The organism is Actinomadura sp. NPDC048955, from assembly GCF_040649435.1.
Taxonomy (GTDB): Bacteria; Actinomycetota; Actinomycetes; order Streptosporangiales; family Streptosporangiaceae; genus Spirillospora; species Spirillospora luteofluorescens.
The window spans coordinates 56,107-167,633 of record NZ_JBEZJI010000001.1; the positions used below are offsets into that span (position 1 = coordinate 56,107).

111 protein-coding genes, 1 pseudogene and 2 riboswitches (2 of these 114 only partly in view) are annotated in these 111,527 nt (G+C 73.2%); of the genes and pseudogenes, 67 read left to right on the forward strand and 45 right to left on the reverse strand.

Going from position 1 to position 111,527, the window contains the following annotated elements; all coding sequences use genetic code 11:
* The 5 genes from AB0C84_RS00265 to AB0C84_RS00285 all read left to right on the forward strand — a co-directional run.
* Positions 1-439 carry the 3' portion of a sulfite oxidase-like oxidoreductase gene (locus AB0C84_RS00265; protein WP_179842900.1) on the forward strand. Its footprint begins 185 nt before the window's first position, so only the last 439 of its 624 coding nucleotides appear in the window; its start codon lies beyond the left edge, outside the window; the stop codon is at positions 437-439.
* Between the two features lie 124 nt (positions 440-563).
* The gene (locus AB0C84_RS00270; protein WP_361059525.1) at positions 564-1,889 is read left to right on the forward strand and encodes a histidine kinase; all 1,326 of its coding nucleotides are present in this window, start codon (positions 564-566) and stop codon (positions 1,887-1,889) included.
* Positions 1,890-1,966: 77 nt separating this feature from the next.
* Complete coding sequence (locus tag AB0C84_RS00275; RefSeq protein WP_361059528.1) at positions 1,967-2,764, forward strand: LytTR family DNA-binding domain-containing protein; 798 nt, start codon at positions 1,967-1,969, stop codon at positions 2,762-2,764.
* The gene (locus tag AB0C84_RS00280; protein ID WP_361059531.1) at positions 2,754-3,209 is read left to right on the forward strand and encodes a hypothetical protein; all 456 of its coding nucleotides are present in this window, start codon (positions 2,754-2,756) and stop codon (positions 3,207-3,209) included. Before AB0C84_RS00275 ends, AB0C84_RS00280 begins: the two co-directional genes overlap by 11 nt.
* Entirely contained in the window at positions 3,206-4,909 is a 1,704-nt protein-coding gene (locus tag AB0C84_RS00285; RefSeq protein WP_361059534.1) for a cation acetate symporter, read from the forward strand. The genes AB0C84_RS00280 and AB0C84_RS00285 overlap by 4 nt, the downstream gene beginning before the upstream one ends.
* Before the next feature lie 562 nt (positions 4,910-5,471).
* Here AB0C84_RS00285 and AB0C84_RS00290 read toward each other — a convergent pair.
* The 3 genes from AB0C84_RS00290 to AB0C84_RS00300 are packed head-to-tail and all read right to left on the reverse strand — an operon-like array spanning position 5,472 to position 6,378.
* The gene (locus AB0C84_RS00290; RefSeq protein WP_361060194.1) at positions 5,472-5,771 is read right to left on the reverse strand and encodes a helix-turn-helix domain-containing protein; all 300 of its coding nucleotides are present in this window, start codon (positions 5,769-5,771) and stop codon (positions 5,472-5,474) included.
* A gap of 29 nt (positions 5,772-5,800) precedes the next feature.
* A complete protein-coding gene (locus AB0C84_RS00295) occupies positions 5,801-6,013 on the reverse strand; it encodes a hypothetical protein (protein ID WP_361059537.1) in 213 nt (70 codons plus the stop codon).
* A complete protein-coding gene (locus tag AB0C84_RS00300; RefSeq protein ID WP_361059540.1) occupies positions 6,010-6,378 on the reverse strand; it encodes an ATP-binding protein in 369 nt (122 codons plus the stop codon). Before AB0C84_RS00300 ends, AB0C84_RS00295 begins: the two co-directional genes overlap by 4 nt.
* Positions 6,379-6,518: 140 nt before the next feature.
* On the opposite strand from AB0C84_RS00300, the gene AB0C84_RS00305 reads away from it, so the two are divergent.
* Positions 6,519-7,349 carry a helix-turn-helix transcriptional regulator gene (locus tag AB0C84_RS00305; protein ID WP_179842892.1) on the forward strand — a complete coding sequence of 277 codons (831 nt, stop codon included), beginning with the start codon at positions 6,519-6,521 and terminating at the stop codon, positions 7,347-7,349.
* Positions 7,346-7,531, forward strand: a complete 186-nt coding sequence (locus AB0C84_RS00310) for a DUF397 domain-containing protein (RefSeq protein ID WP_361059544.1) — start codon at positions 7,346-7,348, stop codon at positions 7,529-7,531. Before AB0C84_RS00305 ends, AB0C84_RS00310 begins: the two co-directional genes overlap by 4 nt.
* Before the next feature lie 69 nt (positions 7,532-7,600).
* On the opposite strand, the gene AB0C84_RS00315 is transcribed toward AB0C84_RS00310, so the two are convergent.
* From AB0C84_RS00315 to thiO, 6 genes are all read right to left on the reverse strand, one after another.
* A complete protein-coding gene (locus AB0C84_RS00315) occupies positions 7,601-8,452 on the reverse strand; it encodes a deoxyribonuclease IV (protein ID WP_361059547.1) in 852 nt (283 codons plus the stop codon).
* A gap of 20 nt (positions 8,453-8,472) precedes the next feature.
* Positions 8,473-10,395 (reverse strand): Stk1 family PASTA domain-containing Ser/Thr kinase, encoded by a 1,923-nt coding sequence (gene pknB, locus AB0C84_RS00320; RefSeq protein WP_361059550.1) that lies wholly within the window; start codon positions 10,393-10,395, stop codon positions 8,473-8,475.
* Positions 10,396-10,431: 36 nt separating this feature from the next.
* Positions 10,432-11,403 carry a DMT family transporter gene (locus AB0C84_RS00325; protein ID WP_361059553.1) on the reverse strand — a complete coding sequence of 324 codons (972 nt, stop codon included), beginning with the start codon at positions 11,401-11,403 and terminating at the stop codon, positions 10,432-10,434.
* Positions 11,404-11,539: 136 nt separating this feature from the next.
* Positions 11,540-12,316: a thiazole synthase gene (locus tag AB0C84_RS00330; RefSeq protein ID WP_361059556.1), complete on the reverse strand. Its 777-nt coding sequence runs from the start codon at positions 12,314-12,316 to the stop codon at positions 11,540-11,542.
* Between the two features lie 2 nt (positions 12,317-12,318).
* Complete coding sequence (gene thiS / locus AB0C84_RS00335) at positions 12,319-12,519, reverse strand: sulfur carrier protein ThiS (protein WP_179842886.1); 201 nt, start codon at positions 12,517-12,519, stop codon at positions 12,319-12,321.
* A gap of 10 nt (positions 12,520-12,529) precedes the next feature.
* Positions 12,530-13,657, reverse strand: coding sequence for a glycine oxidase ThiO (thiO, locus tag AB0C84_RS00340; protein ID WP_361059559.1), 1,128 nt, complete (start codon positions 13,655-13,657; stop codon positions 12,530-12,532).
* A riboswitch (TPP riboswitch) is annotated at positions 13,647-13,760 on the reverse strand. It overlaps the preceding gene by 11 nt.
* Positions 13,761-13,866: 106 nt before the next feature.
* Here thiO and AB0C84_RS00345 point away from each other — a divergent pair.
* The 4 genes from AB0C84_RS00345 (at position 13,867) to AB0C84_RS00360 (ending at position 16,714) form a co-directional block, all read left to right on the forward strand.
* Positions 13,867-15,084, forward strand: coding sequence for an FAD-dependent oxidoreductase (locus AB0C84_RS00345; RefSeq protein WP_361059562.1), 1,218 nt, complete (start codon positions 13,867-13,869; stop codon positions 15,082-15,084).
* Positions 15,085-15,160: 76 nt separating this feature from the next.
* Positions 15,161-15,535, forward strand: coding sequence for an Rv2175c family DNA-binding protein (locus tag AB0C84_RS00350; RefSeq protein ID WP_258938898.1), 375 nt, complete (start codon positions 15,161-15,163; stop codon positions 15,533-15,535).
* Positions 15,536-15,820: 285 nt separating this feature from the next.
* Positions 15,821-16,507 (forward strand): thiamine phosphate synthase, encoded by a 687-nt coding sequence (gene thiE, locus AB0C84_RS00355; RefSeq protein ID WP_361059566.1) that lies wholly within the window; start codon positions 15,821-15,823, stop codon positions 16,505-16,507.
* Positions 16,508-16,555: 48 nt separating this feature from the next.
* Positions 16,556-16,714 carry a hypothetical protein gene (locus AB0C84_RS00360; protein WP_179842881.1) on the forward strand — a complete coding sequence of 53 codons (159 nt, stop codon included), beginning with the start codon at positions 16,556-16,558 and terminating at the stop codon, positions 16,712-16,714.
* A 13-nt stretch (positions 16,715-16,727) separates the two neighbouring features.
* Here the strand turns inward: AB0C84_RS00360 and AB0C84_RS00365 are convergent, their stop codons facing one another.
* The 4 genes from AB0C84_RS00365 to AB0C84_RS00380 all read right to left on the reverse strand — a co-directional run bounded on the left by AB0C84_RS00365 (position 16,728) and on the right by AB0C84_RS00380 (position 21,789).
* A complete protein-coding gene (locus tag AB0C84_RS00365; protein WP_361059570.1) occupies positions 16,728-17,816 on the reverse strand; it encodes a serine/threonine-protein kinase in 1,089 nt (362 codons plus the stop codon).
* Between the two features lie 91 nt (positions 17,817-17,907).
* Positions 17,908-20,061: a glycoside hydrolase family 3 C-terminal domain-containing protein gene (locus AB0C84_RS00370; protein ID WP_361059573.1), complete on the reverse strand. Its 2,154-nt coding sequence runs from the start codon at positions 20,059-20,061 to the stop codon at positions 17,908-17,910.
* Positions 20,058-20,642: a carboxymuconolactone decarboxylase family protein gene (locus AB0C84_RS00375; RefSeq protein WP_361059576.1), complete on the reverse strand. Its 585-nt coding sequence runs from the start codon at positions 20,640-20,642 to the stop codon at positions 20,058-20,060. The genes AB0C84_RS00370 and AB0C84_RS00375 overlap by 4 nt, the downstream gene beginning before the upstream one ends.
* A 94-nt stretch (positions 20,643-20,736) precedes the next feature.
* On the reverse strand, positions 20,737-21,789 hold the full coding sequence (locus AB0C84_RS00380; protein ID WP_179842878.1) for a polyprenyl synthetase family protein: 1,053 nt from the start codon (positions 21,787-21,789) through the stop codon (positions 20,737-20,739).
* Positions 21,790-21,978: 189 nt separating this feature from the next.
* On the opposite strand from AB0C84_RS00380, the gene metF reads away from it, so the two are divergent.
* Entirely contained in the window at positions 21,979-22,914 is a 936-nt protein-coding gene (metF, locus tag AB0C84_RS00385) for a methylenetetrahydrofolate reductase [NAD(P)H] (RefSeq protein WP_361059581.1), read from the forward strand.
* Here metF and AB0C84_RS00390 read toward each other — a convergent pair.
* The 5 genes from AB0C84_RS00390 to AB0C84_RS00410 are packed head-to-tail and all read right to left on the reverse strand — an operon-like array spanning position 22,851 to position 25,519.
* Entirely contained in the window at positions 22,851-23,453 is a 603-nt protein-coding gene (locus AB0C84_RS00390) for a GNAT family N-acetyltransferase (RefSeq protein WP_258938903.1), read from the reverse strand. The genes metF and AB0C84_RS00390 overlap by 64 nt on opposite strands.
* A 10-nt stretch (positions 23,454-23,463) precedes the next feature.
* A complete protein-coding gene (locus AB0C84_RS00395) occupies positions 23,464-23,796 on the reverse strand; it encodes a hypothetical protein (protein ID WP_258938904.1) in 333 nt (110 codons plus the stop codon).
* Between the two features lie 9 nt (positions 23,797-23,805).
* Complete coding sequence (locus AB0C84_RS00400; RefSeq protein WP_361059585.1) at positions 23,806-24,648, reverse strand: hypothetical protein; 843 nt, start codon at positions 24,646-24,648, stop codon at positions 23,806-23,808.
* 56 nt (positions 24,649-24,704) lie between these two features.
* Positions 24,705-25,055, reverse strand: a complete 351-nt coding sequence (locus AB0C84_RS00405) for an arsenate reductase family protein (RefSeq protein ID WP_338742244.1) — start codon at positions 25,053-25,055, stop codon at positions 24,705-24,707.
* Positions 25,055-25,519 (reverse strand): YbaK/EbsC family protein, encoded by a 465-nt coding sequence (locus tag AB0C84_RS00410; RefSeq protein WP_361059589.1) that lies wholly within the window; start codon positions 25,517-25,519, stop codon positions 25,055-25,057. Before AB0C84_RS00410 ends, AB0C84_RS00405 begins: the two co-directional genes overlap by 1 nt.
* A gap of 23 nt (positions 25,520-25,542) precedes the next feature.
* Between AB0C84_RS00410 and AB0C84_RS00415 the strand changes: the two genes are divergently transcribed.
* From AB0C84_RS00415 to AB0C84_RS00430, 4 genes are all read left to right on the forward strand, one after another.
* Positions 25,543-26,331, forward strand: a complete 789-nt coding sequence (locus AB0C84_RS00415; protein ID WP_361059592.1) for a L,D-transpeptidase family protein — start codon at positions 25,543-25,545, stop codon at positions 26,329-26,331.
* A gap of 477 nt (positions 26,332-26,808) precedes the next feature.
* A complete protein-coding gene (locus AB0C84_RS00420; protein WP_179842870.1) occupies positions 26,809-27,312 on the forward strand; it encodes an SAV_6107 family HEPN domain-containing protein in 504 nt (167 codons plus the stop codon).
* 201 nt (positions 27,313-27,513) lie between these two features.
* Positions 27,514-28,701, forward strand: a complete 1,188-nt coding sequence (locus tag AB0C84_RS00425) for a CoA transferase (RefSeq protein ID WP_361059596.1) — start codon at positions 27,514-27,516, stop codon at positions 28,699-28,701.
* Between the two features lie 119 nt (positions 28,702-28,820).
* Complete coding sequence (locus tag AB0C84_RS00430) at positions 28,821-30,071, forward strand: cytochrome P450 (RefSeq protein ID WP_361059600.1); 1,251 nt, start codon at positions 28,821-28,823, stop codon at positions 30,069-30,071.
* Between the two features lie 5 nt (positions 30,072-30,076).
* Here the strand turns inward: AB0C84_RS00430 and AB0C84_RS00435 are convergent, their stop codons facing one another.
* Entirely contained in the window at positions 30,077-30,691 is a 615-nt protein-coding gene (locus AB0C84_RS00435; protein ID WP_361059603.1) for a hypothetical protein, read from the reverse strand.
* Between the two features lie 130 nt (positions 30,692-30,821).
* Between AB0C84_RS00435 and AB0C84_RS00440 the strand changes: the two genes are divergently transcribed.
* Positions 30,822-32,246, forward strand: a complete 1,425-nt coding sequence (locus tag AB0C84_RS00440) for an MFS transporter (RefSeq protein ID WP_361059606.1) — start codon at positions 30,822-30,824, stop codon at positions 32,244-32,246.
* Positions 32,247-32,281: 35 nt separating this feature from the next.
* Here AB0C84_RS00440 and AB0C84_RS00445 read toward each other — a convergent pair whose 3' ends face one another.
* A complete protein-coding gene (locus AB0C84_RS00445) occupies positions 32,282-32,776 on the reverse strand; it encodes a transcriptional regulator (protein WP_021597992.1) in 495 nt (164 codons plus the stop codon).
* A 436-nt stretch (positions 32,777-33,212) separates the two neighbouring features.
* Between AB0C84_RS00445 and pyrR the strand changes: the two genes are divergently transcribed.
* The 13 genes from pyrR to metK all read left to right on the forward strand — a co-directional run bounded on the left by pyrR (position 33,213) and on the right by metK (position 47,805).
* The gene (gene pyrR, locus AB0C84_RS00450; RefSeq protein WP_258938912.1) at positions 33,213-33,773 is read left to right on the forward strand and encodes a bifunctional pyr operon transcriptional regulator/uracil phosphoribosyltransferase PyrR; all 561 of its coding nucleotides are present in this window, start codon (positions 33,213-33,215) and stop codon (positions 33,771-33,773) included.
* Entirely contained in the window at positions 33,770-34,711 is a 942-nt protein-coding gene (locus AB0C84_RS00455; protein WP_179842866.1) for an aspartate carbamoyltransferase catalytic subunit, read from the forward strand. Before pyrR ends, AB0C84_RS00455 begins: the two co-directional genes overlap by 4 nt.
* Complete coding sequence (locus AB0C84_RS00460) at positions 34,708-35,994, forward strand: dihydroorotase (RefSeq protein ID WP_338742257.1); 1,287 nt, start codon at positions 34,708-34,710, stop codon at positions 35,992-35,994. Before AB0C84_RS00455 ends, AB0C84_RS00460 begins: the two co-directional genes overlap by 4 nt.
* Entirely contained in the window at positions 35,991-37,106 is a 1,116-nt protein-coding gene (gene carA / locus AB0C84_RS00465) for a glutamine-hydrolyzing carbamoyl-phosphate synthase small subunit (RefSeq protein ID WP_361059612.1), read from the forward strand. Before AB0C84_RS00460 ends, carA begins: the two co-directional genes overlap by 4 nt.
* The gene (gene carB / locus AB0C84_RS00470) at positions 37,106-40,486 is read left to right on the forward strand and encodes a carbamoyl-phosphate synthase large subunit (protein WP_361059615.1); all 3,381 of its coding nucleotides are present in this window, start codon (positions 37,106-37,108) and stop codon (positions 40,484-40,486) included. Before carA ends, carB begins: the two co-directional genes overlap by 1 nt.
* Before the next feature lie 73 nt (positions 40,487-40,559).
* The gene (locus AB0C84_RS00475) at positions 40,560-41,447 is read left to right on the forward strand and encodes a dihydroorotate dehydrogenase electron transfer subunit (RefSeq protein ID WP_179842863.1); all 888 of its coding nucleotides are present in this window, start codon (positions 40,560-40,562) and stop codon (positions 41,445-41,447) included.
* Positions 41,444-42,424, forward strand: coding sequence for a dihydroorotate dehydrogenase (locus tag AB0C84_RS00480; protein ID WP_361059620.1), 981 nt, complete (start codon positions 41,444-41,446; stop codon positions 42,422-42,424). The genes AB0C84_RS00475 and AB0C84_RS00480 overlap by 4 nt, the downstream gene beginning before the upstream one ends.
* On the forward strand, positions 42,421-43,125 hold the full coding sequence (gene pyrF / locus AB0C84_RS00485; protein ID WP_179842861.1) for an orotidine-5'-phosphate decarboxylase: 705 nt from the start codon (positions 42,421-42,423) through the stop codon (positions 43,123-43,125). Before AB0C84_RS00480 ends, pyrF begins: the two co-directional genes overlap by 4 nt.
* Before the next feature lie 773 nt (positions 43,126-43,898).
* Positions 43,899-44,225: an integration host factor, actinobacterial type gene (mihF, locus tag AB0C84_RS00490; protein ID WP_067463056.1), complete on the forward strand. Its 327-nt coding sequence runs from the start codon at positions 43,899-43,901 to the stop codon at positions 44,223-44,225.
* A gap of 115 nt (positions 44,226-44,340) precedes the next feature.
* A complete protein-coding gene (gene gmk, locus AB0C84_RS00495; RefSeq protein WP_179842860.1) occupies positions 44,341-44,907 on the forward strand; it encodes a guanylate kinase in 567 nt (188 codons plus the stop codon).
* 27 nt (positions 44,908-44,934) lie between these two features.
* Complete coding sequence (gene rpoZ / locus AB0C84_RS00500) at positions 44,935-45,189, forward strand: DNA-directed RNA polymerase subunit omega (protein ID WP_131950118.1); 255 nt, start codon at positions 44,935-44,937, stop codon at positions 45,187-45,189.
* A gap of 58 nt (positions 45,190-45,247) precedes the next feature.
* A complete protein-coding gene (coaBC, locus tag AB0C84_RS00505; protein WP_361059625.1) occupies positions 45,248-46,495 on the forward strand; it encodes a bifunctional phosphopantothenoylcysteine decarboxylase/phosphopantothenate--cysteine ligase CoaBC in 1,248 nt (415 codons plus the stop codon).
* Between the two features lie 116 nt (positions 46,496-46,611).
* Positions 46,612-47,805, forward strand: a complete 1,194-nt coding sequence (gene metK / locus AB0C84_RS00510) for a methionine adenosyltransferase (RefSeq protein WP_089312389.1) — start codon at positions 46,612-46,614, stop codon at positions 47,803-47,805.
* Between the two features lie 174 nt (positions 47,806-47,979).
* Here the strand turns inward: metK and AB0C84_RS00515 are convergent, their stop codons facing one another.
* Positions 47,980-49,647, reverse strand: coding sequence for an MFS transporter (locus AB0C84_RS00515; protein WP_361059628.1), 1,668 nt, complete (start codon positions 49,645-49,647; stop codon positions 47,980-47,982).
* 136 nt (positions 49,648-49,783) lie between these two features.
* On the opposite strand from AB0C84_RS00515, the gene AB0C84_RS00520 reads away from it, so the two are divergent.
* The 8 genes from AB0C84_RS00520 to AB0C84_RS00555 all read left to right on the forward strand — a co-directional run bounded on the left by AB0C84_RS00520 (position 49,784) and on the right by AB0C84_RS00555 (position 59,245).
* Positions 49,784-51,853: a primosomal protein N' gene (locus AB0C84_RS00520; protein WP_361059631.1), complete on the forward strand. Its 2,070-nt coding sequence runs from the start codon at positions 49,784-49,786 to the stop codon at positions 51,851-51,853.
* Positions 51,854-52,121: 268 nt separating this feature from the next.
* Complete coding sequence (locus AB0C84_RS00525) at positions 52,122-53,930, forward strand: hypothetical protein (protein ID WP_361059634.1); 1,809 nt, start codon at positions 52,122-52,124, stop codon at positions 53,928-53,930.
* A gap of 149 nt (positions 53,931-54,079) precedes the next feature.
* A complete protein-coding gene (gene def, locus AB0C84_RS00530) occupies positions 54,080-54,625 on the forward strand; it encodes a peptide deformylase (RefSeq protein WP_179842856.1) in 546 nt (181 codons plus the stop codon).
* Positions 54,626-55,552, forward strand: coding sequence for a methionyl-tRNA formyltransferase (fmt, locus tag AB0C84_RS00535; protein ID WP_361059637.1), 927 nt, complete (start codon positions 54,626-54,628; stop codon positions 55,550-55,552).
* On the forward strand, positions 55,552-56,958 hold the full coding sequence (locus AB0C84_RS00540) for a transcription antitermination factor NusB (RefSeq protein WP_361059640.1): 1,407 nt from the start codon (positions 55,552-55,554) through the stop codon (positions 56,956-56,958). Before fmt ends, AB0C84_RS00540 begins: the two co-directional genes overlap by 1 nt.
* A 47-nt stretch (positions 56,959-57,005) precedes the next feature.
* Positions 57,006-57,920, forward strand: a complete 915-nt coding sequence (locus tag AB0C84_RS00545; protein WP_361059643.1) for a phosphatase PAP2 family protein — start codon at positions 57,006-57,008, stop codon at positions 57,918-57,920.
* Positions 57,921-57,932: 12 nt separating this feature from the next.
* Entirely contained in the window at positions 57,933-58,610 is a 678-nt protein-coding gene (gene rpe, locus AB0C84_RS00550; RefSeq protein WP_361059646.1) for a ribulose-phosphate 3-epimerase, read from the forward strand.
* On the forward strand, positions 58,607-59,245 hold the full coding sequence (locus AB0C84_RS00555) for an HAD-IA family hydrolase (RefSeq protein WP_361059650.1): 639 nt from the start codon (positions 58,607-58,609) through the stop codon (positions 59,243-59,245). Before rpe ends, AB0C84_RS00555 begins: the two co-directional genes overlap by 4 nt.
* A 10-nt stretch (positions 59,246-59,255) precedes the next feature.
* Here AB0C84_RS00555 and AB0C84_RS00560 read toward each other — a convergent pair whose 3' ends face one another.
* Positions 59,256-60,764, reverse strand: coding sequence for a hypothetical protein (locus tag AB0C84_RS00560; RefSeq protein WP_361059653.1), 1,509 nt, complete (start codon positions 60,762-60,764; stop codon positions 59,256-59,258).
* Positions 60,765-60,950: 186 nt separating this feature from the next.
* A riboswitch (FMN riboswitch) is annotated at positions 60,951-61,081 on the forward strand.
* Between the two features lie 81 nt (positions 61,082-61,162).
* Between AB0C84_RS00560 and AB0C84_RS00565 the strand changes: the two genes are divergently transcribed.
* The 6 genes from AB0C84_RS00565 (at position 61,163) to AB0C84_RS00590 (ending at position 65,587) form a co-directional block, all read left to right on the forward strand.
* Positions 61,163-61,756: a riboflavin synthase gene (locus AB0C84_RS00565; RefSeq protein WP_179842850.1), complete on the forward strand. Its 594-nt coding sequence runs from the start codon at positions 61,163-61,165 to the stop codon at positions 61,754-61,756.
* A complete protein-coding gene (gene pnuC / locus AB0C84_RS00570; RefSeq protein ID WP_258938926.1) occupies positions 61,753-62,394 on the forward strand; it encodes a nicotinamide riboside transporter PnuC in 642 nt (213 codons plus the stop codon). The genes AB0C84_RS00565 and pnuC overlap by 4 nt, the downstream gene beginning before the upstream one ends.
* A complete protein-coding gene (locus tag AB0C84_RS00575) occupies positions 62,391-63,698 on the forward strand; it encodes a bifunctional 3,4-dihydroxy-2-butanone-4-phosphate synthase/GTP cyclohydrolase II (protein WP_361059658.1) in 1,308 nt (435 codons plus the stop codon). The genes pnuC and AB0C84_RS00575 overlap by 4 nt, the downstream gene beginning before the upstream one ends.
* The gene (gene ribH, locus AB0C84_RS00580) at positions 63,695-64,207 is read left to right on the forward strand and encodes a 6,7-dimethyl-8-ribityllumazine synthase (RefSeq protein ID WP_258938927.1); all 513 of its coding nucleotides are present in this window, start codon (positions 63,695-63,697) and stop codon (positions 64,205-64,207) included. Before AB0C84_RS00575 ends, ribH begins: the two co-directional genes overlap by 4 nt.
* 65 nt (positions 64,208-64,272) lie before the next feature.
* A complete protein-coding gene (hisG, locus tag AB0C84_RS00585; protein WP_179842847.1) occupies positions 64,273-65,148 on the forward strand; it encodes an ATP phosphoribosyltransferase in 876 nt (291 codons plus the stop codon).
* A complete protein-coding gene (locus AB0C84_RS00590) occupies positions 65,141-65,587 on the forward strand; it encodes a PH domain-containing protein (RefSeq protein ID WP_361059663.1) in 447 nt (148 codons plus the stop codon). Before hisG ends, AB0C84_RS00590 begins: the two co-directional genes overlap by 8 nt.
* 9 nt (positions 65,588-65,596) lie before the next feature.
* Here AB0C84_RS00590 and AB0C84_RS00595 read toward each other — a convergent pair whose 3' ends face one another.
* Genes AB0C84_RS00595 through AB0C84_RS00605 form a run of 3 tightly spaced genes read right to left on the reverse strand, consistent with a single transcriptional unit; the run spans position 65,597 to position 68,905 of the window.
* Positions 65,597-66,235: a hypothetical protein gene (locus AB0C84_RS00595; RefSeq protein ID WP_361059666.1), complete on the reverse strand. Its 639-nt coding sequence runs from the start codon at positions 66,233-66,235 to the stop codon at positions 65,597-65,599.
* Positions 66,232-67,632 (reverse strand): selenium-binding protein SBP56-related protein, encoded by a 1,401-nt coding sequence (locus AB0C84_RS00600; protein ID WP_361059669.1) that lies wholly within the window; start codon positions 67,630-67,632, stop codon positions 66,232-66,234. The genes AB0C84_RS00595 and AB0C84_RS00600 overlap by 4 nt, the downstream gene beginning before the upstream one ends.
* A gap of 10 nt (positions 67,633-67,642) precedes the next feature.
* Positions 67,643-68,905, reverse strand: coding sequence for a sulfite oxidase (locus AB0C84_RS00605; RefSeq protein WP_361059672.1), 1,263 nt, complete (start codon positions 68,903-68,905; stop codon positions 67,643-67,645).
* 190 nt (positions 68,906-69,095) lie between these two features.
* Here AB0C84_RS00605 and AB0C84_RS00610 point away from each other — a divergent pair, with 190 nt between their 5' ends.
* The 4 genes from AB0C84_RS00610 to AB0C84_RS00625 are packed head-to-tail and all read left to right on the forward strand — an operon-like array spanning position 69,096 to position 72,901.
* The gene (locus tag AB0C84_RS00610; RefSeq protein ID WP_361060196.1) at positions 69,096-69,992 is read left to right on the forward strand and encodes a MoxR family ATPase; all 897 of its coding nucleotides are present in this window, start codon (positions 69,096-69,098) and stop codon (positions 69,990-69,992) included.
* 2 nt (positions 69,993-69,994) lie between these two features.
* Complete coding sequence (locus AB0C84_RS00615) at positions 69,995-71,113, forward strand: VWA domain-containing protein (protein WP_361059675.1); 1,119 nt, start codon at positions 69,995-69,997, stop codon at positions 71,111-71,113.
* Positions 71,106-72,242: an XdhC family protein gene (locus tag AB0C84_RS00620; RefSeq protein ID WP_361059678.1), complete on the forward strand. Its 1,137-nt coding sequence runs from the start codon at positions 71,106-71,108 to the stop codon at positions 72,240-72,242. The genes AB0C84_RS00615 and AB0C84_RS00620 overlap by 8 nt, the downstream gene beginning before the upstream one ends.
* A 17-nt stretch (positions 72,243-72,259) precedes the next feature.
* Complete coding sequence (locus tag AB0C84_RS00625; RefSeq protein WP_361059681.1) at positions 72,260-72,901, forward strand: nucleotidyltransferase family protein; 642 nt, start codon at positions 72,260-72,262, stop codon at positions 72,899-72,901.
* Here the strand turns inward: AB0C84_RS00625 and AB0C84_RS00630 are convergent.
* From AB0C84_RS00630 to AB0C84_RS00650, 5 genes are read right to left on the reverse strand one after another with little or no spacing between them, the layout of a single operon-like run.
* A complete protein-coding gene (locus tag AB0C84_RS00630) occupies positions 72,831-74,054 on the reverse strand; it encodes an aldolase (protein WP_361059684.1) in 1,224 nt (407 codons plus the stop codon). The two genes, AB0C84_RS00625 and AB0C84_RS00630, sit on opposite strands and share 71 nt — an antisense overlap.
* Positions 74,055-74,103: 49 nt before the next feature.
* Positions 74,104-75,045, reverse strand: a complete 942-nt coding sequence (locus AB0C84_RS00635) for an aldose 1-epimerase family protein (protein WP_361059687.1) — start codon at positions 75,043-75,045, stop codon at positions 74,104-74,106.
* 28 nt (positions 75,046-75,073) lie between these two features.
* Positions 75,074-76,501 carry a DUF1116 domain-containing protein gene (locus tag AB0C84_RS00640; RefSeq protein ID WP_361059690.1) on the reverse strand — a complete coding sequence of 476 codons (1,428 nt, stop codon included), beginning with the start codon at positions 76,499-76,501 and terminating at the stop codon, positions 75,074-75,076.
* A complete protein-coding gene (locus AB0C84_RS00645) occupies positions 76,498-77,967 on the reverse strand; it encodes an FdrA family protein (RefSeq protein ID WP_361059693.1) in 1,470 nt (489 codons plus the stop codon). Before AB0C84_RS00645 ends, AB0C84_RS00640 begins: the two co-directional genes overlap by 4 nt.
* Complete coding sequence (locus tag AB0C84_RS00650; RefSeq protein ID WP_312879035.1) at positions 77,964-78,884, reverse strand: DUF2877 domain-containing protein; 921 nt, start codon at positions 78,882-78,884, stop codon at positions 77,964-77,966. Before AB0C84_RS00650 ends, AB0C84_RS00645 begins: the two co-directional genes overlap by 4 nt.
* Positions 78,885-79,096: 212 nt before the next feature.
* Here AB0C84_RS00650 and AB0C84_RS00655 point away from each other — a divergent pair, with 212 nt between their 5' ends.
* From AB0C84_RS00655 to cutA, 5 genes are all read left to right on the forward strand, one after another.
* Positions 79,097-80,863, forward strand: a complete 1,767-nt coding sequence (locus AB0C84_RS00655; protein ID WP_179842836.1) for a PucR family transcriptional regulator — start codon at positions 79,097-79,099, stop codon at positions 80,861-80,863.
* 213 nt (positions 80,864-81,076) lie between these two features.
* On the forward strand, positions 81,077-82,555 hold the full coding sequence (locus tag AB0C84_RS00660; protein WP_258938940.1) for a solute carrier family 23 protein: 1,479 nt from the start codon (positions 81,077-81,079) through the stop codon (positions 82,553-82,555).
* Positions 82,556-82,615: 60 nt separating this feature from the next.
* Positions 82,616-83,479, forward strand: a complete 864-nt coding sequence (locus AB0C84_RS00665) for an FAD binding domain-containing protein (RefSeq protein ID WP_361059698.1) — start codon at positions 82,616-82,618, stop codon at positions 83,477-83,479.
* Positions 83,479-84,009 (forward strand): (2Fe-2S)-binding protein, encoded by a 531-nt coding sequence (locus AB0C84_RS00670; protein WP_361059701.1) that lies wholly within the window; start codon positions 83,479-83,481, stop codon positions 84,007-84,009. Before AB0C84_RS00665 ends, AB0C84_RS00670 begins: the two co-directional genes overlap by 1 nt.
* Positions 84,010-86,424 (forward strand): aerobic carbon-monoxide dehydrogenase large subunit, encoded by a 2,415-nt coding sequence (gene cutA / locus AB0C84_RS00675; RefSeq protein ID WP_361059703.1) that lies wholly within the window; start codon positions 84,010-84,012, stop codon positions 86,422-86,424. It begins immediately after the preceding gene.
* Positions 86,425-86,599: 175 nt separating this feature from the next.
* Here the strand turns inward: cutA and AB0C84_RS00680 are convergent, their stop codons facing one another.
* The gene (locus tag AB0C84_RS00680; RefSeq protein WP_361059706.1) at positions 86,600-87,445 is read right to left on the reverse strand and encodes a polysaccharide deacetylase family protein; all 846 of its coding nucleotides are present in this window, start codon (positions 87,443-87,445) and stop codon (positions 86,600-86,602) included.
* Between the two features lie 241 nt (positions 87,446-87,686).
* Between AB0C84_RS00680 and AB0C84_RS00685 the strand changes: the two genes are divergently transcribed.
* Positions 87,687-88,322: a carbon monoxide dehydrogenase subunit G gene (locus tag AB0C84_RS00685; RefSeq protein WP_361059709.1), complete on the forward strand. Its 636-nt coding sequence runs from the start codon at positions 87,687-87,689 to the stop codon at positions 88,320-88,322.
* 70 nt (positions 88,323-88,392) lie between these two features.
* Here AB0C84_RS00685 and AB0C84_RS00690 read toward each other — a convergent pair whose 3' ends face one another.
* Complete coding sequence (locus AB0C84_RS00690) at positions 88,393-88,767, reverse strand: FKBP-type peptidyl-prolyl cis-trans isomerase (RefSeq protein ID WP_179833837.1); 375 nt, start codon at positions 88,765-88,767, stop codon at positions 88,393-88,395.
* A 143-nt stretch (positions 88,768-88,910) separates the two neighbouring features.
* Between AB0C84_RS00690 and AB0C84_RS00695 the strand changes: the two genes are divergently transcribed.
* Positions 88,911-90,950 carry a hydantoinase/oxoprolinase family protein gene (locus AB0C84_RS00695; protein ID WP_361059711.1) on the forward strand — a complete coding sequence of 680 codons (2,040 nt, stop codon included), beginning with the start codon at positions 88,911-88,913 and terminating at the stop codon, positions 90,948-90,950.
* Positions 90,947-92,776 (forward strand): hydantoinase B/oxoprolinase family protein, encoded by a 1,830-nt coding sequence (locus AB0C84_RS00700; RefSeq protein ID WP_361059714.1) that lies wholly within the window; start codon positions 90,947-90,949, stop codon positions 92,774-92,776. The genes AB0C84_RS00695 and AB0C84_RS00700 overlap by 4 nt, the downstream gene beginning before the upstream one ends.
* Before the next feature lie 234 nt (positions 92,777-93,010).
* Here the strand turns inward: AB0C84_RS00700 and AB0C84_RS00705 are convergent, their stop codons facing one another.
* The 4 genes from AB0C84_RS00705 to AB0C84_RS00720 all read right to left on the reverse strand — a co-directional run bounded on the left by AB0C84_RS00705 (position 93,011) and on the right by AB0C84_RS00720 (position 95,655).
* Positions 93,011-93,403: a hypothetical protein gene (locus tag AB0C84_RS00705; RefSeq protein ID WP_361059717.1), complete on the reverse strand. Its 393-nt coding sequence runs from the start codon at positions 93,401-93,403 to the stop codon at positions 93,011-93,013.
* Positions 93,404-93,530: 127 nt separating this feature from the next.
* The gene (locus tag AB0C84_RS00710; RefSeq protein WP_361059720.1) at positions 93,531-93,878 is read right to left on the reverse strand and encodes a hypothetical protein; all 348 of its coding nucleotides are present in this window, start codon (positions 93,876-93,878) and stop codon (positions 93,531-93,533) included.
* A gap of 120 nt (positions 93,879-93,998) precedes the next feature.
* A complete protein-coding gene (locus AB0C84_RS00715; RefSeq protein ID WP_361059723.1) occupies positions 93,999-94,520 on the reverse strand; it encodes a hypothetical protein in 522 nt (173 codons plus the stop codon).
* A gap of 142 nt (positions 94,521-94,662) precedes the next feature.
* Positions 94,663-95,655 (reverse strand): helix-turn-helix domain-containing protein, encoded by a 993-nt coding sequence (locus tag AB0C84_RS00720; protein WP_361059726.1) that lies wholly within the window; start codon positions 95,653-95,655, stop codon positions 94,663-94,665.
* Positions 95,656-95,845: 190 nt separating this feature from the next.
* Here AB0C84_RS00720 and AB0C84_RS00725 point away from each other — a divergent pair, with 190 nt between their 5' ends.
* Positions 95,846-95,998, forward strand: coding sequence for a hypothetical protein (locus AB0C84_RS00725; RefSeq protein ID WP_361059729.1), 153 nt, complete (start codon positions 95,846-95,848; stop codon positions 95,996-95,998).
* Positions 95,999-96,120: 122 nt separating this feature from the next.
* Here AB0C84_RS00725 and AB0C84_RS00730 read toward each other — a convergent pair whose 3' ends face one another.
* Positions 96,121-96,603, reverse strand: coding sequence for a hypothetical protein (locus AB0C84_RS00730; RefSeq protein ID WP_361059732.1), 483 nt, complete (start codon positions 96,601-96,603; stop codon positions 96,121-96,123).
* Positions 96,604-96,845: 242 nt separating this feature from the next.
* Between AB0C84_RS00730 and AB0C84_RS00735 the strand changes: the two are divergent.
* Positions 96,846-96,977 (forward strand): annotated as a pseudogene (locus tag AB0C84_RS00735) (IS5/IS1182 family transposase); the annotation flags it as partial.
* On the opposite strand, the gene AB0C84_RS00740 reads toward AB0C84_RS00735, so the two are convergent.
* The 6 genes from AB0C84_RS00740 to AB0C84_RS00765 all read right to left on the reverse strand — a co-directional run bounded on the left by AB0C84_RS00740 (position 96,949) and on the right by AB0C84_RS00765 (position 100,438).
* On the reverse strand, positions 96,949-97,413 hold the full coding sequence (locus tag AB0C84_RS00740; protein WP_361059735.1) for a hypothetical protein: 465 nt from the start codon (positions 97,411-97,413) through the stop codon (positions 96,949-96,951). The pseudogene AB0C84_RS00735 and the gene AB0C84_RS00740 overlap by 29 nt on opposite strands.
* Positions 97,410-97,643: a hypothetical protein gene (locus AB0C84_RS00745; RefSeq protein ID WP_361060207.1), complete on the reverse strand. Its 234-nt coding sequence runs from the start codon at positions 97,641-97,643 to the stop codon at positions 97,410-97,412. The genes AB0C84_RS00740 and AB0C84_RS00745 overlap by 4 nt, the downstream gene beginning before the upstream one ends.
* A gap of 35 nt (positions 97,644-97,678) precedes the next feature.
* Positions 97,679-98,179 carry a hypothetical protein gene (locus tag AB0C84_RS00750; protein WP_361059738.1) on the reverse strand — a complete coding sequence of 167 codons (501 nt, stop codon included), beginning with the start codon at positions 98,177-98,179 and terminating at the stop codon, positions 97,679-97,681.
* 33 nt (positions 98,180-98,212) lie between these two features.
* Positions 98,213-98,647, reverse strand: coding sequence for a VOC family protein (locus AB0C84_RS00755; RefSeq protein WP_361059741.1), 435 nt, complete (start codon positions 98,645-98,647; stop codon positions 98,213-98,215).
* Between the two features lie 359 nt (positions 98,648-99,006).
* Positions 99,007-99,873, reverse strand: a complete 867-nt coding sequence (locus tag AB0C84_RS00760) for a CU044_5270 family protein (protein WP_361059744.1) — start codon at positions 99,871-99,873, stop codon at positions 99,007-99,009.
* Complete coding sequence (locus AB0C84_RS00765) at positions 99,866-100,438, reverse strand: RNA polymerase sigma factor (protein WP_361059747.1); 573 nt, start codon at positions 100,436-100,438, stop codon at positions 99,866-99,868. Before AB0C84_RS00765 ends, AB0C84_RS00760 begins: the two co-directional genes overlap by 8 nt.
* Before the next feature lie 465 nt (positions 100,439-100,903).
* Between AB0C84_RS00765 and AB0C84_RS00770 the strand changes: the two genes are divergently transcribed.
* The gene (locus AB0C84_RS00770) at positions 100,904-102,130 is read left to right on the forward strand and encodes a phospholipase D-like domain-containing protein (RefSeq protein ID WP_258938958.1); all 1,227 of its coding nucleotides are present in this window, start codon (positions 100,904-100,906) and stop codon (positions 102,128-102,130) included.
* Between the two features lie 20 nt (positions 102,131-102,150).
* On the opposite strand, the gene AB0C84_RS00775 is transcribed toward AB0C84_RS00770, so the two are convergent.
* Positions 102,151-102,753, reverse strand: coding sequence for a hypothetical protein (locus AB0C84_RS00775; protein WP_361059752.1), 603 nt, complete (start codon positions 102,751-102,753; stop codon positions 102,151-102,153).
* 43 nt (positions 102,754-102,796) lie between these two features.
* Between AB0C84_RS00775 and AB0C84_RS00780 the strand changes: the two genes are divergently transcribed.
* Both AB0C84_RS00780 and AB0C84_RS00785 read left to right on the forward strand, forming a co-directional pair.
* Entirely contained in the window at positions 102,797-103,963 is a 1,167-nt protein-coding gene (locus tag AB0C84_RS00780) for a CoA transferase (protein WP_361059755.1), read from the forward strand.
* Positions 103,963-105,360 carry an acyl-CoA synthetase gene (locus AB0C84_RS00785; protein WP_361059758.1) on the forward strand — a complete coding sequence of 466 codons (1,398 nt, stop codon included), beginning with the start codon at positions 103,963-103,965 and terminating at the stop codon, positions 105,358-105,360. Before AB0C84_RS00780 ends, AB0C84_RS00785 begins: the two co-directional genes overlap by 1 nt.
* Here AB0C84_RS00785 and AB0C84_RS00790 read toward each other — a convergent pair.
* On the reverse strand, positions 105,357-105,932 hold the full coding sequence (locus tag AB0C84_RS00790) for a TetR/AcrR family transcriptional regulator (protein WP_258938961.1): 576 nt from the start codon (positions 105,930-105,932) through the stop codon (positions 105,357-105,359). The genes AB0C84_RS00785 and AB0C84_RS00790 overlap by 4 nt on opposite strands.
* Before the next feature lie 97 nt (positions 105,933-106,029).
* Between AB0C84_RS00790 and AB0C84_RS00795 the strand changes: the two genes are divergently transcribed.
* The 6 genes from AB0C84_RS00795 to AB0C84_RS00820 form a co-directional block, all read left to right on the forward strand.
* The gene (locus AB0C84_RS00795) at positions 106,030-106,671 is read left to right on the forward strand and encodes an NAD(P)H-binding protein (protein ID WP_361059762.1); all 642 of its coding nucleotides are present in this window, start codon (positions 106,030-106,032) and stop codon (positions 106,669-106,671) included.
* Between the two features lie 121 nt (positions 106,672-106,792).
* The gene (locus AB0C84_RS00800; protein WP_361059765.1) at positions 106,793-107,737 is read left to right on the forward strand and encodes an ABC transporter ATP-binding protein; all 945 of its coding nucleotides are present in this window, start codon (positions 106,793-106,795) and stop codon (positions 107,735-107,737) included.
* On the forward strand, positions 107,734-108,543 hold the full coding sequence (locus tag AB0C84_RS00805) for an ABC transporter permease (RefSeq protein ID WP_361059768.1): 810 nt from the start codon (positions 107,734-107,736) through the stop codon (positions 108,541-108,543). Before AB0C84_RS00800 ends, AB0C84_RS00805 begins: the two co-directional genes overlap by 4 nt.
* A 47-nt stretch (positions 108,544-108,590) precedes the next feature.
* Positions 108,591-109,862, forward strand: coding sequence for a sensor histidine kinase (locus AB0C84_RS00810; protein ID WP_361059771.1), 1,272 nt, complete (start codon positions 108,591-108,593; stop codon positions 109,860-109,862).
* On the forward strand, positions 109,859-110,464 hold the full coding sequence (locus AB0C84_RS00815) for a response regulator transcription factor (protein WP_179842808.1): 606 nt from the start codon (positions 109,859-109,861) through the stop codon (positions 110,462-110,464). Before AB0C84_RS00810 ends, AB0C84_RS00815 begins: the two co-directional genes overlap by 4 nt.
* A 69-nt stretch (positions 110,465-110,533) precedes the next feature.
* On the forward strand, positions 110,534-111,527 hold the 5' portion of the coding sequence (locus tag AB0C84_RS00820) for a pyridoxal phosphate-dependent aminotransferase (protein WP_361059774.1). 170 nt of this gene lie beyond the right edge of the window; only the first 994 of its 1,164 coding nucleotides appear in the window; the start codon lies at positions 110,534-110,536; its stop codon lies beyond the right edge, outside the window.

Genomic DNA, 111,527 nt, shown 5'->3' on the forward strand with positions numbered 1-111,527 from the left:
CGCGCTGCCGAAGGCCGCCTCGGTCGCCGACTTCCACTGCGTCACCAAGTTCACCATCCCGGACAACGAGTGGCGGGGCGTCCCCGGCGCGACGATCACCGAACTGGCACCGCCCGCGCCGGACGTCACGCACGTCATGGTCTGGGCCGAGTACGGCTACAGCGCCAACATCCGGATGGGCGACTTCCTCGCCGACGGGACGATGTTCGCCACCCACCGCGACGGCGAGCGCCTCACCCCCGACCACGGCTTCCCCGTCCGCATCGTCATCCCGCACCTGTACGCGTGGAAGAGCGTGAAATGGGTCCGGGGCGTGGAGTACCTGGTGAAGGACCGGCGGGGTTTCTGGGAGGAACGCGGCTACCACAACGTCGCCGACCCGTGGCGGGAGCAGCGCTACTCATACCAGGAGGACGAGGGCGAGTCGCCCCCGCTGTGACCGGTCCGCCGCGATTGGTCCGCCGGAGCGGGCCGTTCGGCGGAGTGAGCGTGTCCCATTCGAGACCTCGGTAAATCGGCAACAGGCGCACCCGCGGCGATGATAGCCATTACCGTAAGTTTCCATGGACCTACCGTCCGTCACAGATGTCGTGGTGTGCGCCGCGGCAGCCGGGGCCAGCGGGGTCTGGGCGCCGCGCCGGTGGTGCCTGCTGCCGCGGCGCGGGCCCGCCGACCCGGCGGAGGCGGCGGCCCTCGCCGCCCTGCACCTGGTCGCGCACGCCGCGCCCCCGCTGCGGGCCGGGCTCACCGGCGCCGCCGCGCGCAGGGCGACCCGGCTGCTGCGCTCCCTGCTCGGCGCCGAGGCGGTCGCGATCGTGGCGGCGCGCCCGCCCGACGACCCTGACGGCGCCGGCGACCCCGGCAAACCCGGCGATCCCGGCGACGGCAGGGGCGCCGCGCCGCGGCTGCTGGCCTGGGACGGCACCGGCCGCGGCGCCCACGCGGGCGAGGCCGTCGCGCACGCGCTGCCCGTCCTCACCTCCGGCAGGCCCCGGGTCATCGCACCCGAGCCGCTCGCCTGCGGCGACCCGCACTGCGGCGTCCAGGTCGCGATGATCGCCCCCCTCACCGTCGAGGGCCGCGTCGAGGGCACGCTGACCGCGTACTGGCCGAGCCCGTCCGCCGCGCGGGTCCGCGCGGTCGGGGAGGCGGCCAGGCTCGTCACCGGGCAGCTCGAACTGGCCGGGCTCGACTCGGTCCGCGTCCGCCTCGCCGAGGCCGAGATGCGCGCGCTGCGGGCGCAGATCTCGCCGCACTTCGTCTACAACTCGCTGACCACGATCGCCTCGTTCGTCCGCACCGACCCCGAGCGGGCCCGCGGCCTGCTGCTCGACTTCGCCGACTTCGCCCGCTACTCCTTCCGCAACCCGCGCGACTTCACCACGCTCGCCGACGAGCTGCGCTCGATCGACCGCTACCTGCTTCTGGAGCGCGCCAGATTCGGCGAGCGGCTGCAGTGCAACGTCGAGGTCGCGCCCGAGGTGCTGCCGGTCGCCGTCCCGTTCCTCGCGCTCCAGCCCCTCGTCGAGAACGCCGTCCGGCACGGCATGGCCGGGGGCCGCCGGGCGTTCCACATCTCGATCGTGGCCCGCGACTCGGGCGCCGAGGCCGCGATCAGCGTCGAGGACGACGGGATCGGCATGGATCCCGAACGCCTCGAAGAGATCCTCTCGGCGCCCCTCGGACGTCCCGGGCCCACCGGCTGGGGGAGCGTCGCCACCCACGACCGGTCTGAGGGCGCCCCCGGCATCGGCCTCGCGAACGTCGACGCGCGCATGCGCCAGGTCTACGGGGACGAGTACGGCCTCACCGTCGAGACAGCGCTCGGCGCCGGAACAAAGGTCAAATTACGCGTCCCGAAGTACCGTCCGGGCGTCTTTCCCGACTGAGGGGCGATCCGGGCGACACGCCACTCACTTTTCGGAACCGATTGCGGACAGACGGTAATCGCGGCAAAGTCGCCCTCATGCTTCACGTCCTCGCCGTCGACGATGAACGCCCGGCCCTGGAGGAGCTGACCTACCTGCTCAGGAACGACCCGCGGATCGGGCGGGTCACCGGCGCCGCGGACGCCTCGGCCGCGCTCCGCGACCTGAGCCGGATGCTCGTCGAGGGGGAGCGCCTCGACGCCGTGTTCCTCGACATCCGCATGCCGGGCCTCGACGGGCTCGACTTCACCCGGCTGCTGACCGGGTTCGCCGCGCCGCCGCACGTGGTGTTCGTGACCGCGCACGACGACTGCGCCGTCACCGCCTACGAGCTCGGCGCGCTCGACTACCTGCTGAAGCCCGTCCGCCCGGAGCGGCTGGCCGAGTCGGTCCGGCGCGTGGCGGCGGCCGCGCGCCGGGCGTCCCCGCCCGCCGGGGAGGCCTCTCCCGACCCCGACGACGAGATGATCCCCGTCGAGCTCGGCGGGCGGACGCGGCTGGTGTCGCGCCGCGCCGTGACCCACGTCGAGGCGCAGGGCGACTACGTGCGGCTGCACACCGCCGACGGCGGCTACCTCGTCCGCATGCCGCTGTCGGCGCTCTCCAGGCGGTGGGAGGGCGCCGGGTTCATCCGGATCCACCGCAGCACCCTCGTCGCGGCCGCGCACATCACCGAGCTGCGCTTCGACGGCGGCCGGGCCGCCGTCCAGATCGGGGACGAGCTGCTGCAGGTCAGCCGCCGCCACACCCGCGAGGTCCGGGACCTGCTCGTCCGCAAGTTCCACCAGCCGGACGAGGACGCCCGAGTCCCGGGGGAGGGCCGCGATGACCGATGAACGCCGCGACGCGGTGGCGGGGGCGGCGGCCGTCCGCCCCCTCGCGCCGCCGGAGGGCGCGGCGGCGGGCACCGCCCAGGCCACCGGGACGGCGGAACCCGCGGCCGGCCCGGCGGACCCCGACCCGCCCGATACCGACCTGTCCCTGTCCGCCCCGCCCGCCTCCGGGCCACCGCTCAGCGCCGCCGAGACCCGCCACCTCATCCGCGCCCAGCTGCGCACCGCCCTCGGCACCGGCGCGCTCGTCATGACCGTGGTGACGGCGCTCCCCGCGCTGATGGCGATCGTCCCGGCGGTGGCGCGGATCCGCGTGCACGGCGTCCCGCTGCCCTGGCTCGTCCTCGCCTTCGGCATCCAGCCGGTCTGGGTCGCGGTGTCGTTCCGCCAGCTCGGCCGCGCCGAACGCGCCGAACGCGACCTCACCCGACCGGCGGGCCGGCGATGACCGCCGCGGCGGTGGCGGCGGCGCTCCTGCTGCTGCTGGTCGCGTCCGCCGCGCTCGGCGCGTGCGACCGCCGCTCCGCCTGCACCGCCTCCGACCTCCTGGTCGCCTCCCGGGGCGTCACCCCCTGGCGGAACGCGTCGGCGATCAGCGGTGAGTACCTTTCCGCCGCCGCGTTCCTCGGCACCGCCGGGCTGGTGCTCGCCTACGGCGCCGACATGCTGTGGCTGCCGGTCGCGGCGACCGCCGGACACGTCCTGCTCCTGGCGTTCGTCACCGCGCCGCTGCGCAGGTCGGGCGCCTACACCGTCTCCGACTTCGCCGAGTGGAGGCTCGGCTCCCCGGCCGTGCGGCGCATCGTCACCTGCTGCGTCTGCTTCATCGGCTGGTTCTACCTGCTGCCGCAGTTCCAGGGCGCCGGCGTGACCCTGCGCGTGATGACCGGGGCCCCGGCGTGGGCGGGCTGGGCCGTCGTCGTCGCGGTCACGCTGCTGCTCGTCGCCTCCGGCGGGATGTGCAGCATCACCGCCGTCCAGAGCATCCAGTTCTGGGTGAAACTGGTCGCCCTGGCCGTCCCCGCCCTGGCGCTGCTGGCCATGTGGCAGATGGACGGCCGCCCCGACCCCCTCGCCGACGGGCCCGCGCGGTTCGCGCACGCCACCCGGGTCCGCGTGAGCACCGAGGCAGTGGTCACCGCGCCCGCCGCCGTCCTCGTCACCGCCCGGGGACGCGTGGACGGCGTCCGCCACGGCGGCGGGGCGATGACGCTCGCCGCGGGGCGGCACACCATCGGCCCCGGCGCCGAAGTGGTCTTCCCGGCCGGAGCGCCGGTGCCCCACGCCGAACGCCTCCCCGTCCAGAGCGGCCATGCCTGGGCCACTCCCTTCGGCCGCGGGGAGGAGCACGGCTTCTACCGCACGTACTCGGCGCTCCTGGGCATCCTGCTCGGCACCATGGGGCTGCCCCACGTCCTCATCCGCTTCTACACCAACCCGAACGGAAGCACCGCCCGCCGCACGGCCGCTCTTGTCCCGCTCCTCCTCGCGCTCTTCTACGTCTTCCCCACCATCTACGCGTCCATGGGACGCCTCTACGCGCCCGAGCTGCTGATGACCGGCGACACCGACGCGACCGTCCTGCTGCTGCCCCAGCGCATCCCCGGCCCGGCCGGCGCGCTGCTCACCGGGCTCATCACCCTCGGCGCCTTCGCCGCGTTCATCTCCACCTCCTGCGGCCTCGTCGTCACCATCGCGGGCACGGTCACCCAGTGCGCCCGCCGCAGCGGCACCGCCTCCTTCCGCATCGCCACCGTTTTCGCGCTCATCGTCCCGCTCGCCCTGCTCCCGAGGATCGGGACGCAGGGCGCCGCCGGTCTCGTCGCCTTGGCGCTCTGCGTGTCGGCGTGCTCCCTGTGCCCGCTCCTCCTCCTCGCCATCTGGTGGCGCGGCCTCACCGCCGCCGGCGCCGGCGCCGGCCTGCTCGTCGGCACCGGCCTCGCCGTCACGTCCGGCGTCCTGCACCTGTACGAGGTCCCCCTGACGGGCTGGCCCGCCGCCGCCGTGGCCGAACCCGCCGCGCTGGCCGCCCCCGCCGCGTTCGCCGTCATGGTCGCCGTCTCACTCCTGACCCGCCGCCGCGTCCCCCGCCGCGCCGACCGCGCCCTGACGAAACTGCACCTACCCGAGGACGTTTTCGCCCGCTGAGCCCCGATATGAACCGTTCGCGATGGCGCCCCGCCCCCCGCCCACCGCCCCGCGACCGCTCGTCCCGCCGCAGAGACCGCTCATCCGATGACTACGCTCCGTATATCTCTGACTACACACCGTTCATCGAGAGCCGCGCCGTCTCCCTGTCCCCAGGTGGCGGACCCCCTCTAATGTTCTCAGTGGCACCACACGTCACACCGCCGAGGAGGGGCGGGCGGCCCCCGGCCGCAGACCCTCCCACAAGAGCAAATCCGGAGATCCGGCGACAACGCCGGATCGTGAGTCGCAGGATCCCGTACCGGGGGGGTGGGATCCCGCGACCTGTGGCTCGGGCGTCGCTGAACAGTCGGGGGGTTGTTCAGCGACGCCCGAGCTCTTTTTTATTGCTTTTTTCTCCTCCTTCGGGCCTGGCGGCCCTCCATCGTCGATAAAAGCGGGCGATCGCTGGCATCGCTCCGGCTCGCCTTGCGGCTCGCTTCGCGATCAGGTTCTCGCAAGCTCGAACCTGCCTTCGGACGCGATCGCGGCCCCCGGGTTGTCGCCGGGTTGCTGTGGTGGCTCAGGTTGTCTCGTTAGACGGCTCAGGTTGTTTCGTTCGCCAGGTGCCGTTGTGTCTGGGTGGTTTTCCTCTGGGGTCTTGCGGGTCACTGCTGGTCTCGGTCATGGGGGGGTGTTCGTTGTGCAGGTAGTGCTCTATCTGGTGGCGGCTGAAGCGGCGGGCTCCTCCCGGGGTGCGGACGCTGGTCAGTTTTCCCTGTTCGGCCCACTGGCCCACGGTCTTGGGGGTGACGCGGAAGATCTTGGCTACGTCTCCCGGGGAGAGGAGCTGGTGGGGGCCGAAGTCCCAGCCGTTGACGATCAGGGGGCGGTTGCCTCTCGGCCTGCTGGTCATGGGGGAGTGTCCTTTCCTGGGCAGAGGCCGCCGGTGCGGGACGGGGTGTTCGGTTCGCGTGCGGCGAGGGTGAGGCGGGCGTGGTGGACGCGTGTCACCGCGCGGCGGCGCTCGGCGAGGCTCACCGCCCTGGACGTGAGCCACGGGCCGTAGACGCTCAGGACGGCGCGCTGGTACAGGGTGTCGGCGACGAGCCGCTCGGGGGTCAAGGCCGGGTCCACTGGGCGTAGACGACCTTGCCGCCGTCATCGTCGTCGTGGCGGACGCCCCAGCGGTCGGCGCAGTCGGTGACGATCCAGAGCCCGCGCCCGCCAGGTGACTCGGGGCAGAGCGGCTGCGCGGCGGGGACGGGGGGCCTTCGGTCGGCGTCCCAGACCTCGATCACGTACACGCCCTCGCCGGCGCAGGCATGGACCCGGATCATCTCGGTGGCGGCATGCCGGACCGCGTTGGTGACTAATTCGGACGCGACTAAACGGATGAAGTACTCATTAACCGGCCAATCGGTGGTGATCTCGGCGACGTGATCGCGTGCGATCCTCACCTTCGCCAACTCGGGTCTGAAAACGATCATTCCCGGCCGCCCCCTTCATCGTTCCGTCTGGCCGTTCGCCATTCTCAGGGTGAGGGGGTGGGGATAGTCTCGGAAGGTCAGGCACAACTACAGCGGACTGACAAGACCCGTCCCCCCGGCGTATCGAGGTGTATCCGCTCATGGCCAATAACCGCATGACCCCGCGCCGGTTCCTCGCCAGGCAGATCCGGCGGCTGCGCGAGTCCGTGATCGACTCGGAGACGAGCAAGATCATGACTACTGCCGGGTTGGCCAAACTGGTGTACAGGAGCGAGTCGCTCGTCAAAGCGTGGGAGAGTGGTCGGCGGGTGCCGCGATCCGATGATCTGAACCGGATGGATGACATCTTTCAAACGAAAGGTCTATTGTCTGAAATGGGCCGCGACCTCGTGAAAGACGAGCATGCACCGGAATTCATGGACCGGTGGCGGGAGGTCGAGGAGCATGCGTCGCTTCTTCGGTCCTACCATCCGCTTCTCGTTCCCGGGCTGCTACAGACCCCGGAGTATGCCCGCGCGGTCATCGTCTCCTCGGGAAGGCGCACGGACAACGTCGATGAACAAGTTCGGGCGAGAGTGGACCGGCAGTCGATTCTTTCCCCGGAGAACGACGCGATGTTCATCGCGGTCATTGACGAAGGAGCGCTGTTCTACCGCGCGATCGGCGGTGCGGAAGTCATGTGCGATCAGGTTCTGAAGCTTTTGGAAGTCGCCGAGTATCCGAACGTGCGCATCAACGTCGTCCCCGTGAGTGTGGGGGAATATGCCGGGCTCGCCGGCAACTTCCATATCGCCACCATGGACGGGCGGTCCTTCGCCTACGTCGATGACGCCTTCAGCGGAGACGTTCTCGAACACGCGGAGGATGTCGCGACCATGGAGCGCGTGTGGGAGGCGCTCCGCGACAGGGCCTTGCCCGTAGAGCAGTCGGTCGAATTGATGGCGAAAGCAGTTGAAAGGTGGAGACCATGATATGGCGAAAGTCCTCGTACAGCGGCAACGGAGGAGCCGACTGCGTCGAGATGGCTCGCGTTGAGAAGTCGGTGGCCCTGCGGGACAGCAAGAGCCCTGAGGAGTCGTATCACCGGTTCAGTGTTGCCTCGGTGACGGCTCTGTTCGAGGAGATTCGGCGAGGGCGGTACGACCTGGTCTGACCTGGAGAAGAGAAATTCCCCGGACGGTGTCCGGGGAATTTCTCTTGCGGGGTGGACTGCCGCGGTGGGTCAGGGAGCGTCGCGGAGGCGTTTGAGGGTCTTGATGTCCTCGGCGTGGGGGGCGGGGGCTCGGCCCGGGGTCTCGATGATGAAGGGGACGCCTGTCGCGGCCGGGTGGCGGAAGAGGTCGGCGAAGGGGGATTCGCCTATCTGGCCGGCTCCGATGTTCTCGTGGCGGTCCTTGGCGGAGCCGCACGCGTCCTTGGAGTCGTTGGCGTGGACCAGTTTCAGGCGGCCCTCGCCGACGGCGGCGACCAGGGCGTCGAGGGTGTCCTTGGCGCCGCCGGGGGCGGTCAGGTCGTGGCCGGCGGCGAAGGCGTGGCAGGTGTCGAAGCACACGCCGAGCTTCGGGTGGTGGTCGAGGCGCTCGAAGAACGGGGCCAGGTCCTGGACCTTGGCGCAGAGCATGTTGTTCTGGCCGGCCATGGGCTCCAGGAGCAGGTCGGGGCCGTCCTCGGGGATCTCGTCGAGGAGCGGCAGGACGTGCTCGCGGACCTGCGCCATGGCCTCGTCGTAGGTCCGGGTGACGGCGGAACCGGTGTGGACGACGACGCCGCGGGCGCCGATGGCGCGGCCCCGGGTCAGGGAGTGGCGGACGGCCGCGAGCGACTTGTCGAGCGTCTCCGGCGTGGGGGAGCCGAGATTGACCAGGTACGGGGCGTGGACGTACACGGGGACGCCCTCGTCGCGGAGCCTGGCGTCCTCCGCGGGCCTGCCCTCGGGCAGCGCCCAGCCGCGGGGGTTGGAGACGAAGACCTGGACCGCCTCGGCGCCGATCTCGGCGGCGTACTTCAGGCCGCCGGTGGCGAGGCCGCCGGCCACGGGGACGTGCGCCCCTACGGGGCTGATAGGTGAGGTCATGGCACGTTCAGGTTAGCCGGTCACGGGCCCCGGACGATCGTGACGGTGGAGCCGCGCGGGGCCTCGCCGCTGCTGGGCGACTGGAACCGGACGACGTTGCCGCCGAAGCCCGTCACGTTCACGCGGAAGCCCGAGTCCTTCAGGGCCTTCTTGGCGTCGTTGACGCTCCGGCCGGTCAGGTCGGGGATGGGGACGTTCTGGTTGCCGTCGCCGTCGTCGCAGCCGAACTGGAAGGGGCCCGCGTCGACGATGCAGTCGCGCTTGTTGACGACGATGGTGACCTTGTCGCCGCGGGAGACGCCGGTGCCCTCCGACGGGTCCTGCTCGATCACGGTGTTCGGGTCCTTGCCGTTCACCTGCTTCTTCTTGACCGTGACGTCCAGGCCCATGGAGCGCAGCTGGTTGGCCGCCGTGTCGCCGTTCTGGCCGAGGAGGCCGGGCATCGACATGCCCGTGGAGACGACGATCGCGACGGGCACGTCGGGGGACTGCTTCTCGCCGGCGTCCGGATCGGTGCTGATCACGTCGCCCTTGGTGACGGTCTGAGAGGGGGTGGAGCTCGTCCGGCCGACGGTGAAGCCCTTGTCCTCCAGCGCCTTCTTGGCGTCGGCGAGGGACTTGCCGCCGACGTCGGGCACCTCGCGGGGCGTGATGCCGCGGGACGGGGTGAGGGTGACCGTCTGGCCCTTGGCGATGCGGGCCCCGGCGGGCGGGTCGGACTTGGCGACGCCGCCCTTGTGGACGCGGTCGCTGTAGACCGCCTTGGCGGTGCGCACGTCCATGCCGTCGGACTCCAGCTGGTCGCGGGCGTCGGCGACCTTCATCCCGATGATCGAGGACGGGACGTGCTCGTACTGGCCGGACGTCTGGTACCAGACGGCCCAGCCGAGGATGACCGCCGCGACCAGGCCGATGGCGATCAGGACGTAGCGGCCGGTCAGCGCGCCGAGGGCGCGGTCGGTCCTGGTGGGCCGGGCGGCGTGCCCGGGGGCCAGCGTCTCGGCGTCCATGACGGCGGTGCGGCCGTGGGCGGGCGGGGCCTCCAGGACGCTCGTCGCGTTGCGGGACGACTCCTCGACGCGGCGGTCGAAGTCGCGGGGGAGGCCGCCGAAGACCTCGGCGACCTCCGCCAGGTACTGGTTCGCGTCATGCGGGCGGCGCGCCGGGTCGTGGCTGGTGGCGTCGGTGACCAGGGCGTCCACCTGCGGGGGGATGCCGGGCACGACGCTGGACGGCGGCGGCACCGTGTCGTTGACGTGCTTGTAGGCGACGGCGAGGGGCGTGTCGCCCTGGTGCGGCAGCCGCCCGGTGATCAGCTCGAACAGCATGATCCCGGCGGCGTAGACGTCGGAGCGGACGTCGGCGTTGCCGGACAGCACCTGCTCGGGCGCCAGGTAGCCGACCGTCCCGATGATCATGCCGGTCTTGGTCATCTTGCTGGCGGTCTCGGCCCGCGCGAGGCCGAAGTCGGCGACCTTGACCTGGCCGTCCTCGGTGATCAGCACGTTCTCGGGCTTGACGTCGCGGTGCACGAGACCGGCCCGGTGCGCGGCGCCGAGCGCGGCCAGCACCGGCTGCATGATCTCCAGCGCGGCGCGGGGGCCGAGCCGCCCGAGCGAGTTGAGGGCGTCGCGCAGGGTGCGGCCGGCGACGTATTCCATCACCAGGAAGACGTGCTCGCCGTCGGTGCGCTGGTCGTAGACGGCGACGACGTTGGGGTGGGACAGCGCCGCGGCGGCCTTGGCCTCGCCGATGAAGCGGGCGACGAAGTCCTCGTCGGAGGCGAGTCCTGCGTGCATCACCTTGATCGCGATGATGCGGTCGAGCCTGAGGTCGCGCGCGAGGTAGACCGTGGCCATGCCGCCGCGCGCGATGCGGGACTCAATGCGGTAGCGCCCGTCGAGCACACGCCCGACGAGTGGGTCTGCAACCGTCGTGTCCATCGGTGCGAGTTTACGGGCGAATCCGCATGGATCCCATCAGTCGCGAGTATGAGCCTCGATGAGCCCGGAGGGTGAGGCCTCCGGGGCGCCCGGTTCGGGAGCGACCGGCGGGACGCGGCGGCGCAGGGCCCGCGTGCTGCGGGAGACGGCCACGCCGGCGAGGCACAGCAGCCCGCCGCCGAGGGTGACCGGGCCGGGGACCTCGTCGAGGAGCAGCCACGACATCCCCACGACGAGCGCGGGCGCGGCGTAGGTGGTGGCGCCCATCTTCCCGGCGGTCGTGCGGGCGAGGGCGTATCCCCAGGTCGTGAAGGCGATCGCGGTCGGGAAGACGCCCAGGTAGACCATGTTGAGGGTGGCGCCCGCGGGGGCGTCCGCGGCCTGCGAGACGAGCTGCCCGGAGAACGGCAGGCACGCGACCGCGCCGATCGCGCAGGCGAACGTGGTGAACTGCAGCGCCGACGCGTGCCGCAGCGCGGGCTTCTGGGCGACGACGCCCGCCGCGTAGGTGACGGCGGCGGCCAGGCAGAGCAGCACTCCGCCGACGGACGACCGGCCGTCGCCCGACATCGACAGCCCGACGACGGCGGCGCCGGCGAACGACACGGCCATGCCGAGCATCAGCCGCGGCGGCAGGCCCTCCTTCAGCAGCCAGCCGCCGAGGAGCGCGATGAGGATCGGCCCGATGTTGACGACGAGGGCGGCGGTGCCCGCGTCCACCAGCTGCTCGCCCCAGTTCAGGACGACCATGTAGGCGCCGAACCACAGGAGGCCGGCGGTGATGATGCCGGGCCAGGCGGCCTTGGGCGGCAGGCCCTCGCCCCGGATGAGCCAGAACGTCCCCAGGACGACCGTTCCGGAAAGGAGCCGGCCGAGGGCGAGGGCGCCGGGGCTGTACTCGGCGCCCGCGCTGCGGATGGCGACGAAGGCCGAGGCCCAGAACACGACCGTGACCGTGGCCGCCGCCACCGCGAGCTTGCCGGCGCGCGCGCCGCTGTCCTGCTGCATGTCACGCACCTTAGGGAGGGGACGCTTCCATAGACACCGAAGCAATCTGTTTGGTTGCGCCCCGGTACACCCCAGTCTGGTGGTGCGCGACTTTTCAGGTCCAGCGAAAATTTCTACAGGTGGATCTTAAGCATCGCTACGAAGTCGCGAGGCCGTCGAAGGGGGACGACGCCTGGGCGTAGCGGCGCTTGGGGATGCGCCCGGCGAGCCGGGCGAGCCGCCCGCCCTCGACCGCGTGCCGCATCGCGGCGGCCATCCGCGCCGGGGACTGCGCGCGGGTGACGGCGGTCGCGAGGAGCACGGCGTCGCAGCCGAGCTCCATGGCCAGCGCCGCGTCCGACGCCGTGCCGAGCCCCGCGTCGAGGATCACCGGGACGTTCGCGCGCTCGACGATCAGCTCGATGTTGTGCGGGTTGCGGATGCCGAGCCCCGACCCGATCGGGGAGCCGAGCGGCATGACGGCCGCGCAGCCGATCTGCTCCAGCCGGTGCGCCAGGACCGGGTCGTCACTGGTGTAGGGCAGGACGACGAAGCCGTCGTCGACGAGCTGCTCGGCGGCCTCGACCAGCTCGATCGGGTCGGGCAGCAGCGTGCGCTCGTCGGCGATCACCTCCAGCTTGACCCAGTTCGTCCCGAGCGCCTCCCGGGCGAGCTTGGCGGTCAGGACGGCCTCGCCCGCGGTGAAGCAGCCGGCGGTGTTCGGCAGCACCCGGATGCCGCACTCGGTCAGCACGTCCAGCACCGAGCCGCGCGCGGCCGGGTCGACCCTGCGCATCGCGACCGTCGTGAGCTCGGTGCCGGAGGCGGTCAGCGCCTCGCGCAGGACCGCCATGCTGGGCGCCCCGCCCGTTCCCATGATCAGCCGCGAGCCGAGCTCCTCGCCCGCGATGACCAGTCCGTCGGTGTCGTTCATCCTCAGCCTCCCTGGACCGCGGTCAGCACTTCGATGCGGTCGGCGTCCCGCAGGGGCGTGGCCTCCCACTGCGAGCGCCGGACGACCTCGTCGTTCAGCGCCGCGGCCACGCCCGTCGCCGCGGCCGTGACGGACGCGACGACCTCGGCCACGCTCGCGCCGTCGGGCAGCTCGCGCGGCTCACCGTTGACGATCACCTTCATGCGCTCACCTTCATGCGCTCACCTCGGGGGAGAAGCGGTCGGGGGCGAACGGCCCGGCGACCTCGGGGACGGGCCCGTCCAGCAGCATCGCGGACAGGATGTCGGCGCTCACGGGCGTGAGCAGGATGCCGTTGCGGAAGTGCCCCGTGCCCACGAGCAGCCCGGGCAGCGCGGTCGGCCCCATCACGGGCGCGTTGTCGGGGGAGCCGGGCCGCAGCCCGGCGGTGACCTCCGCGAACTCCAGCTCGGTGATGCCCGGCAGCAGCTCGCGGGCGTCGCGCAGCAGCTCCCAGAGCCCGCCGGCGGTGACCCGCGTGTCGAAGCCCAGCTCCTCCTGCGTGGCGCCGAGGACGATCTCGCCGTCCGCGCGCGGCACCAGGTAGACCGAGGAGCCCCGGACGAGGCCGCGGGTCGGGCGCCGCAGGAAGGGCGCGCGGGTGCGCAGCCGGATCACCTGGCCCTTGACCGGGCGGACGGGTGGAACGGTCCCGGGAGGCAGGCCGCCGAGGTCGCCCGACCACGGCCCCGCGGCCAGCAGCACCCGGTCCGCGCGGAGCACGGTGCCGTCGTCCAGGCCCACGCCGGCGGCGGCGTCGTTCTCGACGACGACGCGCTCGGCCCGCCGCCGCACGAGCCGGACCCCCAGCCGCTCGCACGCCGCCAGTAGCGCCGGGGCGAGCCTGCGTGGGTCGACCGAGCCGTCCTCGGGGGCGAGCAGACCGCCGCGCACGCCGGGCGCGAGCATCGGCTCCAGCCGCCGGCACTCGCGGCGGGTGAGCGCCTCGACGGGGATGCCCAGGCTCTCCTGGAAGCGGCGCAGGTCGTCCAGGTGCCGCAGGTCGTCGGAGTCGAACGCGACCTCGATGATCCCGTCGGTGCGGTAGCCGGTCTCCAGGCCGGTCAGCTCCTCCAGTTCGGCGACGAACGCGCCGTACCGGTCGCGGGAGGCGAGGCCGAGCCGCAGCAGCGGCTCCTCGCCGTAGGTCAGCTCGCTGACCGGGGTGAGCATGCCCGCCGCCACCGAGGAGGCCCCGGACGCGGGCGCGGGGTCGACGACGGTGACGGCGGCGCCGCCGGCGGCGGCGCGCCAGGCGGTGGCGAGGCCGACCACCCCGGCGCCGATGATGACGATCTGCATGCGCGCTCCCTTCGCCGGCATGATCCGGATCAGGTCGTGGCGGTCGGCGGCCCGTTCAGCCGCCCTCTCAGCCCGGTCGCACCGGACTCCCGCGCTCTGTGCTGTTCTGCTGTGCCGTTCTGCTGGCCCCCACCTTACGACCTCGGGGAACCGGGCAACTGCCTGGACACCTGTCCACTCCCGGATCGCCGCCCGTTAGGGTGACCTCCATGGAGAGGGTCATCGTCGTGGGTGGCGGGCTGGCCGGCGTGCGCGCCGTGGAGGCCCTGCGGAGCAAGGGGTACGAGGGCGCGCTGACCCTCGTGTCGGCGGAGCGGCACCGGCCCTACGACCGGCCGCCGCTGTCGAAGGCCGTCCTCGCGGGCGAGTCCGACGACACGACCGTCGACGCCGACTGGGACGCGCTGCGCTGCGAGCTGCTGCTCGGCGAGCGCGCCACCGGCCTGCGGCTGGACGGGCCCGGACGCGGCGGAACGGTGGCGTCCACGGCGGGCGGGCTGCCCTTCGACGGGCTCGTGATCGCGACCGGCGCCGCCCCGATCACGCTGCCGGGGGAGGGGCGCCAGCATGTGCTGCGCACGATCGACGAGGCGCGCGACCTGCGCGCCCGGCTCACCCCCGGCGCCCGCATCGTGATCGTCGGTGCCGGCTGGATCGGCGCCGAGGTCGCCACGGCCGCGGCCCGCCGGGGCTGCGCGGTCACCGTCGTGGAGGCGGCCGACACCCCGCTGGCGGGCGCACTCGGCCCCGAGGCCGGCGTGCTCACCGCCCCCTGGTACGCCGAGGCGGGCGTCGAGCTGCGGACCGGGGTCAAGGTCGCGGAGGTGCGCGACGGCGGCCTCGCCCTCGCCGGAGGCGGCCGCGTCGAGGCCGACGAGGTGGTCGTCGGCGTCGGGGTCCGTCCCGTCCTGTCGTGGCTGGAGGGCTCCGGGCTGCTGCTGGAGCGCGGCGTCGTCACCGACGGCTCGTTCCGGACCTACATGGGCGAGGAGGACCCCGGCGCGCTGCGCCCGGACGTCGTCGCGGTCGGCGACTGCGCCGCCTGGTGGTCGCACCGCTACGGGCGGCGGCTCCTCGTCGAGCACTGGGACGCGGCGCTGAACGCCCCGGAGGTCGCCGCCGCGACCCTCCTCGGCCAGGAGGCCGTGTACGACGCCGCCCCGTACTTCTGGTCGGAGCAGTTCGGGCGCATGGTCCAGTACGCGGGCGACCACTCGGCGTCCGAGCGGCTCGTGCGCCGGGGCGACCCGTCCGGCCCCAAGTGGGCGGTGGCGTGGCTGACCGGCGACCGCCTCGACGCGATCCTCACCGTCGACCGGCCCCGCGACCTGGTGCAGGCGAGGCGCGTGATCGCCGCCGGGACGCCGGTGGATCCGGAGGCGATCGCCGACCCGGACGTGCCCGTCCGGCAGGCCGTTCGCGGATAGCGATCGGAGAGGACGTAACGGCTGCGCGGGGGGTTTGAGCCTTCCGAAGGCGTGGTAGCAAGGGGGCGTGACGCAGATGCACGCAACCGTTGACAGCGCACTGGACCCCCGCACCGACGCCCTGGCCGGCGAGTGGCTCACCCTCCGGGAGACCGCCGAGCGGCTCGGGATCAAGCCCAACCGGATCAAGCAGCTCATCCACGAGCACCGCATCCTCGCGGTGCGCCGGGGCGGGGAGCCGATGGTGCCCGCGGCCTTCATCAAGGACGGCCAGGTCATCAAGGGACTGCCCGGCACCCTGACGCTCCTGTCGGACGCCGGCTTCGACGAGTCCGAGACGATCCGGTGGCTGTTCACGGCCGACGACACGCTGCCGGGGACGCCGGTGGACGCGCTCACCGAGAACCGGGGGACCGAGGTCCGCCGCCGCGCCCAGGCGCTCGCCTTCTAGGCTGTGTTCCACAGGCCCGGCCCACTTCGCTCGCCTGGCGGCTCGCTACGTGACCGGGTCTGGGCGAACGCGGCATCGCTTCGCGATCTGGCCGGTGCCGCTCGCCTCCGGCTTCACGGCACCGGCCAGGTCACGCGTTCGCGCGCGTGGCCGAGACCACTTCGAGACAGGGCCTGGGCCGCCGCCGGAGGCGCACGACGCACGTGACACGATCGCGGGGTCGCGCGCGGCGGGTCACCGCGCGCGCGGCCCCTTGATCATCTGTGGAAAGGACGTTCCCCGGCCGTGTCCAGGCACCTCCCCACCGAGCGCGCCGTCGCGCTGCGCGCCCGGCTGAGCCGCGCCCGCCTCTACCTCTGCACGGACGCGCGGGAGCGCCAGGGCGACCTGCCGGACTTCCTCGACGCCGTGCTCGCGGGCGGCGTCGACATCGTCCAACTCCGCCAGAAGGGCCTGGAGGCCCGGCAGGAGACGGCCCACCTGGAGGTGTTCCGGGCGGCGTGCGAGCGGCACGGGGCGCTGCTGGCCGTCAACGACCGGGCCGACATCGCGCACGCGGCCGGCGCGGACGTGCTGCACCTCGGCCAGGGCGACCTGCCGGTGCCCGCCGCCCGCGAGATCGTCGGCGGCGACATGCTGATCGGCCGGTCGACGCACTCCGGCGAGCAGGCGTCCTCGGCGGCGGTCGAGCCCGGCGCCGACTACTTCTGCGCGGGCCCGGTGTGGCCCACGCCGACCAAGCCCGGCCGCGCCGCCCCCGGCCCCAAGCTGCTGGAGTACGTCGCGGCGCAGCGCGTCGCGCGGCCGTGGTTCGCGATCGGCGGCATCGACCTCGGCAACCTGGACGAGGTCCTCGCCGCGGGCGCGGAGCGCGTCGTGGTGGTCCGGGCGATCACCGAGGCCGACGACCCGGGCGCCGCCGCGGAGCGGTTCGCGCGGCGGCTGGCCGCCCGGCCGCTCGGCGGGGTTTGACGCGGATCACGGTGCGGGCCGCGCCCCGCATCGCCGACAATGGGGATCATGAGCGTGGGACCCGACGACGACCGCGTGGTCGACCTGGACGACGACCTGGACGTCCTGCCGGACCAGACGTCCGACGACACCGACACCGGGTGGGGCGAGTGGCGCACCCCCGACGACGACGCGCGCCTGCTGGAGGACCGGCCGCCGCACTGGTGAGCGGCGGCCCGGATCAGGTCAGGACGCCGAGGAGGAACCCGGCGGCCACGACGCCGCCGAGCGCGACCATCATCCGCCACCGGTAGCGCGGGATCCGCGTCGGGCGCGGCTTGGGCGCCGGGGCCTGGCCCTCGCGCAGCGCCCGGACGATCTGCGACGCGGTCGGGCGCGCGGCGGGGTTCTTGTCCAGGCAGCGCGCCGCGAGCTCGCGCAGCGGCCCCTGCATCTCGCCGAGGTCGGGCTTGCGCGACGTCACGCGCCGCATGACGGCCGCGCTCGGCCCGGTGCCGAACGGCGGGCGCCCCGTCGCGGCGAACACCATCGCCGCGCCCCACGCGAACACGTCGGCGGGAGGCCCGACCGGCTCGTCCTCGATCTGCTCGGGCGCCATGTAGGCGGGCGTCCCGACCGGGCCCGTGGTCAGCGGGGTCGCGTCGGCGGTGCGGGCGATGCCGAAGTCGATGACCTTGGCGCCGTCCGGGCCGAGCAGCACGTTGCCGGGCTTGAAGTCGCGGTGCACGATCCCGGCGCGGTGGATCGCCGCCAGCGCGGCGGCGGTCCGCAGCGCGAGCTTGCGGAGCCGCGGCGCGGCGAGCGGGCCGCGGTCGGCGACGACGTGCTGGAGCGAGGGCCCCTCGACGAACTCGCTGACGATGTAGGGGCGGTCGCCGGTCATGTCGGCGTCCAGCACGCGGGCGGTGTGCCGCCCGGACACCCGCAGGGCCGCGTCCGCCTCCTTGGCGAAGCGGCTGCGCGCCCGGTGACCGGCCGCCACGCCTCCGCGCAGCAGCTTGACGGTGACGAGTTCGCCGTCGCCGTCCCGGCCGAGGTAGACGACGCCCTGGCCGCCCTCGCCGAGCCGCGCGACCAGCGTGTAGCCGCCGAGGCCGCGCGGGTCGTCGGGGCCCAGCGGGCCGCCGGGCTGGTGGTCGCGGCCGTGCGCGGGCCGGGCCGGGACGCGGCCCGGCCCGGCGTGCGCCTTGGCCGGGCGGCCGGCGTGCGAGCCGTGGGGCTGCCCGGCGCGGCCGGCGCGGCCGGGGCGGGGGGAAGAGGAACGCGGGGGATGGGGATCCGTCCTCCCGCGGGAGGTGTCGTGCGGCACAGAGGACTCCGACTCGGCGGGGGCGGACGAAGATCTCCCCCTTTGTACCGCGTAATCGTGACGTGGGGCAGAGGAACCGAGATCTTCGCCGTCAGCGGCAGGTCCCGAGCGCCGCGGATTCGGCGATCCGCCGGGACGACTCGCCCACCATGATCTTGTAGCAGCCGGCGGCGACCTTCCACGCCTTCGCCTTCTCGTTCCAGTAGGCGAACGAGCGCGACGACAGCGGGAACGTCACCTTCGCGCTCCGGCCGGGCGCGAGGGCGACCTTGGCGTATCCCTTGAGCTGCCGGGGCGGTTGCGGGACCTCCGCGCCCGGCGACGGCATGCCGATGTACAGCTGCGGCACGGCGACCCCGGCGCGGCGACCGGTGTTGGTGACCGTCACCTGCACGGACTTGGAGGTCGCGACCAGCCCGCTGTAGGCGAAGGTGGTGTAGGACAGGCCGTGCCCGAACGCGAACCGGGGCGCGATGCCCTTCGCGTCGTAGTGCCGGTAGCCCACCATGACGCCCTCGGAGAACGTGGTGTTCTTGCCGAGGCCGGGATACTGCGCAGGGTTCCCGGACGCGGGCGCGTCGTTCTCGTTGACGGGGAACGTCACCGGAAGCCGTCCGCCGGGGTCCACGTCCCCGTACAGGACGCGCGCCAGGGCGTCCCCTGCCTCCTGCCCCGGGTACCAGGCCTCGACGATGCCCCTCACCTGTCCGGCCCAGGGCGTCAAAACAGGTCCGCCCGTGTTCAGCACGACGATCGTGTTGGGATTGGCCTTGGCGACCTCGGAGATCAGCCCGTCCTGGTCGCCCCTGAGCGGCTCACCGCAGCGCAGCGTCAGGCACGACTTGTCGAAGAACTCGCCCTGGCTGTCGGTCGCGAACACGATGGCGAGGTCGGCGGCGCGAGCCGTGTCCGCGGCGCCTCGGTGGTCGTCGCCGTCGTGATAGGTCACCCTGGTCCCGGAGCCCGCGCGGCGCGAGAGGCCGTCCTGCGCGCTCACGGTCGCGAACGGGACGACCTTCGCCGAGCCGAAACCGCTCGGGCTCTGCCGCGCGGCCCGTCCGATCAGCGCGATCGACCTCGGAGCCTGGAGCGGGAGGGCGCCGTCGTTCTTCAGCAGTGTGATCGCACCCTCCTCGATGACCCGGGCGGCGTTCCGGCTCGCCGTCCGGTCCGCGCCGCTGAGGTCGTTCGGGTAGGCCTGCCGGTCGAACACCCCGAACCTGAACATGGTCCGCAGGATGTTGCGCACGTGCCCGTCGATGGCGGCCTGCGTCACCTTCTTCTGCGCGACGGCCAGCTTCAGCAGGAGCCCGTTGTACTTCATGCCGAAGGGCAGTTCCATGTCCAGCCCGCCGTTGGCGGCTCCGGCGGCGTCCTGGGCGGCGGTGTGGTCGGACGGGACGAACCCCGTGAACCCCCACTCCGACCGCAGGATCCCGTTGAGGACGGCGCCGTCCTGGCAGGCCCACCGGCCGTTCAGCCTGCCGAACCCGCACATCACCGTCGCGGCGCCCGCGTCCTTCACCGCGGCCTCGAACGGCGGCAGGTAGATCTCGCGGAGCGTGCGCGGGTCGACGTTCATGCCGAGCGACAACCGGTCGGTCTCCTGCGCGTAGACGGCCATGTGCTTGACCGAGGTCATCACGCCCTGCGCCTGCGCGCCCTGGATCCACGGCACGCCGAGGGTCGCCGACAGGTACGGGTCCTCGCCGAAGCCCTCGAACGTCCGGCCGTTGCGCGGCGTGCGCAGGACGTCCACGGTCGGGCCGAAGACCAGGTCGTTGCCCCGGTGCCTGGCCTCCCACGCGACCGTCCCGCCGTACAGCCGGGCCGCCCGCGGGTCGAAGGCCGCCGCGAGCGCGATCGGCGCGGGCAGCGCCGTCGCCCTGCCCTGCCGGACGCCGGCCGGGCCGTCGGCCATGCGGACCGGGGGGACGCCGAGCCGGTCGATCCCGGCGGCGGTGTCGGCGTGCGCGTTCTCGGAGAACCCGCCGAGCGGCCCGCCCAGCGGATCGTCCGACGCCAGCATCGAGATCTTCTCGTCGCCCGTCATCCGCGCCAGCAGCAGCGCCGCCCGCCGGTCGGGGGTCAGCGCGGTGTCGCACCACGGCCGCCGGGCCGGGTCGCCGCAGCGCCCGGCCGCCGCCCGCGCCTCGCCGGGCGGGGACGCCGCGGTCAGTAACGGCGTCAGCACCAGGGCGGAGGCGACCGCGACCGCCGCGGGCAGTCCGCGTCCCGGCCTCATCCGCCCGTCCCCTCCTCGCGCGGGACCCGGTCCTCGTGCCCTCCGTCGTCCTCGTTCTGGACCCGCAGGGCGTTCAGCGCGAAGGCGACCATGTGGTAATGGCCGATGAGCATCACCAGCTCGATCAGCTCGTGCTCGCCGAAGCGCGTGGCCAGCTCCGTCCACGTCGCGTCGCTGACCGTGCCGCGCTCGTGCAGCTCGTCCGCGGCGGCCAGGACCATGCGGTCGTCGTCGCTCCAGCCGTGCCCCTCCCGGTCCTTCCGGAGCGCGGCGATCTCGTCCTCGGTGAGCCCCGCGCCGAGCGCGACCCGCCGGTGGTGGTCCCACTCGTAAGCGCAGGACCGGTGGTGCGCCGTGCGCAGGATCGCCAGCTCGCGGTCGCGGTCGCCCAGCGTCCCGTTCATCAGCAGCATCGAGCCGAAGCCGATCCACGACCGGAACAGCTTCGGGTGCCGGGCGAGCGTGGTGATGACGTTGAGGGGACCGATCGTGTCGGTCACGGCCCGGACCACGTCGTCCCACTCCTCCTCGGGGAGCGGGTCGAAGCGCGGGACGCGGTCTCCTGGGGTGTCGGCGCACATGGCGACATTTCTGCCACTGATCAGTGGGAAAGTTCTAGTGCCCCGGGAAATCTTGGCCGGATCGTGTCACGGGAGGCGCGTGCGGCCCGCGTGATCAGGTGCTGCGCGTGGTGGCCGCCACCGCGAGCTCCGCCAGCGCCTCCCGGGCGGCGGCGGTGATCGGGGCCGTCTCCAGGGCCTTCTCCGCCTCGCGCAGGTAGCGCTCGATCATGGCCTCGCACGCGGCGAGGCCCCCGGTCTCCTCGATGACGGCGCGCAGCTCGTCCACGCCCGGACGGTCCAGCGCCGGGTCGCCGAGGCGGCGCTCCAGCGCGGCGGCCTGGGCGGCGGAGGCACGTTCCAGGGTGAGCGCGACCAGGACGGTCCGCTTGCCCTCGCGCAGGTCGTCCCCGGCGGGCTTGCCGGTCTCGGCCGGGTCGCCGAACACGCCGAGCACGTCGTCGCGGAGCTGGAAGGCGATGCCGAGCGGCAGGCCGTAGCCGCTGAGCGCGGCCGCCACGTCGGGGCGGGCGCCGGCCAGCGCGGCACCGAGGTGCAGCGGGCGCTCGATCGTGTACTTGGCGCTCTTGTACTCCACCACGCGCAGCGCCGTGGCGACGTTCGCCTGGCGGCGCGTCCCCTCCAGCATGTCGAGGTACTGGCCGCACATGACCTCGGTGCGCATCAGGTCGTAGACCTCCCGGCCGCGCAGCCTGCTCGCGCCGTCCAGCCCGGAGGTCTCGAACATCTCGCCCGACCAGGCCAGGCACAGGTCGCCGAGCAGGATGGCGGCGCCGCCGCCGAAGGACTCGGCGTCGCCCGGCCACCCCTGCGCCCGGTGCAGCGCCTCGAACCGCCGGTGGACGGACGGCTGGCCGCGCCGGGTGTCGCTGGAGTCCATCACGTCGTCGTGGACCAGCGCGCTCGCCTGGAGCAGCTCCAGGGACGCGGCGGCGGCCACGATCCCGGGCCCGTCCTCGCCGCCCGCCGCGCGCCACCCCCAGTAGCAGAAGGCGGGGCGCAGCCGCTTCCCGCCGCCGAGCAGGGCGTCCAGGGCCGACAGCAGCGGTGCGAGGTCCTCGCTGATGGCGCGCAGCGCGGGGCGCCGGCGGTCGACGAAGGCCAGCAGCGCCTCGTCGACCTCCTTGCGGATCCGGGTGGTCGACATGCCGAGATCGTATCCACCTGGGTGCTTTCCACCCTCCATTGCAAGCGGGAGATGTCGCTAGATCTTCGGAAATACGGACATAACGCATGTCGGGTGTGGTGAGCATCACGCGGATCGGCGGCCCCGGGCGGACCCCCCGTTCTCCCGTCCGCGCCGGTCCGCCCGGGCGCGCTTCTGTAGGCTTGACGAATGCGACGCGTACGCCCCGACAGGCCCCCCACCGTCCGAGAACTGCTCGCCTCAGGCGAGCGCTCGTTCTCGTTCGAGTTCTTCCCGCCCAAGACCGACAAGGGCGCGCGGAACCTGTGGCGTACGATCCGCGAACTCGAGTCCCTGCACCCGACGTTCGTGTCGGTCACCTACGGCGCGGGCGGAGGCACCCGCGACACGACCGTCGACATCGTCGAGCGCATCGCGACCGACACCACCCTCACCCCGGTCGCGCACTTCACCGCGGTGAACCACTCCCAGGCGGAGCTGCGCAACCTGATCGGCCGGTTCGCCGCCGCCGGCGTCCGCAACGTCCTGGCGCTGCGCGGCGACCCGCCCGGCGACCCGATGGGGGAGTGGGTCAAGCACCCGGACGGCGTCGAGTACGCCGCCGAGCTGGTCCGGATGATCCGCTCCTACGGCGACTTCTGCGTCGGCGTGGCCGCGTTCCCCTACAAGCACCCGCGCTCGCGCGACATCGAGAGCGACACCCGCCACTTCGTGGACAAGTGCCGGGCCGGCGCCGACTACGCGATCACCCAGATGTTCTTCCGCGCCGAGGACTACTTCCGGCTGCGCGACCGCGTCGAGGCCGCCGGCTGCGACGTGCCGATCCTGCCCGGCATCATGCCGGTCACCAGGCTCAGCACGATCGAGCGGTCCGAGCAGCTGTCGGGCGCGCCGTTCCCGCCCGAGGTCAGGGCCCGCTTCGAGGCCGTCGCGGACGACCCGGAGGCCGTCCGCCGGCTCGGCATCGAGCACGCCGCCGAACTGTGCGGCCAGCTGCTCGAACAAGACGCGCCGGGCATCCACTTCATCACGTTCAACCAGTCGACGGCGACGCGCGAGGTCTACGCGCTGCTGGACGGCGCCGGGTACGGGGCCAGGGGCAGCCGCCCGCCCATCACCGCGTAGCGGGGCCCTCCGCCCGGGAACTCGAAGTCGGTCAGCAGGTCGACCAGGCCGACCGAGCGGTAGAGGTGACGCGCCGGGGTGTCCGGCCTCCTGTCGAGCGTCGACAGCACGACCGTCCGCTCCGGCCGCCCGCCGCACAGCGCGCCGAGCAGCGCCCGGCCGAGGCCCTTGCCCTGCGACTGCGGATGGACGTGCAGTTCGGCGACCTCGAAGGCGTCCTCCAGCCACGCGTCGGCGTGGTCGGGCCCCTCCCGGTCGGACAGCGCCTGGTGGACGACGTCGTGCCACCACTGGCCGCGCGCCCCGTGGAACCCGTAGGCGAACCCCTGGACGGGCCCCGGCATGACCGGCAGCGCCGCACGCCGCTCGACCACGAACGCGCGGAACCCCGGATACGAGGCATGCCGCTCCATGATGGTGTGCCGGCCCGGGAGCTGCTCGTTCGGCGGCTCCATCGCGGCCGCGTACACGTCCAGCATGGGGCTCAGCCTGCGTAGGAAGGCGCGTTCGTCGATCTCGCGCAGCTTCGGGTCCCTCACCCGACAGAGACTAGACCCGCGTGATGGTCCGCTGGGTCGCGGAAAGCCGATCGTAGAGGTCCCAGAGGATGCGGTCGGCGGCCTTGCGCAGCGTTCCGCGGTTGGTGTCGAGCTGCCCGCCCCATTCGCGCGCCTCCGGGCCGAGCCACGCGTCCGTCCCGCCGAGCGTCTTGACGGGCCCGTCCAGTGCCTGGCGGAGCCGGTCGATGCTGCCGTAGGCGTCGGCGTACGCCTGGTAGAGCTGCTGGTACTCCGGATTGGGCTGCTCGGCGGGCGACAGCCGGGCCGCCGCGGCGCCCGTGATCGGCGGGGGCAGGCTGCCCGGAGGCGGTGGAGCGGCCATGGCGACCTCTCAGGCGGTGGCGGTGGACGGGTGCAGGTCGAGCCTGGCGATGGCCTCGCGCGTGCGGCCGCTCATGTCGGCGCCCAGGAGCACCTGGACCGCGACGGGACGGACACCGGCGCGGTCGGCCTCGGCCAGGAAGGCGCGCAGCCACTTCACGTCCATCGTCAGATGGTGGCTGGACGTTCCGAGCGACTGCTGCACGGCCGCCAGCCTCGCCTTGTCCCCCTGGGCGGCCCTCAGCAGGTCGGCGGCGGCCGCGGGGCCGAGCCGCTCGTAGAACTTCTCGGTGTAGTCGGGGTCGCCCGCGTTGGCCCGCAGACGCCTCCACACCGAGTCCGGGACGGGCCGGCCGTGCTGGACCGACGCCGCCACGGCCAGCGCGTCGGCCTTGGCGGCCCGGGACGCGGCGGGCCGGTCGGGGAAGTTGCCGATGTCACCGGCGCCGTGCGGGGTCGGCTGCGGCGCCGCCTTCGCGGGCGGGGTCCGGTGCGGCGGCGCCTTCACCGGGCGCGGCGCGCCCGCCGGGCCGCCGCCGGCCGGGCGCGGCGCCGGAGCCGGGGTGGGCGCCGGCGGCATGTCGATGCCGCCTCCGGGTGAGGGATGGGTGACCGCGAAGTTGTACCGGCGGGTCAGCATCCCGAGCTGCTCGGCGGCCCACCGCGCCACCTCGTCGGCCTGCCGGTACCCGGCGGCGGAGACGCCGGCCGGCGGGCGATGGCCGTTCAGCCATCCCTGGATCGCGTTCTGCGCGTCCTGGAGCTGCCTGATGACCTGGTTGAGCGCGGGCGGGTCGATCCCCCGGAACTCCGGGTCGCGCGCCGCCGGACCCGTCCGCATCTGCGTCGCCATCACCCCTCCGGTGCTCACCCCTCGGCGTTTCCCGACTCCCCAGAATCACACCGGTGTCACTGGCTGTCGAGGGCCTTGCGCACCGATTCGGGATCGCGCGCCACGACGGCGGTCTCGTCCGCCACGACGATCGGACGCTGGATCAGCACCGGGTTCGCCACCATGACCTCGATCCAGCGGGCCCGGTCGCGTTCGAGGTCCTTGAGCCCGAGCTCCTTGGCGACGGGCTCGTTCAGCCGCGCCACGTCCCAGGGCTCGGCGCCGATCCGGGCGAGGACCTCGTCCAGCTCCTGCGCCGTGGGCGGCTCGTCCAGGTAGCGGCGCTCGGTGTACCGCACGCCCGCCTCGTCCAGTGCGGCCTTGGCGCTGCGGCTCTTCGAGCAGCGCGGGTTGTGCCAGAGCTCCATCACTCCACCTCCGCGGGGGTTCCCCCGGTGATCCTCAGCAGTTCGCCGTACGACGTGGGGAAGACGGTGTGCGGGTGCCCGCCCGCCGCCCACACCTCGTCGTACCTGTCCAGCCAGACGTCCACCAGCGTGCGGATCGGCTCCGGGTGGCCGACCGGCGCGACGCCCCCGATCGGCTGGCCGGTCGCCTCCCGGACGAACTCCGGAGACGCCCGCCGCACCTTCGCCGCGCCCACCAGCGCCGCCACCTTCACCGTGTCGACGCGGTGCGCGCCGCTGGTCATCACCAGCAGCGGCGACCCGTCGGCGTCGAACACCAGGCTGTTGGCGATCGCGCCGACCTCGCAGCCCAGCTGCTCGGCGGCGGCCTGCGCCGTCCTCGCGGAGTCGGGCAGCTCGACGATCGCTCCCGTCGCGCCCATGTCGAGCAGAGCCTTCGCGACGATTTCGGCATTCGGATGCATGGGTAGAACTTTAAGGTCAGCGCATGCGAGGGAGAGCGAGCGACGTGCGGAAGAGCGCGGTTCTGCTGATCGCGGCCGTCGTCCTGACGGGCTGCAACGACATCGACTCGGCGGCACCCGCCCCGTCCAAGGGGTCGCCGAAGGGGACGCCGTCCAAGGCGCCGGCGACGCCCACGCCGAGCCCCACCCACCGCAAGCTGAAACCGGGCGCCAAAGGGCCTGACGTCAAGGCGCTCCAGCGCCGGCTCAAGGAACTGCACTACGACCCGGGGAAGGCGGACGGGAAGTACGGGCCGTCCACGCAGACGGCTGTGTGGGCGTTCCAGGCGGTGAACCGCCTCAAGCAGAAGAGCACCCTTTCCGCGTCGTTCTGGAAGGCCCTGGACGCTCCCAAGGAGCCTCGGCCGGTGGCCAAGAAGCGCGAGAAGAACCGCGTCGACGTGGATCTGAAGCGCCAGTACCTCGTCCTCTACAGGAGCGGCAGCCCGCGGCTCATCACGCACGTGTCGTCGGGCTCGGGGGAGTACTACTGCGCCAAGGACCGGGGCGCCACCGTCGCGCGCTGCCGCTACGCCACGACCAGCACGGGCGACTTCCGGACGGGACGCCGCGCCTCCGGCTGGGAGACCTCGCCGCTCGGGCAGCTCTACAACCCGATCTACTTCAACGGCGGCATCGCCTTCCACGGCGCCCTGGACGTGCCCATGAACCCCGCCTCGCACGGCTGCGTCCGCATGCCGATGCACATCGCCGAGTACTTCCCGGACCTCGTCGCCACGGGCGTCCCCGTGCATGTCAGGCGGCCTCGCTAGCCTGTGTTTTCTCAGTCCCGGCCCACTTCGCTCGCCTGGCGGCTGTGTATCAACAGTCCCGGCCCACGTAGCTCGCCTGGCGGCTCGCTACGTGACCTGGCCTGGGCGAACGCGGCATCGCTTCGCGATCCGCCCGGCTCCGCTCGCCTCCGGCCTCGCTCCACCGGGCAGGTCACGCGTTCGCGCGCAACCGAGGCCATTTGGAACAGAACGCCAGACTCCCGCAGGGGCCGCGTCCGGGCCGCTGTCAAGCCCGCTGACCTGCGGGATACGCCACGTGTTCGAACACGTTGACGAATCGCCGTCAGGGCGGTTTACTGTGAAGTGCGTCGAACTTATGTTCGATGTGGTGCGGGACTCGCGGCCCGCGCCAGGGCGACGTCCCCGCCGATCGCGGTGTTTCGGCGGGACGGACGGCCGGGCGGAGAGAGGGGAAGCTCTCCGCCCGGCCGGCCCGAGCCCCGGAAGGAGGCAGACATGTCCGGAACGATGACCGCACGCGGAGTCCACTCCGCAGCCCAGTCCGTCCCGTCCCCGAGTCCTCGCCCACGCCACCGCCCGATGCCCGCGCCGCGCCCGGCGCACACGGCCGTCGGGCAGTTGCACGCCGCCCGCATGGGCCTCGCCGAGGCGGCCGAGGCCACCTCGCCCGCCGTCCGCTACGTGTGCGCCCACCTGGCGGCGCTGCGCGCGGCCGCCGCCGTCCTGGCGTCCAAGGAGCCTCTGGAGACCCACCGCCGCGGCCGTCCGCGCAGCGTCTGGGTGCTGCTGCCCGAGGCCGAGCCCGCGCTGCGCGAGTGGGCCGCCTTCTTCGCCGCCGGCGCCGACAAGCGCGCCGCCGCCGAGGCGGGCCTGCCGCGCGCCGTCACCCCGCGCGAGGCGGAGGAGCTCCTGCACGACGCCGAGGTCTTCGTCACCCTCGTCGAGGACACCCTCGGCGTCGACGGGCAGCCCACGCTCCCCGTCCCCGAAGCCGGCTGAGCCGCCCCCGGAGGCCGTCCCCCTCCCCGGGGCGGCCCCCCGCCGGAGGCCGGGGGCGCCGTCCCGTCACGGGAAGCGGCGTCCCCCCTCCGGCGGCCGGACCGATCGCGCCGGCGGGGCCGCGACCCCCCGAGCCGGCCCCTCCGGCGCGGTCCCGCCCCGGGCCCGGCCCGGGGGAGGGCGCTTGGTAGACATGGCCGGATGACCGACCTACTGCCCCTGGACGGCATGCGCGTCATCGAGCTGTCCAGCTTCGTCGCGACGCCGCTGGGCGGGATGACCCTGGCCCAGCTCGGCGCGGACGTCATCCGCGTCGACCAGATCGGCGGCGGGCCCGACATCGACCGGTGGCCGCTCGCGCCGTCCGGGCGGAGCCTGTACTGGGCCGGGCTGAACAAGGGCAAGCGATCGGTCGCCGTCGACCTGCGCTCGCCCGAGGGCCGTGAGCTGGTCGCCGGGCTCGTCGCGGACGGCGGAGTCGTCCTGACGAACGCGCCCCCGCGGCCGGGGCTGTCCTACGAGGAGCTGAAGGCCGCGCGGCCCGACCTGATCCACGTCCGGCTCCAGGGGACGCGGGGAGGCGGCAACGCCGTCGACTACACCGTGAACGCAGCCATGGGCTTCCCGGCGATCACGGGGCCCGCGGGTCTGGAGGAACCCGTCAACCACGCGCTGCCCGCGTGGGACGTGGCGTGCGGCCTCTACATGGCCGTCGGGCTGCTGGCGGCGGAACGGCACCGGTCGCGCACGGGCGAGGGCATGCGGATCCAGGTCGCGCTCCAGGACGTCGCCCTGGCCACCGCGGGGAACCTCGGGTATCTCGCGGAGGCTCAGCTCGGGGAGCCCAGAGCGCGCCTCGGCAACCACCTCTTCGGCGACTTCGGCCGCGACTTCGCCACGGCCGACGGGCGGGTGATGGTCGCGATCCTCACCGCCCGGCACTGGCACGACCTGGTGGAGGCGACCGGCCTCGGCGAGGTGGTCGAGGCCCTCGAACGCGCCCTGGGCGCCGACTTCCGCCGCGCCGGCGACCGCTACGGCCACCGGGAGGCGCTCGGCGGCGTGCTCGCGTCCTGGTTCGCCTCCCGCACCTGCGAGCAGGTCGCCGGCGGGCTGGAGGGGACGTCCGTCCTGTGGTCCCGCTACCGCGACTTCGCGGAGGTGGCCGCCGGGCTGCGGGACGAGCCGCTCATGGCGCCGCTCGACCAGCCGGGCGTGGGCCCGCACCTGGCCCCGGGCTCGCCCGTGCGGCTCGGTGAGGCGTCCCCGCCCCCGGTCCCGGCCCCCGCCCTGGGCGAGCACACGGACGAGGTCCTCCGGGACGTCCTGGCCCTGCCGCCCGAGCGCGTCGAGGCCCTGCGGGGCAAGGGGACGATCATGGGTTTGTGATCCGCGCGGGCGTGGAAGTCCTTCTGGCAGGCATTCCGAATCGTGGGCTTCGTCCGGCCTGCCCCTGACGGTCCGGCCATCGAACCCTGCCGCGTCCGAACGACGAAGGGATCCGCCGCATGGCCCTCGACGCCGCCCCGAAGAAGTCCGCACCCGCCCGCATCCCGCATCCGCTGGACAGCGACGCCGACGGCGTCAACAGGCCGGGGCTGCACAAGAACGCGCGCTACCACGAGCTCCGCGAGACCGGCACCGGAGTCGCCGAGGTGCGGCGCCACGACGGCGGCACGGCCAAGCTCGTCACCCGCTACCACGACGTCGAGCAGGTGCTGCGCAACCAGGAGGTGTTCTCCAGGGAGGCCGCCCTGGACGCCGACGCCGTCGACCTCGAAGGCACGATGCTGGGGCTCGACCTGGAGGACCACGCGGCCGTCCGCGGCGCCGTCAAGGACTGGTTCTCGCCGCAGGCCACCGAGCGGCTGCGGCGCACGGCGCGGGAGCGGGCCGCCGCGCAGCTGACCGCGATGCTCGCGGGCGAGGAGCCCGCCGACCTCGTCACCGCCTTCGCGCTGCCGTTCTCGCTCGACCTGATCTGCGACATGATGGGGTTGCCGCAGGAGGACCGGCTGCGCTTCCACGCGTGGGGCGACGCGTTCCTCGGCACCAGCGCCCAGACCCGCGTCGACGCGGCCGAGGCGCAGATGGCGATGGTCGGCTACCTGAGCGGCCTGGTGGAGGAGCGGCGGCGCGACCCGTCCGAGGACCTGCTGTCCCGGGTCGCCGTGGGCGCCGCGGACCTGCCGTTCGACCGCCAGGTCAAGCTGCCGCTGACGCTGGTGCTCGGAGGCTGGGAGACGGTGGCGAGCAGCATCGGCACGCAGATCCACGTCCTGCTCACCCACCCCTACGAGGACCACGAGACCGCCTACGGCTACCTCAGCGCCCATCCCGAGGCCGTCCCCGGCGCCGTCACCGAGCTGGAGCGCCTGTTCTCCACGACCGCGGCGGACGACCTGCCGCGCCGGGTCACCCGCGAGGTGACGCTGCCGAGCGGTGAGCGGCTGCGGCCCGGGGACCTGGTCATCCCGTCCCACGACGCCGCGAACTGCGACCCTCGCGTGTTCACCGACCCGCACCGCATGGACTTCGGCCGCACGCCGAACCGGCACCTGTCCTTCGGCTACGGGCCGCACCACTGCATCGGGCGCCATCTCGGGCACATGGAGGTGGAGACGGCGGTCGCGCTGCTCACCCGCGAGCTGCCGTCCCTGCGGCTGGCGGTGCCGTCGGACGAGATCACCCGCAAGCCGGGCCACGTCATCAACGGCCCCTCCGCCCTCCCCGTCGCCTGGAGCGCGCCCGCGGACTGACGCCGTCAGGCGCGCGCGGATGGAGGACGTCCCCGGCGGCGGCGCCGGTAGGCGACGGCGAGGGCGGCGAGGAGCGGCGCCCAGGCCACGAGAGGGAGGTAGAGGAACCCGACCGCGGTGTGGCCGGCCGGGGTCATGTCGTCCGCGGGCATGCTCCACCAGGCCGCCAGGGGCGTCCACAGCACGGCGAGGACGGCGACGCCCGCCCACGCGGGGATCAGGGCCGCCAGGGGCGGAACGGTCCGGCCGCCGGCGAACGGGACCCAGCGCGGGACGACCTCGCCCCACGGCCGCACGAGGCCGAGCGCCAGCAGGGCGGCGCCCTCGCTGAGGACGGCGAGCAGGACCAGGTAGGCGGGTCCCCAGAAGCCGGGCGGGCAGACGGTCCGGTAGCCCTCCTCGGTGTATCCGAGAGGGAGGCCGAGGGCGAGGCCGAGCCGCCAGACGCCGGAGGGCAGCGCGAGCAGGGTGATCGCGTGGGCGGCCAGGTGCGCCCAGCGCGGGGCGTGCCGCATCGCCGGAGGCGCGGATGTCATCGCCGGAGGCGCGGATGTGATCGCCGGAGGCGCGGACGTGACCGCCGGGGGCTCGGGAGCGGCGGGGCGGGAGGGCGCGGTCATGCGGATGATCATGTCCGGCGGGGGCGCGGCCGCCCTCCCTCCCGGGGCCGAACCGGATCCCCCGCGGGGGGGAGCGGGGCGGTTCATCCCGGTATGAGATTGTTAGGGGGGCGAACTTCAGGAGGACGCGGTGGCGGGGCGGGGCGGGCGCGGACTGGTCCCGCTGCTGGCCTTCCTCGGGGTGATGGCGTACTCGCTGTCGATGGCCGTGGTGACGCCCGCGCTGCCGCAGATCCAGCACGGCCTGCGCACGTCCCCGGCGGGCGCGGCGTGGGCGCTCACGGCCATGACGCTGTCCGCGGCCGTCGCCACGCCGGTGGTCGGACGGCTCGGCGACCTGTACGGGGCGCGCCGCGTGCTGCTCGCCGTGCTCGCCGTCGCCACCGTCGGGACGGTCGTCGCGGCGCTGGCCCCGACGGTGCCGGTCATGCTCGCCGGGCGCGTCCTCGGCGGCGTCGGCGGCGGCGTCTTCCCGCTGGCGTACACGATCATCCGGGACGTCCTGCCGCCCGCCAGGCGGGCCGCGGCCGTCGGCCTCATGTCGTCCATGCTGGGCCTCGGCGGCGCCGTGTCGTGGTGCCTGGCCGGTCCGATCATCGACCTCCTCGGCTGGCGCTGGCTGCTGTGGGTGCCGGTCATCGGCCTGGTGCCCGGCGTCGCCCTCGCCTGGTGGATCGTTCCGGGCGGACGCCGCGGCGGGGACTCCCGCGCGGCGGCGCGGGTCGACTGGTGGGGCGCCGCCCTCTTCGCCGCCTGGCTGGTGGCCGCGCTCACCGCCCTCACCGAGGGGATGGACTGGGGCTGGACGTCCCCCGGCGTCCTCGGGCTCCTCGCGTTCGCGCTCGCGGCGGCCGGCGCCTGGCTGTGGGTGGAGGGCCGCGTCCGCGAGCCCCTGATCGACCTGCGCCTCATGCGGGTGCGCGGGGTGTGGACGGCGAACGCCGCCTCGCTCCTGTCCGGCTACGCGCTGATGGCGGGCGGGCTGCTGTTCCCCCTGCTCGTCCAGCTTCCGGAGGGAACCGGGTACGGCTTCGGCGGGACGGCCACGCAGGCGGCGCTGCTCCAGCTCCCCGCCAGCGTCGGCATGACCGTCGCGGGCATGACGGCGGGCCTGCTCGACCGGCGCGTCGGCTCCCGCGTCGTGCTGCTCGGCGGCGCGGTGACGACCGGCCTCGGCTACGCGTTCGTGGCGGTCGAGCACGGCGCCATGTGGCACCTCTACGTCGGCGGGCTGGCCCGGGGCATCGGCCTCGGCTTCGCCTACGCCGCCGTGGCGACCCTGGTCGTCGCCGCCGTCCCGCCGGAGGAGACCGGCGTGGCCACCGGCATCAACACGCTGCTGCGCACGGTCGGCGCGTCCCTCGGGACGCAGGTCAGCGCGGTCATCGTCGTCGCGGTCCCCGGCGAGGGCGGGTTCTCCGCGGGGTTCGCGGTGAGCGCCGCCGTGATGGCGGCGGTGCTCCCACTGGCCCTGCTCGTCCCGCGCCCGGGGCGGCGGCGGGCACGCGGAACGGGGCCCGGCGCGGTGCCGGACCCCGTCGCGGTCGTGCGGTGAATCAGGTCGTGCGGTGAATCAGGTCGTGCGGTGAATCAGAACGACTCGACGGCGCGGCGCGCCTCCGGGTCGAGGACGCCCCAGCCGATCAGCTCTTCGGTGAGCTCGGTCGGAGACTTGTCATAGATGACCGCGAGTGAACGCAGGTCCTCCTGACGGATGGACAGGACCTTTCCGTTGTAGTCGCCCCGCTGGCTCTGGATCGTCGCGGCGTAGCGGGCGAGAGGACCGGCCTTGTCTTTCGGAAGCTGCTGCAACCGCTCTAGATCGATCACGAGCTTGGGTGTAGGCCCGAGCGGGCTCGGCGCGGCTCCGCCGGGCAGCAACTCGGAAACCGGCACGCCGTAGAAATCGGCGAGCTCGGCCAGCTTCTGAACGGTGACGGCGCGGTCGCCCCGCTCGTACGAACCCACGACGACGGCCTTCCAGCGGCCGCGGGACTTCTCCTCCACGCCGTGCAGGGACAGGCCCTGCTGGGTGCGGATGGCGCGCAGGCGCGCGCCGAGAGCCTTAGCGTATTCAGACGGCATGATGCGGCCCCCCAGGCTCACTTTCGTCGTCGTCGAACCCCGGCTGTCACCGGGGGGAGACAGATTCGCGAAGCCAGGGGGCCTCAGGACTCTGTCTCCAGGGATGGTTACGGACAGTGACGGTAAAACGGGTACGGCCCCAGGTCAAGCTGATTGGAAAAAAGCGGTCGAATCCGCAGGACTCGATCCGGGCCGTCCGGATCGCGTCCGGCCCGTGCGGGCGGGGGTGCGGGGGCCCGGCGCGGCGACCGCGCCGCCCTCCGGATGGCCTCCGAATGTGACCCCTCTCACCTGCGAAGACGTGGACCGGCCCGGGGTGCTGGGCAGGCGGGCCCGGCTGCTAACGTGTGGGGGACACGACGTCCTTTAAGGCCCGTCCCGTGAGGCGGGGAAGGAGGTTTCGGCGGTGAATGCTGCCTCCAGGCAGGAACATCGCGTGGCGGACGGTGACCCCCGGCCCAAGGCCGTTCTGGAGGGTCCCGACATCCGACGCGCGCTGACCCGTATCGCACACGAGATCCTCGAGCGGACCAAGGGCGGCCACGACGTCCTGCTGCTCGGCATCCAGACCCGCGGCGTGACGCTGGCCGAGAGGCTCGCCGGGGCGCTGCGCGAGGTCGAGGGCCGCCCGGTGCCCTGGGGCTCGCTCGACGTGACCATGTACCGGGACGACCTGCGGATGCGGCCCGCCCGCGCCCTCGGCCGCACGGAGCTGCCCGCCGACGGGATCGACGACAGGGTCGTCGTGCTCGTCGACGACGTGCTGTTCTCCGGACGGACGGTGCGCGCCGCGCTGGACTCGCTGAACGACCTCGGCCGGCCCCGCGCCGTCCAGCTGGCGGTGCTGGTGGACCGCGGGCACCGGCAGCTGCCGATCCGCGCCGACTACGTGGGCAAGAACCTGCCCACCTCGATGCGCGAGACCGTGAAGGTCCTGCTGGACGAGAACGACGGGCGCGACGCGGTGCTGCTCGGCCCGACGGGGGGTGCCGAATGAACCGCCATCTGATCTCCGCCGGCGACCTGAGCCGCGACGACGCGCTGCTCGTCCTCGACACGGCCGAGGAGCTCGCGCAGATCGCGGGCCGCTCCATCAAGAAGCTCCCGACGCTGCGCGGCCGGACGGTCGTCAACCTGTTCTTCGAGGACTCCACCCGCACCCGCATCTCGTTCGAGGCCGCGGCCAAGCGGCTGTCGGCCGATGTGATCAACTTCTCGGCCAAGGGCTCCAGCGTGTCCAAGGGCGAGAGCCTGAAGGACACGGCGCTCACGCTGGAGGCGATGGGCGCCGACGGCGTCGTCATCCGGCACAACGCCTCGGGCGCGCCGCACCGGCTGGCCGGCTGGGTGCGGGGCAGCGTGGTCAACGCCGGCGACGGGACCCACGAGCACCCCACGCAGGCGCTCCTGGACGCGTTCACGATGCGCAAGCGCCTGGGCGACCTGGAGGGCCGCAAGGTCACGATCGTCGGGGACGTGCTGCACAGCCGTGTGGCACGATCCAACGTCCTGCTGCTGGACACGCTCGGCGCCGACGTGACCGTGGTCGCGCCGCCGACGCTGCTGCCGGTCGCGATCGGCACCTGGCCATGCTCGGTGTCCTACGACCTGGACGCCGTCCTCCCCAAGAGCGACGTGATCATGATGCTGCGGGTCCAGCAGGAGCGCATGAACGCCGCCTACTTCCCGACGGTGCGCGAGTACAGCCGCCGCTACGGGCTGGACGCCGAGCGCATGGCCGAGCTCCCCGACCACGCCATCGTCATGCACCCCGGGCCGATGAACCGCGGCGTCGAGATCGCCGCCGAGGTCGCCGACTCGGTCCGCTCCACGATCGTCGAGCAGGTCGCCAACGGCGTCAGCGCGCGCATGGCCGTCCTCTACCTGCTGCTCGGAGGCTCCGAGCCCGCCATCGGCCAGGAGGTCCCCCAGTGAGCACCTACATCATCAAGGGCGCCCGGATCCTCGGCGGCGCGGCCGCCGACGTCCTGGTCCGCGACGGCGCCATCGCCGCGGTCGGGACCGGCCTGGACGAGGCCGGCGCCGAGGTCGTCGACGCCGCCGGGCTGGTCGCCCTGCCGGGTCTCGTGGACCTGCACACCCACCTGCGCGAGCCGGGCCGCGAGGACGCCGAGACCGTCGAGTCCGGCACGCGGGCCGCCGCGATGGGCGGGTACACGGCCGTCCACGCGATGGCCAACACCGACCCCGTCGCCGACACGGCCGGCGTGGTCGAGCAGGTGTGGCGCCTCGGGCGCGAGGCCGGGTACTGCGACGTCCAGCCGGTCGGGGCCGTCACGCGCGGCATCGCCGGCGAGCAGCTCGCCGAGCTGGGCGCGATGGCCGACTCCGCCGCCGGGGTGCGGGTGTTCTCCGACGACGGGCACTGCGTGTCGGACGCGGTCATCATGCGCCGGGCCCTGGAGTACGTGAAGGCGTTCGACGGCGTCGTCGCCCAGCACGCCCAGGAGCCGCGCCTCACCGAGGGCGCCCAGATGAACGAGGGCGAGATGTCCGCGGCGCTCGGCCTGCGCGGCTGGCCCGCGGTCGCCGAGGAGGCGATCATCGCCCGGGACGTCCTGCTCGCCCAGCACGTCGGGTCGCGGCTGCACGTGTGCCACGTCTCCACGGCCGGGTCGGTGGAGATCATCCGGTGGGCGAAGAGCAAGGGCTGCCCGGTGACCGCCGAGGTCACCCCCCACCACCTGCTGCTGAACGACGCCAAGGCCGGCTCCTACGACCCGATCTTCAAGGTCAACCCGCCGCTGCGCACCGCCGACGACGTCACCGCGCTGCGGCACGCCCTCGCCGACGGGACGATCGACTGCGTCGCCACCGACCACGCCCCGCACCCGGTCGAGGCCAAGGAGACCGAGTGGGCCGTGGCCGCCATGGGCATGATCGGCCTGGAGACGGCGCTGCCGGTCGTCCAGGAGTCCATGGTCGAGACCGGGCTGCTCGACTGGGCCGGGGTCGCCGACCGCATGTCGTTCCGCCCCGCGCGCATCGGCCGCCTTTCCGGACAGGGTCGTCCGCTCGAGGCAGGTTCGCCCGCCAACATCACGCTGTACGACCCGTCGCCGCGCCGCGCCGTGGACCCGTCCGCGATGACCTCCAAGAGCCGCAACACCCCGTTCGCGGGGCTGGAGCTGCCCGGCCGGGTCGTGGCGACGTTCCTGCGCGGCAAGCCGACCGTCCTCGAAGGGAAGCTCCAATGAACCCTGCTCTGCTCGTTCTGGAAGACGGCAGGGTGTTCCACGGGGCCGGGTACGGGGCCGAGGGGGAGACCTTCGGCGAGATGGTCTTCAACACCGGCATGACCGGCTACCAGGAGACCCTGACCGACCCCTCCTACGCGCGCCAGATCGTGGCGATGACGTCCCCGCACATCGGCAACACCGGCGTCAACGCCGAGGACCCCGAGTCGCGCCGCATCCAGGTGGCCGGCTACGTGGTGCGCGAGCCCGCCCGCGTCGCGTCCAACTGGCGCGCCACGGGCTCGCTCGGCTCCGCGCTGCGCGAGCAGGGGGTGGTGGGCATCGCCCTGCCCGGCACGCGGGCCCTGACGCGGCACCTGCGCGACCGGGGCGCGATGCGCGCCGGCATCTTCAGCGGCGACGCCGCCGGGCCCGGCGCGGACGCCCTCGTCGAGCGCGTCCGGCAGAGTCCCTCGATGGAGGGCGCCGACCTGGCCCGGGACGTCTCCACCAGGGAGCCCTACATCGTCCCGGCGCGGGGCGAGAAGCGCTACACGGTCGCGGCCGTCGACCTCGGCATCAAGTCGATGACGCCGTACCGGATGTCCGAGCGGGGCTGCGAGGTGCACGTCCTGCCGGCGACCAGCACGGCCGCGGACATCCTCGCCCTCGCCCCCGACGGCGTGTTCTTCTCCAACGGCCCCGGCGACCCGGCCGCCGCGGACTACGCCGTGGACGCGCTGAAGGGCGTCCTGGACACCGGGACGCCGTTCTTCGGCATCTGCTTCGGCAACCAGATCTTCGGCCGCGCGCTCGGCCTCGGCACCTACAAGCTGAGGTTCGGCCACCGGGGCATCAACCAGCCCGTCCAGGACCGGGCGACCGGCAAGGTCGACGTGTCGGCGCACAACCACGGGTTCGCCGTGGACGCCCCGGCCGACGGGCCGTTCGACACCCCCTACGGGCCCGGCGAGGTCAGCCACGTCAACCTGAACGACGGGTGCGTCGAGGGGCTCAGGCTGCTGGAGCGCCCGGCGTTCAGCGTCCAGTACCACCCGGAGGCCGCGGCCGGCCCCCACGACGCCTCCGGGCTCTTCGACCGTTTCTGCGACCTGATGGAGGCGTCGAAGTAATGCCGCGCCGCGAAGACCTGAACTCCGTCCTGGTCATCGGCTCCGGGCCGATCGTCATCGGCCAGGCGTGCGAGTTCGACTACTCCGGCACCCAGGCGTGCCGGGTGCTCAAGGCCGAGGGCCTGCGGGTCACGCTGGTGAACAGCAACCCGGCCACGATCATGACCGACCCCGAGTTCGCCGACGCCACCTACGTCGAGCCGATCACCCCCGAGGTCGTCGAGAAGATCATCGCCAAGGAGCGGCCGGACGCGCTGCTGCCCACCCTCGGCGGCCAGACGGCCCTCAACACCGCCATCGCGCTCTACGAGGGCGGCGTCCTGGCCAGGTACGGGGTCGAGCTGATCGGCGCCGACGTCGACGCGATCCAGGCCGGGGAGAACCGGGAGCGGTTCAAGGAGGTCGTCGCCAAGGTCGCCCGCGAGCAGGGCCTGAACGCCGAGTCCGCCCGGTCGGTCATCTGCCACTCGATGCAGGACTGCCTGGCGGCGGCCGGCGAGCTCGGCTACCCGCTCGTCGTCCGGCCGTCCTTCACGATGGGCGGGCGCGGCTCCGGCTTCGCCCACGACGAGGACGACCTCCGCCGCATCGCCGGGGCCGGGCTGGACGCGTCCCCGACCGGCGAGGTGCTCCTGGAGGAGTCGATCCTCGGCTGGAAGGAGTACGAGCTGGAGGTCATGCGCGACCGCCGCGACAACGTGGTGATCGTGTGCTCGATCGAGAACCTCGACCCGATGGGCGTGCACACCGGCGACTCGATCACGGTCGCGCCCGCGCTGACGCTGACCGACCGCGAGTACCAGAACATGCGGGACGTCGCGATCGCGGTGATCCGCGAGGTCGGCGTCGACACCGGCGGCTGCAACATCCAGTTCGCCGTGCACCCCGGCACCGGCCGGATGATCGTCATCGAGATGAACCCGCGGGTGTCGCGGTCCTCGGCCCTGGCCTCCAAGGCCACCGGCTTCCCCATCGCCAAGATCGCCGCGAAGCTGGCCATCGGGTACACCCTGGACGAGATCCCGAACGACATCACCCGGGAGACGCCCGCCTCGTTCGAGCCGACGCTCGACTACGTCGTGGTGAAGGTGCCCCGGTTCGCGTTCGAGAAGTTCCCCGGCGCCGACGGCACGCTCACCACGCACATGAAGTCCGTGGGCGAGGCCATGGCCATCGGGCGGTGCTTCACCGAGGCCCTGCAGAAGGCACTGCGGTCCCTCGAGCAGAAGGGCACCTCGTTCAGCTGGGCGGGCGAGGTCGACGCCGCCGAGCTCGTCGAGTCGGCCCGGCGCCCCCACGACGGGCGGCTCAGGGACGTCCAGCGCGCGCTCTGGGCCGGAGCCGGCATCGAGGAGCTGTACGAGGCGACGGGCATCGACCCCTGGTTCCTGGACCAGATCGCCGCCATCAACGAGGTCGCGGAGGAGATCCGCACCGCCGACGACGCGCTCACCAAGGACAAGCTGCTGCGCGCCAAGCGGCACGGGTTCTCCGACGCGCAGATCGGCGAGCTCCGCAACCTCTCCGAAGAGGTAGTGCGCGAGCTGCGGCACGCCCTCGGCATCCGCCCGGTCTACCTGACCGTGGACACCTGCGCCGCCGAGTTCGCCGCCCAGACCCCCTACCTCTACTCCGCCTACGACGAGGAGACCGAGGTACCGCCGGGCGCGAAGCCGAAGGTCCTCATCCTGGGCAGCGGCCCCAACCGCATCGGGCAGGGCGTCGAGTTCGACTACTCCTGCGTCCACGCGTCGTTCACGCTGGCCGAGGCGGGCTACGAGACCGTGATGGTCAACTGCAACCCCGAGACGGTCTCCACCGACTACGACACCTCCGACCGGCTCTACTTCGAGCCGCTCACGCTGGAGGACGTCCTGGAGGTCGTCTACGCGGAGCAGCAGTCCGGCGAGGTCGCGGGCGTCATCGTCCAGCTCGGCGGCCAGACGCCCCTCGGGCTCGCGCAGAAGCTGAAGGACGCCGGCGTGCCGATCGTGGGCACCTCACCGGAGAGCATCCACCTCGCCGAGGAGCGCGGGGCGTTCGGCCGCGTCCTGCACAGGGCGGGGCTGCTCGCGCCCAAGCACGGCACGGCCACGTCCTACGAGGAGGCCCGGGAGATCGCCGCCGAGATCGGCTACCCGGTGCTCGTCCGCCCGTCCTACGTGCTGGGCGGGCGCGGCATGGAGATCGTGTACGACGACGCCACGCTGGAGTCGTACATGGCCCGCGCCACCGAGGCGAGCCCCGAGCACCCCGTCCTGGTCGACCGCTTCCTGGACGAGGCCATCGAGATCGACGTGGACGCCCTGTTCGACGGCGAGGAGCTGTACCTCGGCGGCGTGATGGAGCACATCGAGGAGGCGGGCATCCACTCCGGCGACTCGGCGTGCGCCCTGCCGCCGATCACGCTGGGGCACGACGACATCCGCCGCATCCGCGAGTCGACGGAGGCGCTCGCGCGCGGCGTCGGCGTGCGCGGGCTGATGAACGTCCAGTACGCGCTGTCCGCGGGCGTCCTGTACGTGCTGGAGGCGAACCCGCGGGCCTCCCGCACGGTGCCGTTCGTCTCCAAGGCGACCGCCGTTCCGCTCGCCAAGGCGGCGGCCCGGGTGATGATGGGCACGACCATCGCCGAGCTGCGCGCCGAGGGCATGCTGCCCGAGGCCGGCGACGGCGGGACCCTGCCGCTGGACGCGCCGATCGCGGTGAAGGAGGCCGTCCTGCCGTTCGACCGGTTCCGCAACGAGCACGGGCAGGGCGTCGACATCGTCCTCGGCCCCGAGATGCGCTCCACAGGCGAGGTCATGGGCATCGACGAGGTGTTCGGCACCGCGTTCGCCAAGTCGCAGCAGGCGGCCTACGGGTCGCTGCCGACCAAGGGGCGCGCGTTCGTGTCCGTGGCGAACCGCGACAAACGGCACATGGTGTTCCCCGTGAAGCGCCTGGCTGACCTGGGCTTTGAGATTCTTGCCACGGAGGGGACCGCGGAGGTCCTGCGCCGCAACGGCGTGCGTGCCAAGATCGTGCGCAAGCACAGCGAGGGTCCGGGCCCGTCCGGCGAGCCCACGATCGTGCGGCGCGTCCTCGACGGCGAGGTCGACCTCATCGTCAACACTCCCTTCGGCAGCCCCGGCCAGTCCGGGCCGCGGCTCGACGGCTACGAGATCCGTACCGCGGCCGTGCTGCGGGGCGTACCGTGCGTGACGACCGTCCAGGGGCTCGCGGCGGCCGTGCAGGGCATCGAGGCCGTCGCCGGCGGCCAGGTCGGCGTCCGCTCCCTCCAGGAGCACGCCGAGCGGCTCAGCGGCGCGCACGGCCGCGCCGGCGCCTCCGGCACGACGGCCGCGGACGGCGGGGACGGCGCTGTGTCGCCCGGCTGACAGGACCGGGCGGTCCGGGCGGGCGCGACGCCGGCCGGACCGCCCGGCGCACGCGATGAGGAGAGGGAGACGGGTGTCCGACACGCCGGTGCAGACCTCGGCGACGGTTCTGACGGTCCGCCAGGTGCAGGACTACCGCGCGATGACGCTGGTGGCCCCGGCCATCGCCGAACGGTTCAGGCCCGGCCAGTTCGTGGCGCTGGCCGTGGGCGGCGAGCACACGTCCCGCCTGGTGCGCCGGTGCATCGGGGTGCACGAGGTCAAGTCCGACTACGGCGGCACCGTCGAACTGGTGTTCGCCGACACCGAGCCCGGCACCGCCTGGCTCGCCGGCCGCCGCTCCCGCGACCAGATCGACCTCGTCGGGCCGCTCGGCCGCCCGTTCCGGCTGCCCCGTGATCCCGTCACCTGCCTCCTCGTCGGCGGCGGGCCCGGCGGCGCGGCCGTGTTCGCGCTGGCCGACACGCTGCTGCGGCGCGGCTGCCGGGTGCACTTCGTGCTCGCCGGCGCCTCCGCCCGGCAGGTGTTCGGGTCCCGCATGGCGCAGCGCATCGGCGACAGCTCGGCCGTGGTCACCGAGGACGGGTCGATGGGGGAGAAGGGCACCGTCCGCGACGTGCTGCCCCGCGTCATCGAGGAGACGGGCGCGGACGTCGTCTACGGCTGCGGCCCGACGGCCCTGCTCCGCTCGCTCACCCAGATCGCCGGCGACTTCGGCCTGCCCTCGCAGGTGTCGGTCGAGGAGTTCCTCCAGCAGACCGGCGCGTGCGGCATCGGCGTGTGCATGACGTGCATGCTCCCCGTCCACGGCGAGGACGGCGTGACCCGCATGGTCCGCGCCTGCGCGGACGGCCCCGTCCTGCGCGGCGACCGCGTCCGCTGGGGCGACCTCGGAACCATCCCGTTCGACGCGCTCGGCGCGCCGCGCGTCCTGAGCGTCTCTGAAGGGGGCCTGCAGTGAGCGAGCGGGTCACGACCACCCTCGGGCCGCTGGAGCTGCCCAACCCCGTCCTGACGGCCTCCGGGTGCGGCGGGACGGGACGGGAGCTCGCCCAGTTCTTCGATCTCACCCGCCTCGGCGCGTTCGTCACCACGTCGGTGATGGCGCAAGCGCGCGCGGGACGGCCCACACCGCGCGTGACCGAGACCCCCAGCGGCCTCCTGACCGCCATGGGCCTGCCCGGCCCCGGCGTGGAGACCTTCCTGGAACGCGACCTGCCCTGGCTCATCGAGCAGGAGGTCCGCACGATCGTGTCCGTCGCGGGAAGCAGCGTCGAGGAGTACGGCGACCTCGCGCGCCGCCTCCGCAACGTCCCGGGCGTCGCCGCGATCGAGGTCAACGTCGCCTGCCCCAACGTCGAGGACCGCGGCCGCATGTTCGGCTGGCACCCGGCCGCCGCCGCGTCCGTCGTGCGGGCCGTGTGCGCGCACGCCCGGCCCGGCCTCCCGGTCTTCGCCAAGCTCGCCCCCGACGTGACCGACATCGTCACCATCGCGCTCGCGTGCGTCGACGCGGGCGCCGACGGCCTCACCCTGATCAACACCATGGACGCCATGGCGATCGACCCGCAGACGCTGCGTCCGGCCCTCACGGGCGTGTCCGGCGGCCTGTCCGGGCCCGCCGTGCGGCCCGTCGCGGTCCGCTGCGTCTACCAGGTGCACGCCGCGCTGCCCACCACCCCCATCATCGGCGTCGGCGGCATCTCCACCGGACTGGACGCCCTGGAGTTCATCCTCGCCGGGGCCTCCGCCGTCGCCGTCGGCACCGCCCTGTTCCACGACCCCGCGGCCGGGCCGCGCGTGCTGCGCGAGCTGGAGGAGGCGCTGGCGGCCCGCCGCATCGGCCGCCTCGCCGACGCGGTCGGCCTCGCGCACAAGCCCGCCGGGTACGTCCCGCCCCAGGTGCGCCCGCAAGAACCGGAGAAGGAGAAGCTGTGACCGACGCCCCCATCGCCGTCGCGCTGGACGCGCCCGACCTGGAGACCGCCGCGCGCTGGGCCACCCTGGTCACGCCGCACGTCTCCACCGTCAAGGTGGGCCTGGAGCTGTACCTGCGGTACGGGCCCGACGTCGTCGCCAGCGTGCGGGGCGCCAGCCGCGTCCAAGTGTTCCTCGACCTCAAGCTGCACGACATCCCCGCCACCGTCCGCGGCGCCGCCCGCGCCGTGGCGCGCCTCAAGCCGGCCTACCTGACCGTGCACGCCGCCGGGGGGCCCGCGATGATCCGGGAGGCGGTGCAGGCCGTCCCCGCCACCAAGATCGCCGCGGTGACGGTGCTGACGTCCCTCGGGGACGCCGATCTCACCGCCCTCGGCCTCGCGGGGCCCGCCCCGGACGCCGTCCGCCGGCTGGCCGTCCTCGCCGTCGAGGCGGGCGCTCAGGCCCTCGTGTGCTCCCCGCAGGAGGCCGCCGCCGTCCGCGCCGAGGTCGGCCCGGACATCACGCTCATCACGCCCGGCATCCGTCCCGCCGGCTCGGGCAACCAGGACCAGGCCCGCGTCGCCACCCCCGAGGCCGCGCTGGCCGCCGGCGCCGACCTGCTGGTCATCGGCCGTCCCATCACCGGGGCCCCCGATCCCGGCGCCGCCGCGGCCGCCATCGCCGCCGCGCTGCGCCGCACGTCCGCCGGCACGGGCTGAGCGCGGGCCGGGCGCGAGTCCCGGGCGGGCACGGCCGCCGTGCGCGGACGGGCCCGGCACGCCATTGGTGCACGGCGCACAGAACCGCTTTGTGGGTGAGTTTTGTGGCACGAGCGATCGCGATTGTGGTTTTAGTCGCATGCGAATGCGGGGACGGAGTCGCCGCTTTGCGATACGTGCCGAACGGCGAACTCGTTCACGCGGAGGGGTCGTTTCCCGACCGGGGGGAGTCTCCGGTGCGACGGCCGGCGTCTCCGCGTCCATGGGGCGCCCTGGCGGCGGGCTGGGGGAGCTGGTGCGGTGCGGGTGTCCTCCGGGCGGAGCGAACGATCTTGGCGGGTGTGTTGTCGAGGATGACAGTAACGGTGCCGGGGCGACGTGCGGAACGGCGCGGGGTGACGAGTGTCACTCGGTCGGGATCACTTGTGGGAGGGCCCGCGGCGGCGCCTTTGCGGGGCCCCGGGCGAGGGTGCCGGGACGGTGGCGGACCGGCCCTTCGGGGGCGCGAAGCGCAGCGGCGAAGCGGTGCCCGGTGCCATATTTACGGCCAGAACGGGCGGATTTTCACGATCATGCGAAAGTCCCAGCAAGGCAAGGGGATGCGGCGCCGAGGGGGCCGAGTTGGGTACACTCTGCATTCAGGACACTCCGAGGAGTGATTTTCGTGAATTTGTGGCGGGCTAAACGGCACTTCACGTTGCCTTATGGGTGGTGAACTCGCTAGTTTCCCAACCCGTCCGACTCCGTCGAGTGGAAACCTGAGGTGACCCGGCGTGGCTCTTCCGCCCCTAACCCCCGAACAGCGCGCCGCAGCCCTGGAGAAGGCTGCCAAGGCGCGCAAGGAGCGGGCCGAGGTTAAGAACAAGCTGAAGCACGGGGGAACCTCGCTCGCCGAGGTTCTCAAAGAGGGTCAGGCCGACGACGTCATCGGAAAGATGAAGGTGTCGGCCCTCCTGGAATCGCTGCCCGGTGTGGGCAAGGTCCGTGCGAAGCAGATCATGGAGCGCCTGGGCATCGCCGAGTCCCGCCGTGTGCGGGGCCTCGGCGCCAACCAGCGCGCATCCCTGGAGCGTGAGTTCGGCGGAAGTGCGAACCGCTGACGCGCGACTCACGGGCGGGCGCGGCGGTCAGACCGCCGCGGCCGGCTCGGGGCGACCCGGGAACGGCACCATCCCGTCCGGCTCCGGCGCACCCATCGCTGCGCCGGAAGGCTCCATGCCGCATGGCCCGCTCGCGCGGCGGCTGACGGTCCTGTCCGGGCCGTCGGGCGTCGGCAAGAGCACGGTCGTCGCCGAGATCCGGCGCTCACACCCCCGGGTGTGGCTGTCGGTCTCGGTGACCACCCGGGCTCCCCGCCCGGGTGAGACCGACGGTGTGCAGTACTTCTTCGTCGACGACGCCGGTTTCGACCGGCTCGTCGCCGAGGGGCAGCTCCTCGAATGGGCCGAGTTCGCGGGCAACCGCTACGGAACCCCGCGCCGGCCCGTCGAGGAACGCCTCGCCCGCGGCGAACCGGTGCTGCTGGAGATCGACCTCCAGGGCGCCCGGCAGGTCCGCCGGTCCATGTCCGAGGCGCGGCTGGTGTTCCTCGCTCCCCCCAGCTGGGAGGAGCTCGTCCGCCGCCTCACCGGACGCGGCACCGAGCCCCCCGAGGTCATCGAGCGCCGCCTCGACGCGGCCCGCGTCGAGCTCGCCGCCGAGAAGGAGTTCGACGTCACGCTCGTCAACACGTCCGTTCGGGACGTGTGCGGCGAGCTGCTAGCCTTGATGGCTGACCAGTAGCCTGTTCAACCTACGGAAGGCCACCGAGTGGCAGTCAGCAACGAGGGCATCACCAACCCCTCGATCGACGAGCTCCTTGAGGTCGTCGACACCAAGTACGGCCTCGTGAGCATCGCGGCCAAGCGCGCCCGGCAGATCAACGCCTACTACGCCCAGCTGGGCGAGGGCCTGCTGGAGTACGTCGGCCCGCTCGTCGAGACGCAGGTCCAGGAGAAGCCGCTGTCGATCGCGCTCCGCGAGACGCGCGAGGGCCTCCTGAACGCCGAGCCCATCGAGGGCTGAGCCCGCAGCGCCCACCCCGGGCGGAGAACGGGCGGCGCGTGATGGGATCGTGGGCCACATGACCTCCCCCAAGCCGCGCGTCGTGCTCGGCGTGAGCGCCGGCATCGCCGCGTACAAGGCGTGCGAGCTGCTCCGGCGGCTCACCGAGTCGGGCCACGACGTCACCGTCGTGCCGACCGCGGACGCGCTTCGCTTCGTCGGAGAACCCACCTGGGCCGCCCTGTCCGGCAAGCCGGTGTCGCCGCGCGTCTGGGACGGCGTCGCCGAGGTTCCGCACGTCCGGCTCGGTCAGCAGGCCGACCTGGTGTTCGTCGCACCGGCGACCGCCGACCTGCTCGCCAAGGCGGCGCACGGCCTCGCCGACGACCTGCTGACCAACACCCTGCTCACCGCCCGCTGCCCCGTGGCGTTCGCACCCGCGATGCACACCGAGATGTGGCAGCACCCGGCGACGCAGGCCAACGTGGCGACGCTGCGGGAGCGCGGCGCCGTCGTCGTCGAGCCCGCGTCCGGACGCCTCACGGGCAAGGACACCGGTCCCGGCCGGCTGCCCGACCCCGCCGAGCTGTTCGAGGTGGCCCGGCACGTGCTGGCCCGCGGCGCCGCGGGGCGCGACCTCGCCGGACGGCACGTGGTGGTCTCGGCCGGGGGCACCCGGGAGGCCATCGACCCCGTCCGCTTCATCGGGAACCGCTCGTCGGGCCTGCAGGGCTACGCCCTGGCCCGGACCGCCGCGGCCCGCGGCGCCCGGGTGACGCTCGTCTCGGCGAACGTCGCCCTGCCCGACCCGGCGGGCGCCGAGACCGTCGCCGTCGGATCGGCGGAGGAGATGCGCGAGGCCGTCGTGAAGGCCGCCGGATCGGCCGACGCGGTCGTCATGGCCGCTGCCGTCGCCGACTTCCGCCCGTCCGGCTACCGCGACTCCAAGATCAAGAAAACCGAGGGGACGGAGCCCGAGCCGATCCGGCTCGTGAAGAACCCCGACATCCTGGCCGAGCTGGGCAGGATCCGCAGGCCCGGCCAGGTCGTCGTGGGGTTCGCGGCCGAGACCGACGACGTCCTCGCCAACGGCCTGGCCAAGCTCGCCCGCAAGGGCAGCGACCTCCTCGTCGTCAACCAGGTCGGCGAGAACCTGACCTTCGGCCGTCCCGACAACGCCGCGACCATCCTCGGCGCCGACGGGTCGCGGACGGAGGTGCCGCGCGGGGCCAAGGAGGCGCTCGCCGAGGTCGTGTGGGACCTCGTCGCCGCGCGGTTGGAGCGCACGTCAGGCCAAGGCCAGGGCGAAGGGCGCCGATCCCGCTAGACTTCTGGGCCTAACATCGTGGGGAACCCATGGCGGGGGGCGGCGTCCCTCGCCGAACTCGACAAAGAATCCGTTCTGCGACGTCAGTCAGCAGCCGCTGCAAGGAGTTCACGTACGTGTCTCGCCGCCTGTTCACCTCCGAGTCGGTGACCGAGGGTCACCCGGACAAGATCGCGGACCAGATCAGCGACGCGATCCTCGACTCGATGCTCAAGGACGACCCGAAGAGCCGGGTCGCCGTCGAGACGATGATCACGACCGGTCAGGTCCATGTGGCCGGTGAGGTCACCACCGAGACCTATGTGGACATCCCGGGCGTGATCCGGGAGAAGATCCTGGAGATCGGCTACGACTCGTCCAAGAAGGGCTTCGACGGCCACTCCTGCGGCGTGTCGGTGTCCATCGGCGCGCAGTCGCCCGACATCGCGCAGGGCGTGGACGACGCCTACGAGACCCGCGAGGGCGAGGGCGTCGACGACCTGGACCGGCAGGGCGCCGGCGACCAGGGCCTGATGTTCGGCTACGCCACCAACGAGACGCCCGAGCTGATGCCGCTGCCGATCACGCTGGCGCACCGGCTCGCCCGGCGGCTGTCGGCGGTCCGCAAGAGCGGCGACGTGCCCTACCTGCGCCCCGACGGCAAGACCCAGGTCACCATCGAGTACGACGGCGACCGCGGCGTCCGCCTCGACACCGTCGTGGTGTCCAGCCAGCACGCTCCCGACATCGACCTCAAGGAGCTGCTGGGCCCCGACGTCAAGGAGCACGTCGTCGACCCGGTGCTCGCCGAGTTCGAGCTCGACACCGAGAACTACCGGCTGCTGGTGAACCCCACCGGCCGCTTCGAGATCGGCGGCCCGATGGGCGACGCCGGCCTCACCGGCCGCAAGATCATCGTGGACACCTACGGCGGCATGGCCCGGCACGGCGGCGGCGCGTTCTCCGGCAAGGACCCGTCCAAGGTCGACCGCTCCGCCGCGTACGCGATGCGCTGGGTCGCCAAGAACATCGTCGCCGCGCAGCTCGCCGACCGCGCCGAGGTGCAGGTCGCCTACGCGATCGGCAAGGCCCACCCGGTCGGGGTGTTCGTGGAGACGTTCGGCACCGAGAAGGTCGCCCCCGAGAAGATCGAGAAGGCGATCGGGGACGTCTTCGACCTGCGTCCGGCCGCGATCGTCCGCGACCTGGACCTGCTCCGCCCGATCTACCAGCAGACGGCCGCCTACGGCCACTTCGGCCGCGAGGAGCCCGACTTCTCCTGGGAGTCGACCGACCGCGCCAAGGACCTGGCCTCCGCCGCCGGCCTGTAACCGGTCTTCCGCGAAGAAGGGCCCCGGGCGACCCCGGGGCCCTTCTTCACGCGCCCGTGCCCGCCCTGCGCCTGTGCCTGCCCCGCGCCTGTGACAAGGGGATGCCCCGTGAGCGGACCCCGCCTTGCGGCCGCCGATGTGGAGACGGGCCGCCGTGCGCCGGCTGGGCGGGGGTCAGCGGGCGCAGTGGTTGCCGCGGTGCAGGCCGTAGGGAGCGGCGATGGTGTAGCGGCCCGGGGTGCGCGCCTTCAACCGGACGAACTCGCCCGCCCGTGCCAGGCAGGCGTCCCCGCCCGTCGCTCTCAGCCAGGGAGACCAGGACACGCGCACCAGGACGGACCCGGGCGAGGGCATGTCCACGACGAGCTTGCCGGAGTCGAGCGTGCTGACGAACGCGGGCCGGTCGACCAGCGGCGTGGGGGTCGCCACGCGGTACAGCCGCCAGTGCTCGTCCCGCCAGATCTCCGTCAGGTACGGCTGGCCGCCTTCGACGAGGGCGGCCTCCTCCTGCGCGGACCAGTCGACCTCCTGCTCGGGCAGGACGACGTACTGGACGGCCCACTTGTGCAGCCAGTCGCGGTAGGAGGCGGGCGTCAGCGCGCCCTTCTCGTAGAACAGCTCGTGGCGTTCGGCGTCGACCTGGCGGTTCCAGCCCCGGGCGAGCGCGAAGTGGCGGCTGAGGCCGGAGGACTCCCAGTGCGAGCGCAGCGGGACGACCTCGATGCGCGCGTCGCCCGCGCCGACGGCGCCCAGCTCGCCGATGAGGCCGCGGGCGTGGTCGGCGGCCGTGGCCGCGGGCTCGGTGTGGATGACGTCGTCGACGGGCTTCACGACCTGCCAGGACGCCGTCACGATGAACGCCAGCGACAGCACGGCGATCCGCAGCCGCCCGTGCGCGCGCGCGACTGCCGACAGCAGGAACATGCCGCCGAACAGCAGCGAGAGCCGTTCGACGTTGCTGCCGATGGGGGAGGGGATCAGCCAGGTCAGCAGGATCCCGGCCAGGTAGACGGCGGCGCCGGTGCGGATGAAGCTCCAGCTCTTCGGCGCGCAGAACAGGATCGCGGCGACGCTGGTGACGGCGGGCAGCACGATCGCGTTGAGAGAGATCGGCTGGACGCCGCTGAACGGGAAGAGCAGGCTGGTCGTGCCGACCACGACGGGCAGGCCAACGGCGACGCAGACGCCGGCGCGGCGACGCCCGGTGAGGAAGAGCGCGGCGGCCAGCACGAGCAGGAACAGGCCCGCGACAGGGCTCGCGAGCGAGGCCAGCACGCTCAGCCCGACCATCGCCGCGGCGCGCAGCGCGGGCGTCCCGCGCGGGGTGAACGCCACGATGGTCGCCATGAGAGCGAACATCAGCCCCAGGCCGAACGTGACGCGCCCGGAGGCGGCGTTGCAGGACAGCGCGAAGGCGGCCCACAGGGAGGCGGGCAGCGCGACCGGAGCCCTGAACTGCTTGAGCAGGCAGGCGGTGAGGGTCGCGCAGAGCGTGCCCGTGATCACCGCGACCGTGCGGATGCCGAACAGCGCCATCAGGTACGGCGACACGAGGCTGTAGGAGGCGGGGTGCATCCCGCCGTACCAGGCGAAGCTGTAGGCCGCGCCGGGGTGCTTCCAGGCGAAGTCCGTCCACGCGGCCTGCGCCGCGAGGTCGCCGCCCTCGGTCGCGAGGAGCAGGCCCCACACCAGGTGCAGGACGGCGCCGGCCAGCGTGGCGGCGACCACGGGGTGGCGTGCCCACTTCTTCCACCGGGAGGCGGCCGAGGGGCTGGGGGAACGGCGTGACGCCCCGTCGCTGGCCGGGGAGTCCGTCCGCTCATGGGCATGAGCTGTGGTCACATCGCCTGCAGGGCTCGTCGGACGGCGAGGGTGCGGACGGGCGTCGGGCAATGGGCCGGAGATCGCGCACCCCGTTCAAACGGACCAACCCTAGCGTGCGAGTTCGGCTGTCGGATCGATCTGGTAGGACGGGGACGTGACGAAGGACGGCGGGGGAACGGACCTGATCCCGGGGCTGGACGCCCTCCCGGGCGCGCCCGCCGCCAAGCCGAACCAGCCCGGAAAACCCGCAAAAACAGGGAAGAAGGGGGCGCGCCGTCCGGCCGCGGATCTGCCCGTCGCGCGGGTCGCGGTCGACATGTCGCTCCCGCACCTGGACCGTCCCTTCGACTACCTGGTCCCCGCCGAGCTGGACGCGAAGGCGGTCCCCGGCTGCCGCGTGCGGGTGCGCTTCGCGGGCCAGCTCGTCGACGGCCTCCTCCTGGAGCGGGCCGCCGAGAGCGGCCACGGCGGCAAGCTGCTGTTCCTGGAGAGGGTGACCTCGCCCGAGCCCGTCCTGGCCCCGGAGATCGCCGCGCTGGTGCGGGAGGTGGCCGACCGCTACGCGGGCACGTTCGCGGACGTCCTGCGGCTCGCCGTCCCTCCCCGGCACGCCCGCGTCGAAGCCGAGCCCGTGGAAGAGACCGCCCCCGCCCCGCCCGAGGCGCCCGACGCCGGCGCGTGGCGGGAGTACCCGGCGGGGGAGTCGTTCCTGAGCGCGCTGGCCGACGGGAGGGCGCCGCGCGCCGTGTGGACGGCGCTGCCCGGCCCCGACTGGGCGGCGGCCATCGCGCTCGCGGTCGCCGCCACGCTGAGCGGCGGGCGCGGTGCGCTCGTCGTGGTCGCCGACGGCCGCGACGCGGCGCGCGTCGACGCGGCGCTGGAGGCGGAGCTGGGGGAGGGCCTGCACGTCTCCCTGACGGCGGAGCTGGGTCCGGCGGAGCGCTACCGGAGATGGCTCGCCGTCCTGCGCGGCAAGGCGCGCGCGGTCGTCGGCACCCGCGCCGCCATGTTCGCGCCCGTCGCCGACCTGGGGCTGGTCGTGCTGTGGGACGACGGCGACGACGTCCACGCCGAGCCGCACGCGCCGTATCCGCATCCCCGCGACGTCCTCGCCCTGCGCGCCCACCGGTCGGGTGCCGGTGCGCTTATCGGCGGGTTCACCCGGACGACCGACGCGACGCAGCTCGTGGAGACCGGCTGGGCCCACGCGCTCGCCGCCGACAGGAACCGCATCCGGGCGAGGATGCCGCGCGTCCGCTACGTGGGAGAGGACGCGCAGCTCGCCCGGGACGCCGCCGCCCGCACCGCGCGCCTGCCGAACGTCGCGTTCGAGGCCGCACGGCAGGCGCTGGAGAGCGGGCCCGTTCTCGTCCAGGTGCCGAGGCGCGGTTACGTCCCGGGCATCGCCTGCGGGAGGTGCCGCACACCGGCGCGCTGCCAGACCTGCCAGGGGCCTTTGGCGCTTGCCTCGTCCCACGCGGCCCCGTACTGCGCCTGGTGCGGTCACATCGCGGGCGACTGGCACTGCCCCGAATGCGGCTTCTTCCAGGTGCGCGCCGTCGTGGTGGGCGCCAAACGCACGGCGGAGGAGCTCGGCCGGGCGTTCCCCGGGGTGCCCGTACGCACCTCGGGCCGCGAGGCCGTCCTCGACCGGGTCGGTCCGGAGCGGGCTCTCGTGGTGTCGACGCCCGGGGCCGAGCCTCCGGCGGAGAACGGGTACCTGGCCGCGCTGCTGCTGGACGGCTGGGTCCTCCTCGGGCGGCCTGACCTGCGCGCCGGTGAGGAGACGCTGAGGCGCTGGATGAACGCGGCGTCGCTCGTCCGCCCCCAAGCCCCGGTGATCGTGGCGGCCGAGGGGGCGCTGCCGGCGGTCCAGGCCCTCGTGCGCTGGGACCCGGTCACGTACGCGGAGCGGGAACTGGCCGAGCGCAGGGAGGTGGGCTTCCCCCCTGCCGCGCGCATGGCGTCGCTGACCGCGTCCCCGGCCGCCATACGTGAACTCCTGGCCGACACCCGGTTGCCCGAGGGCGCGGAGGTCCTCGGGCCCGTTCCCCTCCCGCAGGCGGGCACGGAGGCTCAAGAGAAGGAACGCGCACTGATACGCGTCCCACGCACCTCAGGCAGCGCCCTGGCACGCGCCCTGAAAGAAGCGCAGGGCGTACGCAGCGCACGCAAGGCGACGGAGACCGTCCGCGTCCAGATCGACCCCCTGGAACTGATCTGACGCTGAAGCTCTGCCGACGCCATACCTCCACCGACGCCGTGGAGCGCAATCGATTTGTGGAGCGCGACCGACCCGGTGGAGTTCAACCGGCGCCGTGGAGCGCGAGCGGCTCCGTGGAGCGCAGTCGGCGCTGGGGGGCGCGGGTGATTCCATGGGGCTCGATCGACCCCTGACTCGACCGGCCTCCGTGGGGGCGTGGTGGAGCGACTCGGGTGGGTGGGGGGCTCAATCGACCCCGGGGGACTCGGTCGACCAATAGGGTTCAGGCGTGGCCGACAACTGGGTGGAGACCACCGCGGGCGACCTGCGGCGGTGGTCGGGCGAGCGCGGTGAAGCGCTGGACGAGCAGGGCGTCCGCATCCTGCTCGACCTGGCACGGGAGGAGATGGGCCTGGCGGGCCCGGAGGCGCTGGAGCCGCGGCACGTCCGCGAGCTGCTCCTGGAGGTCTTCCCCGAGTCCGTGGTCGCCGCGCGCGACGACGTCCCCACCATCCTGGACGCCCTGCGCCGGATCGTCGCCTACCTGCGCGACACCGGCGCCGTGCCCGCGGCGGCCGCCGACGGGCTGGAGGCGGAGATCGAGCGGACCGGCCCCGGCTTCGCCGAGGTCGTCGCCGCCGTCGACAGCGAGGAGCGGCAGGCGGCGGCCGAGGTCGTCGCCGGGCTGATGCAGGCCGACGGGATCGACCTGGACGACAAGGACGCCGTCGACGCCTGGATGCGCGACTTCGAGGCGCAGCCGGAGGAGGAGCGCTTCGCCCGCACCGAGGAGTACCTGCGGCAGGCCGGGGAGCTGACGGTCCCGCCGGTCCGGCTCGCGCCGCAGGCCGAGGTCGCGGACGCGGCGCGGCGGTCCGGTCTCACCGAGGCGGTCCTGGCCCTGGCCCGCTGGACGGGCGAGCGGCCGCTCGGCGAGCACGGCGCGCTCACCGGGGCCGACGCCGAAGCCGCCCGGCAGGCGCTCGGTCTCGACACCCCGCGGCGCCACGGGCAGTTGGAGGACGACGGCGCGCTGGACCGGCTGTGGTGGGCCGCCGTCGAGGCGAAGGTGATCGACGCCGGGGACGGCCGCGCCGCTCCGGGCCCCGCGCTGGCGGGCCTCGGGTCGAGTGACGACGCGGAGCTGCTCACCGCCTGGCTGCCGCTGTTCGACTCCGTCGTGGTGCCCGGCCACGACTACGCCGACGGCCTGGACGCGGTCGAACTCGTCCAGAACGAGCTGACCGGCGTCCTCATCCACCTGTACGAGCAGGAGGAGCCGGCCGGGTTCGAGGCCCTCGCCGATGCGCTGCTGGGCCACATCGAGGAGGCCTACGACCTCACCGACGCCGGCACCATGTACGCGCTCGTGGCCGACGCCCTCGCGCTGGAGCTGGCGGTGCTGGGGGACTGGGGCGTCATCGAGGAGTCCGGCGGGGGACGTGTGCTCACGCCGCTCGGGGTGTGGGCCGTCCGGGAGCTGCTCCTCGCGGACGGGTTCACCGCCCCCGTGATCGGCGAGCTGGCCGGAGCCCGCGCGTCCGAGCTCATCGCGGGGCTCACCTGGTACCGGCCGGAGGCCGCCGACGAGGAGATCGACGGCTGGCTGGCGTCGCACGACCCCAAGGACGCCGCCGCCGACCTGCTGGACGTGATGCGGACCGGCGGGCCAGGCGCCCGCAACCTCGCCGCCGCCGTCCTGCACCGCGTCGGTCCCGAGGCCGCGGGGGTGGTCCGCGCCGCGCAGGAGCACCCGCTCGTGGCGCCCTACGCCGCGATGTGGCTGAACGCCGCCGGCGACCCGGCGGGGCGGGAACTGGCCCGCGAGGAGTACCTCTGGGTCTTCGTCGACACGGTCGCCGGGATGCTGGAGACGGCCGAGCCGCAGGAGGCGGTCGAGGCGGCGCTCATCGACGCGCCGCCCGGGGCCGAGATGATGACCATGGTGGACGAGCTGTGGCGCACCCATCATCCCGGTGTGGCCGACGTCCTGGAGGCGCTGGGGGCCCACCACCCCGACAAGGCGACGGCCAAGGCCGCCCGTACCGCCGCCTACAAGGCGCGTTCGGCGCGCCAGAGCGCGCACCGCGGTGTGTGAACATGGCGTGAATGTTCCGGGCCCGCGCCTCCGTAGACTTGTGGGGCGCGCCCCGGTAGTCACCGGCACCCGCAGGCAGTCGGCGGCACCCGCAGCGACCGGGCGCCGCCCGCAGTGATCAGCGACATTCGCACGAAACGGAGTCCCCGTTGGCCGTCAAGCCCATCCGCCTCTTCGGCGACCCCGTGCTGCGCACGCCCGCAGAGCCGGTGAAGGACTTCGACAAGGAGCTGCGCCAGCTCGTCAAGGACCTCACCGACACGATGATCGACGCCCCCGGCGCGGGCCTGGCCGCCCCCCAGCTCGGCGTCGGGCTGCGCGTGTTCACCTACTACGTCGACGACCGCCTCGGGCACGTGGTCAACCCGACGCTCGACCTGTCGGACGAGCAGGAGACCGACGACGAGGGCTGCCTGTCCCTGCCCGGCCTGGCGTTCCCCACGCCCCGCTCCCTCGGGGTGGTGGCGAAGGGCTTCAACATGCACGGGGAGCCGATCACGCTGGAGGGCACCCACCTGCTGGCGCGGTGCGTCCAGCACGAGACCGACCACCTCGACGGGATCATCTTCATCGACCGGATGGACCCCGAGCAGCGCAAGGCCGCGATGAAGGCGATCCGGGAGGCCGAGTGGTTCGGCGAGCCGGCGCCCGTCGTGAAGGAGTCGCCGCACCGCACCCTCGGGAAGGCGATCTAGATGCGGCTGGTCTTCGCCGGGACGCCCGAGACGGCGCTCCCGGCCCTGACGGCCCTTCTGGGGTCCTCGCACGAGGTCGTGGCGGTCGTGACCCGCCCCGACGGGCGTTCGGGGCGGGGGAGGCATCTGAGCGCCAGCCCGGTCGCCTCGCTCGCCGCCGAGGCCGGCGTCGAGGTGCTGAAGCCGGCGAAGGCCCGCGACCCCGAGTTCCTCGACCGGATCCGGGAGATCGCGCCGGACTGCTGCCCGGTGGTCGCCTACGGCGCGCTGCTGCCCCGCGAGGCCCTGGAGATCCCCCGCCACGGCTGGGTGAACCTGCACTTCTCGCTGCTGCCCGCCTGGCGCGGGGCCGCCCCCGTGCAGCGCTCGATCCTGCACGGCGACGACGTGACCGGCGCGGCCACGTTCCAGATCGAGGAGGGCCTGGACACCGGCCCGGTCTACGGCGTGCTCACCGAGCCGATCCGGCCGGACGACACCGCCGGCGAGCTGCTGGGACGGCTGGCCGTCGCCGGCGCGGACCTCCTGCTGGACACCATGAACGGCATCGAGGCGGGCGTTCTGGAGCCCCGGCCCCAGCCGACCGAGGGGGTGTCCCACGCGGCGAAGCTGACGCCCGAGGACGGCCACGTCGACTGGAAGAGCCCGGCCCTGCACATCGACCGCCTGATCCGCGCCTGCACCCCGGCGCCGGGCGCGTGGACGAACTTCCGCGACGCGCGCGTCAAGCTCGGCCCCGTCCGTCCGGCCTCCGGCGCCGCCGCGCTCGCGCCCGGTGAGATCAGCGCGGGCAAGAGCGAGGTGCTGGTCGGCACGGCCACGCATCCGGTCGCGCTGGGCGAGGTGCAGCCGCAGGGCAAGCGCCCCATGGCCGCCGCCGACTGGGCTCGCGGCCTCAACCTCACCGGCAAGGACGCCCTGCACTGATGCCTCCCGCCCGCAACCGCCGACGCGCCCCGAACACCCGTCCGGGCGGTCCCCGCAAGACGGGCCGTCCTCAGGATCTCGTCCGCCGTACCGCGTTCGACGTGATCCGGGCGGTGGAGACCCGCGACGCCTACGCGAACCTCCTGCTTCCCCCGCGCTTGCGCGACCGCGGCCTGACCGGTCGCGACGCCGCCCTCGCCACTGAACTGACGTACGGGACCCTGCGCGGCAGGGGAACCTACGACGCGGTGCTCGCGCTGTGCAGCGACCGCGAACTGCGCCGGATCGACGCGCCCCTCCTGGACGTCCTGCGCCTCGGCGCCCACCAGGTCCTCGCCACTCGCATCCCGCCGCACGCCGCCGTGGGGACGACGGTGGAGCTGGCCCGTTCGGTCTCCGGCCCGGGCCAGGCCAAGTTCGCCAACGCGGTGCTCCGCAAGGTCGCCATGCGCGACATGGACGCCTGGCTCCAGATCGTGGCGCCCGCCGACGCCGACACCACGACGCGCCTGTCGATCGCCCACAGCCACCCGAAATGGATCGTGTCCGCCATGCGGGACGCCGTCGGGACGGCCGAGATCGACGAACTCCTCGCGGCCGACAACGCCCGACCCCGCGTGACGCTCGTCGCACGCCCCGGCAGGGCGACTCTCGAAGAGCTGTACGACGCGGGCGCGGAGCCCGCCCCCTACTCGCCCTACGGCGCCGTCCTGGCCGAGGGTGACCCGGCGGGTATCGCCGCCGTCCGCGACGGGCGCGCAGCCGTCCAGGACGAGGCCAGCCAGATGGTCGCCCTCGCTCTGGCCGAAGCTCCCCTGGACGGCCCGGACGCACGTTGGGCCGATCTTTGCGCCGGCCCCGGAGGCAAGGCCGGGCTCCTGTCGGCTCTCGCCGCCCAGCGCGATGCCCGGCTTCTCGCCGCGGACGTCCAGCCGCACCGCGCCGGGCTCGTCCGGCGTGCGGTCGACGACCGGACGGGCGTGGTCGCCGCCGACGGCACCGCTCCGGCGTGGCGTCCGGGCTCCTTCGACCGCGTCATGGTGGACGCTCCCTGCACCGGTCTGGGCGCGCTCCGCCGCCGTCCTGAGGCCCGCTGGCGCCGCGGCCCCGAATCGGTCGCCGAACTCGGGCCGCTCCAGCGGAAGCTGCTCGCCACGGCACTGGAGTCCGTCCGCCCCGGCGGCGTGGTCGCCTACGTCACCTGCTCTCCCCACCTGGCGGAGACCCGCGTGGTGGTGGACGACGTCCTGCGCAAGCGCGACGACGTCGAACGGCTCGACGCGCCCGGCGTCCTCGCGGGGATCGCCCCGGGCCTCGCCGGGCTGGGGGACGGCCCGTACGCCCAGTTCTGGCCGCACCGCCACGGCACGGACGCGATGTTCCTGGCGCTGCTCCGCCGTACATGACCTGACCTCTGGGGGGAGGCGCTCTGCTGACCGGCTTCATGGTCTTCATGTCGTACCTGGGCAGTGCGGCCTTCTACGTTCCGCTGCTCCTGGCGCTGTTCTGGTGCGTTGCGCCGAGGCTGGCCGGCAGGGCCGCCGTGGTGCTGCTGTTCGGCGCGGCGGTCAACTCCCTCCTCAAGCTGGTCTTCCACGCTCCCCGCCCGTACTGGACGGACCCGAACATCCAGGGCAGGCAGTCGCTGTCGTCGTTCGGGATGCCGTCCGGCCACGCCCAGAACAGCGTCGCGGGCTGGGGCTTCTTCGCCGCCCAGACCAGGCGGTGGTACCTGTGGGCGGGCGCCGCCGCCGTCATCTTCCTCATCGGGGTGTCCCGCGTCTACCTGGGCGTCCACTCGACGGGGCAGGTGCTGGCGGGCTGGGGCGTCGGCCTGGTGGTCCTGGTCGCCGCGCTCGGGCTGGAGCCCATCGTCGTCCCGTGGTGGCGGCGGCGACATCTGGCGGTGCAACTGGCGCTCTCGCTGGCAGTGTCCTTGCTGATGCTCGCGGCGGCCTGGGGCGCGGCGCGGCCGCTCCGGGACTGGCAGTGGCCCCAGGCATGGGCGCAGGCCATCAGGGCGGCCGGGGGCGTCGCCGAGCCCGTCACCCTGACCGATTCGGCCCAGGCGTCCGGTGCTCTCTGTGGCCTCCTGATGGGGCTCTCCCTCGTCGCCTGGCGCGGCTGGTTCGATCCGGGCGGCAGGGCCTGGCAGCGTCTGACGCGCCTCCCGGTGGGGCTCGCGGGGGCGGCGGTCATCGCCCTGTTCGAAGGGGCCGGCCTGGTGCAGGCCTTCGTCGTCCAGGCGCTGCTCGTGCTGTGGGTGACGGCGGGTGCGCCGGAGGTCTTCGTCCGCCTGCGCCTGGCGGCCCGTCCCACCCCGGGCCTCACCCAGGCGGGTGACGATCGGGCGGGGCTGCGCCAATAGAATCGGGGCATCATGGCTCCTCAGATCGCACCCAGCATCCTGTCCGCCGACTTCGCCCGCCTGGCCGAGGACGTCGCGCGCATCGCCGACTCCGCCGACTGGGTCCACGTCGACGTGATGGACAACCACTTCGTCCCGAACCTCACCCTGGGACTGCCCATCGTGCAGGCTCTGCTCAGGAACAGCGCGCTGCCCCTCGACTGCCACCTGATGATCGAGGACCCCGACCGCTGGGCGCCGCAGTACGCCGAGGCCGGAGCCGAGAGCGTCACCATCCACGCCGAGGCGGCGAAGGCGCCCATCCGCACCCTGCGGGCCATCCGCGCCGCGGGCGCGCGCGCCGGGCTGGGCGTCAACCCGGCCACCCCGGTGGACGGTTTCGAGGACCTCCTCGGCGAGATCGACATGCTCCTGCTGATGACCGTCGAGCCCGGCTTCGGCGGCCAGAAGTTCCTGGACGTCGTCCTGCCGAAGGTGCGGCGCGCGCGGGAGCTCATCAAGGGCCGCGACCTGCCCGTCTGGCTCCAGGTGGACGGCGGCGTCAGCGCCGAGACGATCGAGCGCTGCGCGGAGGCGGGCGCGGACGTGTTCGTCGCCGGCAGCGCCGTCTACGGGGCCGAAGACCCGGCCGAGGCGGTCCGCAGGCTCCGCGGCCAGGCCGAAGAGGCGACGGCCAAGGCGGACTGGTGATCCTCTCTTGTGCCGCCGTCCTGTTCGACGTGGACGGCACGCTCGTCGACTCGACGCCCCTGGTGGAACGCGCGGGCCGTGAATGGGCCGCGGAGTACGGCATCGACCCGGACGCGTTCATGTCGGGCGCGCACGGCCGCCGCACGAGCGACCGCGTCGCCGAGTTCCTGCCGGCCGAACGGGTCCGCGAGGCCACCGCGCGCCTGGACGCGCTGGAGGCGGTCTCCACCGACGGCATCATCGCCCTGCCCGGGGCCCTGGACCTGCTGGCGGACATGAGCGGCCTGCCCCACGCCTTCGTCACGTCCATGGACCGGGCGCAGTTCAAGGCGCGCTCCGAAGCGGCGGGGATCCCCTCCCCGCCCATCCTGGTGACCGCCGAGGACGTCGCGGACGGCAAGCCCGACCCGTCCGGCTACCTCCAGGCGGCCGGCCGCCTGGGCGTGGACCCGTCCGCCTGCGTGGTCGTCGAGGACGCCCCCGCCGGGATCGCCGCGGGCCGCGCGGCCGGGGCCACCGTCCTCGCGCTGGTCACCAGCCACCCGGAGGAGTCCCTGGCCGAGGCGCACCACGTCGTCCAGGACCTGAGCCTCGTGAGGTCCACCCCCGCCGGCCTGCACCTCACGATCGCCTGACGCCCCGGTCTCAGCCCCCGGCGCTCCCGGCCCCCGCGGCGTCGATGCCGAGCGAGGCGTGGAACATGGCGTGGACGCGGAACCGGCGCACGGCCGCGAGGTTGAGGTGCTGCACCTGGTGGCTGCCGAGGAACCGCCCTTCCCCGGACGCCCGCGCGGTCAGCAGGCCCGCCCGCCACAGGATCTCGATCAGCTCGTTCGGGTCGCACGAGGGAAGCCACGACCCGGTCCCGTGGGTGGGGACGTCCCCGCAGGCCAGCTCCAGGCACAGCAGTTCGAGCTCCTCGCGGCCGAAGACGGCGGGTCGGCTGCGGAACACCTCGAACACGCTCAGCAGCCCCGGGTACTGGGAGCGGTACTCGGCGGCGATGTCCTTGGTCCGCTCGGCGGAGTAGCCGTACTCCGACCGCTCGATCGCCGAGTACGGCACGGGCAGCTTGGAGCGCCGGGCCCTGCTCTGCTCCAGCGCCTCCGAGCAGAACTGGATGAGCTCGCGCGGCCGGTACAGCGTCCGGTCGACCATGTAGCCGAACGTCCCGTCCCGCCCCTTGCCGGGCGGCGGCGGCGCGAAGACCGCCGACCAGCACGCCCGGTCCCCGGCGCGTTCGAGGGCGTCCACGGCGAAGCCGTTCTCGTGGGCCGAGTGCCGGATCCGCCTGGCGATCAGTTCGAGCAGCGAGTCCTCCGACCAGGAGATCTTCTCCAGCAGGTCCCGGTGCTTCTGCGCGTCGTCGTAGAGGGCGGGGATGTCGTCGTACAGCTCCTGCCGCAGCGAGATGTAGACGCGCAGGTTCTGGTGGAGCGCGTTGATGGACACGCACGCCTGGAAGAGCCCGGACACGAACGCCTTGGCGTCCTCCGAGGAGTCCCAGCCGCGGTCCAGCTCGTCCACGAGCACCACCACCCGCTGGTTGTCCAGCACCTTGCGCAGCGCCGGCAGCAGGTTCTGGATCTCCTCCAGCTGGTAGAGGCGGTCCAGCTCGCGGGTCCGCACGCCGGCCTCGATCGGCCCGATCTTCACGGCCTCCAGCCGCTTGAGGTAGGAGACCAGCAGCGACAGGGGCCCGAGCTGCTGCGCGCCGTGGATGTCGCGGATGTAGTTGTGGATCTGCCGGCCGCCGTTCTTGGTGAGCCGCATCCCCTTGCGCGCGAGCGCCTTCATGACGAGCACGTAGATCAGGTACTTCCACGCGGCGGCGTAGGCGCCCTGCTTGGCCCACGAGCCCGCGCTCTCCGCCGCCATCGTGGAGCTGAGCAGCTCGTAGGAGTAGTCCTCGGGCGACAGCTCGATGACGTGGCTGCCGGCGGCCCGCTCCCGCTTGGCCAGCACCTGGAAGATCGCGCTCTTGCCGGCCCCGCGGTTGCCCATCAGGATCGTCTTCGCCCCGGACCGGACGCGGTGGTAGGCGGGGGACTCCACGAAGTACTTCTCCAGTCCCCGGGAGATGTCGCGTTCGGCGGACGGCGTGCCGAAGTCGAGAACGTCAAGGATCTTGGGCGACAGGTTCAGCTTCGCCATTGGCCTTTCCAGAAATGGAGGGCGGGGGGTTCCGTCAACAACTTGCACCGCGCGCCCGCCTTCCGGCAAGACCCGCCGCAGACTCCTGCGGGGCGGCCGTGCACGCCGTGGCACGACCGCCGCGTCGTGGCGATGGTCACAGGGGCGCGGAATGGAATGCGTGGCACACTGGTTGGCAAAGCATGAACGCGTGCTCCGGGGTCGGTGAAATTCCGAACCGGCGGTGACAGTCCGCGACCCGGCCGAATCCATCGGCCGGTTGACCCGGTGGAACTCCGGGACCGACGGTGAAAGTCCGGATGGGAGGCAGCGCGCGGTACACCCCTGACCAGGGGTGTATTAGGACGCACGTACGTCTCTCGCGTCCCCCGGAGCCACTGATCTAGGAGGCCCGGGAGATGTTCACCGGCATCGTCGAGGAGCTCGGCGAGATCGTGGCGATCGAGCCCCAGGGGGACTCGGTCGCGCTCGCGGTCCGCGGGCCGCTGGTCGTCCAGGACGCCGTGCACGGCGCGTCGATCGCGGTCAACGGCGTCTGTCTCACCGTGGTGGACGTCAAGGGCGAGGTCTTCACCGCCGACGTCATCAAGGAGACGCTCGACAAGTCCAGCCTGGGCGTGCTGGAGCCGGGCTCCAAGGTCAACCTCGAACGTCCCGTGCGGCTGTCGGACCGGCTGGGCGGCCACCTCGTCCAGGGCCACGTCGACGGCGTCGGCGCGATCGTCTCCCGCGAGCCGGGGGAGCGGTGGGACGTGGTGACGGTGTCCCTGCCCGCCGAGCTGAGCCGCTACCTGGTCGACAAGGGCTCGATCACCATCGACGGGATCAGCCTCACGGTCGTCGAGGCGGGCGCCGACCGGTTCAGCGTCGCCCTCATCCCGACGACGCTCGCGCTGACCACCCTCGGCCACAAGCGGCCCGGCGACCCGGTCAACCTCGAGGTGGACGTCGTCGCCAAGTACGTCGAGCGGATGCTCGGAGACCGGTCATGAACTGGCTCGGCGCCGGATTCGAGGTCTTCGGCGAGCACATCCTGTGGACCGATCTCGCCGGCAACGTCCTGTCGCTCGCCGTGGTCTGGCTCGCCATGCGCAAGACCCTCTGGACCTGGCCGGTGCAGCTGGTCGGCGCCCTCCTGCTGCTCGCGGCCTCGCTGCACGCGAACGTCCCGGGGAACGCGCTCAAGCAGATCCTCTTCTGCGGGCTCGCCCTCTACGGATGGTTCATGTGGACCCGGGGGCGGCGCGAGGCCGAAGGGCTCGTCGTGCGGCAGGCGACCGTCAGGGAGCGGGCCGTGCTGCTCGTCGCGCTCCTGCTCGGCACGGCCGTGGTCGCCGAGCTGTTCGTGCACCTCGACTGGCTGAAGGTCGCCTGGTCGCCGTGGGCGAACGCCTACATCTTCGTCGGCAGCGCGGTCGCGACCTTCGCGCAGAGCCGCGCGCTCGTCGACTTCTGGATCGTCTGGGTGCTGGTCGACCTGGTCGGGGTGCCGCTGGCGCTCAAGTCCGGGCTGTACGTCTCCGGCGCGGTCTACGGGATCTTCTTCGTGATGGTGATGGTCGGGTTCAGGAACTGGCTCCGGGAGTCCCGGGGCGCGCGCAACTCCACGCAAAAGGCGGTGACCGCATGAGCGGCAACGACACGGCGCCGAACGGCACGGGAACCGGCGGCACGGTGGCCGGGAACACGGGGATCTTCGATTCCATCGAGTCGGCGGTCGCCGACATCGCGGCGGGCCTGCCCGTCGTGGTCGTCGACGACGAGGACCGCGAGAACGAGGGCGACATCATCTTCGCGGCGTCGAAGGCGACGCCCGAGCTGCTGACGTTCACGATCCGCTACACCAGCGGCGTCATCTGCGTCCCGATGGAGGGCGCCGACCTCGACCGGCTGCAGATCCCGCTGATGACCGCGCAGAACACCGAGCGCATGCGCACCGCCTACACGATCAGCGTCGACGCCCGTCTCGGCATCGCCACCGGCATCTCCGCCGCCGACCGGGCGCACACGATCCGCACGCTGTGCGACTCGGCGTCCGAGCCCGGCGACTTCGTCCGCCCCGGCCACATCTTCCCGCTGCGCTACCGCGAGGGCGGCGTCCTGCGCCGGCGCGGCCACACCGAGGCCGCCGTCGACCTCGCCCGGCTCGCCGGGCTCGCCCCGGCCGGCGTCCTCGCCGAGGTGGTGAACGAGGACGGCACCATGGCGCGCCTGCCCGAGCTCCAGGTCTTCGCCAAGGAACACGGACTCAAGCTCATCTCGATCGAGCAGCTCGCCGGGTACCGCAGGCGCACCGAGGCCATGGTGACCCGCGTCGTCGAGACCCGCCTGCCCAACCGGTTCGGGATGTGGCGCGCGGTCGGGTTCTCCAGCGCCATCGACGGCGGCGAGCACATCGCGCTCGTGCTGGGCGACCTCGGCGACGGCGAGGACGTCCTGGTCAGGGCCCACTCCGAGTGCCTCACCGGCGACGTCCTGCACTCCGAGCGCTGCGACTGCGGAACCCAGCTCGACGCCGCCATGGAGCGGATCGCCGAAGAGGGCCGCGGCATCGTGCTCTACCTGCGCGGGCACGAGGGGCGCGGGATCGGCCTGCTCGCCAAGCTCCAGGCGTACGCCCTCCAGGACAACGGCTCCGACACCGTCGACGCCAACCTGGAGCTGGGGCTGCCCGCCGACGCGCGCGAGTACTCCAACGCCGGCCACATGCTGCGCGAGCTGGGCGTACGCTCGGTAAGGGTGCTCACCAACAACCCGGACAAGCTCAGGGGACTGGGCGGTTTCGGGGTGGACGTGCGGGGTCGCGAGGCCATGCCCGTCATCGTCACCGAGCACAACCGGCGCTACCTGACGGTCAAGCGCGACCGCCTCGGCCACCAGATCGAGCTCGGCCACCAGATCGGAACCCGGCACCAGAGCGAGGGACTCTCATGAGCGGCGCGGGACGCCCCGAGGACATCACGGTCGACGCGGCCGGGCTCACGCTCGGCATCGTGTGCACCCGCTGGCACGAGCGCGTCACCGATCGGCTGCTGGAGCGGGCGCTCGCCGCGGCGAAGGCGTGCGGCGTGGACGAGCCGGTCGTGGCCCGCGTCGCCGGCGCGCTCGAACTGCCCGTGATCGCCCAGCAGATGGCCCGCGACCTCGACGCGGTCGTCTGCCTCGGCGCGGTCATCCGAGGCGCCACCGCCCATTTCGACTACGTGTGCGACTCGGTGACCGCCGGTGTGACCCGCATCGCGCTGGACGAGTCGACTCCGGTGGGCAACGGGGTGCTCACCTGTGACACCATTGAGCAGGCACTGGAACGCAGCGGGCTGCCTGGCAGCTCCGAGGACAAGGGATGGGAGGCGACTGTGGCCGCACTCGACACGGCACTGACCCTGCGAGGTCTGCGGCATCACGGTCACGCCGGGCACGGCCTGGAGCATCTGGGCTCCTGAGCGGGGGGCGCCAGAGCCCCGAACGTCCCGGTATCCCGTACCCGTCCTGATCGAAAGGCTGATCCGTGCTGTCACTCGTTCTGCCCAAGGGGTCGCTGGAGAAGGCGACCATGCAGCTGTTCGACGCCGCCGACCTCACCGTCCAGCGCGCCTCGGACCGCGACTACCGCGCCTCCATCGACGACCCCCGCATCGACCGCGTCCGGGTCCTGCGCCCGCAGGAGATCCCGACCTACCTCGAACAGGGCCTGTTCGACCTCGGCATCACCGGCCGCGACTGGATCACCGAGACCGACGCCGACGTCGTCAGCCTCGGCGAGCTGAAGTACTCCAAGGCGACCTCCAACCCGGTCCGCGTGATCATGGCGGTGCCGGACGGCGCGCCCTGGCGGTCCGTGGCGGACCTGCCGGAGGGCGTGCGGATCTCCACCGAGTTCCCGGCGATGACCAAGCGGTTCCTCGACCAGCACGGCGTCAAGGCCACGGTCGTCCCGTCCTACGGCGCGACCGAGGCGAAGGTGCCCGACATCGTCGACGCGATCGTCGACCTCACCGAGACGGGCTCGTCGCTGCGCAAGAACGGCCTGCGCATCCTCGACACGCTCCTGACCAGCTACACCGAGCTGGTCGCGAACCGCGAGGCCTACGAGGACGCCGAGAAGCGCGCCGCGATGGAGGACATCTCGCTGCTGCTGCAGGGCGTGATCCGCGCCCGCGGCAAGGTGCTGCTGAAGCTGAACGTCGCGCACGCCGACCTGCAGCAGGTCCTGGACATCATGCCCGCGATGTCCTCGCCCACGGTCACCTCCCTCGCCGGCGGCGAGTCCAACGCCGTGGAGTCGGTGGTCGCCAAGCGCGGCGTCAACACGCTGATCCCGGCGCTGAAGGCGGCGGGCGCCCACGACATCCTCGAGATCCCCATCGCGAAGATCGTTGACTGACCTTCCGGCCCTGCCGGCGGTGTGGCGCCCCCGCACCACCCGGCTCGTCGCCTACACCACGGCGGGCGTGATCGTGCTCGGCATGATCGTGCTCGCCGTGGTGGTGGCGCCGCAGTTCAAGCTGTTCGACCGGATCCTGATGGTCGCCTTCGCCGCGGTGGTCGCCTGGGTCCTGCACATGCTGGCCCGCTGCCGCGTCAGCGCCGACGACTCCGGTCTCACGGTCGTCAACGCCTTCCGCACCCGCCGCCTCGAATGGCCCGAGGTCGTCGACGTCACCATGACCACCGGCGACCCGTGGCCCACCCTCGACCTGGCCGACGGCACCTCCCTGCCCGCCATGGGCATCAACGGCGCCGAGAAGGCCCGCGCCGCCGGCCAGCTCACCGAACTCCGCGCCCTCCTCCACACCCGAGGCGAAGCCCCCGACCCCGCCTGACCTCCCGGGTCACCAGGCGGTGAAGGCGGTGACGGTGCCGGCGCCGATGAGGGCGACGGCCCACACGCGGTCGAGGTTGAACCAGGCACGGCGCAGGACGGCCAGGCCGACGACCTCGTAGACGAGCACGGCGATCACTCCGGCCACGGTGAACATCGACAGGGTGTGCACGGCGGTGACGAAGATCCCGGTCGACAGGGCGCTGCCGGAGGACGATGCCAGGCCGTGGTCGTGGCCCGCCGGGGCCGTCCCGGACGAGGTGAGCACGGGCAGCAGCATCAGGCCCGCGCCGTGCACCGACGACATCAGGAACGACCAGCCGGCGAGCTGCCACAGCGAGATCCGCATGCCGACCCACCGGAAGTGCCGGCGCGACAGCAGCCGCCACAGGCCGAACCCGACGAGCACGGCCCCGCCGCCGATCGCGACCGCGCGGGTCGCGACGACGGAGCGGGTGAGGGCGACGAGGACGGCGACGGCGCCGACGGAGGCGGCGTGGCCCGCGGCGATGGCCGGGAGCGACTGCAGCACGAGGGACCGGCTGCGCTCCTGGAGTCCGCGGGCCACGGCGAACAGCCATCCCATGGCCGGGTTGAGGCCGTGGAACGCGCCGAGCGCGACGAGGGCGGCGAGCGACCCGTCGTTCACGGGTAGCAGTAGGAGTCCGAGGAGGCGTCGCCGCCCTGGAGGCGCGTCTGGTGCGGGCGGCGTCCGCGGAAGGCGTCGCCGCTGGGGAAGAACCGCTCGTCGAAGGAGAAGCCGTCCGGGGTGGAGTCGAGCTTGGCCATCCACGCGCCGACGCCGTCGGGATAGAACTGGTCGTCCCACGAGCCGTAGAGCGAGTTGGTGACGTAGACGCGCTCGCCGTCGCGGCTGACCTCCACCATCTGCGGCCCGCCCGCGAGGGGGCGCCCGGGGTCGGCGGGGTGGGGGGTCCGGCCGACGATGCCGCCGATGCGCACCGAGCCCGCCTCGACCGGGTGGAACGGGTCGCTGACGTCGTAGCGCTTGAGCTCGCCGGTGCCCCAGCACGAGACGTACAGCCACTGGTCGTCCACGGACAGGTCGATGTCCGTCACGAGCGGCGGCACGGCCCCGAACGGCCGGATGACGGGCGGCAGGGAGTCCGGGTCGGCGGGCTCGGCGGGGATTGTGATGACCTTGGTCGCGGCCCACCGGTCGCCGTCGCGGTGCCAGACCCACACCGACGCCGACAGGTCCTCGACGCTGACGACCACGCCCGCGAACCCGTAGAGCTTCGTCGGGTCGTGCGCGGGGCGCAGCTCCAGGACCATCTGGTGCTCGTCCCCGAGGTCGACCGTCTGGACGTGCTTGCGCTTGCGCAGGTCGAAGAAGTTCAGCGAGTGCCCGTACTTGCGGCCGAGCAGCAGCTCCCCGACGACACCGTCCTCGATCATGGACGGGGTGCCCCACTCGGACGCGACGAGCACGTCGTGCGCGATGTGCCACCAGGCGTCATAGGCGAAGTGCTGCGGGCCCCGGTCGACCTCCCAGCGTCCGAGGACCTCGAACGAGGTGTGGTCGAGCAGCGCGATCCCGCCGGGGCCGTCCTCGCCGTTCGCCCCGCCGAGGGCGGTCAGGTAGAGGCCCTCCGGCCCGCAGTGGACGGTGTGCGGGCGCGAGTACCCGGCGCGCTTGGCCAGCTCGTCCGGCTCCAGCGTCTTGACGATCTTCGGGGCGACGGGGTCGTCCTTGGTGTCGATGACGTACACCCGCGACGACCGCAGCCCGGGGACGATCAGGTACCGGCGCTCGACGTGCGGGTGCGGGGAGCCGGGGCACAGGGCGCTGCTGCACGCGTTCCACCCGAAGTGGTGCAGCTCGTCGCCGAGGTAGGGCAGCTCCGTCCACCCCACCACGGTGCCGTAGGAGGCGGACCCGGGGTCCACGTCGAGCACCGCGATCGCGTCCGGTTTTTCGGCGGCCCGGTCGAACGCCGCGACGTAGGCGAGCTTCTCCGGCGGCGCGGAGGCGGCGTCGCGCGGGGACGCGTAGAACGTCGGGTCTGGCTTCCACAGTGGCATGGGTGCCCTTTCAGGTGAGGGTGACCGGGTGACGGACGACGGCGCCGAAGAGATAGCCGAGCGTGTTGTAGGGGGCGGTCGCGGGCTGGGTGGTGCCGGTCTCGTCGGTCGCGCGTGCCAGGAGCTCGTACCGGCCGGGCCCTTCGGGGTGCCACGGCAGCTCCCAGCGGACCCATCCGCGGGGGCCGGAGTGGCGGTCCCGCAGGCGGGCGCGGCGCCACGTCCTGCCGCCGTCCACGCTGACCTCGGTGTGCCGGATCCGGCCGTTGCCCGACCAGGACCGGCCGTGCAGGACGTGCGGGCGCGCGGGCAGGGAGGCCTCCCAAGGCAGCTCGAACGCGGACTTGACGTTCATGCGGGTCAGGGGCGCCGACCCCTCCTCGGGGTAGCCGGGCCCGAAGAGCCGGTAGTAGCGGGTGTTCCACGGCGAGAACAGCGGCTCGTCGGCCACCTGGATGTCGCCCAGCCATTTGATGGACGCGATGCCCGTCCACGAGGGCACGACCAGGCGCACCGGGTGGCCGTGGTCGGGCGGCAGGGGAGCGCCGTTCATCTCATAGGCGAGGAGCGCGTCCTTCATGGCCTTCGCGATCGGAAGGGGACGCCGCACGCGACCGAGGTTCTCGCCCTTGTCCACGAACTCAGCGTCCAGCCCACGCGGCATGATGTCCACGGCCGCAGGGGTGACACCTGCGCGACGCAGGACGGTCGCCAGCCGGACGCCGCGCCAGTGCGCCACGCCGACCCCGCCCAGCCGCCAGGGCGTTCCCGAGACCTCCTGGCCCTGCTGGGAGGTGTAGAACCCGCGTGCGTTGCCCGTGCACTCGATGAACGCGGTGACCTCCTCCGCCGGGAGCCGGAGGAGGTCCTCGTAGGTGAGCTCGACGGGACGGTCCTCGCTGGGCGCGCCGCGCAGGCCGGTTCCCCACAGCCTCAGCCGCCAGGTGCGCGCGTCGATGAGCGGCGTGGCGACATGGTTGCGGACGAAGAACCGGTCGGTGGGCGTGAGGTACCCCTGCCCGCGCATGGCCTCCCACCGCATCTCGGCGTTCGTGCCCTGCGGGACGAACAGTTCCGGGGGCAGCGGCTTCACGATCCCGGTCGCGGCGTCCGCGGGCCGGGGGCCGAGGGCCGCGGAGAGGCCGGCGGTCAGCCCGGCCCCGGCCGACAGCCGCAGCAGCCCTCTCCGGGAGGGGAGCCGGACGCCCTCGTAGGTCGCCTCGTCGGTCAGATCGTCCTCGGGGGGCAGGTCGCCGGGATCACCGCTTCGCATGGCTCCGATGCTGCTCAGCCCGCGACCAAAAGTCAACTTTCCCTACTGCTTTAACAGGTTTTTAGGCGGAGGTGAGGTTCGCGAGAGGCCGCGGACCGGGCGTGCGGCCGGACGGAATCCCCGGAAGGTCCAGAGGTGTGACTCGGGTCCCGGGCTGAGTAGCCTGTGATCCGTGGGGGAGGCGGCGCCGATGACCGTGGACCAGGTCGGATCGCCCGCGGAGCTCGCGGGCCTGCTCGACAGGCATGGCTACCTGTGCGACGAGGGGCTCGCCACGGCCTGCTTCCTCGCCCTGCGGATGGGGCGGCCCCTGTTCCTGGAGGGGGAGGCCGGCGTCGGCAAGACCGAGCTGGCCAAGACGCTCGCGCGGGGCCTCGGCGCGCCGCTGATCCGGCTCCAGTGCTACGAGGGGCTCGACGCGTCGCAGGCGCTCTACGACTGGGACTTCCCCCGCCAGCTCCTGCACCTGCGCGCGGCGGAGGCCGCGGGCGTCAGCGACGTGTCGCGGCTGGAGGGCGAGCTCTACGACCGGCGGTTCCTGCTGGCACGGCCCCTGCTCCAGGCGCTGGAGACGTCCCCCAGCGTCCTGCTCGTCGACGAGCTGGACCGTGCCGACGACGAGTTCGAGGCGTTCCTGCTCGAAGTCCTCAGCGACTTCACGATCACCGTCCCCGAGCTCGGCACGATCCGGGCCGAGCGGCCGCCGGTGGTCGTGGTGACGTCCAACCGCACCCGCGAGGTCCACGACGCGCTCAAGCGCCGCTGCCTGTACCACTGGCTGGAGCACCCCTCGTTCGACCGCGAGGTCGCGATCATCAGGCGGCGGCTGCCGGACGCGGCGGAGCGGCTGGCCGGGCAGGTGGCGCGGGCCGCGCAGCGGATGCGCGAGACCGACCTGCTGAAGCCGCCGGGCGTCGCCGAGTCCCTCGACTGGACGGAGGCCCTCGTGGCCCTCGGCGTCCGCGACCTCGACCCGGGGACGGCGGCGGTGACGCTCGGCGCCGTCCTGAAGTACCGCGAGGACCAGCAGCGCGTGCTCGGCGGCGGGGGCGCCACCGGGCTAGAGGCCCTGCTCGACGGGGGATAGCCGTGGACCGGGACGTCACCGAGACGATGGTCGGCTTCGCCAGGACGGTGCGGGCCGCGGGCGGGGCGGCCGACCCCGAGCGGGTCCAGGCGATGCTCGCGGCGCTCGACCACCTCGACGTGCTCGACCCCCGCGACGTGTACTGGGCGGGACGGCTCACCCTCTGCGCCGACCCCGACGACCTCGCCCGCTACGACCGCTGCTTCGCCGCGTACTTCACCGGCGCGACCGCCCGCGCGCGGCGGGGGACGCCGCCCGTCGTGGTGCGCCGGGTGCCGGTGGCGGAACCGGGCGGGCGCGGGGGAGGGCAGGAGCAGCAGGGACTGGAGGCGGCCACGGCCAGCGACGTCGAGGTGCTCCGCGACCGGGACGTCGCGCGGCTCGGCGCCGCCGAGCGCGCCGAGGTCGCGCGGCTCATCGCCCTGCTGGACGCGGGGGCCGAGCGGCGCAGGTCGCGGCGGTTCGCGCCGACGCCGACCGGGCGGCTCGACCCGGCGCGCACCGTCCGGGAGACGCTGCGGCGCGGCGGCGAGACGTCCCTGCTCCGGCACCGGAGCCACCGCACCCGGCCGCGCCGGGTGGTGCTGATCGTGGACGTCAGCGGGTCGATGAGCCCGTACGCCGACGCGCTGCTGCGGTTCGCGCACGCCGCCGCGCGCTCGGGCGGGAGGGACGTCGAGGTGTTCAGCGCCGGGACGCGCCTCACCCGCCTCACCCGCGAGCTGCGGCACCGCGACCCGGACGCGGCGATGGCGGCGGCGTCCGCGGCCATCCCGGACTGGAGCGGCGGCACGCGGCTCGGCGAGGAGCTGAAGGAGTTCCTCGACCGGTTCGGGCAGCGGGGGCTGGCGCGGGGCGCGGTCGTGGTGATCGCCTCGGACGGGTGGGAGCGCGGCGACGCGGGCCTGCTCGGCGCGCAGATGGCGCGGCTGCACCGGCTCGCGCACCGGGTGGTGTGGGCGAACCCGCACAAGGCGCGGCCCGGGTACGAGCCGCTCACCGCGGGTATGGCCGCGGCGCTCCCGCACGTGGACGACTTCACCTCCGGGCACAGCCTGGCCGCACTGGAGGAGCTGGCCCGCCTCGTCGCGGGCGCCGGAAAGGGGAGGGCTCATGCGTGACGTGCTCGGCGACATCGCGGGCTGGTACGGGTCGGGACGGACGTTCGCGCTCGCGACCGTCGTGAACACCTTCCGCAGCGCGCCGCGCCCGCCGGGGGCGGCGATGGCGGTCTCGCCGGACGGGGAGGTCGCGGGCAGCGTGTCCGGCGGCTGCGTCGAGGGCGCCGTGTACGAGCTGGGGCAGACGGTGCTGGAGACCGGCGAACCCGTCGTCCAGCGGTACGGGGTGAGCGACGACGACGCGTTCGCCGTCGGCCTGACCTGCGGCGGGATCCTGGACGTGCTGGTGGAGCCCGTCGGCCCGGACACCTTCCCCGAGTTCGCGGACGTCGCCGCGGCGATCGAGGCGCGCGAGCCGGTCGCGGTCGCCACCGTCGTGGCCGGACCGGGGCGGATCGGCGCCCGCCGCGTGATCTGGACCGACCGCGCGTACGGGTCCCTCGCGCCCGGCGCCCCGCACGCGGCCCGGCTGGACGCGGCGGTGGACGACGACGCGCGCGGCATGCTCGCCCAGGGCCTCACCGGCCAGCGGCACTACGGGCCCGAGGGGGAGCGGCGGCTCGACGACCTCGCCGTCTTCGTGCACTCCTTCGCGCCGCCGCCGCGGCTGCTGGTGTTCGGCGCGATCGACTTCGCGGCGGCCGTCGCCCGGATCGGCAAGTTCCTCGGCTACCACGTGACGGTGTGCGACGCGCGGCCGGTGTTCGCGACGCCCAAGCGGTTCCCGGAGGCCGACGAGGTCGTGGTGAAGTGGCCGCACAAGTTCCTGGAGGAGGCGCGCGGCTCCATCGACGGGCGCACTGCGATCTGCGTCCTCACCCACGACCCCAAGTTCGACGTGCCGCTGCTGGAGGTGGCGCTGCGCACCGACGCCGGCTACGTCGGCGCGATGGGCTCGCGCCGCACCCACGAGGACCGGACGGCGCGGCTCCGCGAGGCGGGCCTGTCCGACGCCGAACTGGACCGGCTGCGCTCGCCGATCGGCCTGGACCTCGGGGCCCGCACGCCGGAGGAGACGGCCGTGTCGATCGCGGCGGAGCTGGTCCAGCTGCGCTGGGGCGGCTCCGGCCGCCCGCTCACCGACACCAGCGGCCGGATCCACGCCGAGTCCCACGCCGGGCCGGGCTGAGCGCCTACCCTCGCGGGATGACGTTGCGGAGTGAGGAGTCCCCGGCCGGCCTGCTGCTCGCCGCGGGGGAGGGCCGCCGCCTCGGCCGCCCCAAGGCGACGCTGGAGCTGGACGGCGAGCGGCTCGTCGACCGGGGCGTCCGTACGCTGCGGGACGGGGGTTGCTCCCCGGTCCTGGTGGTGGCGGGCGCCGAGCAGATCGAGGTCATCGGCGCCGTCGTCGTGCCCAACCCCGACTGGCGCGACGGCATGGGCTCGTCCCTGCGCGCCGGGCTCGCCGCGCTGCCGCCCGGCTGCCCCGCCGTGGTCGTCGCGCTGGTCGACCAGCCCCTGGTGACGCCCGCCGCCGTCGAACGGCTGATCGCGGCGTTCGAGGAGGGCGCCGGCATCGCGGTCGCCGCCTACGGGGGAGCGCAGCGCAACCCCGTCCTGCTGGCCGCCACGCATTTCGCCGGCGCCGCCGAGGCGGCGGTCGGGGACCAGGGGGCGCGCGGCTACCTGCGCGCCCACCCGGAGCTGGTGACGCCCGTCCCGTGCGGCGACGTCGCCGCGCCCGACGACATCGACACCCCGGAGGACCTGTCCGCGCTCAGCCGCCCGCGGGAAGGACGCTCTCGTCCAGCGCCCCGCAGTCGACCGCACGGCGCAGCCGAGCGGTGAGCGCCGTGATCGTGGCGGGCTCGTCCAGGAAGCCGCTCCCGTGCCCCGCCGCCTGCTCGTGCCAGGCCCGGACCCGTCCGATCACGTCGTCGACGCCGCTCAGGTGGAAGGCGTACACCGCCGCGTACCGGCTCGGCAGGTGCGCGGGATGCAGGTCCCAGCCCTGGTAGAAGCCGTGCGCCAGGGAGTGTCGGACGTGCGCGGCGTGCGCGGCCCACGCGGCGTTGACCTCGTCGGGCCCGTCGTTGCGGGGGATGACGTTGGTGGAGCCGTCCGACAGCCGCACGCCGGTGCCCGCCAGCGACACCTGCATGATGTGCCGGGCGAAGTCGCAGGCGGGGTGGTCGAGCCGCTGCTCGTGCGGCGGCAGCCCGAGCGCGGCGGTGTAGTCGAACACGCCGAAGTGGGCGGCGGTGATGCGGCCCTGCGCCTCGGTCACGAAGGACTGGAGCCCGATCCGGTCCTCCTCGTGGTCCATCAGCGCCTGCGGCGTCTCGATCTGGATCTCGAACCGCAGGATGCCCTGCGGCAGCCCGAGCGCGGTCTCCAGCCGGTCGAGGAACTCCACGAACAGCTTGACCTGATCGATCGAGGTCACCTTGGGGAAGGTGATGGTGAACCCGCCGGGCAGCCGGCCGAGCCGGTCGCGCAGCGCGGTCAGGAACCCGTCCAGCGTCCGCATCGCGCGCTCGTGGCCGCCGTCGGCGAACGACTTGACCCGCAGCCCCCAGTAGTGCGGCAGGCCCTTGACCTGGTACGCGGCGCCGACCGCCTCCACGACCTGCTCGACGTGGGCGTCCTCCTCCGTGTCGTCGCGCACCCCGTAGCCGTCCTCGAAGTCGATCCGGACGTCCTCGACCGGCTCGGCGGCCAGCTTCGCCGCGACGCGCTCGCGCACCGGCCCGGCGAGCTCCGGATCGAGCCCGAACGCGGCGCCGAACGACCCGGCGCCCGGCGTGTGGGTGTTCAGCAGCCGCAGCGCCTCGGCGCCGAAGTCGGCGGGCGTCGAGCGGGAGAACCGGTCCGCCGGGACGTACACCGTGTGGACCGGTTGGCGGCCTTCCGCGCCGCCGGGGAAGCGCTCGCCGTGAACGTCGCGGACGGTGGCGATGCGCGCGGACAGATCGTCGTACGAGGAGACGCTGAGGTTCACCCCGCAATGATCCCCCAACCGCCACCGGCTAGGGAACCGTCCCGCGTGATCAGGACGCCTGGATCCCCCAGGTTCCGGTGAACACGGCGCCCGGTTCGAGGTCCACGACGCCCTCCCCGGTCACGAACGCGTTGGGCGGGCACGTCATGGGCTCGACGCCGAGGCCCGAGCGGGGCCGCGGGGCGTTGTCGGCGGTGTAGATCTCCATCCACGGGTGCGCCTCGTCGGCCCAGAGCCGGACCGTGCGGCCGCCGCCGGACAGCGTCACCCAGGTGCGGCCGCGGCCGTCGCGGCTGAGCTCGGCGAACGCGTTGTCGATCCGCCGGTCGCCGAACACGGGCCCGGTGCGCAGGTCGTACCGGGTGCCGGTGACGTCCACGGACGGCCCGGACGGGATCAACCGGTCGTCCACCGGGAGGTACCGGTCGGCGCCCAGCGTGACGGTGCAGCCGTCGATGGGTTCGCCGACCGTCAGGTAGGGGTGCGCGCCGTGGCCGTAGGGGGCGGTCCTCGTCCCGGCGTTGCGCGCGGTCATCCGCACGCGCAGCCCCTCGTCGGCGTCGAGGGCGTACTCGGCCTCCAGGTCGAGGCGGAACGGGTACCCGGCCGTGCCGAGCAGCCGGTGCGTGAGCCGCACCCGGTCGGGCTCGTGCTCGGCGGCCCTCCACGGCGCCCAGCGGACGAGGCCGTGGATCGCGCAGTCGCGGTCGGGCTCGGACACGTCGAGCCGGTGCTCCTCGCCGCCGTACTCGTAGCGTCCGCGGTCGACGCGGTTCGGCCACGGGACCAGCAGGTGCCCGAACGCGGCGGGGGCCGGCTCGTCGGCGCCGTGCGTCAGCACCAGCGGGCGCCCCTCGCGGGTCAGCTCGCGCAGGCTCGCGCCCGACTCGGTGACGACGGCCTGGTAGGGCCCCGCGCTCAGGGCGTACTGCTCGCCCGTCAGGGCGCCTTCCCCGGCCCCCGCGCGCCCGCCGCTGATCGACTCGCTCATGCGGGCGACGTTACCCCCGCCGCGACGGCTACGCGATCTCCGCGAGAGCGTGCAGGGCGTCGGTGAACACGTTCGCGGGCGGCTCCACCAGACCCGCGCCGACCTGGCCCGTGCCGGCCTCCCGCCCGGCGATGCCGGTGTCGATGACGGGCAGGATCCCGGTGCGGACGACGCGGGCGGCGTCCACGCCCACCGGGGTCCCGCGGAACGACAGCAGCGGGATCTGCAGCACCGGGTGCTCCGCGAGGGTGATCTCGTACATCCGCTGCGTCGCCGCGACGGCGTCCGGGACCTCGCCGCCGACGAACCGGACGATCGCGGGCGCGGCGGCGAGCGCGAACCCGCCCATCCCGGCCGTCTCGGTGATCGCCGAGTCGCCGATGTCGGGGTTGGCGTCGTCCGGGCCGTAGCCGCCGAGGTAGAGGCCGTCGGGAACGCCGGCGGGGCCGGTGAACCAGCGGTCGCCCGTCCCGGACACCTGGATGCCGAAGTCGGTGCCGTTGCGGGCCATCGCCACGACGAGGCTGGACCCCGGCACGCCGCGCGCGGCGTCCGCGCACGCCTTCGCCGCCGCCATCCCCGCGTTCAGGAAGAAGTGGTCGTTGCCCGCCGCGAACTTGAGCGCCTCGGCGGCCCGCGCCCTCGGCACCTCCTCGGCCGCCGCGAGCGCGGGGGCCAGCTCGCGCAGCAGCAGCGACGTCGCCGCCCGGTTGCGGTTGTGCAGCTCGTCGCCCATCTGCAGGGCCTGCGCGATGAGCGCCATCAGGTCGACCGGCCCGTGCCGCCGCACGGCCTCCCGCAGCGCCGGGCCGAGCACCTCGCCCATCCACGCCAGCCGCTCGATCACCTCCGGCCCGTACGCCCCGTACCGCAGGACCTTCCCGAGGCCCTCGTTGAGCGAGCAGTAGGAGGTCCCGCCGTGCTCGGCGTCCTCGACCACGAGCATCCACATGGACGGGGCGACGACGCCCGCCATCGGGCCGACCGCGGCGTGGTGGTGGCACGGCTCGAACACCGCCGCGCCGCGCTCCAGTTCGCGCTCGGCACCGCGCGGCGTCTCGGCGAGCCCTTCGAGGAGCATCGCGCCGATGAGGGCGCCGCGCATCGGGCCGGACGCGCGGTCCCACTCCAGCGGCGGGCCCGCGTGCAGGAACGTCCCCGGCTCCAGGCCGAGCACCTCGCGCGCGGGGCGCACGTCCACCAGGTGCGGGCGCGCCGTCACCATCCGCTGGACGGCCCGCGCGTTGGCCTCGGCGTGGCCGGGGGCGCCGAGGACGGCCGCCAGCGCGTCCCGCGTCCCGGCGGGCGGCGGCCGCCAGTCGACGGCCTCCACCGGGACGGCCTGGTCGGCGAGGGCGCTCGCGAGCACCTCCACGCCGGTCGCGACGACGCTCGGCTCGCGGGAGAGCAGCCCGCCCAGCCGGTGCGCACGGTTCGGGTCGCGGTGGTCGCTCATCGGGGCGTCCCTTCGACGATCGACCCGTCCACCAGCGTGAGGGCGTGCCGGGTCGCCTGCGCGTTGGAGGCGAACACGTCGGCGCCCGCCTCGCACAGCGCGACGGCCTGCCGGTCGCGGTCCTGCGGGTCGGCCGCCGTCCCGCACAGCGACACCACGACGCGGAGGCCGGGGCGGTCCCGCAGCGCCGCGGCGACGGCCGGGGCGAGCGCGGCGGCCGGATCGGGCTCGGCGCCGTACCCGAGCACCACGTCCAGGAGCAGGACGCCGCAGCCGTCGTCGGCGGCCTCGGCGCGCAGGGCCTCCAGGCGCAGCGTCGGGTCGATCATCGGGTGCGCGCGGCCCCGTGTGTAGGCGTCGTCGCCGAAGTCGGTGAACCGGTGCCCGCGCGCCTCCAGCTCCCAGCCGAGCGCGTCCCGCGCGATCATCTCGGCCTCGTCGCGCAGCGTCCCGCCCGCGAACAGGCCGCGCAGCGCCCGGCCGGGCACCGGCGCGGCGCCGCCCGGCGAGGTCCAGCGCGGCCATGCCGGGACGGGCCGGCCGAGCGCCCTCAGCGCCTTCTCCGCGGCCCGCGTCAGGTCGTCCTCGCCGGGCAGCGGCAGCGCGAACACCACGGGCGTGTCCAGGCGCCGCGCCGCCTCCCGGATCAGGTCCAGCACCTGCGGCGCGGGCGGCTTGGACACCAGCACGATCAGTTCGGTGGCCGGGTCGGCGTCCAGCGCGGCCAGCGCCGCCAGCGCCGACCGCCCGCTCACCTCGGGCGACAGGTCCCGGCCGCCGACGCCGAGCACGTGGCTGACGCCGGTGCCCGCGGCGTCCAGCAGGCACATCAGCTGCTGCGCGCCCGTCCCGGACGCCGCGACGACGCCCACCGGGCCGGGCCGCACCGCGTTCGCGAACCCCAGGCCCGCGCCGCCGACCACGGCCGTCCCGCAGTCCGGGCCCATCACGATCAGCCCGCGCCGCGCCGCCACCTCCTTCAGCGTGATCTCCTGCGCGACCGGCACGTTGTCACTGAAGATCATCACGTTGAGGCCGGCGTCCAGCGCGTCCATCGCCTCGGGGAAGACGTGCGGCCCCGGCACCGACAGCAGCGCCACGGTCGCGTCGCCGCGGGCCGCCGCGGCCCCGGTCGTCCTGGCCGGCGCCGGCTCCCCCAGCACCCCCGCCCGCGCGGACGCGCGGGACGCCCCGCGCAGCAGCCCGTCCAGCGCCCCCCTGGCCTCGTCCAGCCCGGTTCCGTCCGGCCCCTCGTCCTCGACCCGGATCGCCACGACCAGGTCGTCGGGCCCGGCGTCGTCCGGCACGGCGAAGCCCATGCGGCCGAACATCTCGCGGTTCAGCTCGGTGCCCATCGCGACCATGGCCCCGGCGACGTCCGGCCGCTCCGACAGCTGCCGGCTCACCCGCATCAGCGTGACCGAATCGTGGTAGCCCCCCCGCCGCACCTCGACCCAGTCCCTCATACGCGCCCTCCGAGGGCGGCGCGGCACCCGGCGAGGACGCCGTGCGCCAGGTCCGTGCCCGAGGTGTGGCCCACCGCGAGCAGGCGGCGGACGGCGGCCTGCGGCGGTTCGTGGCCCGCGACGCCGCGCAGGACGGCGGCCACCTCGGCGCCCGCGTGGCCCGCCGCCGCGCAGTGCAGCAGCGTCGCGGCCAGCGCGGTCGTGCGGGTGCCCGCGTCGGCGGTGACGGCCGCGCCGAGCCAGTCGGCCAGCCGCACCGCCCCGCCGTGCCGGACGGCGCCGCCGACCAGCCGCAGCGCGACCAGCAGGCCGCACAGGATGTCGTCTCCGGTCGGGGTCAGCCCAGGGCCGAGGCCCACGATCCGCTCGGCCGCCTCCACCGCGCCCGCGAGGTCGCCGGCGGCGCACGCGGCGGCCAGCGCGTCCGGGTCGGGATGCCCGGCGAGGCCGCCGCCCGACGGCCCGGCGGCGGTGAGCGCGCCCGCGGCGGTCAGCTCGGCCTCCAGGGCGCGCACGCCCAGGGCGAGCGCGTCCGGGCGCAGCCCGCCGAGCGCGGGCGAGGGGTCCCACCAGCGGCGCACGCGCACGGTGAGGCCCTCCGCCTCGATCCGGCCGTCGCCGACGAACGCGTCCGCGCCCTCGCGGACGGACCGGAACGGGTGCTCGCGGCGGCTGGCGACGACCACCACCGCGTTCGGAAGGCGTCCCGCGTCGGAGGTGACGACGGCGAGCACGCGCGGCTCGGGGCCGCCCCGCATCTCCAGGTACAGCGCGGCCGGGAACACCGCGATGACGCGGGCCGGGCGGCGCGGCGGGTCGAGCAGCGGCCGCAGCGCGAGGCTCGCGGCGCCTGCGGCGGGGGGCCGTCCGGTGGGACGGGCCGGGAGCCGGATCGGGTCGCGGACGAGAGCGGTCACGGATCCTCCCGAGGCCGGTGTCGGCGGCCGCACGGCGTGCGGGCGGCCCGGCCTCCGGCATGACGGTAGAACGGGCCCGGCACCGGGCGTATGGAGAATTCTGCCAAGGATGGTTGTCATCGTTCGTCTTTGTTGTCAGTGTTGATCAGGAATCGGTAGCGATCACGCCGTCACGGGCGATGTACGCACCAAAAGGCGAGGTGACCCCTGGCATGAGTTACACCACTGCGGACCCGGGCCCACCGGCCCTCCGGCTCGCGAGTACCGGAACACTGACCTACGGCCTTTCGGTCGGCGAGGTCCTCGGCGTCAGCACCCTGAACGGCGCCCGCCTCATCGCCGGACGAGCCGGACTCGAACGCGTCGTCCAGCGGCTGAACGTGATGGAGGTCCCCGACATCCTGTCGTGGGTCAAACCGAACGAACTGCTGCTGACCACCGGCTACCCCCTCCGCAACACCCCCCAGTCCCTCGACAACCTGGTGTCGGACCTGGACGAGCGCGGCCTGGCCGCCCTCGCCATCAAGCTCGGCCGCTACCTGGACTCGCTGCCCGCCGAGATGATCGCGCAGGCGGACCGGCGCGGCTTCCCCCTGATCCTGCTCCCGAACGACGTCGGTTTCGACGACATCCTGAACCAGGTGCTGACCGACATCCTGAACCGGCAGGCGGCCGTCCTCGCCCGCACCGAGGAGGTGCACCGGGCGCTCGTGCAGATCGTGCTGTGCGGCGGCGGCCTCCAGGAGGTCGTGGACGAGGTCGCGACGCTGCTGGACGTGGCGGTCGTGGTGCTGGACGGCGAGCAGCGGGCGCTCGCGGGCGCCGGCCCCGACGAGCACGTCCAGGCGATGCGGGCCTTCGACGCGGGCCGGCACGCGGCGTGCGGCCGCGGCGGCTGCGGCATCATCGGCGCGCACGGCACCGGCGACCACCTGGTCGTGCCGGTGATGGCGGGCGGCTTCGACCACGGCCGGATCGTCGCGTTCAGCCCCGCCGGCACCCTGCGCGGCACCGACCTCGGCATCCTGGAGCGCGCCGCGACCGTCGCCGCGCTCGTGGTGACCAAGCAGCAGGCCGTCGCGGCCGTGGAGAGCAAGTACCGCGCCGACTTCCTGCGCGACATCCTCGCGGGGCGCGCGGGCGGCGACGACCGGATCGTCGCGCACTGCGGCGGGTTCGGCTGGGACCTGGACCGCCCGATGATGGTGGTCGTCGCCGAGCTGGACGGGCGCCCGCGCGGAGCCGTCGCCCAGGACGCCGAGGGCAAGGCCCGCGGCAAGGCGGCGGCGGAGCCCGACGGCGGCCCGCGGGGTGTCCGAGGCGCCGAGGAGCGGGCCGCGCAGGAGCGGCTCGCCGCCGCGTGGACGACGGCCGTCCGGCGGCACGACCGGGGCGCGGCCGTCGCGAGCTTCGCCCACGAGGTCGTGGCGATCGTCGGCGCCGAGGGCGACGACCCCGCCGAGTGGACGGCGGGCCCGGTCCAGGCGATGGTCAAGGAGGCCTCGTCGATCTTCGCCGAGCACCTGCCGGTGCGGCGGACGTTCTCCACCGGCATCAGCCGGACGGTGACCTCGCCGGCCGCGCTGCCCGAGGCCTACGAGCAGGCGGTGAAGGCCGTGCGGGTCGGCCGCCAGCTCAACGGCGCGGGCGCGCGGGCGCACTTCGACCAGCTCGGCGTGTACCGGCTGCTGAGCCTCGTCTCCGACCCCGAGGAGCTGCACGCGTTCGTCCGCGAGACGCTGGGCGACCTCGCCGCCGACGACGAGCCGGAGCTGGTGGACCTGCGCCGCACCCTCCAGGTGCTGCTGGAGACGAACCTCAACGTCGCCGAGACGGCGCGCCGGCTGCACTTCCACTACAACACGCTGCGGTACCGCATCGGGAAGCTGGAAAGGATGCTCGGAGCGTTCACCGAGGACGCTCATCTGCGGCTCAACCTCACCCTCGCCCTTCACGTGCTGCGCATGCGGGGTATCTGAGGGTAGCGCCGGCGTCCCGGTGGCCCCGGGACGCCGCACCGGAGCGCCCGGAGGGCCGTCGTCCCAGATCGGCCCGTCGGCGCACCGGCCGGTCCTCCCAATCCTGGACGCGGGGTTTGGCAGAAGTCGCCGATGTCCGCCGGGCAGGGTAGATCTACCTTGCCCGCATGAATGGCCCGCGGGAACGCGGCCGGCTGAGCAGGAGGACCCCCGATGGTGATCGGCTGGAAGCTGCACGGGGACGGCAGGACGCCGCCGCCCGGGGAGGTCGTGCGGCCGGACGAGCGGCTGTCGTGGCCGCGGACCGCGGGCATCGGCGCCCAGCACGTGGTGGCGATGTTCGGGGCGACGTTCGTGTTCCCGATCGTGATGGGCCTGGACCCCAACCTGGCGATCATGATGTCGGGGATCGCGACGATCCTGTTCCTGCTCATCGTGGGCGGCCGGGTGCCGAGCTACCTCGGCACGAGCGCCTCGTTCGTCGGCGCGGTCGCGGCGATCCGCGCGGCGGGCGGTGACAGCGCCACCGTCACCGGGGCGATCTTCGTCGCGGGCCTGGTGCTCGCGGCGGTCGGCGTGCTCATCCACGTCGTGGGCGGCGACGTCATCCACAGGGTGTTCCCCCCGGTGGTGACCGGCGCCGTGGTCATGCTGATCGGCTTCAACCTGGCCCCGGTCGTCGCCACCGTGTACTGGCCGCAGGACCAGTGGGTGGCGCTGGCGACGCTGGCGTTCGCGGTGCTCTGCGCGGTGCTGCTGCGGGGGTTCTGGGCGCGGATCACGATCCTGCTGGCGCTGGTGTTCGGCTTCGTCCTGTCGTGGCTCCTCGACGCCACCGCGGGCAAGATCACCTCCGTGCTGCCGGGCCAGAACCTGCTGGACGGGGCGGGCAAGCCGTGCGCGGCCGAGGGCCCCTACTGCGTCGCCACCGCGTTCCCGCACGAGCGGGTGAACTTCTCCGGAGTCAGGGCCGCCGACTGGTTCGGCTTCCCCGACCTGCACGCCCCGGACTTCAAGACCTCGGCGATCCTGCTGACGCTGCCCGCCGTCATCGCGCTGATCGCGGAGAACACCGGGCACGTCAAGGCCGTCGCCGCGATGACGCGCGACGACCTGGACCCGGTCCTCGGCCGGGCCATCGCCGCCGACGGCGTCGGCACCGCCCTCGCCACCGCCGTGGGCGGCTCGCCCACCACCACCTACGCCGAGAACATCGGCGTCATGGCCGCGACGCGGATCTACTCGACGGCCGCCTACCTCGTCGCCGCGGTCGTGGCGATCCTGTTCGGGCTGTGCCCGAAGTTCGGGGCCCTCGTCGCCGCGACGCCGGGCGGCGTCCTCGGCGGCATCACCGTCGTCCTCTACGGGATGATCGGGCTGCTCGGCGCCAAGATCTGGATCGAGAACCGGGTCGACTTCGCCGACCCGGTCAACCTCGTCCCGGTGGCGGCCGCGATCATCCTGGCGATCGGGAACGTGACACTCCAGATCACCGACGACTTCCCGCTCCAGGGCATCGCGCTCGGTACCATCGCCGTCCTGCTCGGGTACCACGTCCTGAACGTGCTGCGCCGGCCGGAGGACACCGGCGGCGGCGTCATCGCCCCGGCGGAGGAGGAGATCGGCGGCCCCGTCAGGCACTCCGGACACGAGCCGCCCGAAACGGGTACACCGAGGAGCGATGCGAGCTGACCGGGACGTGAGCCGACAGTGATGCGAGCTGACAGTGATGCGAGCTGACAGGGCGGCGCGGTGAAACCACCTCCGTTCGGCTACCACGCGCCGCGCACGCTCGGCGAGGCCCTGGACGCGCTGGCCGCCACGCCGGGCGGGAAGGTCCTCGCGGGTGGGCAGAGCCTCATCCCGCTGCTGAACATGCGGCTGGCCGCGCCGCCGGCCCTCGTCGACGTCAACCGCGTCGCGGAGCTGGACGCGCTGCACGTCGGCGACCAGGGCGTGCGGATCGGCGCGCTCGCCCGGCACGCGCGGGTGGAGCGCTCGGCGGAGGCGGCGGCCGTGCAGCCGCTGCTCGGCCGGGCGCTCCGGCACGTCGCGCACCCGGTGATCCGCAACCGGGGGACGGTCGTCGGCAGCCTCGCGCACGCCGACCCCGCCGCCGAGATGCCCGCGGTGCTGGCCGTCCTCGGCGGGACGGTCGAGGCGGCGTCCGTGCGGGGCCGGCGCACCATCGCGGCCGAGGCGTTCTTCCGCGGGCCGCTGGAGTCGGCGCTGGAGCCCGGCGAGCTGGCCGTCTCGGCGTTCTTCCCGGCCGCGCCGCCCCGCACCGGCTCCGCGTTCGCCGAGACGGCGCGACGGCACGGCGACTACGCGCTCAGCGGCGTCGCCGCCGTCGTCGGCCTCGACGAGGACCTGCGGGTAGCCTCCGTGCGGGCGGGCTTCCTCGGCATCGCGCCGGTGCCGCTCGTCCTCGACCTGACCGGCGCCGCGGGGCCCCGGGGCGACTGGGCGGCGGCGGCCGCGCACGTCCGGGAGCGGATCGACCCCGAGCCCGACATCCACGCGGGCGCCGCCTACCGGCGCCACCTCACCGGCGTGCTCGCCGAGCGCGCCCTGAACGCGGCCGCGGCCGAGGCGCTGCGGCGGGCGGAGGACTGATGGCCGAGAGCTTCGAGGTCGCCCTGACCGTCAACGGGACGCACCGCGCGGCCCGCGTCCCGGCGCGGCGGCTGCTGTCGGACCTGCTCCGGCACGACCTCGGGCTCACCGGCACGCACGTCGGCTGCGAGCACGGCGTCTGCGGCTGCTGCACCGTCCTGCTCGACGGGGAGCCGGTGCGGTCGTGCCTCATGCTCGCCGTCACCGCCGCGGGCCACGAGGTCACCACCGTCGAGGGGCTCGCCGAGCCGGACGGGACGCCGTCGCCGGTGCAGCGCGCGTTCCGCGAGTGCCACGGTCTGCAGTGCGGGTTCTGCACGCCGGGCTTCCTGTGCACCGTCACGGCGCTGCTGCGGGAGACGCCGCGCCCGACGGAGGACCAGGTCCTGGAGGGGATCTCGGGGAACCTGTGCCGCTGCACCGGCTACCAGAACATCGTCAAGTCGGTGCACCGTGCCGCCGACCTGCTGAGCGGGTCCGGGGGGCGCGGGGGGTCGTCCCCCCGCGATGAGACGGCCGGGGAGTCGTGAATGGGCACGCGGGTGTTCGGTGAACCGGTCGAGCGGCGCGAGGACGGCAGGCTCCTCACCGGGCGCGGCCGCTACCTCGACGACCTCGGGCGCGACGCGCTCGCGGCGGCGTTCGTGCGCTCCCCCCACGCGCACGCGCGGATCGTCGACATCGACGTGTCGGAGGCGCTCGACGTCGAGGGCCTCGTCGCCGTCTACACGTGGGAGGACCTGCCCGGGAAGGTCGGCGACCTGCTGCCGCTCCTCATCCCGCACCCCGCGCTGACCCACGGCCGCACCGGGTACCCGCTCGCCCGCGACGTCGTCCGGCACGTCGGCGAGCCCGTCGCGATGGTCGTGGCCCGCGACCGCTACCTGGCCGAGGACGCCGCCGAGCGCATCCGCGTCGAGTACGAGCCGCTGCCGCCCGTCGTCGGCATCGGGACGGCGGAGCGCGCCGAGCACCTGGTCCACGACGACGTCCCCGGCAACGTGGGCGCCGTCCTGGTCCAGGAGAACGGAGACGCCGCCGCCGCGATCGACGCGGCGCCGCACGTGCTGGAGTTCCGGCTCTCCATCGAGCGCAGCGCGTCCATGCCTCTGGAGGGCCGCGGCGTCTACGCGCGCTGGGACGCCGACGACAGGTCGCTGCGCGTGTACTCCTCGACGCAGGCGTCCACCAGCGTGCGGGCGGCGATCGCGGCGCGGCTCGGGCTGCCCAACGGGAAGGTCGAGGTGATCGCGCCGGACGTCGGCGGCGGCTTCGGCGTGAAGATCGTCCACCCGTGGCCGGAGGAGGTCCTCGTGCCGTGGGCTGCGCGGCTGCTGGACCGCGAGATCAAGTGGACCGAGGACCGCCGCGAGCACTTCGTCTCCGCCGCGCACGAGCGCGGGCAGCTGCAGGACGTGCGGGTCGGCTTCGACGGCGAGGGCCGCGTCCTCGGCCTGGACGTGCGGATCCTGCACGACCACGGCGCCTACACCCCGTACGGGATCATCATTCCGATCGTCACCTCCACCCAGCTCCTCGGCCCCTACAGGATCGGCGCGTACCGGGCGGAGGTCGTCAGCCTCTACACCAACACCCTCATCGTCACCCCGTACCGGGGCGCGGGCCGCCCGCAGGGGGTGTTCTGCATGGAGCGGACGATGGACCGCATCGCCCGCCACCTCGGCCGCGACCGCGCCGACGTGCGCGCCGCCAACTTCATCCAGCCTGACGAGTTCCCCTACGACCAGGGCCTGACGTTCCAGGACGGCCGCCCGCTCATCTACGACTCGGGGAACTACCCGGAGCTGCTCCGCAAGGCCCGCGAGCTGATCGGCTGGGACGGCTTCGAGGCCGAGCGCGCGGCCGCCGCGTCCCGGGGCCGCCGCATCGGCGTCGGCCTCGGCGTCTACGTGGAGGGCACGGGCGTCGGCCCCTACGAGGGCGGGCACGTCGAGATCGACACCGCGGGGCGGGTGCACGTGTCGACCGGGCTCACCTCGCAGGGCCAGGGCCATGAGACGGTGTTCGCGCAGATCGCCGCCGCCGAGCTCGGCGTCCCCATCGAGGACGTGCACGTCACGACGGGCGACACCCGGCGGTTCGGGTACGCGGTCGGCACGTTCGCGTCCCGCGCGGCCGTGATGAGCGGCAACGCGATCGCGCTGGCGTGCCGCAAGGTCCGCGGCAAGGCGCTGCGCATCGCGGGGGAGGCCCTGGAGGCCGACCCGGAGGACCTGGAGATCACCGACGGGGTCGTGCACGTGCGCGGCGACCGGTCGGCGGCCGTCCCGCTGCGGACGGTGGCGGTGCTGTCCAACCCGCTGCGGTACGCGTTCGACGAGGAGGCCGCGGCGGCGACGCAGTTCGCGGTGGGGCGCCCGGTCACCGAACCGCCCGTCGCGTCCGGGGACGAGCCCGGCCTGGAGGGCCGCGACTACTACTCGCCGGTGCGCTCGACGTTCGCCTCCGGCGCGCACGCCGCGATCGTGGAGGTCGACCTGGACACGGCCGAGGTCGCGATCCTGCGGTACGCGGTCGTGCACGACTGCGGGCGGCTCATCAACCCGATGGTGGTGGAGGGCCAGATCCACGGCGGCGTCGCGCAGGGCGTCGGCGGCGCGCTGTACGAGCGGATGGTGTACGACGAGTCGGGGCAGCTGCTCAACGCCTCGTTCATGGACTTCCTGATGCCGTACGCGACGGAGGTCCCGCGCATCGAGACCGACCACCTGGAGACGCCGTCGCCGCTGAACCCGCTCGGCATCAAGGGGGCGGGGGAGGCCGGCGTCATCCCGGTGTCGGCGGTGATCGCGTCGGCGGTCGAGGACGCGGAGGGCCTGCGGGTGGACGCGATGCCGCTGTCACCGGACGAGCTGTACACGCTCCGGCTGCGCGCCGCGGACGACCCGTCGCTGCGCGTCCGCGAGGCCGCCGACGTCACCTGAGGCGGCGCCTGTTTCCGCGCCTTCTTCCGGGGGCGGTTCCCCGTACGGGCCCCGGTCGATGGCTGGCGGGGCCGGCTCGGGAAAGCAGGGGACCTCGGCCCCGCCAGCGTGTTGACCTTAGGCACAGATCGTCCCGGCCTCCCGCTCAACCGGGTTTCCTCCGGGAAGGTCGGTTTCAGGCGTGGGACGGCTGGTCAGGGGCATTTCCGCCGAGCGACCGCGGCAGGTAGTTCTGCACGGCGGCGGGCCGGAAGCCCGCCTGCCTGATCCAGCCGAGGATCATCTGGAACTCCTGGGCGAGGCCCTTGCGGTAGTGCATGAGGATGATGTCGCCGGGCTTGAACCCCTTGGCGCCGTCGGCGCGCGCGAAGCCGTTGTAGCCGACGCCGGGCCCGGAGGTGCCGTTGTAGAACTCCGCCGACCACAGCAGCACCGACTTGATGCCGCACTCCTTGGCGACCTGCAAGGTCGTCTGGTTGTAGCTGCCGAACGGGGGCCGGAAGATCTGCGGCCGGTGCCCGTACTGCTTCTGGATGGCCTCGGAGGAGTCGCAGATCTGCTTCTTCTGCGCCGCGGCGCTCAGCGTCGCCATGTTGGGGTGGTCGACGGTGTGGTTCTCCATCGGCGAGCCCGCGTTGCGCATGGCCCAGAAGTACTGCCCCTGCCCCTTGATGTAGGTGGAGGTCAGGAACGTCAGGATGGGGACCTTCTCCTTGCGGACGAGGTTCACGAACTCCGAGTCGTAGGTGTAGCCGTCGTCGATGGTCAGGAAGACCACGCGCTCCTGCGTCTGGATCTGCTTGATGACGGGCGGCAGGCCGTTCGCGGCGGGCTGCGGCATCGTCCACGACCCGGGCTTGGGCGTCGCCCACCGCTGGTCGTCGAGCACGGAGGCCAGCTGCGTGCGCATGGACGGGCCGGACTCGCCGCCCAGCCCGGCGGTCACGACGGGCCAGCCGCCCGCGGCCACGCCGAACACTCCGGCGGCGACCATGGCGATCACGGGCGTCTTCCCTGGCATCGGCCGCGTACTCCGTTCGCTCGGGGGTCTGCAGTTCCCGGGGAGGTGCAGTTCTCAGGGGCTTGCAGTGGGTCCGCATCGGTTGACGCGCGAGCGGCGACCGGGGTTCGCCGCCGTGCGCAACCTGGCGGACATATCTGACCATTCCCAGAGCCCTCGGGGGTGCATCTGCCCAATCCTCGGCGTGTACTCGGCAGAAGTTGCCGTTCGGGGAGGCGGCGGGGTTCTCTAAAGTCGGGTCATGCAGCTCACCGGCAGTGCCAGCGTCGCCGCGCCGCTCGACCGCGTCTGGGACGCGCTCCAGAACCCGGCCGTGCTGGCGAGGACGATCCCCGGGTGCCGCTCCCTGGAGGAGACGGGGGACGGCACCTACCGCATGACGGTCACCGCGGGCGTCGCGTCGATCCAGGGCACCTACGTGGGGCAGGTCGAGCTGGCCGACCCCGACCCGCCGCGCTCGTTCGTGCTGCGCGCCCGCGGCCAGGGCGCGCCCGGCACGGTCGACGCCACGGTCCGCGTCCGGCTGTCGGACGGCGACGGCGCGACCCGCGTCGACTACGACGCCGACGCGGTCGTCGGCGGGATGGTCGGCGGCGTCGGGCAGCGGATGCTCGGCAGCGTCGCCAAGCGCACCGCGGGCGAGTTCTTCGCCGCCGTCGAACGCGACCTCACCGCCCCGGCCCCGGCCTTGTCCCCGGCACCGGAGCCGGTGACCGCCGCCCCGGCCGCACCCGCCGGGACCGTGTACCCGGGGCGCGCCGCCGCCGAGGCCCCGTCCCCGGCATGGCTCCCGATGGCCGTCGCGTTCGGTACCGGCGGGGCGGTCGCCCTGGCGGGCGTCGCCGTCGGCTACCTCATCGGCCGCCGCTCCCGCTGACGGGCCCGCCCGGGAACGGCGACGGCAGGCGCCCCGGAGCGTTCTCCAGGGCGCCCGCCGTCGGAGGCGGCTAGCTGACGCCGACCAGGTCGACGACGAAGATGAGCGTCTCGCCGGGCTTGATGGCGGGGCTCGGGCTGCGGTCGCCGTAGGCCAGGTGCGGCGGGATGACGAGCTTGCGGCGTCCGCCGACCTTCATCCCGGCGATGCCCATGTCCCAGCCCTTGATGACCCGGCCGGAGCCGAGCTCGAAGTCCAGCGTGCCGCCGCGGTTCCAGGACGCGTCGAACTCCTCGCCGGTCGACCACGACACGCCGACGTAGTGCATCGACACCTGCGAGCCCTTGACGGCCTCCGGGCCGTCGCCCTCGGTGATGTCGGTGATGTCGAGGTAGGCGGGCGGCTGGCCCTCGGGGAAGTCGATCTCGGGGCGTTCAAGCGCCATGAACGGGCTCCAGCGGTCTCGTCAGATGTGAGGACAGAACAGAGCTGCTCAGCCTATCCGCACCCGGGTCACGAAAGTACGCCGCTTCCGTTGGCAGATTGCGACGGTTTCGCAGGTGGCCGGGGTCCGGTAGACCTCTGTTCATGGTGAGGCGGCTGCGGATCGGCATCGACACGGGCGGGACGTTCACCGACGTCGTCGCGCTGGACGGGGACGGGGCCCTCGTCACCACCAAGACGCCCTCGACGCCCGCCGACCCGGCCGAGGGGTTCGCCGACGGCGTCGCCAAGATCCTCCGGCTGGCCGGCGCGGAGCCGCGGGACGTCGCGGCGCTGTCGCACGGCACGACGGTCGCGACGAACCGGCTCCTGGAGGACCGGGTCGACGATCTCGGGCTCGTCACCACCGAGGGCTTCGAGTCGATCCTGGAGATCGCCAGGCAGAGCGTCCCGGACGGCTACGGCAACAGCTACTTCTGGGTGAAGCCGCCGCGGATCGTCCCCGCGCACCGGGTGCGGGCGGTCGGCGGGCGCCTCGACCACACCGGTGCCGAGCTGCGCCCGTTCGACGAGGAGTCGGCCATCGCGGCGGCCCGCTGGTTCCGCGACCAGGGCGTTCTCGCGATCGGGGTGTGCCTCCTGCACTCCTACGCCGACCCGTCCCACGAGCTCGCGATGCGGGACGTCCTCGCCCGCGAGCACCCCGACGCCGTCGTGTCGCTGTCGTGCGAGGTGCTGCGCGAGTACCGCGAGTACGAGCGGTCGGTCACGACGCTCGTCGACGCCGCCGTCAAGCCCGCGATGAACGGCTACCTCGCGCGGATCGCCGAGCGCGCCGCGTCCCGGCTGCTGGTGATGAAGAGCAACGGCGGCGTGCTGTCGGCGGACGAGGTGGCGCGGCAGCCGATCACGACCGTGCTGTCCGGCCCGGCGGCCGGGGCGCTCGGCGCGGCGTTCGTCGTCGCGCGCAGCGGTCACGGCTCGGTGGTGACGCTCGACGGCGGCGGGACGTCCACCGACGTCGCGGTCGTCCTGGACGGCGAGCCGACCCTCACCACCGAGGGGTCCATCGGCCGCCACCCCGTCAAGATCCCGATGATCGACATCGTGACCGTCGGCGCGGGCGGCGGATCGGTCGCGTGGCGCTCGCCCGAGGGCGCGCTGAAGGTCGGGCCGCGCAGCGCCGGGGCCGACCCCGGGCCGCTGTGCTACGGGCGCGGCGGCGCCGAGGTCACGGTGACCGACGCGCACGCCGTCCTCGGCCGCGTCCCGCCGCACCTGCTGGGCGGCGAGGTGCCGCTGGACGTGGACGCCGCCCGCCGGGGCCTCGCGGCCCTCGCCGGGGAACTCGGCATGCCGGTCGAGCGCGCCGCCGCCGGGATCCTGGAGATCTCCGCGTGGAACCAGGCCAACGCCATCCGGCAGATCACCGTGAAGCGCGGCCTGGACGTGCGCGACTACCCGCTCGTCGCGTTCGGCGGCTCCGGACCCCTGCTGGCGTGCCGGCTGCTCGACGTCCTCGGCCTGCCCGCCGCCGTCGTGCCGGAGAACCCCGGCAACCTGTCGGCGTTCGGGCTGCTCACGGTGGACGTGAAGAACGACTACGTCCGGACCCGCGTCGTCCGCGACGCCGAGCTGGACCCCGCGCTCCTCGCCGGCGTCTACGCCGACCTCGAAGCCGAGGCCGCCGAGGCCCTGGCCCGCGAGGGGTTCCCCGAGGACCGCCGCCGCTTCGCCCGGTCCGCCGACCTGCGGTACTACGGGCAGGCGTTCGAGGTGCGGGTCGCGGCCCCCGCCGGGCCGCCGGACGAGGGGCTGCGCGCCGAGGTCGTCCGCCGCTTCCACGACGCCCACGAGGCCCTCTACGGATACTGCTACCGGGACGACCCACGCCATCCAGTCGAATGGGTCAACCTGCGGGTCTCCGGCATAGGACCCATCGAGCGGCCGCGGCCGGCCGAGCGTCCACCCGGGGACGGCGACCCGTCACGGGCCCGCACCGGCACCCGGACCGTCTACTTCGACGCCTGGGAGGAGACGGCCGTCTACCGGCGCGAGAAACTCGCGCCCGGCGACACCGTCGAAGGCCCGGCCATCATCGAGGAGTTCGGTTCGACGCTCCCGCTGCACCCCGGCTTCACGGCGACCCTCGACGGCCACGGCAACCTGGTGGTGACCCGATGACCGGCCCCGCGACCGACCCGATCCTGCTGGAGATCGTCGAGGGGACGCTGGCGTCGGTGGAGCGCGAGGTCGAGACGGCCATCGCCCGCACCGCCCGCTCCCCGATGATCCGCGACGCGCACGACTTCCGCGCCGGGATCCACGACCGCCGCCTGCGCAAGCTGACCGGACGGTCCTACTCGGCGCTCGTCCAGCCGATCGCCCGCGACTTCCCGCCGGAGGAGATGCGGCCCGGCGACGTGTTCTTCCACAACGACGTCTACCTGTCCGAGGGCGGCATCGGGCACCTGCCGGACCTGTGCGTGACGGTCCCGGTGTTCCACGACGACGAGGTGGTCGCGTTCGTCCAGGCGTTCGGCCACCACGACGACATCGGCGGCGCCGTCCCCGGGTCCATGCCGAGCCACGCCCGCAGCGCGTTCGAGGAGGGCCTGATGGTCCCGCCGATCAAGCTGTGGGACCGGGGCGTGCCGAACCGGGCGGCGCTGGCCATCATGACCCGCAACTCCCGGATGCCCGACTCGCTCGCCGGCGACCTGGACGCCGAGTGCTCGGCGTGCCTGATGGGCGCCCGCCGCCTCGGCGAGCTGTTCGCCCGCTACGGCCGCGCCGCCGTCGAGGCCTGCTTCGACGCGATCATCGACCGGACCACCGAGACGTTCCGCCGCGAGCTGCTCGCCAAGATCCCGGACGGGACGTTCGTGTGGGAGGACTATGCCGAGCACGACGGCGTCGACCCGCCCCGCCTGCACGCCCAGCGCATCACGCTCACGGTCGACAAGGCGGCCGCCGTCCCCCTCGTCATCGACTTCACCGGGACGTCCCCGCAGGCCAAGGGGCCCATCAACCACGCCGGCGACTACTCCGGCGGGGTGTTCCTGAAGAAGTGGCTGGCGCCCGTCCTGCGCAACCTCGCCGACACCCCCGAGCGGGCCGCCGAACTCGACGTCAACGAGGGCGTGGTGCCGCTCATCGAGATGCGCTTCCCGGAGAAGGGCACCCTGCTCACGCCCGTCTTCCCCGCCCCGACCAACGCCCGCACGTTCGTCATCCTGCGGCTGCTCGGCGTCCTCGCGGGCGTGCTCGCCAAGGCGACGGGCGGCCGCATGCCCGCCGACCAGGAGACGATCCGCTACACGGGCGTCTACGGTGAGGACGACCGCGGCCCCTACCTGATGCGGGAGGTGCTCGGCGGCGGCTCCGGCGGCCGCTACTACGCCGACGGCGAGGACACCATCCACGTCGTGCCCGACTCCCGCAACATCCCCGCCGAGTTCGCCGAGGCCCGCTGGCCGTTCGTCGTCGAACGCCTCGGCCTCGCCGTCGACTCGGGCGGGCCGGGGGAGTACCGCGGCGGCCTCGGCTACGACAAGCACATCCGGATGCTCCGCGACGCCCACTACATGTCGATCGCCGACCGCTCCATCCTGTCGTGCTGGGGCGTCAACGGCGGCCGCGCCGGACGGCCCTTCCGCGTCGACATCGGCGGCGAGGAGATGGACGGCCTCGTCGACGACCGTCCCGTCCGCGCCGGGCAGGTCATCCGCATCCGCACGACCGGCGGGGGCGGCTGGGGCGACCCGCTGAACCGCGACCCGTCCCGCGTGGCCGACGACGTCCGCGACGGCAAGGTCTCCCTGTCCGGGGCCCGCGACGACTACGGCGTCGTCCTGAAGGACGGAGCCGTGGACGCCGAAGCGACCGACACCCTCCGCGCCCGCCTCCGCGCCGAGCGCGGCCCCGTCCCGTTCTTCGACCGAGGCCCCGGCTACCCGCAACTCGCCGCCGGCGCCACCTCCGCCGACGTCGACTCCCTCGACCCCTGAAACCGTGCGGACCCTGTGGGTGCGTCATCGGAGGACGGCAGGCTTCCGCGATGAGCCGGTAGCGCTCGCCCATCAGGGAGCCGGCGCCGGGGCCCACATTCCGATCAAGCGGCCGCAAGCCGTCGGCGAGGCGTGCTTCGGTCTCGATGACCAGGCGTCCAACTTGCTGCCACGCGGGATGCGCGGCATGGTCGCCACCATGCGAGATCCACCCAGCCGTTCATCTGGCGCCGGTCAGACCTCCTGCTCAGCGCCCTGGGCGATGCGGACGCCCGCTTCGACGGCCTCCTCCCAGGTCGGGTACTCGTCGTCGAAGTCGGTCGGGCCGTCCAGGCTGCCGTCGACGTACATGCCGCCTTGCCACTCGGTTCCTGCGATCTGCTCCTCGAACTCCGCGGGGCGCTGCACCCATTCCAGCGGCCAGACCGGCATCATGACGCGCACCAGCCACCGATTCGCGATCTTGAGGCGGAACGACCACTCCTCCGCGCCGTCGGCGTCCGGCTCGTGCTCCACCTCGGAGACGACGACACCACGCCGCTCCAACTCGGTCACATAGGCGAGCACGTTGGCCGCGACGTCGGTGTTCACATCGGCCGGCGCCATGAAGTCCTCAGCTCTCAGCATGATCCCTACGACGTCCCCCCGGCGACACCCGTTCCGGGCGCGGGAAGAAACCCGATGGCCGGTTCGCAAGTTCGCCGGCATAGGCCCACCCGGCGGCGCCACCTTCGCCGACGTCGACCCCTGAGCGCTACCGCCGGGGATCGCGGCCTGCGGCGAGTTCGGCGAAGACGTGGTCGGGGTCGTGCTGCTTCCAGTAGCGGAACATGAGCGAGACCCGGCCTTCGTTGTCGCCGAACGAGCTGATCGGCTGCGAGGCGTCCACGAGGTAGCGCGGCTCGTCCCACTGCTGCGCCACGACCGCCAGCGGACCGTCGGCCACGAGGATCCACGTCGCCCGCCCGCTGGCGATCACGGCAAGGAAATGCCCCTCCAGGAGCCCCGCGACCACGTCGCCCAACGAGGCCTCGGGCGGTACGTCGATGCTCCGGGCATGAGGCAGGACGTCGTCGCCCGCCGCCACGCTGCCGCGATCCACCTCGATGATCAATGTTCCGCCGCCCTCCGCACCCGCCAGTATCCCCCTTACCGGCGCGACCGCGTCCCGCCGCCGGTTGGCGACGGGACGCGGCGTCCTGTTCGTTCGAGGACCGTCAGGTCAGCATGCCTGGACGTAGTACGCGGGCCTGAAGTTGTACGAGCCGTCGGTGCCGGGAGCGACGTTGACCAGGACGTTGTGCGCGGCGCCCTTGATGAAGGCGTGCGCCCCGCCGGTGTTGGAGTTGTCGTAGAGACCGACGCCGTTCCACGCCCGCAGGACCCAGTCCGAACCGCCGCGACGGCAGTGGAAGAAGGAGAAGACCTTGCCGCCCTCGGCGGCCAGGACGTTCGTGTAGATGCAGAAGTGGCCGTTCGGGCAGGGAGTGCCGCTGGTCGTGTTGATCCACGTCCAGCAGTCGGCGCTCACGTTGATGTTGGCGCAGTACGGGACGCCGACCACCGAGGCGTTGTCGTTGCCGTGGTCCCGCGGGGCCTGTGCCGCAGCGGAGGCGATCCGCGTGCCGTCGGCCCGCACGGCCCCGCCGCCGGGACCCGCGGCGTAGGCGGCGCCGGTGCCGGCGAGGAGCACCATCAGGCCGATCACCAGCCCGAGTGCCTTGCTCATCGTTCGTGGTGCCATCAGAGGACAACCTTTCTCGTGTGCCGCGAGGTCGTGCCTCTTGCAGGAGCGATGCAGGGCGGGGAGGTCGGATCTTGCAGGGAGCGTCCGGCCTCGCGTGGTTTCCACGAACGAGAGTGCAGGGCATCGCCCTGACCTGTCGTTACGTGTGCGCGCACAGGCCTGTCGTCTGAGCGCACTGCCGCCGGAACTGGCCGGGGGAGAGGCCGTAGGCCCCGCGGAAAACCTGGCTGAAATGCGCGGCGCTGCCGAATCCCCACCGGGCCGCGATCGCGTTGATCGGACGATCGGCCAGCCGGGGATCGGCGAGGTCGCGCCTGCACCGCTCCAGGCGGCGCTCGCGGACCCATCCGGCGACGGTGTGCCCTTCCTGGTGGAAGAGCTTGTGGAGGTAGCGCAGCGAGATGTGGTGCGCCGCTGCTATCGCGTCCGGGGTCAGATGCGGGTCCCCCAGATTCCGCCGGATGAAGCTGAAGATCTGGGCCATCAGGGCACGCCGCCTCGCATGGGGCGGAACCGCGCCCTGGGCGTCCAGCGCGGTGGCGAGCGTTGTGCTGAACACGTCGAGTGTGAGGGTGGACAGCCGAGCGGTGTCGGACGGCCCGAGTTCGTGCATGTGCCGAGCCAGTTGCAGCAGGAACTGCGACGACAGCGCGCCCATGCCCTGATCCCCCTTGAGACGGACGCCGGTCAGGCGCCGGAGATCCCGATGCGGGAACGGCAGCAACGAGCGCGCAAGGCACAGGACCAGCACCTGACCGCCGGGGACGTGCGGCGATAACTCCGCCTGGTAGGGACGCGAGGTGTCGGCCAACACCAGGTCACCGGGACCGAGTTCCGCCCGCCGGCCGTCCTGTGCCATCACACCGCGCCCACGCACCGTGCACACCAGTGTGAAAACCCCGGGATCGGCCTGGCGGATCAGCTTGGGAGTGCGCTGCACCGAGTACGGCGTGGCCGTCATCAACGAGGCCTGAACGGGCCCGAATTCGCTGACGCAGAGACGCGCTTGGAAGCGGCTTTCCAGGTGCGGTTCGCAGCGCAGATCGTAGGGGACCCAGACTTTCGAAGTCACCTCGTGCCAGAAGGCGAATCGCTCGACCGCCGGTACCTCGGCAGTGCTGATCACTTTCATGAACCCACCCGAACACGGTCGTGGCGGGGTTTCGGAGCATCGTCCCCCGAACACCTCCATGAACGCAACCCCGCCCTTTCCGCCCCCCTGCACCGAGCGTCGAAATGCGCATTCAAGGAGATTTCAGGCTAGTTGCACCTACGGAATAATTCGGGCCCAGACCCACTTGCCTCCGCAGGGATCGCGTTCGGTGGCCACCGCCTGGCACTACGTCGAGGAGATCGTCGCGCTACTGTCGGCGCGTTCACCCAAGCTCGGGACCGCAGGCCCGAACGGGACGATCCTGTGGACCTCGGGCGCGATGCCCGGCAAGATCCGCAACCTGACCGCCGCCCGCGTCTGAAGAATCCTGCGCGCGCTGCAGAAGGCAGGCATCCTCACCCTGGCCGACAAGGCCTACCTATCGCCGTCTTGCAGATCTACGAGTTCGCCTGAGGAGGATCGGAGGTCCCGCTCCTCATAGCATCAGATGATGTAAGAACCGACTTGGCGGCGTTCTTTGGAGGACAGCAACTCCAGCGGCAGCAGCGGGATCGCCTCTCGGTTGGCCGCCAGGTAGCAAAGCAGCACCAGCGCGCTGCCGTCCTCGTCCTTGAACAGCAGCCAATGCGCGAGGTCTACCGAACCGCTGGAGAAACCGGACGAGTGCATCACCGGATCCAGCATCGCCAGGTAACCCTCCGGAAGCAGTTTCTTGCGAATCTTCCGGAAGTTCGCCGACGGGAAGGAACTGACCATCAGGAACAGCTGCCCGAACGTCTGAGTATGATGCACAATCCGCCCGGGCGTGACCGGGACCGGAGCTCGCACAACGTGGTCGATCAGGTTCGGATGGGCGAGCCACCGCCAGGTCTCCCGAGAGGTCACCGTATCCGGAAGGTTGTCCTCCATACGCTCCAGGTGTACAGGCAGCCACTCCCGCGCCCACTCGTTGATGAAAACCTCCACACATCAAGATCAACCCCGCCGGCCCCCGATTCTTCCGGACGCGGCCCGCCGCATGTCAAGCCCGCAGGGCGCTCCCGCCCTGGCGCGAGGGGGATTCTGGGTATTCCGGCCCGCAGAGATACCGCATGGGCGGTGCCGACTCACACTGAGCCTTTTCAGCGGCAGTTCGGCGTGCGCTGATCACACCATGATCGCGGACGGCGCGGGCAGTGCCGGACCTCAAGAAACCCCTGGTAGGACCCGTCTCCATCACCACCGCGTGGCGCTACGTCAACGAGACCGTCGACCTGCTCCCCGCTGACCGGCCCTACTATCCGGATCGCCGCCACGGCATGAACCTCCAGGTCATCGCCGCACCTGACGGCGCCCTGCTGCCGCTCGAACCCGTCGTGTCCTTCCTTGCCTGGCAAGGAGGGCGAGGGCATCGGGTGATGTCAGGACTTCGACGGCCTTTCGCTGGAACCAGTCGGATGCCTCGGTGACTTGGGCGGGCGCCCATGGTTTGCCCTGGGCGATAGCAGCCAGCAGCGTCCATTCGGTCAAGCGGCGGGTGAGGAAGTCCCGCTCGCCGATGACGCCGGTCATGGTGTGGGCCCAGCCAGGAAACCGTTCGTCGGTCAGCAGGAGGCGTGCCCGGTCGTCGATGTGGCGGGCCACTGCGGACTGTGCCATCACCTGGTCGGGATCCTGCAGGATCTCGTTCACCAACGTGGGCTCATCGTCGGCGTCCACGTCGGCCAGGGCCCGCAGGTGGCAGGCGTAGCGGCGGTGCTCGTCCGGCTCGGCGGGGCCGTCAATAGGGCTGCTCACGCGGCCGCTCCTTCGGGACGTTCGACAGGCCGGCCGCGTTCGAAGCGAGCCCCGGCGCGGACGGGGGCGACCAGGCGGGGGGCGTTCACCGCGCGCCGGCGGGCCTGGGCCCACTCGATCAGTTTGAACGCCATGGCCAACGCCGGGTCGGTGCGCTTGTCGTTGAACTCCGGCGCGCGGACCTCGGGCGGCATCCGCCCGGCGCCCTCCCGCGCAATCTCATCGATCAACGACGGCGACACTGCGGCAATGGGGCATGCCAGGCTCATAGGTCTTGAGCGTCGCGTTCGGATGGGGCTGTTTCGCGGAGGCTTTCGTAGAGGCCGCCCAGGCGTCGGCCGGTGTCTCGGCCGGTGGAGTCGGTCTCGTGAAGACGCCAGCCCGGGAGCGGCTGATCGTCCGGGGTGATCGGGCCGCCTTCGTCGATCGCGAGCAGTGTGGCGAAGACCGCCTCGAACGCGGCGGTTCGCATGGCGAGCACGATGTCGTCGCGGTTCGCTCCGGCGGTGAGCAGGCGGGCCGCCGCCGGGATGTTCTCCACCGCGCCCGGATCGCCCCAGCCGTTGATGGCTTCTTCCCACAGCCGGCGGAGCAGGAGGAAGCGTGCCATCTGGGGGATGTCTTCGGAGACCTCCGACCGGGCCCACTCGCCGGGCCCTGGGGCACCGAGCCGGGCGAAGCGATCCCGCAGCCCGGTCGCGGTGGTGCGCTGCTGCTCCGGGAGGCCGGTGAGCCACCGGTCCCAGGCGATCTGCTCGTTGGTCACGTGCAGATCATGGCCTATGGGGGCGGGGTTCGGTCAGGTCTGGCGGGGGTCCGAGGGGCGGGTGCCGGGTTCGGCGAGTTCGATGATGTTGCCGAGGTTGTCGGTGATGAACGCGACGCGCTGACCGATCTCCGCCACGGCCATCGGGCCGCCGATCAGGTTCACGCCCCGGTCGCGCAGCTCGGAAACGACAGCGTCGAGATCTGTGACGGCGAGGCAGAAGTGGTGCAGGCGCGCCGGGTCCATGCTCGACAGGATGTCGTCGGTCGGCGCCTGGCGCTTCGACGCGGTCGCCATCAGCTCGATTCTCACGTCACCGCAGATGAGGAACGCGAAGATCATGCCGTGGGTGTCGAATCGCCGTTCGACGGTGAAGCCGAGCGTCCGGGAGTACCAGTCGATGGTGGGTTCGAGGTCCTCAGAGGTCACGCTGAGGCCGATGTGGTCATGGGAGAAGGCGATGCTCATGCGATCAACTTCGCCGACGGCGCGGCCCCCTTCAAGAGACGGATCGACGGTAGGAACACGGGTACCACTCGCGACCGGGTGTGACCGGCGAGAATCGACTGCATGGCCACCGAAGACGCGGCATTGGGCGCCACCCCGCGCGCGTGGCCGTCGACTACGTCGTGCGCCTGGAGCAGGGCCGCTCCACGACCCCCTCGGCGCAGGTGGTCGCCGCGCGTCGTCCTGATGGCGGCGCCGGGCGGGGACGACTAGACCAGGATGCGCCTGGCGCTCGTGTCGGCGTCCCCACCCCGGCCACCGCTGGCTGGTCCGGGACGCCCAGGTGTCCGCAGCGGTGGCCGTCGTTCGTGGGAGGCCGGTTATCGGGGCGGCTCGTTGGTCCAGGCTGCCGTGGTGGTGGTCTGCCCCATCGACTCCTGCCTCCCGTTGATGTCGGCGTAACCTTCGCCGCTCACCGCGGAGGTCTTCGGGTCGACCACCAGCCTCGTCCCGCCGCCCTGGCCGGAGAACTGCAGGCTCTGCCCGCCGGGAACCCTGCCCAGGTTCTTGACGTCGGGGAGGGAGGCGAGGGCGCGGAGGGCCGCCGCGCGGACCTTGGGCGGGGCCGGGACCTCGGAGAGCAGGTTCTCCAGGAGCATGATCGTGAGGGTCTCCCTCACGGCCGGGTTCTTGGAGTCCTTGGCCGGAACGGTCGCGCTGCCCAGCAGCCTCGCCTTCAGGGCGGAGGGGGAGGCCGGCAGCTTCGCGACCTGCTCCATCCGGAGGTGGGTCCGGCGCACCGTGATGGGGTGCCGCCCGGGGAGCTTGGTGACCGCCCCTCCCTGGACGCGGACCCATCTGCGGCCGTCGGTCGTCGTCCAGCTCTCGAACGTCTGGGCGGTGCCGGTCGCGCCGACGTTCTTGACGTGCCAGTAGGTGCCCGAGGCCGCCGGCTTCGTCTCCGCGGTGGTGGCCGCGACGAGAAGGACCTGCGAGCCCGACATCTCGGCCGTGGTCGTGCGGTCCTTGTGCGCCGAGCCCGGGGCCAGCGCGCCCGTGGCGGCGACGGCGACGGCCACGGCGCCCGCGGCGGCGGTCGCTCCGATCGCGAGCATCGGGCGGCGCGACCGGTGCGTGCGGACGGGGCCGCGCATGGTGTTCTGGAGCTGGTGCCGGCGGCGGTCGAGCGTCTCGGCCGACGGCTCGGGCTTGGTCAGCGCGGCCTCGAGAAGCTGCAGGTCATCCATCGAGTTCCTCCCTATTGATCATCTGCTGGAACTTCTTGCGGGCCCGGCTGAGCCGGGAGCGGACCGTGCCGTCGGCCACGCCGAGTGTCCGGGCCACCTCCTCATGGCTGAGCTGGCCGAGGGCGATGAGCAGGACGACGTCACGCTCGCCCCGGTTCAGCTTGGTGAGGGCCTTGAGGAGCTGTGGCTGCAGGCCCCGCGCCGCCAGCGAGGCGACGACACGGCTCTCGGGGCCCTCGGCGGAGGGCGCCGTGCCCGTCCGCATCAGTGCCTTGTAGTGGCGGGCCTCCTTGCGGCGGTGCCGCGCCACCAGATTCGTGGCGATGCCGAACAGCCACGGCCGCAGGCCGCCCCGTGACAGGTCGAAGCGATCCCGTTGCGCGAAGGCCACGCAGAATGTCTCCGCGGCGATGTCCTCGCCTGCCTGCACGTCCAGCCGTCCGACCGCGTACCGGTACACATCGCGGAAGTACCGGTCGTAGACGGCGGTGAACTCGTCCGGATCCCGCCGGAACCGGGCGACGAGCTCCGCGTCCGCTGTCTGCCGGTCGACGTCAGCGGTCACGTTCGTGTCTCCATCAGCGTTCCCCTGACTGAGGTGGTCGATCATCACCGACCCTTCGCCGCACCCCCCCGGACGCGTTCCCACCCCGCCCGGCCCGCCGGGGGTCCGCCGTCCGCCAGGTCGCGCAGCCGGGTCGAGATCTTCGACGGCGAGGCAGATGTCGTGCGGCCGTGCCCGGGGTGTATGCCCGACCGGCATTTCGATCTAGATTTCGGCTGGTCTTCCCTGCGGGGCGCATTTTCCGGGCCCGGTAAGGACCACTGTCGGGTGGAGGTACGCTCGGTGTCCGCATGCGTGCATTGTGTGGTGGGAAATGATGTCGATTTGCTCTCACCTCGCGGCGCGGCGGCATGAAACGCGTATCCGGGGGGACGCATCCCCGCCGAGCGGCGATCATTTCGTGCTTTCGGTGTTGCGGCACGAGTCCCCTCGATCGCCGGCCTTGGTCTAAGGAGAAGACAGCTGATGACCGTGTCGCAGCAGGAGCCGACGCCCCCCGGAGACGACCTGCTCTCCTCTGCGTCCGACGCCCCGTCCGACGAACGCGCGAACCGGATCCGCCGCGCTCTGGAGCGGCTGATCGGCGTGGCGGCGACGGAGGGCAACGCCGTGACGCCCCTGCGCAACGGGGACGAGATCTTCCCCCGGATGCTGGACGAGATCGCCGGGGCGCGGAGCACCATCGACATGATGACCTACGTGTACTGGCGCGGTGACATCGCTCACCGGTTCGCCGACGCGTTGTCGGAGCGCGCCCGCGACGGGGTGCGGGTCCGGTTGCTCCTGGACGGCATCGGTGCCTGGCAGATCGAGAAAGACCTGGTGGAGCGGATGGAGGAGGCCGGAGTGACGGTCGCCTGGTTCCGCAAGCCCGTCTACGTGTCGCCGTTCAAGCAGAACCACCGCTGCCACCGCAAGGTGCTGGTGGTGGACGAGCAGGTGGCCTTCACCGGCGGTGTCGGCATCGCTGAGGAATGGTGCGGTGACGCCCGCGACGAGAGCGAGTGGCGCGACAGCCATTTCGAGGTCCGCGGGCCCGCGGTGGACGGAGTCGCTGCCGCTTTCGCGCAGAACTGGGCCGAGTGTCACGACATGCTGTTCGACGACCGTGACCGTTTCGTCGGCCACGAACCGGCAGGGGACGCCGTGGTGCAGGTGGTGCGGGGGTCGGCCAGCTTCGGCTGGCAGGACATGCAGACCCTCCTGCGCGTCGTCCTCCAGCTCGCCGAGAACCGGCTGCGGCTGGCCTCCGCCTATTTCGCGCCCGACGACTATTTCGTCAATCTGCTGTGCGAGACCGTCGCCCGCGGCGTCGAGGTGGAGATGCTTCTCCCCGGCCCGCACGCCGACAAGCGGGTGAGCCGGCTGGCGAGCCAGCGCCATTACGAGGATCTGCTGAAGTGCGGAGTTCGCATTCACCAGTTCCAGCCCGCGATGCTGCACACGAAAATCCTCACCATGGACGGAATGGTCTCGCTCATCGGGTCCACGAACTTCAACCGGCGCTCGATGGACCACGACGAGGAGGTCATGCTCGCCGTGATCGACCAGGGGCTGACCGCGACCCTGGACGCCCATTTCGACGAGGACCTCGCCCGCAGCGAGCGGGTCGATCACGCGCGGTGGGCCCGGCGTTCCGTGACGCAGCGCGCCAAGGAGATGTCGATCACGCCCATCCGCCGCTTTCTCTAGGCCCGCCCCGCGGGGCGGGCCTAGAGACGGTGCGGGGTGAAGGTGGTGCCGTCCACGAGGAGGTCGCAGCGGTCGAGGGTGGCGTCGGCGGTGAAGTGGGCCTGCTCGCGGACGGCCCAGTCCTCCCAGGCTCCGGTGTACTCGGGGCCGTCCCGGTCGAGGGCGCGGGCGCGGCGCAGGTCGTACGGTGCGTCGATCCAGATCCGGTAGGCGGCGGGCGACTTCGCCCAGGCGGAGCCGACGCCCTCGATGATCAGGACGGGTGCGGGCGGGACGCGCTCCTCGGGGCCGTAACGGTCGCGGTGCCAGTCGTAGCGGCGCAGCACGGCGGGGCGCCCGTCCCGGAGCGGGTCGAGGACGGCGTGGCGCAGGGGCTCCCACCAGGTGAGCGGGTCGGCGTGCCACGGCACCCGGAAGTCGTCCGACCGGACGACCGGGGCGCCGACCAGGACCTCCGCCAGGTGGTCCGCGAACGTGGACTTGCCCGCGCCGCTCGGGCCGTCGACCGCGACGATCCGCACCGGGCCGCAGGACGGCGGCAGAGCGAGCAGCCGCGCGGCGAGCGCGGGGTAGGTCACGCTGGGGCGGGCCCCAGCGGGGGAGGGCATGGCGGACTGCGGCACGGACGGCATACTTCCAGGTGCCAGCCCGAGAAGGAGAACGCCCTTGCCCGGACCGCTCGAAGGCGTCGTGATCGTCGACCTCAGCCGCGTCGTGGCGGGCCCGCAGGCCACCATGACGCTCGCCGACCTCGGCGCCCGCGTGATCAAGGTCGAGCGGCCCGGCGACGGGGACGAGACCCGCGGCTGGGGTCCGCCGTTCGCGGGCGGGGAGCGGGTGAGCACCTACTACCTGTCGATCAACCGGAACAAGGAGTCGATCACCCTCGACCTGAAGTCGGACGAGGGCCGCGACGTCCTCGCCCGGCTCGTCCGGCACGCCGACGTGCTCGTGGAGAACTTCCGGGCGGGCGTGCTCGACCGGCTCGGCTTCCCGGTGGAGCGGCTGCACGAGCTGAACCCGGGACTGGTCGTCCTGTCCATCACCGGGTTCGGGCACGACGGGCCCGAGGGCGGGCGGCCCGGCTACGACGCGATCATGCAGGGCGAGGCGGGGATCATGAGCGTGACGGGGCCGCCGGGCGCACCGAGCAAGGTCGGCCTGTCGATCGCCGACATCCTCGCCGCGGGCAACGGCGTCGCGGGCGTGCTGGCCGCCCTGTACGAGCGGTCGCGCACCGGGCGCGGGTCCGTCGTGCGCACCTCGCTGCTGGCGTCGGTGGTCGGCGCCCACATGTTCCAGGGGACGCGCTGGACCGTGGCCCGGGAGGTCCCGGAGTCGGTCGGCAACGACCACCCGTCCATCGCCCCGTACGGGACGTTCCGCTGCAAGGACGGGCAGCTCCAGATCGGCGTCGCGAACCAGAGCCTGTGGCGCAGCTTCGCACCGATCGTCGGCCTGGACCCGGACGACCCCCGCTACGCGACGATCCCCGACCGCGCGGCCCGGCGCGCCGAACTGACCGCCGACATCGAGCGGGTCCTCGCGGGCGACACGCGCGACGCCTGGCTCGGCAGGCTCGGCGAGGCGGGCGTCCCGGCGGGGACGATCCGGTCGATCGACGAGGTGTACGAGTGGGAGCAGACCCGCTCGCAGGGCCTGGTCATCGAGGTGGACCACCCGCAGCTCGGGCCGATCGAGCTGCCGGGGCCGCCGCTGCGCTTCGACGGCGCGCCGCCGCGCGGGCACACCGCGCCGCCGCTGCTCGGGGAGCACACCGCCGCGGTCATGGCCTGGCTCGAGGACAGAGAGCGCGAGGAGAGGGGCGAGTGATGGATCTGCTCGGCGGGACGGGCGGCCCGGTGCGGATCGCCGGACGGGAGCTGCCACGCGACGAGCTGCTCGGCTGGGCGTCCGCCGTCGCCGCGGAGATCCGGGGCGCGGACGCGGTCGCCGTGCACGCCACGGCGTCCCTGGAGACGGTCGCGGCGGTCGTGGGGGGCCTCCTCGCGGGCGTCCCCGTGGTGCCGCTGCCCCCCGACTCCGGGCCCGCCGAACGCGCGCACATCCTCGGCGACTCCGGCGCGAGCCTGATCCTCGCGGGCGGGAGGACGGAGGTCTCCAGCACGGAGCCGCCGCTCCTCCCCGTCGACTGGCTGTCGCCGCACGACGGCGGCGTCGATGCGGAGGTCGCGCCCGACGCGACCGCCCTGATCCTCTACACGAGCGGGACGACGGGCGCGCCGAAGGGCGTCCTGGTCTCGCGGAGCGCGATCGCCGCCGGGCTCGACGCCCTGGCCGAGGCCTGGGCCTGGACGCCCGCCGACGTCCTGGTCCACGGGCTTCCGCTGTTCCACGTGCACGGCCTCGTCCTCGGCGTGCTCGGCCCCCTGCGGGTCGGCTCGCGGCTCGTCCACACCGGGCGGCCCAAGCCGGAGCTGTACGCGGCGGCGGCGCAGGACGACGGCGGCAGCCTGTTCTTCGGCGTCCCCACCGTCTGGTCGAGGACGGCGGCGGACCCGTCCACCGCGGAGGCCCTGCGCGGCGCGCGGCTGCTCGTGTCCGGCAGCGCGCCGCTGCCCGTGCCCGTCTTCGAGCGGCTCTCGGCCCTCACCGGGCACCGTCCGGTCGAGCGGTACGGCATGACCGAGACCCTCATCACGGTCAGCGCCCGCGCGGAGGGCGACCGTCGCCCCGGCTACGTCGGCACGCCGCTGCCCGGTGTGCGGACCCGCCTGGCCGCCGAGGACGGCTCGCCCGTCCCGCCGGACGGGGAGACGCCCGGTGAGCTGCACGTCCGTGCGCCGCTGCTGTTCAAGGGGTATCTCAATCGGCCGGAGGCGACGGCGGAGTCGTTCACGGCGGACGGCTGGTTCCGCACCGGCGACATCGCCACGATCGGCCCGGACGGCTGGCACCGGATCGTCGGGCGCGCGTCCACCGACCTCATCAAGAGCGGCGGCTACCGGATCGGCGCGGGCGAGATCGAGAACGCGCTGCTCGCCCACCCGGCGGTGCGGGAGGCCGCCGTCGTCGGCACCCCGCACGACGACCTCGGCGAGCAGGTCACCGCCTACGTCGTAGCCGACGGGGTCGGTGAGAAGCAGCTCATCGACTTCGTGGCCGAGCGCCTGTCGGTGCACAAGCGGCCCCGCGTCGTCCATCTGGTCGGCTCCCTGCCCCGCAACGCCATGGGCAAGGTCGTCAAGGCCCGCCTGGGCGAGCTCTAGGGGAGGAGTTCGGGGAGGACGGGCCGGACCAGGTCGCGGGCGAACGGCTCGGGATGGTCGGGGGCGTCCTCGCCCTCCGCGAAGTAGAGCAGGAAGCCCTGCTGGAAGCACGCGCCCATCAGCAGGGCCGCCGCGGCCCGCGTGTCGGCGGACGCGGCGACCCGGCCGAGGTCGCGTTCGGCGTCCAGGTACCGGGCCAGCGCGCGCACCGGTTCCTGCGGACCCGCGCCGTACTTGCGCAGCGACTCGCGGGTGGCGTGCAGCAGCCGGGGCTGCGCCACCATCGAGACCATCATCGGGAACGCCCGCCGGTAGAAGCGCAGCGCGCCGTGCACGATCGTGACGAGGTTGGACTCGACGGTGCCCTCGCCCGGGACGGCCGTCGAGGTGAACGGCGGCATGCGCTCTTTCAGCACGCTGAGCATCAGCTCCTCCTTGTCGCGGAAGTGCTTGTAGAGCAGCGCCTCGGAGTAGCCGGCCGCCTTCGCGATCTCCTTGGTGGTGGCGCGGGCGACCCCGTGCCGCCGCATGATGTCCGCCGCGGCGTCGAGGATCCGTTCGCGCGCGCTCAATGAGGCCCCCTTGACAGGTGAGTGAACGCTCACCACGATAGAGGTTAGTAAGCACTCACTCACCCCTCTAGACCCTTCGACTTTCCAGGAGGACACGATGAGACTCACGGTGTTCGGGGCGACCGGCGGCACCGGCGTCCAGGTCGCCCGGCGCGCGCTGGACGCCGGCCACGAGGTGACCGCCGTCGTCCGCGACCCCACCGCCCTGCCCGGCGAGGTCCGCGCCTGCGCCGACGTCGTCCAGGCCGACGCCATGGACCCGGCCGCGATCGAGCAGGCGGTCAAGGGGCGCGACGCCGTCGTCACCGCGATCGGCACCCGCGACGGCCGCCGGCCGACCAGCGTCTGCGCGGCCAGCACCGGCGCCATCATCGCGGCCATGCGCGCGGCCGGGGCCGAGCGGTTCGTGCTGACCAGCGCGTCCGGGCTCCACGCCGGGCCGGGCGACGACCCGCTCACCCGGTTCGTGGTCAAGCCGCTCGTCCTGGGCCCGCTCCTCAAGCACGCGTTCGCCGACATGCGCGCCGCCGAGGACCTCACCCGCGGCTGCGGGCTCGCCTGGACCATCGTCCGCCCGCCGCGCCTCACCGGCGGCCCCGGCAACGGCCGCTACCGCAGGACGCTCGACCGCAACGTCTTCGGCGGCATGTCGATCGCCCGCGCCGACCTGGCCACCGCGCTCCTCGACATCACCGGCGACCCGTCCACCATCGGGCACGTCGTCAGCGTCGCGGGCTGAGAATCCGCGGGCCGGGGGAAGGGGCGTGACACCTGTCATGCCGATCACCTGACAGAGCGCCTCCGGAACCGGTGACACGCGCTTCTACCGGGGTGTCCGCACGGCCGCGACGCTTGAGGGCATGAAGACGAACCCAGCCATCCGCGTCGACGCCCTCCGGCAGCGGTACGGGGACTTCGAGGCCGTCGCCGGGATCTCGTTCGACGTCGCGGCGGGGGAGCTGTTCGCGCTGCTCGGCACGAACGGCGCGGGGAAGACCACCACCCTCGAAACGCTGGAAGGCCACCGGACCGTCCACGAGGGAACGGTCCGGGTCCTCGGCCACGACCCGCACCGGGAGCGCCGCGAGGTCCGCCCGCGCATGGGCATCATGCTCCAGGACGGCGGCTTCTTCGCCGACCTCACCGTCGCCGAGACCGTCGAGCACTGGCGCGGCTTCACCGCCCGCGCGCGCGAGCGGGACGAGGCCGTCGACATGGCGGGCCTCGCCGAGAAGGCGGACGTGCGGGTGCGGCAGCTGTCCGGCGGCCAGAAACGCCGCCTCGACCTCGCGCTGGCCCTGCTCGGCAGGCCCGACGTCCTGTTCCTGGACGAGCCGACGAGCGGCATGGACCCCGAGGCCCGGCGCGCGACCTGGGACATCGTCAGGGACGTGGTGGCCGGCGGCACGGCCGTCCTGCTCACCACCCACTACCTGGAGGAGGCCGAGCACCTCGCCGACCGGCTCGCGATCCTGCACCGGGGACGGATCGAGGCGTCCGGCACGGTCGCCGACGTCGTCGCCGGGCACGGCGACCGCATCGACTTCCGGCTGCCCGAGCGCCTCCAGATCGCCGAACTGCCCCCGCTGCGGGGCGTCCGCGCCGACGTCCGGGTGGAGAGCGGGCGCGCCCTCGCCTCCTACGCCGTACCGTCCCGCGACGGCGGCGACCCCGGGCTCCAGACGGCGCTCTACGAGCTGCTGCGCTGGGCCGACGAGGAGAGCGTCCGGCTCGACGGCCTGCGGGCGCGCAGCGCCTCCCTCGAAGACGTCTTCCTGCGCACCGCCGAAGGAGCCCCCCGATGAGCCTCGTCTCGCTGGACCCGGCCGCCGTGCTGCGCGTCGCCCGGCTCGACCTCACCCTGCTCTGGCGGAACCGGACCGCCCTGTTCACCGCCGCGGGCCTGCCCGTCCTGTTCGCGGCCATGCTCGTCCCGGTCCGCGGCGAGAAGATCGACGGCGTGGACGGCGCCCTCCTCCAGGGCACCGGCCATCTGGGGTTCTTCCTGGTCTTCGCCGTCTTCATGAACCTCGTCAACATCCTCACCGCTCGCCGCGAGGACCGCACGCTCAAGCGGCTGCGCGGCACCGCCCTGTCCGACGCGGAGATCACCGCCGGCAGCGTCCTCACCGCGACCGCGCTGTACGCGGTGCAGGCCGTCGCGCTGCTCGTCCTGCTCGGCGCCGCGATGGACGGCCGCGTCCCCGCCGACCCCGTCCTGGTGCTGGCCGGGCTCGCGGGCGGCGCCGCCGTGTTCGCGACGCTCGCGTTCGCCGTCTCGGGGATCACCCCGAACGCGGAGCTGGCGCAGCTCACCGTCCTGCCGATCATGTTCGGGTGCATGCTCGGGGCCGGCGTCATGTTCCCGCTGGACGGCCTGCCCGGCTGGGTCCAGGAGGCCTGCCGGTGGGTCCCGCTCAGCCCGGTCGTGGAGATCGTCCGGACGGGGTACTTCGGCCAGGACTTCGTGCACCGCCCCGGCCACCCGTCCGTCGGCATCGCCGAAGGCTGGCTCTGCTGCGTGCGGCCGTTCTTCCTCCTGGCCTTCTGGGCCGCGTTCGGCCGCCTGCTGGCCACCCGCTGGTTCCGGTGGGAGCCGCGCCGCGCCTGAGGACACGCGGGCCGGCATTACAGTGCGATGCGAGGAGGATCGAGTACATGGCGGTCGCGACCACGGCGGACATCGAGGAACAGGCCGCCCGCAAGCTGGAGCGGTACCGGCGGGTGACCTACCGCTCGTTCATGTTCGCCGCAGCGGGCTTCGTCCTGCCGGGCCTGTACGGGCTCGAAGACGCCTACACCAACGGCGACGCGGGCGTGCCCGTCATCGCCGCGGTCATCGCGGGGCTCTGCGTGCTCGCCTGGTGCTACACGCGGCTCGTCCGGGAGGGCCTCGAAGGCAACGCGTCCAGGCGCGACGTCGTGGGCAGCGGCGTCGTCGCCGCCGCGCTGAGCCTGATGCTGCTCACCAGTCCGTGGTTCAGCGTCATCCCCGTCTTCTGGGTCTCGGCCGTGGTGCTGTCCCCGATGGGGCGGAAGTGGATCGTCGCGCTGTGCGCCGGCACCGGGGCGTACTGCGGGGTGGTGGGCACGATCGCCACGGGCCGCCTCTACCCCGACAGCGACGCCCCCTGGTACGTGATCTTCCCGGTGCTGGCCGCCCTGTACACCGCGATCTCCGGGTTCGTCGTGTTCGTCAACCGGTACCAGCGGCGCATGTGGGAGCTGCACCAGGAGGCCTACGCGGCCCGCGACGCCCTCGCCCGGCTCGCGGTCACCGAGGAGCGGCTCCGCTTCTCCCGCGACCTGCACGATCTGCTCGGCCACAGCCTGTCCCTCATCGCGGTGAAGAGCGAACTGGCCAAGCGGACGGTGCGCGACGACCCCGACCGGGCGGGCGCCGAGATGGCCGACGTCCAGCGCGCCGCGAGGGAGGCCCTCCGGGAGGTCCGCGCCGCCGTCCGCGGCTACCGGGCCGTGGAGCTGGACGCCGAGCTGGCCGGGGTCCGGGCCGTGCTGGAGGCCGCCGGGGTGCACTGCGAGATCGGCCCGCTGCCGGAAGGCCTGCCGCCCGAGGCCCGCTCGGTGCTCGCCTGGGTGATCCGCGAGGGCGCCACCAACGTCATCAAGCACAGCGAGGCGAGGAACTGCGCGATCTCGCTCGGCGTGTACGGCGACGCGGTCTACGGTGACTCCGTGGTCCTGGAGATGCGCAACGACGGCGTCCGCGGCGCCGAGACCGCCGAGGGCTCGGGCCTGACCGGCCTCGCCGAGCGCGTCGCCGTGCTCGGCGGCGAGATCACCGCGGGGCGGCACGGCCGCGACGGGTTCCTGCTGCGCGCCGCCGTCCCGCTCCCGCCCGCGCACGGGCCGGGCGAGGGCGGCGCGCGGGAGAGCGGTCGGGCGCTCCCGGCCGGGAGGCCCGCGTGATCCGTGTCCTGCTCGCCGACGACGAGCACCTCATCCGCGGTGCCGTGGCCGCGCTCCTCGGCCTGGAGCCCGACCTGGAGGTCGTCGCCGAGGTCGGCCGCGGTGACGAGGTCGCCGCCGCGGTGGCCGCGCACGGCCCGGACGTCGCCGTCCTCGACATCGAGATGCCGGGCGCGGACGGCCTCGCCGTCGCCGAGGAGCTGAACGCCTCCGGCGCCCGCTGCGCGGTGTGCATCCTCACGAGCTTCGGCCGCCCCGGCTACCTGCGCCGCGCCATGTCCGCCGGGGTCCGCGGCTTCGTCGCCAAGGACGCTCCCACCGACGAGCTCGCCAGCGCCATCCGCAAGATCCACGGCGGCGGCCGGTACCTGGACGCCGAGCTGGCCGCCAGCGCCATGGCCGCCGGGGACAACCCGCTCTCCGAGCGCGAGCGCGACGTCCTGCGCCTCGCCGGATCCGGCGCCGAGACCGCCCGCATCGCGGCCGACCTGCACCTGTCGGAGGGCACCGTCCGCAACTACCTGTCGACCGCCATGGCGAAGATGGGCGAACCCACCCGCGTCCGCGCCGCCCGCGCCGCGATCGACATGGGCTGGATCTGACCTGCGGGGAGCCGTCCCGGCGGGGCCGTGATCTCCGCCCGGGCCTTGGCGGGGGCCTAGGCTTGGGGCGTGAGCGAGCCATTGGTCGAGCGCATGCAGGGATTCGGCGAGACGATCTTCGCTGAGATGTCGGCTTTCGCCGTCCGGACCGGCGCCATCAACCTGGGCCAGGGCTTCCCGGACGAGGACGGCCCGCCCGGGGTCCTGGACGCGGCGGTGAACGCCATCCGCACGGGTGCGAACCAGTACCCGCCCGGCCCCGGCCTGCCCGTGCTCCGGGAGGCCGTGGCGGCGCAGCGGCTGGAGCGCTACGGGCTGGAGTTCGACCCGGCGACCGAGGTGTTCGTGACCGTGGGCGCGACCGAGGGGATCGCCGCGTCCGTGCTGTCGCTGGCGGGTCCGGGCGACGAGGTCGTCGTGTTCGAGCCGTACTACGACTCCTACGCGGCCGTGATCGCGCTCGCCGGGGCCGTGCGCAGGCCCGTCACGCTGCGCCCGGTGGAGGGGCGCTTCACCTTCGACCCGGACGAGCTGCGCGCCGCCGTCGGCCCGCGCACCCGCGCGATCCTGGTGAACTCGCCGCACAACCCGGCCGGCACCGTGTTCACGCGGGACGAGCTGGAGACCATCGCGGACGTCTGCCGGGAGCGCGACCTGGTGGCGATCACCGACGAGGTGTACGAGTACCTGACGTTCGACGAGACCGAGCACGTCCCGCTGGCGACGCTCGACGGCATGCGCGAGCGGACGGTCTCGGTGTCGTCCGCGGGCAAGTCGTTCTCCGTCACGGGGTGGAAGACCGGCTGGGTGACGGCGCCCGCCCCCTACGTCCGGGCCGTCCAGACCGTGAAGCAGTTCCTCACCTACGCGGTCAGCGCCCCCTACCAGCACGCCGCCGCGTACGCGCTGCGCAACGAGATCCCGTGGGTGGAGGAGCTGCGCAAGTCGCTCCAGGCCAAGCGGGACCGGCTCGTCACCGGTCTGGAGGCGGCCGGGTTCGCGGCCTACCGCCCGCAGGGCACCTACTTCGTGCAGGCCGACATCCGGCCGCTCGGCTTCACCG

Bases quoted from the DNA above. Each gene is read 5' to 3' on its own strand.
- AB0C84_RS00610 (WP_361060196.1), top strand. From the start codon at position 69,096: ATGACCGTGGACCAGGTCGGATCGCCCGCGGAGCTCGCGGGCCTGCTC.
- thiO (WP_361059559.1), bottom strand. From the start codon at position 13,657: ATGCAGATCGTCATCATCGGCGCCGGGGTGGTCGGCCTCGCCACCGCC.
- AB0C84_RS00300 (WP_361059540.1), bottom strand. From the start codon at position 6,378: ATGATCGTTTTCAGACCCGAGTTGGCGAAGGTGAGGATCGCACGCGAT.
- thiS (WP_179842886.1), bottom strand. From the start codon at position 12,519: ATGAAGGTGATCGTCAACGGTGAGCCGCGCGAGCTGCCCGACGGCGCG.
- AB0C84_RS00350 (WP_258938898.1), top strand. From the start codon at position 15,161: ATGCACGCAACCGTTGACAGCGCACTGGACCCCCGCACCGACGCCCTG.
- AB0C84_RS00330 (WP_361059556.1), bottom strand. From the start codon at position 12,316: ATGAACGACACCGACGGACTGGTCATCGCGGGCGAGGAGCTCGGCTCG.
- AB0C84_RS00280 (WP_361059531.1), top strand. From the start codon at position 2,754: ATGACCGATGAACGCCGCGACGCGGTGGCGGGGGCGGCGGCCGTCCGC.
- AB0C84_RS00770 (WP_258938958.1), top strand. From the start codon at position 100,904: ATGACCGTGTCGCAGCAGGAGCCGACGCCCCCCGGAGACGACCTGCTC.
- AB0C84_RS00795 (WP_361059762.1), top strand. From the start codon at position 106,030: ATGAGACTCACGGTGTTCGGGGCGACCGGCGGCACCGGCGTCCAGGTC.
- AB0C84_RS00380 (WP_179842878.1), bottom strand. From the start codon at position 21,789: ATGTCGACCACCCGGATCCGCAAGGAGGTCGACGAGGCGCTGCTGGCC.
- AB0C84_RS00410 (WP_361059589.1), bottom strand. From the start codon at position 25,519: ATGCATCCGAATGCCGAAATCGTCGCGAAGGCTCTGCTCGACATGGGC.
- AB0C84_RS00700 (WP_361059714.1), top strand. From the start codon at position 90,947: ATGACCGGCCCCGCGACCGACCCGATCCTGCTGGAGATCGTCGAGGGG.
- AB0C84_RS00285 (WP_361059534.1), top strand. From the start codon at position 3,206: ATGACCGCCGCGGCGGTGGCGGCGGCGCTCCTGCTGCTGCTGGTCGCG.
- cutA (WP_361059703.1), top strand. From the start codon at position 84,010: ATGGGCACGCGGGTGTTCGGTGAACCGGTCGAGCGGCGCGAGGACGGC.
- AB0C84_RS00685 (WP_361059709.1), top strand. From the start codon at position 87,687: ATGCAGCTCACCGGCAGTGCCAGCGTCGCCGCGCCGCTCGACCGCGTC.
- AB0C84_RS00405 (WP_338742244.1), bottom strand. From the start codon at position 25,055: ATGGAGCTCTGGCACAACCCGCGCTGCTCGAAGAGCCGCAGCGCCAAG.
- AB0C84_RS00640 (WP_361059690.1), bottom strand. From the start codon at position 76,501: ATGAGCGACCACCGCGACCCGAACCGTGCGCACCGGCTGGGCGGGCTG.
- AB0C84_RS00420 (WP_179842870.1), top strand. From the start codon at position 26,809: ATGTCCGGAACGATGACCGCACGCGGAGTCCACTCCGCAGCCCAGTCC.
- AB0C84_RS00605 (WP_361059672.1), bottom strand. From the start codon at position 68,905: ATGCGAAGCGGTGATCCCGGCGACCTGCCCCCCGAGGACGATCTGACC.
- AB0C84_RS00620 (WP_361059678.1), top strand. From the start codon at position 71,106: ATGCGTGACGTGCTCGGCGACATCGCGGGCTGGTACGGGTCGGGACGG.
- carA (WP_361059612.1), top strand. From the start codon at position 35,991: ATGAACCCTGCTCTGCTCGTTCTGGAAGACGGCAGGGTGTTCCACGGG.
- AB0C84_RS00680 (WP_361059706.1), bottom strand. From the start codon at position 87,445: ATGCCAGGGAAGACGCCCGTGATCGCCATGGTCGCCGCCGGAGTGTTC.
- AB0C84_RS00760 (WP_361059744.1), bottom strand. From the start codon at position 99,873: ATGGATGACCTGCAGCTTCTCGAGGCCGCGCTGACCAAGCCCGAGCCG.
- AB0C84_RS00575 (WP_361059658.1), top strand. From the start codon at position 62,391: ATGAGCGGCAACGACACGGCGCCGAACGGCACGGGAACCGGCGGCACG.
- AB0C84_RS00695 (WP_361059711.1), top strand. From the start codon at position 88,911: ATGGTGAGGCGGCTGCGGATCGGCATCGACACGGGCGGGACGTTCACC.
- AB0C84_RS00305 (WP_179842892.1), top strand. From the start codon at position 6,519: ATGGCCAATAACCGCATGACCCCGCGCCGGTTCCTCGCCAGGCAGATC.
- metF (WP_361059581.1), top strand. From the start codon at position 21,979: ATGCGACGCGTACGCCCCGACAGGCCCCCCACCGTCCGAGAACTGCTC.
- AB0C84_RS00425 (WP_361059596.1), top strand. From the start codon at position 27,514: ATGACCGACCTACTGCCCCTGGACGGCATGCGCGTCATCGAGCTGTCC.
- AB0C84_RS00805 (WP_361059768.1), top strand. From the start codon at position 107,734: ATGAGCCTCGTCTCGCTGGACCCGGCCGCCGTGCTGCGCGTCGCCCGG.
- AB0C84_RS00325 (WP_361059553.1), bottom strand. From the start codon at position 11,403: ATGCAGCAGGACAGCGGCGCGCGCGCCGGCAAGCTCGCGGTGGCGGCG.
- AB0C84_RS00705 (WP_361059717.1), bottom strand. From the start codon at position 93,403: ATGCTGAGAGCTGAGGACTTCATGGCGCCGGCCGATGTGAACACCGAC.
- AB0C84_RS00800 (WP_361059765.1), top strand. From the start codon at position 106,793: ATGAAGACGAACCCAGCCATCCGCGTCGACGCCCTCCGGCAGCGGTAC.
- AB0C84_RS00560 (WP_361059653.1), bottom strand. From the start codon at position 60,764: ATGGCGAAGCTGAACCTGTCGCCCAAGATCCTTGACGTTCTCGACTTC.
- AB0C84_RS00645 (WP_361059693.1), bottom strand. From the start codon at position 77,967: ATGAGGGACTGGGTCGAGGTGCGGCGGGGGGGCTACCACGATTCGGTC.
- ribH (WP_258938927.1), top strand. From the start codon at position 63,695: ATGAGCGGCGCGGGACGCCCCGAGGACATCACGGTCGACGCGGCCGGG.
- AB0C84_RS00435 (WP_361059603.1), bottom strand. From the start codon at position 30,691: ATGACCGCGCCCTCCCGCCCCGCCGCTCCCGAGCCCCCGGCGGTCACG.
- carB (WP_361059615.1), top strand. From the start codon at position 37,106: ATGCCGCGCCGCGAAGACCTGAACTCCGTCCTGGTCATCGGCTCCGGG.
- AB0C84_RS00670 (WP_361059701.1), top strand. From the start codon at position 83,479: ATGGCCGAGAGCTTCGAGGTCGCCCTGACCGTCAACGGGACGCACCGC.
- AB0C84_RS00655 (WP_179842836.1), top strand. From the start codon at position 79,097: ATGAGTTACACCACTGCGGACCCGGGCCCACCGGCCCTCCGGCTCGCG.
- rpe (WP_361059646.1), top strand. From the start codon at position 57,933: ATGGCTCCTCAGATCGCACCCAGCATCCTGTCCGCCGACTTCGCCCGC.
- AB0C84_RS00785 (WP_361059758.1), top strand. From the start codon at position 103,963: ATGGATCTGCTCGGCGGGACGGGCGGCCCGGTGCGGATCGCCGGACGG.
- AB0C84_RS00625 (WP_361059681.1), top strand. From the start codon at position 72,260: ATGACGTTGCGGAGTGAGGAGTCCCCGGCCGGCCTGCTGCTCGCCGCG.
- AB0C84_RS00395 (WP_258938904.1), bottom strand. From the start codon at position 23,796: ATGGCCGCTCCACCGCCTCCGGGCAGCCTGCCCCCGCCGATCACGGGC.
- AB0C84_RS00715 (WP_361059723.1), bottom strand. From the start codon at position 94,520: ATGGCACCACGAACGATGAGCAAGGCACTCGGGCTGGTGATCGGCCTG.
- AB0C84_RS00540 (WP_361059640.1), top strand. From the start codon at position 55,552: ATGCCTCCCGCCCGCAACCGCCGACGCGCCCCGAACACCCGTCCGGGC.
- AB0C84_RS00375 (WP_361059576.1), bottom strand. From the start codon at position 20,642: ATGTGCGCCGACACCCCAGGAGACCGCGTCCCGCGCTTCGACCCGCTC.
- AB0C84_RS00755 (WP_361059741.1), bottom strand. From the start codon at position 98,647: ATGAGCATCGCCTTCTCCCATGACCACATCGGCCTCAGCGTGACCTCT.
- AB0C84_RS00810 (WP_361059771.1), top strand. From the start codon at position 108,591: ATGGCGGTCGCGACCACGGCGGACATCGAGGAACAGGCCGCCCGCAAG.
- AB0C84_RS00270 (WP_361059525.1), top strand. From the start codon at position 564: ATGGACCTACCGTCCGTCACAGATGTCGTGGTGTGCGCCGCGGCAGCC.
- AB0C84_RS00600 (WP_361059669.1), bottom strand. From the start codon at position 67,632: ATGCCACTGTGGAAGCCAGACCCGACGTTCTACGCGTCCCCGCGCGAC.
- AB0C84_RS00565 (WP_179842850.1), top strand. From the start codon at position 61,163: ATGTTCACCGGCATCGTCGAGGAGCTCGGCGAGATCGTGGCGATCGAG.
- gmk (WP_179842860.1), top strand. From the start codon at position 44,341: ATGCCGCATGGCCCGCTCGCGCGGCGGCTGACGGTCCTGTCCGGGCCG.
- AB0C84_RS00430 (WP_361059600.1), top strand. From the start codon at position 28,821: ATGGCCCTCGACGCCGCCCCGAAGAAGTCCGCACCCGCCCGCATCCCG.
- fmt (WP_361059637.1), top strand. From the start codon at position 54,626: ATGCGGCTGGTCTTCGCCGGGACGCCCGAGACGGCGCTCCCGGCCCTG.
- AB0C84_RS00445 (WP_021597992.1), bottom strand. From the start codon at position 32,776: ATGCCGTCTGAATACGCTAAGGCTCTCGGCGCGCGCCTGCGCGCCATC.
- coaBC (WP_361059625.1), top strand. From the start codon at position 45,248: ATGACCTCCCCCAAGCCGCGCGTCGTGCTCGGCGTGAGCGCCGGCATC.
- AB0C84_RS00660 (WP_258938940.1), top strand. From the start codon at position 81,077: ATGGTGATCGGCTGGAAGCTGCACGGGGACGGCAGGACGCCGCCGCCC.
- AB0C84_RS00275 (WP_361059528.1), top strand. From the start codon at position 1,967: ATGCTTCACGTCCTCGCCGTCGACGATGAACGCCCGGCCCTGGAGGAG.
- AB0C84_RS00415 (WP_361059592.1), top strand. From the start codon at position 25,543: ATGCGAGGGAGAGCGAGCGACGTGCGGAAGAGCGCGGTTCTGCTGATC.
- AB0C84_RS00635 (WP_361059687.1), bottom strand. From the start codon at position 75,045: ATGAGCGAGTCGATCAGCGGCGGGCGCGCGGGGGCCGGGGAAGGCGCC.
- pnuC (WP_258938926.1), top strand. From the start codon at position 61,753: ATGAACTGGCTCGGCGCCGGATTCGAGGTCTTCGGCGAGCACATCCTG.
- AB0C84_RS00360 (WP_179842881.1), top strand. From the start codon at position 16,556: ATGAGCGTGGGACCCGACGACGACCGCGTGGTCGACCTGGACGACGAC.
- AB0C84_RS00690 (WP_179833837.1), bottom strand. From the start codon at position 88,767: ATGGCGCTTGAACGCCCCGAGATCGACTTCCCCGAGGGCCAGCCGCCC.
- AB0C84_RS00455 (WP_179842866.1), top strand. From the start codon at position 33,770: ATGAACCGCCATCTGATCTCCGCCGGCGACCTGAGCCGCGACGACGCG.
- AB0C84_RS00370 (WP_361059573.1), bottom strand. From the start codon at position 20,061: ATGAGGCCGGGACGCGGACTGCCCGCGGCGGTCGCGGTCGCCTCCGCC.
- pknB (WP_361059550.1), bottom strand. From the start codon at position 10,395: ATGGACACGACGGTTGCAGACCCACTCGTCGGGCGTGTGCTCGACGGG.
- AB0C84_RS00315 (WP_361059547.1), bottom strand. From the start codon at position 8,452: ATGACCTCACCTATCAGCCCCGTAGGGGCGCACGTCCCCGTGGCCGGC.
- AB0C84_RS00400 (WP_361059585.1), bottom strand. From the start codon at position 24,648: ATGGCGACGCAGATGCGGACGGGTCCGGCGGCGCGCGACCCGGAGTTC.
- AB0C84_RS00720 (WP_361059726.1), bottom strand. From the start codon at position 95,655: ATGAAAGTGATCAGCACTGCCGAGGTACCGGCGGTCGAGCGATTCGCC.
- AB0C84_RS00545 (WP_361059643.1), top strand. From the start codon at position 57,006: ATGTCGTACCTGGGCAGTGCGGCCTTCTACGTTCCGCTGCTCCTGGCG.
- AB0C84_RS00345 (WP_361059562.1), top strand. From the start codon at position 13,867: ATGGAGAGGGTCATCGTCGTGGGTGGCGGGCTGGCCGGCGTGCGCGCC.
- AB0C84_RS00310 (WP_361059544.1), top strand. From the start codon at position 7,346: ATGATATGGCGAAAGTCCTCGTACAGCGGCAACGGAGGAGCCGACTGC.